104 protein-coding genes, 7 tRNA genes and 1 pseudogene (1 of these 112 running past the window's edge) are annotated in these 115,343 nt (G+C 60.2%); 90 read left to right on the top strand and 22 right to left on the bottom strand.

Annotated elements, in window-relative coordinates; all coding sequences use genetic code 11:
* The 9 genes from DW123_RS00550 to DW123_RS00510 all read left to right on the top strand — a co-directional run.
* Positions 1–368 carry the 3' portion of an ECF transporter S component gene (locus tag DW123_RS00550; protein WP_118291468.1) on the top strand. The gene continues 223 nt to the left of window position 1, outside the view, so only the last 368 of its 591 coding nucleotides appear in the window; its start codon lies off the left edge, out of view; its stop codon occupies positions 366–368.
* On the top strand, positions 365–2,269 hold the full coding sequence (locus DW123_RS00545; protein ID WP_118272933.1) for an energy-coupling factor transporter ATPase: 1,905 nt from the start codon (positions 365–367) through the stop codon (positions 2,267–2,269). The genes DW123_RS00550 and DW123_RS00545 overlap by 4 nt, the downstream gene beginning before the upstream one ends.
* A complete protein-coding gene (locus DW123_RS00540; protein ID WP_118272932.1) occupies positions 2,269–3,069 on the top strand; it encodes an energy-coupling factor transporter transmembrane protein EcfT in 801 nt (266 codons plus the stop codon). The genes DW123_RS00545 and DW123_RS00540 overlap by 1 nt, the downstream gene beginning before the upstream one ends.
* Positions 3,070–3,099: 30 nt before the next feature.
* Positions 3,100–3,546 carry a pyridoxamine 5'-phosphate oxidase family protein gene (locus DW123_RS00535; protein ID WP_118272931.1) on the top strand — a complete coding sequence of 149 codons (447 nt, stop codon included), beginning with the start codon at positions 3,100–3,102 and terminating at the stop codon, positions 3,544–3,546.
* A gap of 44 nt (positions 3,547–3,590) precedes the next feature.
* A complete protein-coding gene (locus DW123_RS00530) occupies positions 3,591–4,001 on the top strand; it encodes a pyridoxamine 5'-phosphate oxidase family protein (RefSeq protein ID WP_118272930.1) in 411 nt (136 codons plus the stop codon).
* Positions 4,002–4,258: 257 nt separating this feature from the next.
* On the top strand, positions 4,259–5,329 hold the full coding sequence (gene argC, locus DW123_RS00525; RefSeq protein ID WP_118272929.1) for an N-acetyl-gamma-glutamyl-phosphate reductase: 1,071 nt from the start codon (positions 4,259–4,261) through the stop codon (positions 5,327–5,329).
* Between the two features lie 134 nt (positions 5,330–5,463).
* Entirely contained in the window at positions 5,464–6,729 is a 1,266-nt protein-coding gene (argJ, locus tag DW123_RS00520) for a bifunctional glutamate N-acetyltransferase/amino-acid acetyltransferase ArgJ (RefSeq protein WP_199570164.1), read from the top strand.
* A gap of 81 nt (positions 6,730–6,810) precedes the next feature.
* Positions 6,811–7,791 carry an acetylglutamate kinase gene (gene argB, locus DW123_RS00515; protein WP_118272927.1) on the top strand — a complete coding sequence of 327 codons (981 nt, stop codon included), beginning with the start codon at positions 6,811–6,813 and terminating at the stop codon, positions 7,789–7,791.
* Between the two features lie 69 nt (positions 7,792–7,860).
* The gene (locus DW123_RS00510) at positions 7,861–9,144 is read left to right on the top strand and encodes an aspartate aminotransferase family protein (protein ID WP_118272926.1); all 1,284 of its coding nucleotides are present in this window, start codon (positions 7,861–7,863) and stop codon (positions 9,142–9,144) included.
* A gap of 797 nt (positions 9,145–9,941) precedes the next feature.
* On the opposite strand, the gene DW123_RS00505 is transcribed toward DW123_RS00510, so the two are convergent.
* Positions 9,942–10,017 (bottom strand) — tRNA-Val (locus DW123_RS00505).
* Between the two features lie 187 nt (positions 10,018–10,204).
* Here DW123_RS00505 and asnB point away from each other — a divergent pair.
* The 16 genes from asnB (at position 10,205) to DW123_RS00425 (ending at position 28,017) form a co-directional block, all read left to right on the top strand.
* A complete protein-coding gene (asnB, locus tag DW123_RS00500; protein ID WP_118272925.1) occupies positions 10,205–12,085 on the top strand; it encodes an asparagine synthase (glutamine-hydrolyzing) in 1,881 nt (626 codons plus the stop codon).
* A 112-nt stretch (positions 12,086–12,197) separates the two neighbouring features.
* A complete protein-coding gene (locus tag DW123_RS00495; protein ID WP_118272924.1) occupies positions 12,198–13,760 on the top strand; it encodes a Mur ligase family protein in 1,563 nt (520 codons plus the stop codon).
* 107 nt (positions 13,761–13,867) lie between these two features.
* Positions 13,868–14,779, top strand: coding sequence for an HAD family hydrolase (locus tag DW123_RS00490; protein ID WP_118272923.1), 912 nt, complete (start codon positions 13,868–13,870; stop codon positions 14,777–14,779).
* A gap of 51 nt (positions 14,780–14,830) precedes the next feature.
* Positions 14,831–15,715: a glutamate racemase gene (murI, locus tag DW123_RS00485; RefSeq protein WP_117743105.1), complete on the top strand. Its 885-nt coding sequence runs from the start codon at positions 14,831–14,833 to the stop codon at positions 15,713–15,715.
* A 55-nt stretch (positions 15,716–15,770) separates the two neighbouring features.
* Positions 15,771–16,496 (top strand): ribonuclease PH, encoded by a 726-nt coding sequence (gene rph / locus DW123_RS00480; protein ID WP_118272922.1) that lies wholly within the window; start codon positions 15,771–15,773, stop codon positions 16,494–16,496.
* Positions 16,497–16,639: 143 nt separating this feature from the next.
* On the top strand, positions 16,640–17,281 hold the full coding sequence (gene rdgB / locus DW123_RS00475; protein ID WP_022094898.1) for an RdgB/HAM1 family non-canonical purine NTP pyrophosphatase: 642 nt from the start codon (positions 16,640–16,642) through the stop codon (positions 17,279–17,281).
* A gap of 3 nt (positions 17,282–17,284) precedes the next feature.
* Positions 17,285–17,731 (top strand): D-aminoacyl-tRNA deacylase, encoded by a 447-nt coding sequence (gene dtd / locus DW123_RS00470; RefSeq protein ID WP_118098979.1) that lies wholly within the window; start codon positions 17,285–17,287, stop codon positions 17,729–17,731.
* A 183-nt stretch (positions 17,732–17,914) separates the two neighbouring features.
* Positions 17,915–18,211 carry a Veg family protein gene (locus tag DW123_RS00465; protein WP_006234957.1) on the top strand — a complete coding sequence of 99 codons (297 nt, stop codon included), beginning with the start codon at positions 17,915–17,917 and terminating at the stop codon, positions 18,209–18,211.
* 2 nt (positions 18,212–18,213) lie between these two features.
* A complete protein-coding gene (ispE, locus tag DW123_RS00460; RefSeq protein ID WP_233539367.1) occupies positions 18,214–19,110 on the top strand; it encodes a 4-(cytidine 5'-diphospho)-2-C-methyl-D-erythritol kinase in 897 nt (298 codons plus the stop codon).
* 49 nt (positions 19,111–19,159) lie between these two features.
* A tRNA-Pro gene (locus DW123_RS00455) sits at positions 19,160–19,236 on the top strand.
* 112 nt (positions 19,237–19,348) lie between these two features.
* A complete protein-coding gene (tatA, locus tag DW123_RS00450; RefSeq protein ID WP_022094895.1) occupies positions 19,349–19,624 on the top strand; it encodes a twin-arginine translocase TatA/TatE family subunit in 276 nt (91 codons plus the stop codon).
* 106 nt (positions 19,625–19,730) lie between these two features.
* The gene (gene greA, locus DW123_RS00445; RefSeq protein ID WP_006234960.1) at positions 19,731–20,201 is read left to right on the top strand and encodes a transcription elongation factor GreA; all 471 of its coding nucleotides are present in this window, start codon (positions 19,731–19,733) and stop codon (positions 20,199–20,201) included.
* Positions 20,202–20,280: 79 nt separating this feature from the next.
* Positions 20,281–22,245, top strand: coding sequence for a lysine--tRNA ligase (lysS, locus tag DW123_RS00440; RefSeq protein ID WP_118272921.1), 1,965 nt, complete (start codon positions 20,281–20,283; stop codon positions 22,243–22,245).
* A gap of 566 nt (positions 22,246–22,811) precedes the next feature.
* Entirely contained in the window at positions 22,812–23,405 is a 594-nt protein-coding gene (locus DW123_RS00435) for a DUF2798 domain-containing protein (protein ID WP_118272920.1), read from the top strand.
* A 185-nt stretch (positions 23,406–23,590) separates the two neighbouring features.
* Positions 23,591–26,233 (top strand): ATP-dependent Clp protease ATP-binding subunit, encoded by a 2,643-nt coding sequence (locus DW123_RS00430; RefSeq protein WP_118272919.1) that lies wholly within the window; start codon positions 23,591–23,593, stop codon positions 26,231–26,233.
* Positions 26,234–26,559: 326 nt separating this feature from the next.
* Positions 26,560–28,017, top strand: a complete 1,458-nt coding sequence (locus DW123_RS00425) for an aminoacyl-histidine dipeptidase (protein WP_118272918.1) — start codon at positions 26,560–26,562, stop codon at positions 28,015–28,017.
* A 126-nt stretch (positions 28,018–28,143) separates the two neighbouring features.
* Here the strand turns inward: DW123_RS00425 and DW123_RS09690 are convergent.
* The 4 genes and pseudogenes from DW123_RS09690 to DW123_RS00410 all read right to left on the bottom strand — a co-directional run.
* A pseudogene (locus DW123_RS09690) lies at positions 28,144–28,929 on the bottom strand (HipA domain-containing protein); the annotation flags it as partial.
* A gap of 39 nt (positions 28,930–28,968) precedes the next feature.
* Positions 28,969–29,448 (bottom strand): HipA N-terminal domain-containing protein, encoded by a 480-nt coding sequence (locus tag DW123_RS09685; RefSeq protein ID WP_233540094.1) that lies wholly within the window; start codon positions 29,446–29,448, stop codon positions 28,969–28,971.
* Entirely contained in the window at positions 29,449–29,880 is a 432-nt protein-coding gene (locus DW123_RS00415; RefSeq protein WP_117794198.1) for a helix-turn-helix domain-containing protein, read from the bottom strand.
* A 124-nt stretch (positions 29,881–30,004) separates the two neighbouring features.
* Entirely contained in the window at positions 30,005–30,583 is a 579-nt protein-coding gene (locus tag DW123_RS00410; RefSeq protein WP_117763507.1) for a manganese efflux pump MntP family protein, read from the bottom strand.
* A 248-nt stretch (positions 30,584–30,831) separates the two neighbouring features.
* Here DW123_RS00410 and disA point away from each other — a divergent pair, with 248 nt between their 5' ends.
* The 6 genes from disA to DW123_RS00380 all read left to right on the top strand — a co-directional run bounded on the left by disA (position 30,832) and on the right by DW123_RS00380 (position 36,299).
* A complete protein-coding gene (gene disA / locus DW123_RS00405) occupies positions 30,832–31,872 on the top strand; it encodes a DNA integrity scanning diadenylate cyclase DisA (RefSeq protein WP_369796797.1) in 1,041 nt (346 codons plus the stop codon).
* Positions 31,872–32,600, top strand: coding sequence for a 2-C-methyl-D-erythritol 4-phosphate cytidylyltransferase (gene ispD, locus DW123_RS00400; RefSeq protein WP_117629251.1), 729 nt, complete (start codon positions 31,872–31,874; stop codon positions 32,598–32,600). The genes disA and ispD overlap by 1 nt, the downstream gene beginning before the upstream one ends.
* Positions 32,590–33,084, top strand: a complete 495-nt coding sequence (gene ispF, locus DW123_RS00395; RefSeq protein ID WP_006234975.1) for a 2-C-methyl-D-erythritol 2,4-cyclodiphosphate synthase — start codon at positions 32,590–32,592, stop codon at positions 33,082–33,084. Before ispD ends, ispF begins: the two co-directional genes overlap by 11 nt.
* Positions 33,085–33,087: 3 nt before the next feature.
* On the top strand, positions 33,088–34,554 hold the full coding sequence (cysS, locus tag DW123_RS00390) for a cysteine--tRNA ligase (RefSeq protein ID WP_118272917.1): 1,467 nt from the start codon (positions 33,088–33,090) through the stop codon (positions 34,552–34,554).
* 143 nt (positions 34,555–34,697) lie between these two features.
* Positions 34,698–35,618 carry a 23S rRNA (guanosine(2251)-2'-O)-methyltransferase RlmB gene (gene rlmB, locus DW123_RS00385; RefSeq protein ID WP_118272916.1) on the top strand — a complete coding sequence of 307 codons (921 nt, stop codon included), beginning with the start codon at positions 34,698–34,700 and terminating at the stop codon, positions 35,616–35,618.
* A 3-nt stretch (positions 35,619–35,621) separates the two neighbouring features.
* Entirely contained in the window at positions 35,622–36,299 is a 678-nt protein-coding gene (locus DW123_RS00380) for an NYN domain-containing protein (RefSeq protein WP_118272915.1), read from the top strand.
* Between the two features lie 27 nt (positions 36,300–36,326).
* Here DW123_RS00380 and DW123_RS00375 read toward each other — a convergent pair whose 3' ends face one another.
* Positions 36,327–37,667 carry a DNA-binding protein gene (locus DW123_RS00375; RefSeq protein ID WP_117763511.1) on the bottom strand — a complete coding sequence of 447 codons (1,341 nt, stop codon included), beginning with the start codon at positions 37,665–37,667 and terminating at the stop codon, positions 36,327–36,329.
* A gap of 223 nt (positions 37,668–37,890) precedes the next feature.
* On the opposite strand from DW123_RS00375, the gene DW123_RS00370 reads away from it, so the two are divergent.
* From DW123_RS00370 to DW123_RS00310, 13 genes are all read left to right on the top strand, one after another.
* Positions 37,891–37,965: transfer RNA gene (locus DW123_RS00370), tRNA-Thr, on the top strand.
* Positions 37,966–38,533: 568 nt separating this feature from the next.
* Positions 38,534–38,615, top strand: a tRNA-Tyr gene (locus DW123_RS00365).
* 10 nt (positions 38,616–38,625) lie between these two features.
* Positions 38,626–38,701 (top strand) — tRNA-Thr (locus tag DW123_RS00360).
* Positions 38,702–38,704: 3 nt separating this feature from the next.
* Positions 38,705–38,781: transfer RNA gene (locus DW123_RS00355), tRNA-Met, on the top strand.
* 96 nt (positions 38,782–38,877) lie between these two features.
* Positions 38,878–40,068, top strand: coding sequence for an elongation factor Tu (tuf, locus tag DW123_RS00350; RefSeq protein ID WP_117563790.1), 1,191 nt, complete (start codon positions 38,878–38,880; stop codon positions 40,066–40,068).
* Between the two features lie 279 nt (positions 40,069–40,347).
* Positions 40,348–40,497, top strand: coding sequence for a 50S ribosomal protein L33 (gene rpmG, locus DW123_RS00345; protein ID WP_102372646.1), 150 nt, complete (start codon positions 40,348–40,350; stop codon positions 40,495–40,497).
* A gap of 13 nt (positions 40,498–40,510) precedes the next feature.
* Positions 40,511–40,586, top strand: a tRNA-Trp gene (locus DW123_RS00340).
* A 75-nt stretch (positions 40,587–40,661) separates the two neighbouring features.
* The gene (gene secE, locus DW123_RS00335; protein WP_118272914.1) at positions 40,662–41,000 is read left to right on the top strand and encodes a preprotein translocase subunit SecE; all 339 of its coding nucleotides are present in this window, start codon (positions 40,662–40,664) and stop codon (positions 40,998–41,000) included.
* Positions 41,001–41,003: 3 nt separating this feature from the next.
* Positions 41,004–41,540: a transcription termination/antitermination protein NusG gene (gene nusG, locus DW123_RS00330; RefSeq protein ID WP_099432095.1), complete on the top strand. Its 537-nt coding sequence runs from the start codon at positions 41,004–41,006 to the stop codon at positions 41,538–41,540.
* A gap of 120 nt (positions 41,541–41,660) precedes the next feature.
* Positions 41,661–42,089 (top strand): 50S ribosomal protein L11, encoded by a 429-nt coding sequence (gene rplK, locus DW123_RS00325; protein WP_022093893.1) that lies wholly within the window; start codon positions 41,661–41,663, stop codon positions 42,087–42,089.
* A gap of 117 nt (positions 42,090–42,206) precedes the next feature.
* On the top strand, positions 42,207–42,914 hold the full coding sequence (rplA, locus tag DW123_RS00320; RefSeq protein ID WP_117763512.1) for a 50S ribosomal protein L1: 708 nt from the start codon (positions 42,207–42,209) through the stop codon (positions 42,912–42,914).
* Between the two features lie 435 nt (positions 42,915–43,349).
* Positions 43,350–43,589 (top strand): hypothetical protein, encoded by a 240-nt coding sequence (locus DW123_RS00315; RefSeq protein ID WP_233540093.1) that lies wholly within the window; start codon positions 43,350–43,352, stop codon positions 43,587–43,589.
* A gap of 108 nt (positions 43,590–43,697) precedes the next feature.
* Positions 43,698–44,459, top strand: a complete 762-nt coding sequence (locus DW123_RS00310) for an isocitrate/isopropylmalate family dehydrogenase (RefSeq protein WP_118272913.1) — start codon at positions 43,698–43,700, stop codon at positions 44,457–44,459.
* A 49-nt stretch (positions 44,460–44,508) separates the two neighbouring features.
* Here DW123_RS00310 and DW123_RS00305 read toward each other — a convergent pair whose 3' ends face one another.
* From DW123_RS00305 to DW123_RS00260, 10 genes are all read right to left on the bottom strand, one after another.
* Complete coding sequence (locus DW123_RS00305) at positions 44,509–45,219, bottom strand: metallophosphoesterase (RefSeq protein ID WP_118272912.1); 711 nt, start codon at positions 45,217–45,219, stop codon at positions 44,509–44,511.
* Positions 45,216–47,132, bottom strand: coding sequence for a BMP family ABC transporter substrate-binding protein (locus DW123_RS00300; RefSeq protein ID WP_118272911.1), 1,917 nt, complete (start codon positions 47,130–47,132; stop codon positions 45,216–45,218). Before DW123_RS00300 ends, DW123_RS00305 begins: the two co-directional genes overlap by 4 nt.
* A gap of 93 nt (positions 47,133–47,225) precedes the next feature.
* The gene (locus DW123_RS00295; protein ID WP_118272910.1) at positions 47,226–47,993 is read right to left on the bottom strand and encodes a mechanosensitive ion channel family protein; all 768 of its coding nucleotides are present in this window, start codon (positions 47,991–47,993) and stop codon (positions 47,226–47,228) included.
* 128 nt (positions 47,994–48,121) lie between these two features.
* The gene (locus tag DW123_RS00290; protein ID WP_118272909.1) at positions 48,122–50,152 is read right to left on the bottom strand and encodes a bifunctional UDP-sugar hydrolase/5'-nucleotidase; all 2,031 of its coding nucleotides are present in this window, start codon (positions 50,150–50,152) and stop codon (positions 48,122–48,124) included.
* Positions 50,153–50,224: 72 nt separating this feature from the next.
* On the bottom strand, positions 50,225–51,019 hold the full coding sequence (locus DW123_RS00285; RefSeq protein ID WP_118272908.1) for an ABC transporter ATP-binding protein: 795 nt from the start codon (positions 51,017–51,019) through the stop codon (positions 50,225–50,227).
* Positions 51,012–51,935 (bottom strand): ABC transporter permease, encoded by a 924-nt coding sequence (locus DW123_RS00280; RefSeq protein ID WP_117743087.1) that lies wholly within the window; start codon positions 51,933–51,935, stop codon positions 51,012–51,014. Before DW123_RS00280 ends, DW123_RS00285 begins: the two co-directional genes overlap by 8 nt.
* A gap of 204 nt (positions 51,936–52,139) precedes the next feature.
* A complete protein-coding gene (locus tag DW123_RS00275; protein WP_117734309.1) occupies positions 52,140–53,120 on the bottom strand; it encodes an ABC transporter substrate-binding protein in 981 nt (326 codons plus the stop codon).
* A 160-nt stretch (positions 53,121–53,280) separates the two neighbouring features.
* Positions 53,281–54,069: a hypothetical protein gene (locus tag DW123_RS00270; RefSeq protein ID WP_117734310.1), complete on the bottom strand. Its 789-nt coding sequence runs from the start codon at positions 54,067–54,069 to the stop codon at positions 53,281–53,283.
* Between the two features lie 249 nt (positions 54,070–54,318).
* Positions 54,319–55,722: an asparagine--tRNA ligase gene (gene asnS / locus DW123_RS00265; protein WP_117798553.1), complete on the bottom strand. Its 1,404-nt coding sequence runs from the start codon at positions 55,720–55,722 to the stop codon at positions 54,319–54,321.
* 181 nt (positions 55,723–55,903) lie between these two features.
* On the bottom strand, positions 55,904–56,467 hold the full coding sequence (locus DW123_RS00260) for a PTS glucose transporter subunit IIA (protein WP_117743083.1): 564 nt from the start codon (positions 56,465–56,467) through the stop codon (positions 55,904–55,906).
* 248 nt (positions 56,468–56,715) lie between these two features.
* On the opposite strand from DW123_RS00260, the gene DW123_RS00255 reads away from it, so the two are divergent.
* Positions 56,716–57,618, top strand: a complete 903-nt coding sequence (locus tag DW123_RS00255; RefSeq protein WP_118272907.1) for an alpha/beta hydrolase — start codon at positions 56,716–56,718, stop codon at positions 57,616–57,618.
* Between the two features lie 273 nt (positions 57,619–57,891).
* Here DW123_RS00255 and DW123_RS00250 read toward each other — a convergent pair whose 3' ends face one another.
* Positions 57,892–58,542 carry a GntR family transcriptional regulator gene (locus tag DW123_RS00250; protein WP_117756911.1) on the bottom strand — a complete coding sequence of 217 codons (651 nt, stop codon included), beginning with the start codon at positions 58,540–58,542 and terminating at the stop codon, positions 57,892–57,894.
* A 255-nt stretch (positions 58,543–58,797) separates the two neighbouring features.
* Here DW123_RS00250 and DW123_RS00245 point away from each other — a divergent pair, with 255 nt between their 5' ends.
* The 6 genes from DW123_RS00245 to DW123_RS00220 all read left to right on the top strand — a co-directional run bounded on the left by DW123_RS00245 (position 58,798) and on the right by DW123_RS00220 (position 67,217).
* Positions 58,798–59,574 (top strand): dimethylarginine dimethylaminohydrolase family protein, encoded by a 777-nt coding sequence (locus DW123_RS00245; RefSeq protein WP_117583089.1) that lies wholly within the window; start codon positions 58,798–58,800, stop codon positions 59,572–59,574.
* 108 nt (positions 59,575–59,682) lie between these two features.
* Entirely contained in the window at positions 59,683–61,146 is a 1,464-nt protein-coding gene (locus DW123_RS00240; RefSeq protein WP_118272906.1) for a basic amino acid/polyamine antiporter, read from the top strand.
* Positions 61,147–61,463: 317 nt separating this feature from the next.
* Complete coding sequence (feoB, locus tag DW123_RS00235; protein WP_118272905.1) at positions 61,464–63,824, top strand: ferrous iron transport protein B; 2,361 nt, start codon at positions 61,464–61,466, stop codon at positions 63,822–63,824.
* A 124-nt stretch (positions 63,825–63,948) separates the two neighbouring features.
* Entirely contained in the window at positions 63,949–65,145 is a 1,197-nt protein-coding gene (locus tag DW123_RS00230; RefSeq protein ID WP_118272904.1) for an MFS transporter, read from the top strand.
* A 128-nt stretch (positions 65,146–65,273) separates the two neighbouring features.
* Positions 65,274–66,650, top strand: coding sequence for an alpha-amylase family glycosyl hydrolase (locus DW123_RS00225; protein WP_118272903.1), 1,377 nt, complete (start codon positions 65,274–65,276; stop codon positions 66,648–66,650).
* Between the two features lie 3 nt (positions 66,651–66,653).
* Entirely contained in the window at positions 66,654–67,217 is a 564-nt protein-coding gene (locus DW123_RS00220) for a uracil-DNA glycosylase family protein (protein WP_118272902.1), read from the top strand.
* Position 67,218: 1 nt separating this feature from the next.
* Here DW123_RS00220 and DW123_RS00215 read toward each other — a convergent pair whose 3' ends face one another.
* Entirely contained in the window at positions 67,219–67,881 is a 663-nt protein-coding gene (locus tag DW123_RS00215; protein ID WP_117743076.1) for a hypothetical protein, read from the bottom strand.
* 93 nt (positions 67,882–67,974) lie between these two features.
* Here DW123_RS00215 and DW123_RS00210 point away from each other — a divergent pair, with 93 nt between their 5' ends.
* The 29 genes from DW123_RS00210 to DW123_RS00070 all read left to right on the top strand — a co-directional run bounded on the left by DW123_RS00210 (position 67,975) and on the right by DW123_RS00070 (position 97,802).
* Entirely contained in the window at positions 67,975–69,111 is a 1,137-nt protein-coding gene (locus DW123_RS00210) for a pyridoxal phosphate-dependent aminotransferase (RefSeq protein WP_118272901.1), read from the top strand.
* A gap of 504 nt (positions 69,112–69,615) precedes the next feature.
* Positions 69,616–70,137, top strand: coding sequence for a 50S ribosomal protein L10 (rplJ, locus tag DW123_RS00205; protein ID WP_089572500.1), 522 nt, complete (start codon positions 69,616–69,618; stop codon positions 70,135–70,137).
* A 102-nt stretch (positions 70,138–70,239) separates the two neighbouring features.
* Positions 70,240–70,617: a 50S ribosomal protein L7/L12 gene (rplL, locus tag DW123_RS00200; protein ID WP_006235005.1), complete on the top strand. Its 378-nt coding sequence runs from the start codon at positions 70,240–70,242 to the stop codon at positions 70,615–70,617.
* A 314-nt stretch (positions 70,618–70,931) separates the two neighbouring features.
* Complete coding sequence (locus tag DW123_RS00195; protein ID WP_117734321.1) at positions 70,932–71,840, top strand: UTP--glucose-1-phosphate uridylyltransferase; 909 nt, start codon at positions 70,932–70,934, stop codon at positions 71,838–71,840.
* A 370-nt stretch (positions 71,841–72,210) separates the two neighbouring features.
* Positions 72,211–75,639 (top strand): DNA-directed RNA polymerase subunit beta, encoded by a 3,429-nt coding sequence (locus DW123_RS00190; RefSeq protein WP_233540105.1) that lies wholly within the window; start codon positions 72,211–72,213, stop codon positions 75,637–75,639.
* Positions 75,640–75,645: 6 nt separating this feature from the next.
* Positions 75,646–80,121, top strand: coding sequence for a DNA-directed RNA polymerase subunit beta' (locus DW123_RS00185; RefSeq protein ID WP_199570161.1), 4,476 nt, complete (start codon positions 75,646–75,648; stop codon positions 80,119–80,121).
* Between the two features lie 386 nt (positions 80,122–80,507).
* On the top strand, positions 80,508–81,026 hold the full coding sequence (locus tag DW123_RS00180; protein ID WP_233540092.1) for an RNA polymerase sigma factor: 519 nt from the start codon (positions 80,508–80,510) through the stop codon (positions 81,024–81,026).
* Entirely contained in the window at positions 80,977–82,053 is a 1,077-nt protein-coding gene (locus DW123_RS00175; RefSeq protein ID WP_118272898.1) for a DUF4179 domain-containing protein, read from the top strand. The genes DW123_RS00180 and DW123_RS00175 overlap by 50 nt, the downstream gene beginning before the upstream one ends.
* 269 nt (positions 82,054–82,322) lie before the next feature.
* The gene (rpsL, locus tag DW123_RS00170) at positions 82,323–82,700 is read left to right on the top strand and encodes a 30S ribosomal protein S12 (protein ID WP_006235012.1); all 378 of its coding nucleotides are present in this window, start codon (positions 82,323–82,325) and stop codon (positions 82,698–82,700) included.
* 73 nt (positions 82,701–82,773) lie between these two features.
* Positions 82,774–83,247, top strand: coding sequence for a 30S ribosomal protein S7 (gene rpsG, locus DW123_RS00165; protein ID WP_006235013.1), 474 nt, complete (start codon positions 82,774–82,776; stop codon positions 83,245–83,247).
* Positions 83,248–83,266: 19 nt separating this feature from the next.
* Complete coding sequence (gene fusA, locus DW123_RS00160) at positions 83,267–85,366, top strand: elongation factor G (protein WP_022094183.1); 2,100 nt, start codon at positions 83,267–83,269, stop codon at positions 85,364–85,366.
* A 60-nt stretch (positions 85,367–85,426) separates the two neighbouring features.
* Positions 85,427–85,735 carry a 30S ribosomal protein S10 gene (rpsJ, locus tag DW123_RS00155; RefSeq protein ID WP_022094184.1) on the top strand — a complete coding sequence of 103 codons (309 nt, stop codon included), beginning with the start codon at positions 85,427–85,429 and terminating at the stop codon, positions 85,733–85,735.
* Between the two features lie 139 nt (positions 85,736–85,874).
* Positions 85,875–87,029: a cation diffusion facilitator family transporter gene (locus tag DW123_RS00150; protein ID WP_118272897.1), complete on the top strand. Its 1,155-nt coding sequence runs from the start codon at positions 85,875–85,877 to the stop codon at positions 87,027–87,029.
* A gap of 39 nt (positions 87,030–87,068) precedes the next feature.
* Entirely contained in the window at positions 87,069–87,695 is a 627-nt protein-coding gene (locus DW123_RS00145; RefSeq protein ID WP_158570696.1) for a histidine phosphatase family protein, read from the top strand.
* Between the two features lie 456 nt (positions 87,696–88,151).
* Positions 88,152–88,772, top strand: coding sequence for a 50S ribosomal protein L3 (gene rplC / locus DW123_RS00140; RefSeq protein ID WP_089572481.1), 621 nt, complete (start codon positions 88,152–88,154; stop codon positions 88,770–88,772).
* 46 nt (positions 88,773–88,818) lie between these two features.
* Positions 88,819–89,445 carry a 50S ribosomal protein L4 gene (gene rplD, locus DW123_RS00135; RefSeq protein ID WP_006235032.1) on the top strand — a complete coding sequence of 209 codons (627 nt, stop codon included), beginning with the start codon at positions 88,819–88,821 and terminating at the stop codon, positions 89,443–89,445.
* Complete coding sequence (gene rplW, locus DW123_RS00130; RefSeq protein WP_006235033.1) at positions 89,446–89,733, top strand: 50S ribosomal protein L23; 288 nt, start codon at positions 89,446–89,448, stop codon at positions 89,731–89,733.
* A gap of 179 nt (positions 89,734–89,912) precedes the next feature.
* Positions 89,913–90,743, top strand: a complete 831-nt coding sequence (gene rplB, locus DW123_RS00125) for a 50S ribosomal protein L2 (protein WP_055250219.1) — start codon at positions 89,913–89,915, stop codon at positions 90,741–90,743.
* A 32-nt stretch (positions 90,744–90,775) separates the two neighbouring features.
* Positions 90,776–91,036 (top strand): 30S ribosomal protein S19, encoded by a 261-nt coding sequence (gene rpsS / locus DW123_RS00120; RefSeq protein ID WP_006235035.1) that lies wholly within the window; start codon positions 90,776–90,778, stop codon positions 91,034–91,036.
* A 14-nt stretch (positions 91,037–91,050) separates the two neighbouring features.
* Positions 91,051–91,422: a 50S ribosomal protein L22 gene (rplV, locus tag DW123_RS00115; RefSeq protein WP_006235036.1), complete on the top strand. Its 372-nt coding sequence runs from the start codon at positions 91,051–91,053 to the stop codon at positions 91,420–91,422.
* A 6-nt stretch (positions 91,423–91,428) separates the two neighbouring features.
* Positions 91,429–92,139 (top strand): 30S ribosomal protein S3, encoded by a 711-nt coding sequence (rpsC, locus tag DW123_RS00110; protein WP_006235037.1) that lies wholly within the window; start codon positions 91,429–91,431, stop codon positions 92,137–92,139.
* On the top strand, positions 92,139–92,576 hold the full coding sequence (gene rplP, locus DW123_RS00105; protein WP_117734329.1) for a 50S ribosomal protein L16: 438 nt from the start codon (positions 92,139–92,141) through the stop codon (positions 92,574–92,576). The genes rpsC and rplP overlap by 1 nt, the downstream gene beginning before the upstream one ends.
* Positions 92,576–92,791, top strand: a complete 216-nt coding sequence (gene rpmC / locus DW123_RS00100; protein WP_006235039.1) for a 50S ribosomal protein L29 — start codon at positions 92,576–92,578, stop codon at positions 92,789–92,791. Before rplP ends, rpmC begins: the two co-directional genes overlap by 1 nt.
* A gap of 16 nt (positions 92,792–92,807) precedes the next feature.
* Positions 92,808–93,068: a 30S ribosomal protein S17 gene (gene rpsQ / locus DW123_RS00095; protein WP_117734330.1), complete on the top strand. Its 261-nt coding sequence runs from the start codon at positions 92,808–92,810 to the stop codon at positions 93,066–93,068.
* Positions 93,069–93,186: 118 nt separating this feature from the next.
* On the top strand, positions 93,187–93,555 hold the full coding sequence (rplN, locus tag DW123_RS00090; protein WP_117734331.1) for a 50S ribosomal protein L14: 369 nt from the start codon (positions 93,187–93,189) through the stop codon (positions 93,553–93,555).
* A gap of 13 nt (positions 93,556–93,568) precedes the next feature.
* Positions 93,569–93,874 (top strand): 50S ribosomal protein L24, encoded by a 306-nt coding sequence (gene rplX, locus DW123_RS00085; protein WP_099432059.1) that lies wholly within the window; start codon positions 93,569–93,571, stop codon positions 93,872–93,874.
* 358 nt (positions 93,875–94,232) lie between these two features.
* Positions 94,233–95,312 (top strand): Gfo/Idh/MocA family protein, encoded by a 1,080-nt coding sequence (locus DW123_RS00080; RefSeq protein ID WP_118098950.1) that lies wholly within the window; start codon positions 94,233–94,235, stop codon positions 95,310–95,312.
* 3 nt (positions 95,313–95,315) lie between these two features.
* Positions 95,316–96,062, top strand: coding sequence for a DeoR/GlpR family DNA-binding transcription regulator (locus DW123_RS00075; RefSeq protein ID WP_118272895.1), 747 nt, complete (start codon positions 95,316–95,318; stop codon positions 96,060–96,062).
* Between the two features lie 255 nt (positions 96,063–96,317).
* The gene (locus DW123_RS00070) at positions 96,318–97,802 is read left to right on the top strand and encodes a PTS fructose transporter subunit IIC (protein WP_118272894.1); all 1,485 of its coding nucleotides are present in this window, start codon (positions 96,318–96,320) and stop codon (positions 97,800–97,802) included.
* Positions 97,803–98,246: 444 nt separating this feature from the next.
* Here DW123_RS00070 and DW123_RS00065 read toward each other — a convergent pair whose 3' ends face one another.
* Together DW123_RS00065 and DW123_RS00060 are read right to left on the bottom strand one after the other, a co-directional pair.
* Entirely contained in the window at positions 98,247–98,906 is a 660-nt protein-coding gene (locus tag DW123_RS00065; protein WP_233540091.1) for an RluA family pseudouridine synthase, read from the bottom strand.
* Positions 98,907–98,921: 15 nt separating this feature from the next.
* Entirely contained in the window at positions 98,922–101,414 is a 2,493-nt protein-coding gene (locus tag DW123_RS00060) for a U32 family peptidase (RefSeq protein ID WP_117794177.1), read from the bottom strand.
* Between the two features lie 298 nt (positions 101,415–101,712).
* On the opposite strand from DW123_RS00060, the gene DW123_RS00055 reads away from it, so the two are divergent.
* Positions 101,713–102,090: a RidA family protein gene (locus DW123_RS00055; protein WP_035137477.1), complete on the top strand. Its 378-nt coding sequence runs from the start codon at positions 101,713–101,715 to the stop codon at positions 102,088–102,090.
* Between the two features lie 220 nt (positions 102,091–102,310).
* On the opposite strand, the gene DW123_RS00050 is transcribed toward DW123_RS00055, so the two are convergent.
* Positions 102,311–102,967, bottom strand: a complete 657-nt coding sequence (locus DW123_RS00050; protein WP_233540090.1) for a transcriptional regulator — start codon at positions 102,965–102,967, stop codon at positions 102,311–102,313.
* Positions 102,968–103,560: 593 nt separating this feature from the next.
* On the opposite strand from DW123_RS00050, the gene DW123_RS00045 reads away from it, so the two are divergent.
* The 7 genes from DW123_RS00045 (at position 103,561) to DW123_RS00025 (ending at position 110,914) form a co-directional block, all read left to right on the top strand.
* The gene (locus DW123_RS00045; protein WP_233540089.1) at positions 103,561–104,454 is read left to right on the top strand and encodes a uracil-xanthine permease family protein; all 894 of its coding nucleotides are present in this window, start codon (positions 103,561–103,563) and stop codon (positions 104,452–104,454) included.
* A gap of 195 nt (positions 104,455–104,649) precedes the next feature.
* Positions 104,650–105,090, top strand: a complete 441-nt coding sequence (locus DW123_RS09680; RefSeq protein WP_233540088.1) for an amidohydrolase family protein — start codon at positions 104,650–104,652, stop codon at positions 105,088–105,090.
* Positions 105,091–105,099: 9 nt separating this feature from the next.
* Entirely contained in the window at positions 105,100–105,579 is a 480-nt protein-coding gene (locus DW123_RS09675; protein ID WP_233540087.1) for a hypothetical protein, read from the top strand.
* A 149-nt stretch (positions 105,580–105,728) separates the two neighbouring features.
* Positions 105,729–107,231, top strand: coding sequence for a hypothetical protein (locus tag DW123_RS09670; RefSeq protein WP_233540086.1), 1,503 nt, complete (start codon positions 105,729–105,731; stop codon positions 107,229–107,231).
* A 69-nt stretch (positions 107,232–107,300) separates the two neighbouring features.
* On the top strand, positions 107,301–108,728 hold the full coding sequence (locus tag DW123_RS09665) for an FAD-dependent oxidoreductase (RefSeq protein WP_233540085.1): 1,428 nt from the start codon (positions 107,301–107,303) through the stop codon (positions 108,726–108,728).
* Between the two features lie 11 nt (positions 108,729–108,739).
* Positions 108,740–109,219, top strand: coding sequence for a 4Fe-4S binding protein (locus DW123_RS00030; protein WP_118272893.1), 480 nt, complete (start codon positions 108,740–108,742; stop codon positions 109,217–109,219).
* Positions 109,220–109,231: 12 nt separating this feature from the next.
* The gene (locus DW123_RS00025) at positions 109,232–110,914 is read left to right on the top strand and encodes a molybdopterin cofactor-binding domain-containing protein (protein WP_233540084.1); all 1,683 of its coding nucleotides are present in this window, start codon (positions 109,232–109,234) and stop codon (positions 110,912–110,914) included.
* A 208-nt stretch (positions 110,915–111,122) separates the two neighbouring features.
* On the opposite strand, the gene DW123_RS00020 is transcribed toward DW123_RS00025, so the two are convergent.
* Complete coding sequence (locus DW123_RS00020; protein ID WP_117734339.1) at positions 111,123–111,860, bottom strand: SDR family NAD(P)-dependent oxidoreductase; 738 nt, start codon at positions 111,858–111,860, stop codon at positions 111,123–111,125.
* Positions 111,861–112,016: 156 nt separating this feature from the next.
* Here DW123_RS00020 and DW123_RS00015 point away from each other — a divergent pair, with 156 nt between their 5' ends.
* Together DW123_RS00015 and DW123_RS00010 are read left to right on the top strand one after the other, a co-directional pair.
* Entirely contained in the window at positions 112,017–112,637 is a 621-nt protein-coding gene (locus DW123_RS00015) for a TetR/AcrR family transcriptional regulator (RefSeq protein WP_118098943.1), read from the top strand.
* Between the two features lie 314 nt (positions 112,638–112,951).
* On the top strand, positions 112,952–114,343 hold the full coding sequence (locus tag DW123_RS00010) for an ATP-binding protein (protein WP_118272892.1): 1,392 nt from the start codon (positions 112,952–112,954) through the stop codon (positions 114,341–114,343).
* Positions 114,344–115,343: the final 1,000 nt, after the last annotated feature.

The following is a 115,343-nucleotide window of genomic DNA, read 5'->3' as shown; positions in this document are numbered from 1 at the left end:
TGGCGATCGTTATCCATGCGCTTACCACGGGCGATTGGGTCGGTGCGCTTATGAACTTGGTTGCTACGCTGGGCTATATTCTCCCCGCGGCTATCGTCTACCAGAAGATGCATACCTATAAGGGTGCCGTGATTGGCCTGGTGCTTGGCGTCATTGCCGCTACGGCGCTGTCTATGGCTGCAAACCTTACCATTGGCGTATGGTTCTGGTATGGTTCGGTCGATGTGATCGCCCCGCTCATGATTCCCGCCGTGCTACCGTTCAACCTCATCAAGACCGTGCTTAACTCGGTGCTCACGCTTGCAGTGTACAAGGCGGTCTCCAATCTCATCACGCCTAAAAAGGACCAGGTCAAAGGCCGCGCATGATTGAGTGTCGGGGCGTTTCCTTTAGCTATGACGGTGCCGTGCCGGCGCTTGACGGCGTCGATCTGAACATAGAGGACGGCGAGTTTTTCTGCATCCTCGGCGGAAACGGATCGGGCAAGTCGACGTTTGCCAAGCATTTGAACGCGCTACTGCAGCCCGATGCGGGAACGGTGTGCGTCAACGGCATGGACGCGTCCGATCCCGAGCTGGTCTACGACATTCGCTCGACCGCGGGCATGGTGTTTCAGAATCCCGACGACCAGCTCGTGGCGACGCTTGTCGAGGACGATGTTGCCTTTGGTCCCGAGAACTTAGGGGTGGAATCCGCCCAGATCGCACAGCGCGTGCGCGAGGCGCTGAAGGCCGTGGGCCTGGTGGGCTTTGAGCGCCACGAGACCCATGCACTTTCGGGTGGCCAAAAGCAGCGCGTGGCGCTTGACGGCGTGCTCGCCATGGAACCGCGCGTGCTCATATTGGACGAGGCTTCTTCGATGCTCGATCCGCGTGGACACAAGGGCCTCATGAAGGCTTGCCACGCGTTGCACGATCGCGGCATGACCATCGTGATGATTACGCACTTTATGGAAGAGGCCTCCGAGGCCGATCGTGTCGCGGTATTTCGGGCGGGGCGCGTTGCCATGCTCGGTACGCCCGAGGAAATCTTGATGCGGGCGGACGAACTTGCGCAGCTCAATCTGGATATGCCAGCGTCGTGCTGCTTGGGCATGGAGCTTCGTGCGAAGGGCGTGCCCGTTCATGCGCAGGTGCGCGAGGTGGATATGGTCGCCGAGATTGCGCAGACTTATGCCGAGCGAAGTGGGGCAGGCACCGTGGGACAGTCTTCCGCACCCCAATCGGAAATCGTTGGCGGTACGGTTTCGGCAAGCAACGAAGATGACGTACCAGAGCCCGTCATCGAACTATCCCATGTTTCGTATAGCTATTCGCTGAGCGCCCGCGAGCGTCGTCGCTGGCGCAAGCGTTCGGCTGTCGCGGACAAATCGAACAAACAAGCCCTTTGGGGAAACGACCCCAGCAGCCCGTGGGCGCTGCGCGATGTATCGCTGACGGTGCGCCGCGGCGAGTTCCTGGGCCTTGCGGGTCATACCGGTTCGGGTAAGTCGACGCTGGTCCAGCATCTCAACGGTTTGATTCGCCCCCAGGAGGGATCCGTTCGCGCGCTGGGGCTCGATCTGTCAAACAAGAAAGACGCCGCCGCGGTTAAGGCAAAGGTCGGCGTGGTGTTTCAATATCCCGAGCGTCAGCTGTTTGCCGAAACCGTGGCGCAGGACGTGGCGTTTGGTCCGCACAACCTTGGCTTGCCGCAAGATGAAGTCGACCGTCGTGTCGAGTCATCGCTCTCGCGCGTGGGCCTCGACCTTTCCACGGTCGGCGACAAGAGCCCCTTTGAGCTTTCGGGCGGCCAGCAGCGCCGCGTGGCGTTTGCCGGCGTGCTTGCCATGGAACCCGAGGTTCTGGTGCTCGATGAACCCATGGCGGGGCTCGATCCGGCTGCGCGCAGGGATTTCCTTGAGCTTATCGATCGACTTCACCGTAATGGCCTGACCGTTGTCATGGTTTCGCACAGCATGGATGACCTGGCCAATTGCTGCGACCGTATCGTCGTAATGAACGAAGGCGCGGTGTTTGCCGAGGGAACTCCCGAGCAGGTGTTTGCGCATGCCGATGAGCTCAAGTCGATCGGCTTGGGCGTACCTGCTGCTCAGCGCATGGCGTTGGCGCTCGCGGAAGCGGGCGTGCCGCTGCGTCGCGGCGGGCTCTATACGGTTGAGTCGTTGGCCGACGAGTTGGCAGATTTGCTGATCGGTCGCTCGGACGGTTCTTCTAACGTCTCGGACAAGGCCAAATCCGAAACGGTCACGCGAGAGGAGGGTTGCTGATGGAGGCGTTTTCGTTTGGCAGCTACTATCCCGGCGATAGTGCAATCCACCGCCTGGACCCGCGAACCAAGTTGCTCTTGGGCTTTGTGTTTCTGATCACGACGCTCACGGTCAGTGGCTTCCGCGGACTGGCTCCGGTCGCATTCTTTGTCGTGCTGGTCTATGTTGTGGCTCGGGTGCCGCTGCGTCGCGTTCTATCGTCGATGGCACCGCTGCTGGCGATTGTCGTGATGGTTGCGGTGCTCAACCTGTTTTCCGACCAGAGCGGCCGCGTCCTGTGGCAGCTTGGCTTTTTGCAAGTGAGCGAGGGCTCGCTGCGTTCTGCGACGTTTATGGCGTGCCGCCTGACCCTGATGATGGCCGGTATGAGCGCTATTACGCTCACCACGCCGACGCTCGACCTCACCGCGGGCTTCGAGCGCCTGCTCGCGCCGTTTGCGCGTGTGGGACTTCCTGCGCACGAGCTCGGCATGATTATGGGCATCGCGCTGCGGTTTATGCCGCAATTTGCCACCGAAATAAAACAGACGGTCGATGCGCAGGCCAGCCGCGGCGCGCGCGTGACGGGCGGTCCGCTCGGCGGTGTGCGCATGCTCGGCAGTGTGGCGATTCCGCTGTTCACGGGCGTGTTCCGTCATGCCGAGACGTTGTCTGCCGCCATGGATGCCCGTTGCTATCATGGCGAGCAGGGCCGCACACGTCTGCATGCGCTTGCATTTGGCCGCGGCGATGCGTTGGCGGCGGTGGTGACGGCGTTGCTGCTCATCTGCGTCATCGTCATCAATCTTCAACTTGTTTAGGCGCGATTTGAGCGCAAGAAAGGGGTCCCTATGACCGACAACGACCGCACGGCTCAGCTTGAGCGCGCCTGTTCGTATCTCAGGCGCATTCCGGCGTGGTATCTTGCCACGACCGATGCGAGCGACGGGCACCAGCCCCGCGTGAGGCCGTTTTCGTTTGCCATGGTCGATGACGGCAAACTGTGGTTTTGCACGTCGCGCGACAAAGACGTGTGGGCGGAGTTGAGTGCGAATCCCAAGTTTGAGCTCTCGGGCTGGAAGCCGGGGGAATGTTGGATCGTGTTGACCGGCGAGGCCGCACTTGAGGACGACGCAGTTGCGAGCGACAAGGTGCGTCAAGCGGGTTTTAAGCACATGGTGGGCATCGGCGAGGAACACGAGAGTGCCAACGACGGCCGCCTTGCTTTCTTTTCGGTCCGCAACATTGCCGCGCGCTTCTGCGATATCGACGGCAGCGAAGAGCGTCTGGAGCTCTAGCTCACACAAACCAGGCTCCCAAACTAGCTAGTACAGGAGGAAACGTGGACGGATTGAATACGGTTTTGGAGTATCTGACGTCGGTACCGGCATGGTATTTGGCGACGAGCGTTGACGGACAGCCTCATGTGCGTCCGTTTTCGTTTGCGCAGATTCAGGATGGCAAGCTGTGGTTTGTAACAGCGCGCACCAAAGATGTGTGGCAAGAGCTGCTGCAAAACCAGCGCTTTGAGGCCACGAGTTGGTGGCCGGGCCATGGCTGGCTCATCTTGCGCGGGCGTGCCGGCTTGGATGACCGGGCTTTAGACGAAATGCGCGAAGCCGGGTGGAAGCATCTAGAGCACCTGGGCGAGCACTATGAGGGGCCTAACGACCCCGCGCTTGTCTTCTTTAGCGTCGAGGATTCCGAGGCATTTATCTGCAATCACGACGAATGGGTGCCGGTCGAGCTCTAGCCAGCTGGCTCATCCTAACAACTTGGTTTTCGCATGGGCGGGCCCCGTATTGCCCGGCGCCGTTAGGAGCGCCGGTCAATACGGGGCCCGCTCCATTTGTCAATTCCTTCAAGCGAATGTGTCGGGAATGTTTCAATGCATGAATATGCAAGCCATTTATGTGTTCATGCATCTTTTGGTGCTAAAGTTTCAACCCACCTCATAACGACTGCTGAGAAATGCGCATCGGTGCATAAATCGCAGACAAGGAGTCTGATATGTCTTTGAAGGTTGGAATCGTCGGCGCGGCGGGATACGCCGGAGCCGAGCTTATTCGCCTCATTCTCGGCCATCCCGAGTTTGAGCTTGTTGCCATTACGTCCAACGCCGATGCTGGCCAGCCGCTGTCCGCGGTGTACCCGAGCTTTGCTGGCATAAGCGATCTGGTTTTTACCACGCATGACGCCCCCGAGCTCAAGAGCTGCGATGCGGTCTTTCTTGCCGTGCCGCACACTGCCGCCATGGCACAGGTGCCTGCGCTGCTCGCCGCGGGTGTCTCCTGCTTTGACCTTTCGGCCGATTATCGCCTGAGCGACCCGGTCACCTTTGAGGCCTGGTATGCCGCCGAGCACACGAGCCCCGAGCTGCTCAAGACCCGTGCCTTTGGTCTGCCCGAGCTGTTCTGCCAGGACCTGGAGGCCGCCGCATCCGACCATGCCGATGGCAAACCCGTGCTGGTCGCCTGCGCCGGTTGCTATCCCACCGCAACGAGCCTTGCCGCCGCGCCCGCCGTGCGCGCCGGCTGGGTTGCCCAGAGTGGCCCCGTGATCGTTGACGCTATCAGCGGTGTGACGGGTGCCGGTAAGTCCTGTAACGCCCGTACGCATTTTTGCAGCGCGGACGAAAACCTGGAGGCCTATGGCGTGGGCAAGCACCGTCACACGCCCGAAATTGAGCAGATCTTGGGCCTAACCGATCGCGTCGTCTTTACCCCGCACCTGGCACCGCTCAAGCGCGGTCTACTCTCTACGGTAACGATGCCGCTTACGCCACAGGCTATCGATACCTTGACCCTTGAGGACGTTGTCGACCATTACAAGCAGTTCTACGCCGGTCGCACCTTCGTGCGTGTACTCGATGCCGGTCAGCAGCCCAAGACGGCTTCGGTCGTCGGCACCAACGCCGCCCAGATCGGCCTCGCGCTCAACAAGCGCGCCGGCGTGCTGGTGGCGACGGGCGCCATCGACAATCTGTGTAAGGGTGCAGCAGGCCAGGCGGTCCAGTGCGCCAATATCGTCTTTGGTTTTGACGAGCGACGAGGCTTGCCCACAGTGGCGTGCCCGGTGTAGCACATTCGATTGTTAACGATTTGGTAGTCGGGCATCGAGTGGGGCGCCACTCTTAAGCTGGTTTCATGATCACGACTGGCATGGCGCACCAACCGATGTCCGTTTTTTGTTTGACATAAGGAGTCATAAAGACGATGAATACCGAGCTGTTTGATATCAAGATTCGCGCTGTCGAGGGTGGCGTTACGGCTGCGGCTGGTTTTAAAGCCGCAGGCATCCACGCTGGGTTCCGCAAGAATCCCGAGCGCCTGGATTACGCCCTCGTCGTGCCCGATAAACCCTGTCCCGGTGCCGGCGTGTTTACCACCAATCGCTTTTGCGCGGCGCCCGTGCAGGTGAGCCGCGCCAACCTGGGCGGTGCCGACAAGGGCTACGGCATCATCGCCGGCGTTTCGGTCAACTCTGGCAATGCCAACGCCGCCACGGGTGAGACCGGCCTTGCATGCGCGCGCGAGACGTGCAGCATCGCATCGCAGGTCATCGGCTGCGAGCCCCAGCAGATTCTGGTTGCCTCCACGGGTGTGATTGGCCAGATTCTGCCGATCGACACGTTTGAGACCGCCATTCCTGCTGCCTACGAGGCGCTCTCCGCTCACGGTGGCGCCGATGCCGCTCGCGCGATCATGACGACCGATACGCATTCCAAGGAATACGCCGTTCGCTACCGCAGCGAGGCCGCGGGCCATGCGGGCAGCGTTTATACGGTGGGCGGCATGTGCAAGGGCTCGGGCATGATCATGCCCAACATGGCCACCATGATCGCGGTCATCACTACCGATGCCCCCGTCGAGCCGGCGGCACTTCATGCCCTGCTGCTCTCGACCGTCAAGCAGACCTTTAACAAGGTAACGGTCGATTCCGACACCTCGACCAACGACACCTGCATCATGCTTGCCTCCGGCGCCGCCGCAGATGCCGAGTCTATCGTCGAGGGCTCCGATGCCTTTGACGAGTTGGCATTTGCCGTGCACGAGGTGTGTGAGAGCCTGGCGCGCAACATCGCCGCTGACGGCGAGGGCGCATCCAAGCTTGTTACGGTCAACGTTACCGGCGCCGTGAACGACGAGGAGGCCGATATCGCCGCCCGTGCCGTTGCCAACTCGCCGCTCGTTAAGACCTGCATCGCCGGCCACGACTGCAACTGGGGCCGCGTTGCCATGGCGCTCGGCAAGTGCGGCGTGCGGTTTGACCAGGAAGACGTTTCAATCGACATGATGGGTATGCCCGTTTGCCGCGATGGCCTGACTGTTCCCTTTGACGAGGACGAGGCCTTGCGACGTTTCGAGGCGCCCGAGATCGTAATCTCGGCCGACCTGGGCGCAGGCGACGCGGCAACGACCGTGTGGACCTGCGACCTCACGCATGAGTACATCTCCATCAACGGCGACTACCGTTCCTAGACTCCCGATGTGCCGCGCGTCCCGCTGCAATCGCGGGCAACGAGGTGCGGCGCGATTGCTACACGAAAGACGAGGCAGACTATGAAGTTCGCACGCGATTGTCGCTCGAGCGAATCCAATGAAGTTACCGCGCAGCTGCTGTTCGAGGCGCTGCCGTGGATTAAGAATCTGACCGGTAAGACGGTCGTTATCAAGTACGGCGGCGCCGCCATGGTCGACGAGCAGCTGCGTCGTGACGTGATGAGCGACATCGTCCTGCTCAAGATCATCGGCATGCGCCCTGTTATCGTGCACGGTGGCGGCAAGGCCATCAACGAGGCGCTCAGCCACTATGACATCCCCGTCGAGTTTAAGAACGGCCAGCGTGTGACCACGCCTGCCACCATGGATATCGTGCGCGAGGTGCTGGGCGGTAAGGTCAACCAGGAGCTGGTCGCGGCGCTCAACCACCATGGTAACCTGGCCGTGGGCGTGTCGGGCAGCGACGCCGGTACCCTTATCGCCGAGCCACTCGACCCAGAGCTCGGCCGCGTAGGCAAGGTCACGCACGTCAACACCGACTATATCGAGCGTTTGCTCGACAGCGAGTACATTCCCGTTATCGCCACGGTCGCGGCGGGGGAGGACGGTGGCTTCTTCAACATCAACGCCGATACCGCCGCCGGTGCCGTTGCGGCAGCGCTCCACGCGCACAAGGCGATTTTCTTGACCGACGTCGACGGCCTGTACAAGGACTTTAGTGACAAGGATTCACTTATCTCCAACCTGACGCTCGACGAGGTCAATGAGATGCTCTGCGGCGGCGAGGTCGATAAGGGCATGATCCCCAAGCTTCGTGCGGCTGTCGACGCGCTTACCGCTGGCGTGTTCCGAGCCCACATCATCAACGGCACGACGCCGCATTCGCTGCTCTTGGAGTTGCTGACCGATGCCGGCGTCGGCACCGTGATTCATTCCACCGAGACGGCTTACGAGTTCGATACGCATCCGCATCCGCTTTCGACGTTTGCTGCGCGTCTGACCGAGAACCTCGACGAGGTCGAGAAGCTTCAGATGGTCTAGCTGACCCGCAGTTGTCGCGTCCCTGCATCCATAGCCCTGCGCCGTACGGCGCCCAACGAAAGGCATCCCATGTCACTTGCAACTCAACAATCGCTCGAATCCCATTACGTTATGCATACCTTTGGTCGCTCGCCGGTCGAGTTTGTCGAAGGTCACGGTATGAAGCTCACCGGTGACGATGGTCGTGAGTATCTTGACTTTCTCGCTGGCATCGGCGTGTGCAGCCTAGGTCATGGCAACCCGGCTGTGCTCTCGGCGCTCGAGGCTCAGACCAAAAAGCTTCTGCATGTCTCCAATTACTTCTACATCGAGCAGCGTGGACAGGTCGCGGCGCTGCTGTCTAAGCTTGCTAACGACGACGTAGATGGTGCGCGCGTGCTTGCCGATGCCATTGCCGCCGGCGATGAGACCACGGCAGCTGCTCTTGGTGCCCCGGCTGCGGACGAGCAGGTGTGGAAGACCTTCTTTGCCAACTCCGGCGCCGAGGCCAACGAGGGCTCAATGAAGCTTGCGCGCCTGTACGCCAAGCGTGCCGGTAACGGCGGCAACACTATCGTGTGCATGCGCGGCGGCTTCCACGGCCGTACGCTCGAGACCATTGCCGCCACCATGCAGGATTGGCTGCAGGATAGTTTCCGCCCGCTGCCGGGTGGCTTTGTGGCCTGCACGCCCAACGATGTCGATGAACTGCGTGCAATCTTTGAGCAGCTGGGAAGCGAAATTTGTGCCGTGATGCTCGAGCCGATCCAGGGTGAGAGTGGCGTGCACCCCATGACCGAGGAGTTTATGGCGGCGGCGCGCGACCTAGCACACGAAGTGGGCGCCGTGCTTATCGCCGACGAGGTCCAGTGCGGTCTGTTCCGCTCCGGCAAACCGTTCGCTTACCAGACCTATGGCGTGGAGCCCGACATCATGAGTCTTGCCAAGGGCATCGCCGACGGCGTTCCTATGGGCGCCGTGGTGGCAAAGAAAGAGATCGCCGACGTGTTTAAGCCCGGCGATCACGGTTCGACCTTTGGCGGTAGCTGCTTGGCCATCGCGGCGTGCGCCGCGACGCTCTCCGCGCTCGTGCGCGGCGATTATGCCGACCATGCTGCCAAGGTAGGCGCCTATATGGAGGCAAAGCTCGCCAAGTTACCGCACGTTACCGAGGTGCGCGGTCGCGGCTTGATGCTCGGCTGCGACTTGGATGACGCAGCAGGCGATGCGCATGATATTGTTGCCCGCGCGTTGGCCGCCGGTGCCGTGATTAACGCTACGGGTGCCCATACGCTGCGTTTCCTGCCGCCGCTCGTCTGCGAGGAAGCCGACGTGGACAGTCTGATCGAGATCCTGTCGGGTGTCGTGGGCTAACGCGGCGCAATAACTCAATTTGGACCGGGTTCCGGACTGCGGGTGTGCCATATGCGGCACGATTCAACGGTCTGGAGCCCGTTTTGCCTTAGATTTGCTAAGGCAGGGAGACCTGCTGGCCAAAAACATCAAATATGAGTAATGTTACCGATTTGGTAGCAGCAATTTTGGACTAATAAGGCCATATAGCAAGTCGAAATGGCGATGAATGCACGATTTTGATCCAATTGTTAGTCCCTATAATGGACATATGTTGCGTAACTTAAGCAAATACTATCTTTTTATATGTTGCAAACAAAGTAGCAGTACTCATATTTGCCGTTTTTTGGCCACAGCCTTTGTGACAGACGTGCTGGCGGGTTCGAATCCCATGCGCTGGGCCCAAAAAAGAAAGGCTCCCATTGCTGGGAGCCTATCAAATCAGTGGTGGGCGATGAGGGATGTCCGCGTCCCGCTTCGCCGCCCGCGTCCCGCTTCGTCGCTCCGCTCCTCGCGTGCTGCGCTGGAAAACGCTTCGCGTTTCCTCAGCTCCGCACCCTGTCGGGTTCGAATCCCTCTGCGATGGGCCTGAAAAAGGAAAGGCCCCCATAGCTGGGAGCCTATCAAATCGGTGGTGGGCGATGAGGGATGTCGCGTGCGGCTTCGCCGCCCGCTTCCGCTTCGGGCCTGCGGCCCTCGCGTGCTGCGCTGGAAAACGCTTACGCGTTTCCTCAGCTCCGCACCCTTGCGGGTTCGAATCCCTCTGCGATGGGCCTGAAAAAGGAAAGGCCCCCATAGCTGGGAGCCTATCAAATCGGTGGTGGGCGATGAGGGATTCGAACCCCCAGCCTTGTGCGTGTAAAGCACCTGCGCTAACCGTTGCGCCAATCGCCCGTGCGGAGAGAGTATAGCAAAACAATCGCCTCATTCACCTCATATCCATTAAAGGTAACTCGCGCGTGTCACAGCGGAGCTGATTCAGTTGAGATTGCCTGAACATTCCGCCCCTCTTTACGCCCTCGGGTATACTCAAAAGCTACTGATTCGATTTGATGCCCAGCAACAGCAGAGGGGATAGTATATGTGCGGTTTTGTCGGTTTTGTCGGTGGGACGGATAACCAATCCGAGGTGCTCACCAAGATGATGGACCGCATCGTCCATCGCGGTCCCGACATGGGCGGTCAGTTTATCGACGGCCGCGTTGCCCTCGGCTTCCGCCGCCTGTCGATCCTCGACCTGACCGAGGCTGGCGCCCAACCTATGGCCAACGAGGACGGTAGCGTCGTCATTGTCTTCAACGGTGAGATCTACAACTTCCAAGAACTCCGTTCCGAGCTCGAAGCCAAGGGCTACAAGTTCCATTGCGGCGCCGACACCGAGAGCCTCCTGCACGGCTACGAGGAGTGGGGCGAGGCCGTCCTCGATCGCCTGCGCGGTATGTACGCCTTCGTCATCTGGGACAAAAAGAAGAACAAGCTTTTTGGCGCCCGTGACATCTTTGGCATCAAGCCACTTTACTACTATCCCATGGCCGATGCGGGCGACGGCGCTCCGGGCGTGCTCTTTGGCTCCGAGATCAAGAGCTTCCTGGAATACCCGCACTTCCACAAGGCGGTCAACAAAAAGGCCCTGCGTCCGTACATGACGCTGCAGTATTCGGCAACCGAGGAGACCTTCTTCGAGGGTGTCTACAAGCTGCCGCCGGCGCACTACTTTACCGTCGATATCCCGACCGGCAAGATGAACATCGAGCGCTACTGGGATTGCGATTACTCTGCCGTCGAGAAGCCGTTCGAAGAGTATGTCGACGAGCTGGACGAGGTCGTGCACGAGAGCGTCGAGGCCCATCGCATCGCCGACGTCAAGGTCGCGTCGTTCCTCTCCGGTGGCGTCGACTCCAGCTACATCGCCGCTTGCCTTATGCCCGACAAGACCTTCTCGGTGGGCTTTGACTACAAGAACTTCAACGAGACCAACTACGCCAAGGAGCTTTCCGATAAGCTCGGCGTCGAGAACGTTCGCAAGATGATTACCGCCGACGAGTTCTTCGGTGCGCTTGAGGATATCCAGTATCACATGGACGAGCCGCAGTCCAACCTGTCTTCCGTGCCGCTGTGGTTCTTGGCCGAGATGGCCCGCAAGGACGTCACCGTCGTGCTTTCGGGCGAAGGTGCCGACGAGCTCTTTGGCGGCTACGCCTACTACGAGGACACGGTTCCGGTTCGCAAGTACAAAAAGATGGTGCCGCTGCCCATCCGTCGCGCGCTCGGAAACCTGGCGTTGCACATGCCGTACTTCAAGGGCCACAACTTCCTGGTCAAGGGTGCCGAGATCCCCGAGAAGTCGTTCCTGGGACAGGCTTTGGTATGGCCGGAGCGCGAGGTCGACGGCGTGCTCAAGCCCGAGTACAACACCGGCGACGGCGCCTTCGAGCTCGCTGCACCCATCTACGCACGCGTGAAGGGTCAGCCCGAACTGGTCAAGAAGCAGTACCTGGACATGAACATGTGGCTCCCGGGCGACATTCTGCTCAAGGCCGACAAGATGTGCATGGCGCACTCGCTGGAGCTGCGCGTGCCCTTCCTGGACCGCAAAGTCATGGAGTTCGCCGAGCACATTCCCGACCGCTACCGCATCAACGAGAACGGCAACAAACAGGTACTCCGCCACGCTGCCAACAAGTCGCTGCCCGATGAGTGGGCCACCCGTCCCAAGGTGGGCTTCCCGGTGCCGATTGTCTACTGGCTGCGCGAGCAAAAGTGGTACGACTATGTCAAGGAGTACTTCACCGCGCCGTGGGCAAGTGAGTTCTTCAATACCGACGAGCTCATGCACCTGCTCGATCTGCACTTTGCGGGCAAGGGCGATTTCCAGCGCAAGATCTATACGCCGCTCGTGTTCCTAGTGTGGTACAAGCGCTTCTTTATCGACGAGGGCCAGCCTTCTGTTCAGGCTGCCTAGTCTCGGCCTACGAATGCCTGCGCGTAACGGCTCCTCCGGGAGCCGTTTTTGCGTGGGCGCGTTTCAGTTACTATGAAAACCGTCCCTGCCAAATGGCTGAGAAAGGTGAAAGATGCACCATTCGGATTCCGCGACCGTGACCACGGTCGATACGCTTGCCAAGCTTCTCGATGTGTGCGGCGAGCTGCGCGCATCAGAGCAGGTTGACGAGCGTGCCGTGACCGGCTGCTCGTTTGATTCGCGCGCGGTCTCGGCAGGTGACGTATTCTTTTGCAAAGGTGCTGCCTTTAAGCCCGCGTTTTTGAGCATGGCGCTCGATGCGGGCGCCGTCGCATTTGTGTGCGAGGAGTCGCTGGTCGAGTCTCTGGAGCCGCTGGCGAAGGAGAGCGGTGCTGCGATGCTTGTTGTTGATAGTGTTCGCACGGCCATGGCCCTGTTGCCGCCGGAGGTCTACGACCGTCCCGACCACGACGTCAAGATCGTGGGCATCACCGGCACCAAGGGAAAGACCACGGCCGCTTTTATGCTCCAGTCCATCATCAAAGCGGCGGGCGAGTCCTGCGGCATGATCGGCTCGGTGAGTACCGACGATGGTATCGAGTGCTACGAGAGCACCAATACTACGCCCGAGGCCCCCGAGGTCTGGCGCCATATCGCCAACTGCCGCATGTCCGGTCGCCAGTCCATGGTCATGGAGGTCTCGAGCCAGGCGCTCAAGTACCAGCGCGTCGAGAACCTGCCGTTTGACGTGGCGTGCTTCCTCAACATCGGCCGCGACCACATCTCGCCGATCGAGCACCCGACCTTCGAGGATTATTTTGAGAGCAAACTCAGGATCTTTGACCAGGCAAAGACCGCCGTGGTGAATCTGGGCACCGAAGAGGTCGACCGTGTGCTGGAGGCAGCGTCGACGGCCGAGCGCTTGGTGACCGTTGGCGTCGAGCATCCCGAGGCAAGCCTGTGGGCGAGCGACGTACGCATGGTCGGCTTTAGCATCGAGTTCAACTTGCATGGCCTGTGTGCCGACGAGTCCGAGGCGGGGGAGAAGGTCCTGCTGGGTATCGCGGGAGACTTTAACGTGGAGAACGCGCTGGTCGCTATCGCCGCTGCGCGCGAGATCGGCATCGGTATCGATGCCATCAAGAAGGGCCTCTCCAAACTGCGTGTGCCGGGCCGTATGGAGGTCGTGGAGTCGAAGGACGGCCGCGTGATCTGCGTCGTTGACTATGCGCACAACCAGCTTTCGTTCCGTTCGCTTTTCTCGTCGGTCAAGCGTGCGTTTCCCGCCAGCCCCGTCATTGCGCTGTTTGGCGCCGCCGGCGGCAAGGCTCAGGAGCGCCGCGAGCAATTGCCACGCGAGGCCGCACCATATTCCGACCTGATGATCTTTACGAACGAGGATCCAGCTCACGAGGACCCGATGAAGGTCTGTCGCGAGCTTGCCGAACATGTTCCCGACGATACGCCGAACAAGATCATCCTCGATCGCGAAGCCGCTGTGCATGCGGCGTTCAAGGCGGCGCGCGAGGAGTACGTCAACCCCGATGCTCCCACCATTGTCTTGCTGCTGGCAAAGGGTGACGAGGAGCTCATGCACGTGGGCGACGAATTCGTGCCCATCGAGAGCGACCTTTCGCTGGCCAATCGCCTGATCGATGTTACCCAGTTTGACTAATGAACCATGATGGCGGCGGCGCCCTGAGTACGCTGTCGCCATAAGCGTGTTCCCTCAATCAAAACATGCCGTCCAAGTCCAAACCCTTCTACGTAAACGGAGTAACCATGTCCCACAACACCCTGCCGACCGTTGCCGAGCTTTCGGGCGAGATGCGCGAGCGCTTGGCCAAGGTCAAGTACGTCTTTACCGACCTGGACGCCACCATGCTCGCGCCCGGCTCGTGCGTGCTGCGCGACAACGACGGCAACCCCTCGACCAAACTCGTCGAGGCCGTCGTGGCGCTCGCTCGCGCTGGTATTCAGGTGGTTCCCACCTCGGGCCGCAACCGTACCATGATCCACGAGGACGCGCGCGTGCTCGGCCTCAACTCCTACATTGGTGAGATGGGCGGCCTGGTCATGTACGACCTCAAAGCCAACGATTGGGAGTATCTGACCGGCGACATGCCTTACGACCCCGCCTGCGGCCTTACTCCGCACCAGGTGATCGAGCAGACCGGCGTGTGCGAGAAGATCCTTGCTCGCTGGCCGCACAAGATCGAGTACCACAACGACATGTCGACCGGCTACAAATACCGTGAGGTCACCGTCGGCATGCGTGGCGACATTCCCGATGATGAGGCCCAGGCCATTCTCGACGAGGCCGGCTGCGGTCTGGTCTGGGCCTGCAATGGCTACCTGACGCATCTGTCCAAGCCGACGACGCTCGAGCTCGATCGCGTCGAGGACGGTCGCGCCTTTAACATCAACCCGGCGGGTCTCGACAAGGGCGTGGCGGTCGCGCGCTTCTGCGAGCACCTAGGGATCGAGCGCGAGGAGACGCTCGCGCTCGGCGATTCCGAGTCCGATTTCTACATGGCCGACCACGTGGGCACGTTCTGCCTGGTCGAGAACGGTCTGACCAGCGCCGGCGCGCCCGAGTTCCTGGACGCCTGCGACAACGCCTTTGTCACCCGCGGCAAGATTGTCGACGGCTGGGTGGCAACGGCTGAGCTGCTTGTTGCGGCCCGTTCATAGCGCGACGCATCACGCGTGGCCGCATTTTTCGAGAGAGAATCTGGTGAGGTAATGTCCGATATCGAGAATCTGGCCGGGGACACGCGCCCCATCGGCGTGTTCGACTCGGGCCTGGGCGGCCTGACGGTCGCACGGGCAATTGCCACGGCGCTTCCGCACGAGTCTGTTTACTACTTTGGCGATACTAAGCGCTGCCCTTACGGCACTCGCACCGAGGATGAGGTGCGCTCGTTTGCGCTGCAGGCGGGGCGCTGGCTTTCGAGGCACGACGTCAAGATTATGGTCATCGCCTGCAACACGGCAACGGCCGCGGCGTTGCGTCTGGCCCAGCAGGTGCTCGACGTTCCTGTGATCGGCGTGATCGCGCCGGGCGCGCGTGCGGCCATCAACAGCACCCGCACGCGCCGCGTGGGCGTGCTCGCCACTAACCTCACCATCCGTTCGGGTGCCTACACGCGCGCCATCCAAGACCTGGATGCCGGCGTGGACGTGTACGGCTGCCCTGCCTCGAGTTTTGTCGAGGTCGTCGAGCACGAGCTCGCGTCGGGTGCGCACCTGCAGGAGCAGTGGCTCGAGAACGAGGATATCTTTGATACGCCTGCCGTGCGCGCGCTGGTCGGCGCCACGGTTGAGCCGCTGCACGATCGCGGCATCGATACCGTGGTGCTTGGATGCACGCATTTTCCGCTGCTGGTGGGGCCCATTCGCCATGCACTGGGGTCCGGGGTGCGCGTGGTGAGTTCTGCCGAGGAAACCACCCGCGAGCTGACCGATATCCTCACGCGCCGCGAGCAGCTGGCGGGCGACGCCGCCGAGCCGCAGCATCGTTTTGCCACGACGGCCGATAACATTGCTGAGTTTGCGGTGGCGGGCAGCTTTATCTTTGGACAGCCGCTCAAGAGCATAGAACATATCGATATCGATGAGCTGAAATAGATGTAAGGCCACCGACCAAAGGCTCACTTTCACCTTTTGCCGAAAGGATATTTCTATGGAGTACATGCAGGTCAACCGCGCCAACGGCCGCGCCGCCGATGAGCTGCGCCCCGTTAAGCTCACCCGTGGCGTCATGAAGCACGCCCACGGCTCGTGTTTGGCCGAGTTCGGCGACACGCGCGTGCTGTGCGCCGCTACTATCGAGGAGGGCGTGCCGGGCTGGCGCAAGGGCGCCAAGGCCGGCTGGGTAACGGCGGAGTACGCCATGCTACCGGCATCGACCGGCAAGCGCTGCAAGCGCGAGCACGCCAACCGCAAAGGCCGCTCCATGGAGATCGAGCGCCTCATTGGCCGTAGCCTGCGTACCGTCGTCAACATGAAGGCGCTCGGCGAGTACACCGTCACCGTCGACTGCGACGTGATCCAGGCCGATGGTGGTACACGTACGGCAAGCATTACCGGCGCCTGGGTGGCGCTGCACGACGCCCTCGCCATGTGGGTCGAGGCAGGCAAGATCGAGCGCATCCCGCTTACCGGCCAGGTGGCTGCCATCTCCATGGGCGTTGTCGACGGCAATACACTGCTTGACCTCGATTATTCCGAGGACAGCCATGCCGAGGTCGACATGAACCTCGTCGCCACCGACACCGGTGAGATGATCGAGCTCCAGGGCACCGGCGAGCAGGCGCCCTTCGACCGCAAACGCCTCAACGCCCTGCTCGACCTGGGCGACAAGGGTATCGCCGAGCTCATCGAGCTCCAGCGCCAAGTCCTCGCCTAACCAGCCAAAAAGGGACAGATTTATTTTGGTAGGTTTTATCTGCGGAGACGTCTAGACACAAGACTGCCGTTGATTGAGAGGGGAGAGGCAGAGGCCCTCGCCGCCCTCGGCGCGGCATTGCTATAGAGACAAGGAGACCACTCATGGCACTTGAGAAGATCGACATCGACACCCTCGACCCGGCGGCGACCATCGTCGTGGCAACAGGAAACGCTCATAAGCTCACCGAGATCGAGGCCATTTTGGGCAAGGTCATGCCCGAGGTGCGCTTTGTGGCGCTCGGCCAGCTGGGCGATTTTGAGGACCCTGAGGAAAACGGCACGACGTTTTTGGAGAACGCCATCATCAAGGCGCAGGCTGCCGTCGAAGAGACGGGGCTCATGGCCATTGCCGACGATTCGGGCCTGGTCGTTGACGCGCTGGACGGTGAGCCCGGTGTGTATAGCGCGCGCTACGCGGGCGTTCACGGCGACGATGCCGCCAACAATGCCAAGCTGCTCGTTAACCTGGAAGGCGTGGCGGACGAGGACCGCACCGCGCGCTTTATGAGCGTCGTCGCGCTCATCGACACGGATGGTCTGGTCACCTATGGCGAGGGCGCCTGCGAGGGCGTTATCGCACACGAGGGCCGCGGCGATCACGGCTTTGGCTACGACCCGCTGTTCCTGCCGGTCGACACGCCGGGCAAGACCATGGCTGAGCTGACGGCGGACGAGAAGAACGCCATCAGTCATCGTTTCCACGCGCTTGAGCATCTGTCCGCCAAACTGACGGGCGAGGAGTAGGCTGTGCGTGCGGTGGTGCAGCGCGTGCTCAACGCCGGCGTGACGGTCGACGGCAAGTGCGTGGGCAAAATTGGGAGCGGCTATCTGGTGCTGCTGGGCGTGGGCCACGGCGACACGCGCGCCGAGGCCGATAAGCTGTGGGGCAAGCTCCGCGGCTTGCGCATCAACGAGGACGAGAACGGCAAGACTAACTTGGCACTTGCCGATGTCGACGGCGAGGTGCTCGTGGTGTCGCAGTTCACGCTGTTCGCCGATTGCCGTCACGGCCGCCGCCCATCGTTTACGGATGCCGGCGCGCCCGATGTCGCCAACGAGCTTTACGAGTACTTTTTGACGCTCGTTGCCCAAGATGTCGAGCACGTGGCACATGGCATCTTTGGCGCCGACATGAAGGTCGACCTGGTCAACGATGGCCCGTTCACCATCGTCCTGGACACGGACAACCTTTAGGTTACTCGGTTTTACCAAACCGCGTAACAACTGGTCATGCGAGGTTGTCGTCTGGTACGTATTTGGGACGGGGCTTATTTAGCTACTTGCGTATGGTGGCAGCAGGGTGCTATAGTATTAGAGTTTTGTCTATCTTAGGGGTATTATCCCCTTTTTGAATTGCACCTTCTGGAGGCCCTGTTCATGGAAGAGATGGAAGTCAATCACGTCGACGACATCCACGAGAAGCTGACCGATATGGTGGGCGATCGCGTCAAGGTTAAGGCCAACATGGGCCGCACCCGCGTCGTCGAGCGCATGGGCACCATCAAGAGCGTCCACCCCGCCGTCTTTATCGTCGAGGTTGACGAGCGTCGCGGCCGCAAGTCGCGTCAGTCTTATCAGTATATCGATGTCCTCACCGGTCAGGTTGAGCTGTTCGACCCCGAGAGCGGCGAGCATATCTTTACCCCGCTCGGCAATCAGCTCGAGGAGCATTAACGGTGACCGATCGGTCCCTGACTCTTTCCGCGCCGGCAAAGATTAACCTCTACCTAGGGGTTCATACCGAGCGCGATGACCGCGGCTACCACAGGGTTGATTCCCTGATGGCAGCCATCGGTCTTTCCGATACCGTGACGGTCACGCCGGCACAGGCGCTGACCGTCCAGACGGTTCCGGCATCAGATTTTCCCATGCAAAAGAATACGGCGTATCGGGCTGCGGTTGCTATGGCCGAGCATTATGGTCGCGAGGCAAACATCTACGTGACGATTGAGAAGCACATTCCATTGTGCGCCGGCTTGGGCGGCCCCTCGACGGATGCGGCCGCGGTCATTGTCGCCTTGGCGGAGCTCTGGGGAATTGACCGCACCGATTCCGCGCTCGACGATATTGCGCGGGGCATTGGTGCTGACGTCCCGTTCTTTTTGCACGCGAGCCCTGCGTTCTACGTGGGTGGGGGAGACGTGCTGGCAACCGAGTACCCCGTGCTGCCCGCGACACCCGTCGTGCTGGTCAAGCCGCGGGAGGCGAGCGTTTCGACAATTGAAGCCTATCGACGTTTTGACGAGGCCCCGGTGCCTGCGGACAAGCCCGGCGCGATGGCTTCTGCCTTGCGTGCTGGTGATGCCGAGACGGCATATGCGCTCATCCATAACAACCTGGGTGTCATTTCCGCACAGATGGAGCCGCAGATTCAAACGGTTCTCGATTGGCTGCATAAACAGGACGGCGCCGTTGCTGTAGATGTGTGCGGATCGGGCGCCTGCTCGTTTGCCATGTGCGACACCGCCGCCACGGCCGAAAGGCTTGCCGGCGCTGCCCAGCAAAATGGCTGGTGGGCCTGCGCAACGGAGCTCATTTCCAACACGGTTCAGATCGACGCGCCAAAGAAATAAAAAATTATCTAGCACGTGGCGGAAATCTTTGTTACTATAGTCGAGCTAACGGGTTGTGGCTCAGTTTGGTAGAGCACTGCGTTCGGGACGCAGGGGTCGCTGGTTCAAATCCAGTCAACCCGACCAGAGCATGAGGAGGGACCGCTTCTTGCGGTCCCTTTTTTTAGCTATTGTTGTGATACCGCGATACCCGCGGTATACTCATTCGAGCTTGTCTCGCTGTATTGTGGAGGTCTACATGTTTGGACTGAGGGCTCCTGAGCTCATCATTATTCTCGTCGTTGTCCTGATCATCTTCGGGCCTAAGAACCTGCCGAAGCTCGGCAAGTCCCTCGGCTCTACCGTCAAGAATATCCGCGAGGGTATGGAGGGCGACGATAAGGCCGAGACCAAGCAGGCCGAGGAGGTCGTGGTCGAGCAGTCCGAGGAGGACAAGGAGATCGCTGAGCTCGAGGCCAAGCTCGCTGCTGCCAAGAAGAAGCAGGCAGAGGACAGCGACGCGGACGCAGAGTAGTCCCATCCCTTTGGGGTGAGCACCTGACCGGCTTGCCCGCAGGCTAGCCGGTCTTTTTCGTTTTGTTGACAGTTGATTGTTTGATCAGAGTTGGGGAGATATCCGTATGGACGCAAGCCAGATCGTACTGACCGCTGAGGGTCGCCAGAAGCTCGTCGAGGAGCTCGCTTGGCGTGAGGGCGATTACGCCAAGGAGATCGTCGAGGACATCAAAGAAGCCCGCGCGTTCGGCGACCTTTCGGAGAACTCCGAGTACGATGCCGCCAAGGACAAGCAGGCCCAGAACGCCGCTCGTATTGCCGAGATCCAGGCCATCCTCGCCAACGCTCAGGTTGCTGCCACCACGGGCGATCTGACCGTCTCCATCGGTTCCACCGTTTCTCTGATTGATCCCAACGGTGAGGTCATGGAAGTCACGCTCGTCGGTACCACCGAGACCAACTCGCTCGAGCACAAGATTTCCAACGAGTCTCCGGTTGGCCATGCCATCATCGGTCACGGCGAGGGCGACTCCGTCGAGGTCGTTACGCCTTCCGGCAAGACTCGCGTCTACACCATCGCCAAGATCGCACGCTAGACCACGGTCCCGCGTAAAGGTATGTTTTCGCTCCCTGGGACCGAATCCTGGGGAGCGTTTTAATTTGAGGAGCTAACTTATGGCAGAGAACCAGAACGCCGCCGATCAGGCATCGACGCTCAACGACGAGCGCGCCACCCGCCTGGCCAAGCGCGCCGCCCTGTTCGAGGTGGGCCAGAACCCTTATCCCGAGCACTCTGAGCTTGAGGACTACGTCGCCGATATCGAGGCTAAGTACGCCGGGCTTGCCGATGGCGAGGACACCGAGGACGTCGTGAAGATCGCCGGCCGCGTGGTCGCCAAGCGCGGTCAGGGCAAGATCATGTTCATCGTCGTGCGCGATGCGACTGCCGAGATTCAGCTGTTCTGTCGCATCAACGACATGGACGAGGCCGCCTGGAATACGCTCAAGGCCCTCGACCTGGGCGACATCCTGGGCGTGACCGGCGTGGTCGTGCGCACCCAGCGCGGCCAGCTTTCCGTTGCCCCAAAGAGTGCGACCCTGCTTTCCAAGGCCGTTCGTCCGCTGCCCGAGAAGTTCCACGGTCTTTCCGACAAGGAGACCCGCTATCGCCAGCGCTATGTCGACCTGATCGCCAACGACGACGTTCGCGAGACCTTCCGCAAGCGCTCGCAGATTCTCTCCACCTTCCGCCGCTTTATGGAGTCCGACGGCTACATGGAGGTCGAGACGCCCATCCTGCAGACCATCCAGGGTGGTGCCACGGCCAAGCCGTTCATTACCCACTTTAACGCGCTCGACCAGGAGTGCTACCTGCGTATCGCTACCGAGTTGCACCTCAAGCGCTGCATCGTCGGCGGTTTTGAGCGCGTCTTTGAGATCGGCCGCATTTTCCGCAACGAGGGCATGGACCTCACCCACAACCCCGAGTTCACCACCATGGAGGCCTACCGCGCCTTCTCCGACCTCGAGGGCATGAAGGCGCTTGCCCAGGGCGTCATCAAGGCGGCCAACAAAGCCATCGGCAACCCCGAGGTCATCGAGTACCAGGGCCAGACCATCGACCTTTCTGGTGAGTGGGTCAGCCGTCCCATGACCGACATCGTCTCCGACGTGCTCGGCAAGCAGGTCACCATCGATACGCCGGTCGAGGAGCTTGCTGCCGCCGCGCGCGAGAAGGGCCTGGAGATTAAGCCCGAGTGGACCGCCGGTAAGATTATCGCCGAGATCTACGATGAGCTGGGCGAGGACACCATCGTCAACCCCACATTCGTGTGCGATTACCCCATCGAGGTCAGCCCGCTTGCCAAGCGCTTTGAGGACGACCCGCGCCTGACGCACCGCTTTGAGCTGGTTATTGCCGGTCACGAGTACGCCAACGCATTCTCCGAGCTCAACGACCCGGTCGACCAGGCTGAGCGCTTTGCCGCCCAGATGGCCGAGAAGGCCGGCGGCGACGATGAGGCCATGGAGTATGACGAAGACTACGTGCGCGCCCTCGAGTACGGTATGCCTCCCGCGGGCGGCATCGGCATCGGTATCGACCGCGTGGTTATGCTGCTTACCAACCAGGCTTCCATCCGCGACGTGCTGCTGTTCCCGCACATGAAGCCCGAGAAGGGTTTCCAGTCCGGTGCCGCTGCCGCCAAGGCTGCCGAGGCCGGCAACGCCGCGAGCCCGTTCGTCAAGCCGCTCAAGCCCACGGTTGATTATTCCAAGATTGCCGTTGAGCCGCTGTTTGAGGAGTTCGTCGACTTCGATACCTTCTCCAAGAGCGACTTCCGCGCCGTGAAGGTCAAGGCATGCGAGGCCGTCAAGAAGTCCAAGAAGCTGCTGAACTTTACGCTCGACGACGGCACCGGCACCGACCGCACCATCCTCTCCGGCATTCATGGCTACTATGAGCCCGAGGACCTGGTCGGTAAGACGTTGCTCGCCATCACCAATCTGCCTCCGCGCAAGATGATGGGCATCCCCAGCTGCGGCATGCTCATCAGTGCCATCCACGAGGAGGAGGGCGAGGAGCGCCTCAACCTGATCCAGCTCGACGCCTCCATCCCCGCCGGCGCAAAGATGTATTAAGAGTTACGCGGTTCTACGAACCGCGTAACCAGTTGACGCTGCGCGCCGCCCAGGGCGACAATTTGTCATTCAAAAGGCAAGGCATGACCAGAAGGTCTACGCCTTGCCTTTTTCATGCCAACTTGTTCGCCCTGGACGTCGCTCGCTGTTGGTCCCATTACATCGGCGTTGCCATTGTTGTTGAGTAGTCGTTGGGGACGTTCTTAAACGACTGGTTATTTAAGAACGTCCAACGACTACAACGCACGAGAGTGGATAGTCTCCCACTTTTGGCGCGTATGCGGACTTAAAACGGGAGATTATCCACTCTCGTGGAATGGGTGTCCGATAATCCACGCTCGTTGGGCCGATGCGGGCGCATCTGCTGCCCTGCGCGAATGACTCGGCATCTTCATAAACCCAACGCTTACGAAGCGCATGCGTTTCGTGCTAGGCTGGTTCCACCACATAAGTAGTCGCAGACGCACGTAACACGGGCGGGCGAGATGAAGTCCCAACAGCTCCATCTCGCCCGCCCGTTTTTGTTGGCGGCGCCGCGACGCAACACAGAGAGGAATCTGCCCTTCATGCCTATTAACAAACGAGAGAGCTTGCTGTTCACCTTTATCATGTGCTTTTGCATGGTGCTCTGGATGAGCATCTACAACGTTGCCCTGCAGCATGGGGCCATCAACGGCGAGGTTGTTGCCGCCGCGTGGCTCGGCTTCCCCGTTGCCTACATTTTTGCCATGTGCTGCGACTGGTTTGTTGCCAGCCCCCTTGCCAAGGGTTTCGCCTTTAAGTATTTGGTCACGCCAGGCAAGAGCTCGCCGCTTGCCATGACGCTCGCCGTTAGCTCCTGCATGGTCGTTCCTATGGTCATCATCATGTTGCTCTACGGTGCGTGTGAGGGCCTGTTCCACATGCCCGGCGGCCCGCTCGCCAACCTGCAGATGCTGCCGATGATGTGGCTCATCAACATCCCGCGCAACTTTGTCATGGCCCTGCCTTGGAATCTGCTGGTGGCCGGCCCGGTTGCTCGCTATGTCTTCCGTCGAGCCTTCCCCATGGGCACGGTTTTTGAGGAGCAGCATATGGAGCTCGTGCGTATGCCGGGCGCTCCCGCTGCCGATGCAGTCAATGACGTTGCCGAGAGCATGGACGTTGAGCCCGTCTGCTAGACAGCAGCGCAAAACCAAACCGCCAAGCGGACCAGAGCGATTCCTTTTTTGTAGACGTTGTCGCGCGGCTACGGGTGGGAAAGGTCCCAACGGTTAACATATACTCCATATGGGTAAAGAGACCAAAGCGCCGCCACGAGTGGCGCTTTGCGTTTGAAAAACTAGCTCGTCTAAGAGGAACTAGCATGTTAGACCGTTTTACCGATCGCGCGCGCAAGGTCATGTCCATGGCCAAGCAAGAGGCGCTCGATCTTCATTCAAATAAGGTGGGTACCGAGCATCTGCTGCTCGCGCTCGCCAAGGAGGACGAGGGCATTGCCGCCGAGGCGCTGCGTTCGCTCGATATCTCCTACGACGACATCATGGACACCCTCAAGGAGGTCCAGACTACCGTTCCCGAGTCCAGCGAGGAAACCGAGGCCGCCAAGCTCGCCTTTACGCCGCTCGTCATTAGTGTGATGGAGCGCTCCTTCCGTGTGGCACGCGAGAACAACCAGACCTATGTGTCGACCGAGCACTTGCTCATCGGCATTGTCGAAGAGGGTAACGGCATGGCCATGGACATCCTCATGCGCCTGGGTGTGTCGTCTGCTTCCATCAAGAAGGCCATCGAGAAGCTTACCGCCAAGGACCAGGACAAGAAGCGCCCGCTCGCTGGCGCCGGTGCCGGGCGTCCCGGTGCGGGTCTGCCGTTCTTTAGCGGCTCGGACGCCTCACAGCAAAAGGGGAGCGGCACCGACACGCTCAAGCAGTTCGCCACCAACCTCACGCAGAAGGCGCGCGACGGCAAGCTCGATCCGGTGATTGGTCGCGAAAAAGAAGTCCAGCGCATGATGGAGATCCTTTCGCGCCGCACCAAGAACAACCCGCTTATCCTGGGCGACCCCGGCGTGGGCAAGACGGCCATCGTCGAGGGCCTGGCACAGCAGATCGCCGCCGGTAACGTGCCCGAGAACCTTATGAACCAGAACATCTGGACGCTCGACCTGCCGGGCCTTGTTGCGGGTGCTAAATATCGCGGTGAGTTTGAGGAGCGCCTCAAGAACGTGATCCAGGAGGCAACCGAAGCCGACGACGTCATCCTGTTTATCGACGAGATGCATACCATCATCGGTGCTGGTTCCGCCGAGGGCTCCATCGATGCAAGCTCCATGCTCAAGCCCGTGCTTGCGCGCGGTGCCTTCCAGATTATCGGCGCCACCACGGCCGAGGAATTCCGCAAGTACCTCACCAAGGACCCGGCCTTCGAGCGTCGCTTCCAGACCATCGATGTCGAGGAGCCGAGCGTCGAGGACACGGTCAAGATCCTGACCGCGCTCAAGCCACGCTACGAGGAGCACCACCACGTTCGTTACACGCAGGGTGCCATCGAGGCCGCCGCGAACCTTTCCAACCGCTACATCCAGGATCGCTTCCTGCCCGATAAGGCCATCGACCTCATCGACGAGGCCGGTGCCCGCGCTCGCATCGCCGCGAATCGCGCGCCCGAGCCGGTGCGCGAGGCCGAGCATCGCATCGAGGAGCTCAAGGCTGCCGCGCAGGAGGCCACCGAGAGCGACGACATGAACAAGGCCGCCGAGATCACCGAGCAGCAGAAGGCTGCCGAGATTGAACTCGCCGAGGCCAAGGCCGCCTGGGCCGCCGAGCTCGACGCCAGCCCGCTCACCATCGACGTGAGTCAGATTGCCGACATTGTGTCCGTGACTTCGGGCGTACCGGTTTCCTCGCTCACCGAGAGCGAGAGCCGTCGCCTGCTGCAGACCGAAAGCGTGCTCAAGACCCGCATCATCGGCCAGGATGAGGCAGTCGAGGCCGTCGCCAAGGCAGTGCGCCGCAGCCGTTCGCCGCTCAAGGACCCGCGTCGCCCCGGCGGCAGCTTTATCTTCCTGGGTCCCACCGGCACGGGCAAGACCGAGCTCGCCAAGACGCTCGCCGAGTACCTCTTTGGCAGCAAGGACGCGCTCATCAGCTTTGACATGTCGGAGTTCGGCAGCGAGTTCGAGGTCTCCAAGCTCATCGGTAGCCCTCCGGGTTACGTGGGCCATGACGAGGGCGGCCAGCTCACCAAGGCCGTGCGCCGTCACCCGTACTCGGTTGTGCTGTTCGACGAGATCGAGAAGGCGCACCCCGACATCTTCAACATTCTGTTGCAGGTGCTGGAGGAGGGTCGTCTGACCGATAGCCAGGGCAAGACGGTCGACTTCCGCAACACGGTGATCATCATGACGTCCAACGTGGGCGCCCGCGAGATCGCACAGGATGCGAGCGTTGGCTTTGGCACCACCGGCGAGCAGGGTCTCACGTCGAGTGAGATCAAGGGCCGCGCGATGGGCGAGCTCAAGCGCCTGTTCCGCCCCGAGCTGCTCAACCGTATCGACGACATTGTGGTGTTCCAGAAGCTCTCGGGCGAGAATCTCACCAAGATCGCGCACCTGTTGGTGGACGATCTGCGCCAGCGTCTGATCGCAAACGGCATGAACATCAAGCTCACCGATGCGGCCTACGACAAGATCGTGGCCGAGGGCACTGATCTCACCAACGGCGCACGTCCGCTGCGCCGTGCTATTCAAAAGCTCATCGAGGACCCGCTATCCGAGGAGCTTCTGGCCGGCGAGTGGGGCGAGGGCGATACCGTCCTGTGCGACGTGGCCGATGGCAAGTTTGTCTTTAGCCACGGCAGGGGCGAGATCCCGGCACCGCGTCCGGCGGGCACGCTCGGTGGCGATTCCGCCCCGGCGGCACCGCACATCGGGAACGCCGCGCCTGTGAGCAGTGGCGTGAGCTCGGGCCCCGGCGGCATGATGCAAGCCGGTTCCGGCGCGCTGTAGGGCGTAACAAAAACCTTGTGTCCACGAGGGCGTTCCAAAGGAGCGCCCTTTTTCTGTTGGAAAGGCCCCTTCGTTCAAGGTAAATCTCATTAAACATACCAACGGCGTATGCATAAACGCTGATCAAGTGTTGAGGTTGATTGAAGGGTCCAACGTCCCTTCGGCACTGCCCGTCTAAGATGCTTTATCTTGATAAAGTGGCGTTTCCTCACCGTTAGCCGATGATGCAAGGGCGCTCGGCGTTTTCGACTGGTTTATGCACGCAAAGTCTGGGAATATACAAGTCGCATATCTTACTGTCTAACCAGTTGCGCCAAGGAGGCACCATGGACTACAAGATCACCGGCTATGAGCCCGCCCAGCTGTTCCATTTCTTTGAGGAGGTCAGCGCGATCCCCCGTGGGTCTGGCAATGAGAAGGGCATCAGCGATTTCCTGGTCGCGTTTGCCAAGGAGCGCGGCCTCGATGTGTATCAGGACGAGGTCTACAACGTCATCATTCGCAAGCCCGCATCTGCCGGTGCCGAGAATGCCCCGACCGTGATGCTGCAGGGCCACATCGATATGGTGTGCGACAAGTTGGGCTCCGTTGAGCACGACTTTATGACCGATGGTATCGACCTGGTCGTCAAGGACGGCGTCCTCACCGCCAACGGTACCACCCTGGGTGCCGACAACGGTATCGCCGTCGCTCTGATGCTCACTGTTCTCGATGACGATTCGATCGTTCACCCCGCCCTCGAGTGCGTATTCACCACCGACGAGGAGACTGGCCTGGTCGGCGCCGAGACGCTCGACAAGTCCCAGATTAGCGCCCGCACCATGATTAACCTTGACTCCGAGGAAGAGGGCGTTGCCACCGTCAGCTGCGCCGGCGGCGTCGTCGTTACCTACGCCTGCCCGATCGTGCGCGAGCACAAGACCGGTAGCACCCTCACGCTCGACATCTCCGGCCTGCTGGGCGGTCACTCCGGCAGCGATATCCACCTGGAGCGCGGCAACGGCAACCTCATCATGGCCCGTATCATCGACCGCCTGATGGTCGCCGGCGAGCCCGCCATCGTTAGCTTTAACGGCGGCACCAAGGACAACGCCATCAACCGTGAGTGCAAGGCTGTTCTGGTCTACGCCGACCACGCCGCCGCCGAGGCCGCGGCCCAGATCGCAAAGGGTATCATCGCCGACGTCACCGCCGAGCTCGAGGTCTTCGACCCCGGCTTTACCTGCGCCGTCGAGATTGCCGACGATGCCGAGGTCGAGGCCATGGACCAGAAGTCCGCGCTTGCCCTTATCCGCGCTCTGCGTCTTGCCCCTAACGGCGTGATTCGCCGCAACGTCGCTACCGACGGCTCCGTCGAGGTCTCCTCCAACATCGGTGTGGTTGCCACTTCTGACGACGAGGTCAAGATCATGCTGTCCCCGCGCTCCTCGATCACCTCGCTGCAGAACGAGTTTAAGGATCGTCTGCAGACGCTGGCCGATGTCCTGGGCTTCGACGCCAAGTTTGAGTTCGAGTATCCCGGCTGGAGCTATGCCGAACATTCGCCGGTCCGCGACGTCTTTGTCGAGAGCTATCGCGAGCTCTTTGGCTCCGAGCTGCGCATCGAGTCCATTCATGCCGGCCTTGAGTGCGGCCTGTTTGCCGAGGCCCTGCGCGGCCTGGACGCCATCGCCGTGGGCCCGACGCTCTCCGATGTCCACACCCCGGACGAGAGCATGGAGCTCGCTTCTGCCGAGCGCTTCTACGAGCTGCTCATCGACGTCCTCAAGCGCCTTGCCGCGTAAGGGTTGCGCTAGCAGCAGCCCGAGCCACGTGCTAGCGGATTGCAAATGACATTACGAGAGGGGGCACCCGAGCTTTTGCGACGGGTGCCCCCTCTCTTCTTTTGGGAAATGGGAAATTGCGGGCGTCTAGCCAATATCCGCCTTGATGAGGTCGAGGGTGCGCTGGCAGTTTTCGCGGACGGGGCCGAGCATATGCTCGCGCAGGTCCGCCATGCCGGGCAGGTCGGCGTATTCGTCCATGACCTCTTCCATGCAAATGGGTACCTCGTAGGCGAGGTCCATCATGGTCGCAAAGCAAAACTTCTCGGATAGCCCGGCATCGGAGAGCGCCACCTCCAGCGCGGGGTCGCCCATACCGTGGTATCGGCGGATAGCGCCTGGACCGATGCGTCCCACACGATTTTCGCCGCCAACGCTCATAGCAAGGCGTGCCCGACGTCGCATGCTCTCATACGCCAAGCCCGATGCGACATCGTACATGGGTGCGAGCGCCGCGTTTGTGCCTTTGCCAAGGACGAGCGAGTAGTTTTTAGCGTGTGCGTCAGGCGCTCCGATAATGGCGTTATAGAACAACATATAGGTAAAAAGCACAAGATTCATGTGGTGGGGGACTGTTTTAATCAGTCGTTCTTGGATGTCTCGTGTGGTTGGTCCTCCGTCGGCGGTGTATTTCTGGCTTGGCAATACACTGAGCGCCTGGCAAAAGTCCTCCTGATGCAGCCTTTCGATATTTCCGCTGCTATTGACCATTCTGTCGTACCGTTCAACGACGAGCGCGGCTTCGTCTTCAAATGTGCAATAGGAGACGTCGGCAGTTGGAATGCCAACACGCCGAGCCGTTTTCATGCAGACGAATTCGTTTAAGGCCTGATGTTTGAACCCAACGACACCATTTTTGAAGATATGGGTAGTGGGGGATGACCCTAGACATTCGCACCATTGGCCATCATGTCAAGCTAGTGCAAATTTGCCTTGATTGCCGCCCAGGGACCAGCTTTCGTTGGAGCCCATCCATGTCTCTCTTTCGTCATCGCGAATTGCTTTGAGCTTATGAGCGATTTGAGAATTGGTAAGCGGGCGGTATGCGGAGACCCTGCCACGGACGGCGTCTAATTGATCGGTTCGACAAAACTGAACGGCCCCCGCGCAGTCAAGACCGATATGGCACAAGAGGGCGACGGGGTTGTTGGATGCAACGTCATGCTCGGCGGCAATAGCGCGACGCTGCTCTTGACTGTCGGGCAAAAGGCCAAATAGGAACGGGCGGACGATGTTATGGCCATACGTGCGATTGGAAAGCGGCATTGTTAGCGATAGCGGTGCTCCGCGATAGGTTGGGGCGTATACAAAGCTGCAGAGTCCATGCTCGTCTTGCCGGAGAGTGCCTGCGATTTCGCCACAAATGAGGGTCGCAAGCTCCATCTCTGCCATTTATTTCACAACCTTACAGCCAAAGGAGAGGTCTGAAGTGTCGGTAAGGCCTTGCTCGGCTGCGATTTGGGCCAGCAAGGCACCATAGGAAGATGGCGTTCCTTGTCGGGCGGGTCGTCTGCCTACACTTGGCTTGGGCAGGGCATTCGAGTTCGCGATAGGGAGGTCCGCTATCGTCGTCGGATGTTTAAAGGGTGATGCGATTGGGTCGTTATCGCTTTGCACAAAGAGACTTATGCCGAGTGCGTTAAAGACGGTCAGCAGCTTGTCGAGTCGAATGCCAGTGGCGTCTCCTAGCTCGAGCGATGCGAGCAGGCGCTCCGAAACACCGGCCATTTTAGCGAGGGCGGCACGGGTGAGACCCTGAGCCTCGCGTGCCTGACGCACATAGATGCCAGCTTGCCGCGGTGTGGTGATGGGAAGGGTATCCATGGCGATCTCCTAACGTGCAGACTTTTGCATATCAGTATGACATGCAAAAGTCTGCACGAAAAGGCATTATGTAAAACTCTGCATGAGACCTCTACATTGACGTTGAGCTTATGAGAGGCGTTTTTTATATCGCGAGAATCCCCAGATGCTCAAGCAAGATCTTAAGCCCGATGAGGATGAGCACGACGCCACCCACGATGGTGGCAGGCTTTTCGTAACGCGCGCCAAAGGTGTGGCCGATCGCCACGCCGGCGATGGAGAAGATAAAGGTTGTGATGCCGATGAGCGACACGGCGGGCACGATGTCGACCGAGAGCGCGGCAAATGAGATGCCCACGGCTAGGGCGTCGATTGAGGTAGCGATGGCGAGGATCAGGTACTCGACCAGGTCAATCTTTTCGGCATCCTTGCCGTCGCCTTCATCCTCGTCCTCGGTAAATGCCTCCCACAGCATTTTGCCGCCAATGAAGGCGAGCAGGATAAAGGCGATCCAGTGGTCGATGGGGCCGATGATGCCCATGAATTGACTGCCAAGCGCCCATCCGATTACGGGCATGCCGGCCTGAAAACCGCCAAAGAACAGGCCGAGCACCACGGCGACCTTAAGGTTGATCTTTTTCATGCCGAGACCCTTGCAGATGGATACGGCAAAGGCGTCCATCGAAAGGCCAACGGCGAGCAACACGAGCTCTGCGAGTCCCATAGTCTGGCTCCATCTCTGCGGGCGAGCCCGATTACGCGACTACTCCCTCATTTATATGAGACCCAATGCTATCACATGAGCAGTCAAAGGAGCCCCGTCCCAAATGAGCTACCTAAGCTGTGTTCGCTCATTCTGTAAGCATCGGATTTCGCAAGCGCCGCAGGGACAAACCGTGAGAAACTATTTAGCGTTTATGGAGCGTACACGATGGGAGCGATGCCTTGGATAAGAACGAGCTGCAAAAGCGTATGGAACAGGCTATTCGCCTGACGGCACCTGGCCAGCCGATCCGCACCGCCCTCGATATGATCATCGCCGGTCACCTTGGTGCCCTCATTTGCGTCGGTGACACCGAAAACGTGCTCGCTGCTGGTAACGACGGCTTCCCGCTCAACATTTCGTTCACCTCGAACCGTCTGTTCGAACTCTCCAAGATGGACGGCGCCATCGTTATCGACGGCGACCTCACCCAGATTCTGCGCGCCAACTTCCATCTCAATCCCGATCCCTCGCTCGCCACGAGTGAGACGGGCATGCGTCACCGTACTGCCGCTCGCATGTCGGTGCTCACCGATGCCATCGTGATCTCGGTCTCGGCCCGTCGTGCCGTCGTCAACGTGTACGTCCACGGCAAGAGTTACGAGATCCAGCCCGTCACCACCATCATGAGCTCGGTCAACCAGCTCGTCGCCACGCTTCAGACCACCCGTCAGTCGCTCGACCGCTCCTTGCTGCGCCTGACGGCCCTTGAGCTCGACGACTACGTCACGCTCGCCGACATCACCGGCATCTTCTCGAGCTTCGAGATCATGCAGCAGGCAAAGACCGAGCTTAAGGATTGCATCGTCAAGCTGGGTAATCAGGGCAAGCTCGTGCAGATGCAGCTCGAGCAGCTCGCGGGCTCCAGCATGGATACCGAATACGACTTGATGATCCGCGACTACGCAAGCGATTCCTCTGAGGCCAACGCCGAGAAGATCCGCGCCGAGCTGAGCCGCATGACGCCTAAGGACCTGTCCGACCCGCAGCACGTGGCGGCAGTTCTGGGCTATGACGACCTGGACGAGGATTCCGTCATGACGCCGCTGGGCCTGCGCACGCTTTCGCGCGTGTCCGTCGTGCGCGACGGCGTGGCAGAGAAGATCGTCGACGAGTATGGCTCGCTGCAGGAGCTCATGGACGACATCAGCGAGGACCCGGAGCGCCTGGGCGACTTTGGCGTCAACAACCCTGCCATTCTTGCGGACTCGCTGTACCGCATGAAGGGCACCAAACAGGGGAACGCATAATGGCGCCCGTATGCGCCGTGGTCGTTGCCGGCGGCAGCGGCCAGCGCTTTGGAAATCCAGGCGGCAAGCAGCTCGTTAACGTGGCGGGCCGTCCGCTCATGAGCTGGTCCATCCGCGCGTTCGATCGTAGCGACAAGGTCGGCCACATCGTGGTGGTGTGCCCTGCCGAGCGCCGCGCCGAGATGCGCCGCCTGGCCATCGATCCGTTTGACTATGACACGCCCATCAGCTTCGCCGATGCCGGCGATACCCGTCAGGATTCCACCCGTGCCGGCGTGCATGCGGTTCCGGCGGGTTTCGAATATGTCGCCATCCACGACGGCGCCCGTCCGCTCATCACGACCGAGGCCATCGATCATGCGATCGACGTGCTTGTGGGCGACCGCTCGCTCGACGGTGTCGTATGCGGTCAGCCCGCGATCGACACGCTCAAGATCGTCGACGGCGACAATATCGTCGAGACGCCGCCGCGTGAGCTCTACTGGGCCGCGCAGACACCGCAGATCTTTAGCGTCGACGCCATGAAGCGCGCCCACACCGCAGCTATCGCCGAGGGCTTTATCGGGACCGACGATTCTTCGCTGGTCGAGCGCATGGGCGGGCGCGTCCGCTGTGTCCAGAGCCCGCGCGATAACCTTAAGGTGACGGTGCCCGAGGACCTGCGTCCCGTAACCGCGATTCTGCTTGGCCGCATGGCCGAGGGAGAGGACCTTCCCCATGTTCAGTAACCTGCGCATTGGCCACGGCTACGACGTCCACCGTTTGGTGGAGGGGCGTCGATGTATCATCGGCGGGGTCGACATCCCCTACGAGCGCGGCCTGCTGGGCCACTCGGATGCCGATGTGCTTGCACACGCGCTGGCAGACGCCATTCTGGGAGCCTGCCGCGGGGGAGACATCGGCAAGCTATTCCCCGACACCGATCCCGCCTACGAGGGTGCCGATTCGATGGTGCTGCTCGCTCGCGTGATGGACTATGCGCGCGAGCTGGGCTTTGAGTTTGTCGATGCCGATTGCACCATTGCCTGTCAACAACCTAAGATCACCCCGCACCGCGATGCCATGCGCGCCAACCTTGCCCATGCCCTGGGCGTTGACGTCGAAAACGTGGGCGTCGCCGCCACTACGACCGAAAAGCTCGGTTGGGAAGGCCAGGGCGAGGGAATCGGCGCCTGGGCCGTCTGCCTGCTACAGAAAACCGTTAAGGAGTAACGAATGCGTATCTACAACAGCGCTACCCATAAAAAGGAAGAGTTCCAGCCCATCGAGTCCGGCAGGGTCCGCATGTATGTGTGCGGCCCCACGGTCTACGACAACATCCACATCGGCAATGCCCGCACGTTCATCAGCTTTGACGTGATTCGTCGCTGGCTCATCGCGAGCGGCTACGAGGTCACGTTCGCCCAGAACCTCACCGATGTCGACGACAAAATCATCAAGCGCGCCAACGAGCAGGGCCGTACGGCTGCCGAGGTCGCGACGGAGTTCTCCGACAAGTTCATCGGCGTCATGCGTGCCGCCAACGTGCTCGATCCCGATGTGCGCCCCCGCGCCACCAAGGAGATCGGCCCCATGATCGCCATGATCAAGACGCTCATCGAGCAGGGCCATGCCTACGCAGCCGATAACGGCGATGTGTACTTTGCCGTGCGCAGCGATCCCAGCTACGGTCAGGTCTCGGGCCGCAACATCGATGACCTTATGGTTGGCGCGCGCATCGAGGAGAACGAGGACAAGAACGACCCGCTCGACTTTGCCCTGTGGAAGGCCGCCAAGCCCGGCGAGCCCAGCTGGCCGAGCCCTTGGGGCGAGGGCCGTCCTGGTTGGCACACCGAGTGCGCCGCCATGGTGCATCGCTACCTGGGCACTCCGATCGACATCCACGGCGGCGGCTCCGACCTTGCCTTCCCGCATCACGAGAACGAGTGCGCCCAGGCCACCTGCGCCTGGCACCAGGGCTTCTCCAACACCTGGATGCACACAGGCATGCTGCTGGTAGACGGCGAGAAGATGTCCAAGTCGCTCGGCAACTTCTTTACGCTGGCCGAGGTCCTCGAGCAGCACTCCGCTGCCGCTCTGCGCCTGCTGATGTTGCAGACGAGCTATCGCTCGCCGCTCGACTTTTCTTGGGAGCGCCTGGAGGGTGCCGAAAACTCGCTCACGCGTATCGCCGGTACGGTCGAGAACCTGCGCTGGGCCGCGAACCATGCGACGGCCGATGCCGATGAGGCAGCATCCGAGGCGTTTGCCGCCAAGGCCGCCGAGACCCGCGCCACCTTTAAGGAGTGCATGGACGACGACTTTAACACCGCCGGCGCCATGGGTGCCGTCTTTGGCTTTGTGACCGAGTGCAACCAGTACCTGGAGCAAGCGGGCGACGCTGCCGACAAGACCGCTGCCCTGGCCGCCGCCGATACGCTGGTCGAGCTGCTCGATACGTTTGGCGTTGAGCTCCCCGAGCCCAAGGTCGAGCTGCCGCTGGGTCTGCTAGGCGTTGCCGCCGGCTTGGTCGCCTACACGGGCGACGACGTGGACGAGGCCGCTGCCAAGATTCTCGAGGCCCGCGCCGAGGCCCGCGCCGCCAAGAACTGGGATCTGGCCGACGCCATCCGCGACCAGCTCAAGGACCTCGGGCTGACGATCGAGGATACTGCCGCCGGCACCCGTATTAAGAGTCTCTAGTATTTGTCGACCGTTCGAGGTGCGGCAGATTGCCTTGAAAGAGGAGGGCATAGACCTGGTGGTCATGCCCGACGATTGAAAGGCAAGGTGCCGTGGCTCGGACGGTCGATTCTTGTTCGTTATCTATTTAAGGAGGCCGTTTTATGGCCGACAATCGCAAGCGTGCGTCTCGTGGCGGCAAGCAGGCTGCTTCTGGCTCGCGTCCGATTCGCCGCAATGACCGCACTGCCGCGTCCAAGGGTCAGCGCGAGCGCTCCCAAGCCCAGACTGCGCGTCCGCAGCGCGAGCGTGGCCGCGATGCTGTCCAGGCTCCCAAGGGTGAGTTCATCGAGGGCCGCCGTGCTGCCGCCGAGGCTCTGCGCACCGGTTTTCCCGTCAAGTGTGCGCTGATTGCCGAGGGTGGGGAGCGCGATGCCGCCCTATCGCATCTGGTCGATGACCTCAACGCCGCGGGCGTCCGCATTAAGTACGTGTCGCGCGCACAGCTCGATGCGCTGTCGAGCCACGGCGCTCACCAGGGCATTGCGCTCGAGGTGGGCAACTTTCCCTACGCCGACGTTGCCGACATTCTCGACCGCGCGGGCGAGGGTCCTGCGCTCGTTGTCGTGCTCGACCATGTGACCGATGACGGCAACTTTGGTGCCATCGTGCGCTCCGCCGAGGTTGTGGGAGCGGCCGGTGTCATCATCGCCAACAAACGAGCAGCAGGCGTAACGGTGGGCAGCTACAAGACTTCAGCCGGCGCCGTCATGCATCTGCCCATTGCGCAGGTTCCCAATATCGCTCGCGCACTCGACGACCTCAAGGCCGCCGGCTTTTGGGTGGGCGGTGCCTCCGAGCACGCCGAGGGCAGCTGCTGGGACGCTCCCTTCGAGGGCCGCGTGGCACTTGTCATGGGTTCGGAGGGTGACGGCATCTCGCGCCTGGTGCTCGAGAAGTGCGACTTTTTGACCAAGCTCCCCCAGCGCGGTATGACCGAGAGCCTCAATGTGGCCCAGGCGACCACGGCGCTGTGCTTTGAGTGGTTGCGCCGCAACGCCGGCGAGCTCATGGGGAAGGAGTAGCGCATGTCCAAGAAGAACCGCGCCAAGTCCAAGGCCAAGCGCTTTGGCGAGGGCTCGGCCAAGCCGATTGTTTCGGCCGCGACCTATGGCGTGGGCGGCAATGCGTTTGCGCAGGCCATCGCCGATCCGGTCTCGACGGTGCACTCCAATAAGCCCGAGCTGCTGGTGGTCGACGGCTACAACGTGATTCACTGCACGCCGCGCTACGAAAAGCTCGTCTACGACCATTCCGATGGTCCGTATTCCAGCGACGTCCACGATATGGCGCGCACGGCGCTCATCAACGACGTTGCCGCGTTTGCCCAGGGCCGCTACGAGGCCGTGATCGTGTTCGACGGTGCGGGCAATATCTCCAGCGAGCGCCCCAACCTGCCGGCCCGCGGCGTGCGTATCGAGTTCTCGCCGACGGGCGTCTCTGCCGATACCGTGGTGCAGAAGCTCTGCATCGAGGCGCGCGAGGAAGGCCGCGCGTGCTCCGTGGTGTCGAGCGACGGCACGATCCAGGCCGTCGTCATGGGCAAGGGCGTCACGCGCATCTCGAGCCGCATGCTGGTGGACGAGATCAAACAGATCGATAACGATGTTCACGAGGCAGAGGAAGCTCCGCAAATCAAGATGACCCTGGGCAGCCGCCTGAGCCCCGAGGCCCTGGCCAAGCTCAAGGCGTTGCGCGGACGGTAGGGGAGCTGGCGGGGCAATGCTGCCTTGCTAACTCCATTCAGCGATGTCGATCATTCTTTCGAGGCGCCACGTTAGCGCCTCTTTTAGATAAGGCAGTCTCGCTGCTAGGGCATCGTTTTTAGACAGAATCTCGATTGCCTCGTCGACAAAGCCTTTGAGTTTGTCTCCATCGAACCAGCCCATGTCCTCGACGAGCAGCATTTGTTTGGCGGGGCTTGAATGAAACTGCGCGCTGGTAAAACTGTGCTCTCCCGCCCTAAGCTCCTCAAGAGAAATGTTGCACCAGAGCGATGAGCCCGAATCGAAGATGGGGGCTGGCCTGCAGACTAGTGAGTTGACGTTTCGCACGAGGCCGAAGTTGCGCCAATGACGATCGTAGTTGGCGATGATGTCGTCGCACACGATCATGCGGTCAAGGGCATCCTTAACGCCTGTCACCCCGAGCTCCTCGCAGTTTGCTACATATCGCTCGTAGTCGGTTAGCCGTTCATCTGCGTTTGCGTGCTGGTTTACATAGAACGCAGGGACATACTCTTCTTCATCAGTTAAGAAGACATCGCATATGCTCATGGCGGAAGTGCCCGTGCCCTCGAGCGAGTAAGGCACATAATCGCAGGCGTTTAGGATGCGCCGGTGGAGCGCGGTCGCCACCAGCTCGTTATAAGGTTCTTGGTTCAGGTGCGCTCCTGCCTTATGCAGAATTCGACGCCCGCCCTCGCACGTCCAGTACTTTTGAAGATTGCCGTCCGAGGTGTTATCGGGCTTTGCGGCAGCCGCTTTTCCCTCTGGGGCAAAGGGCGCAATGGACAGCGAGACGTCATCAAAGGCGTTATTGAAGAAGTTGATATCCTCCCAGGCGAGACCGGAATCTTGGGGTCTAATCCAATACTGGTCGGATAGGGAGAGGCCGAGATTTCGCTGTACGAGTTCATCGGGAACATCGACTGCGGCTTCTGCAAGCAGGGAGGTTAGCCCAATGCGTGCGAGTGGGATACCGCGGCCGCGCCACCAGATGCGGAAGGAGTCGAGCGATACGGGTTTGCTGGGAGCAAAAACTCCAATAGGGGCGTGGGCACGATCGACGTCGGCGCCGATGTGGGTGAAGTCTTTCCGTGATCTGCTGTAGACCAGCTGGGCTACTTCGTGCGTGCGGTTCATGAGGGTAAATGCGATTTCGCTTTTCCCATGCCCGCGACGAGGCCGTCCCCCTCTTTTGGTTGCGGAGCGGAGTCGCGTGTCTACGCTGTCTTTGTCGATAAGCCACACGCCAGAAGCCTTGCGGGCGGTCAGCGCGCCGTTCTTAATGAGCTCCTGCACCCTGCGCGGGGTGATGCCGAGCAGCTCGGCTGCTTCCTTTGTAGTCAACATCGCGAAACCCTTCGCCAAAACGAATAGTTTTATATAGCCAATTGTAATTAAAACTATTCGTTCTGGCGAATGGTTTTAAGATTGAGGGCATACTGACAGAAATGAACGGGCCTGGTATGCGCTGTTGCTGGATTTTGCATATTTGTATATCGCCGTGCGGCCTGTTGCGCCCCGTCCGCAATTCCATTATTCTTAACAGGCTTCGCGCGAAAGCGCCAAGTGTGCCAGTGTGGCGCAACGGTAGCGCAACTGATTTGTAATCAGTGGGTTGCAGGTTCGATTCCTGTCACTGGCTCCATGAGAGTTTCGGGCTCTGTTCCTTGTGGGACAGGGCCCGTTTCTTTTTTGTTGATAAGTATCGGGCAAAGCGTCCGTCTCGTCCCCCAATTAGTCTCAAACTGTAACACCAAGACGGTTTAATCGTTTCTAACTGTTACAGAATGAGACGTGAGCTGGGGTCTCTGCGTAATATCTCAATCTGTAACAGATAGGGGAGAAAATGTTCTCTAGATGTTACAGATCGAGACAAAGGCCGGACCGGCTCCAGTCATCCACGCTCGGTCAAGCCAGAGAAGCGCGATCACGACCTATATATAGGTGTAAATAAGCCGGTATCGAAGTTCGATCCTGAAGGTGTACTCCACTACACCAAAGTGTTGCCTCGGGAAATGTCACCAGCGTAGCGAAATTCACCGTCCTTCATATCTAAACCCAACAAAACCGCAGGTCACAGGTATATAGATACGCCCGGCACCGTGTATCTAGAGGTTTTCGTTGACAGCCCCCAAGGTGGCATCGTATTATCTTCTTCGTTCGCGGGGGCGGCGGTCCAAAAGACCAAAGAACCTGCGGATACTTGAACGATTGGGAGTTTGCCCGAGTGGTTAATGGGGACGGGCTGTAAACCCGTTGGCTCTGCCTACATAGGTTCGAATCCTATAGCTCCCACCCGTCAAGTGCCTGTATAGCTCAGTCGGTAGAGCACTTCGTTGGTAACGAAGAGGTCACCAGTTCAAGTCTGGTTGCAGGCTCCATCCGGCGGTGTAGCTCAGTTGGTTAGAGCACACGGTTCATACCCGTGGCGTCACTGGTTCGAATCCAGTCACCGCTACCATAGGTAACACGGTGGCTTCTCAATAGTATGTTGAGAGGCCACTATGGTATAAAGGCAAAGTCCCGTCCGGGGACGACCTGTTAAGAGGAGGGCTTTATGGCCAAAGAGAAGTTTGAGCGCACTAAGCCGCATGTTAACATCGGCACCATTGGTCACGTCGACCACGGCAAGACCACGCTGACCGCTGCCATCACCAAGGTTCTCTCCGAGACCGAGGGCTGCAAGGCTGACTTCACTGCGTTCGAGAACATCGACAAGGCTCCCGAGGAGCGCGAGCGCGGCATTACGATCTCCGTCTCCCACGTCGAGTACGAGACTGCTGCCCGTCACTACGCTCACGTTGACTGCCCGGGCCACGCTGACTACGTCAAGAACATGATCTCCGGTGCTGCTCAGATGGACGGCGCTATCCTGGTCATCGCCGCTACCGACGGCCCCATGGCTCAGACCCGCGAGCACATCCTGCTCGCCCGTCAGGTCGGCGTTCCCTACATCGTCGTCTTCCTGAACAAGTGCGACATGGTTGACGATGACGAGCTCATCGACCTCGTCGAGATGGAGACCCGTGAACTCCTCTCCGAGTACGATTTCCCCGGCGACGACATCCCCGTCATCCGTGGTTCCGCTCTGGGCGCTCTCGAGGGCGACGCCAAGTGGATGGACGCTATCCGCGAGCTCATGAACGCCGTCGACGAGTACATCCCGACGCCTGCTCGTAACAACGACCTCCCCTTCCTGATGGCCGTTGAGGACGTTATGACCATCTCCGGCCGTGGTACCGTTGCTACCGGCCGTGTCGAGCGCGGTGAGCTCAAGCTCAACGAGCCCGTCGAGATCGTCGGCATCAAGGACACCCAGAACACCGTCGTTACCGGTATCGAGATGTTCCGTAAGTCCATGGACTTCTGCGAGGCTGGCGACAACGTCGGTCTGCTGCTCCGCGGCATCAAGCGCGAGGACATCGAGCGCGGCCAGGTTCTCTGCAAGCCCGGTTCGGTTACCCCGCACACCAAGTTCACCGGCGAGATCTACGTTCTGACCAAGGAGGAGGGCGGCCGTCACACCCCGTTCTTCGATGGTTATCGTCCTCAGTTCTACTTCCGTACCACCGACGTTACCGGTACGGTCAAGCTTCCCGAGGGCACCGAGATGGCTATGCCTGGTGACCACATCACCATCGAGGGCGACCTCATCCACCCGATCGCCATGGAGGAGGGCCTGCGCTTCGCTATCCGCGAGGGTGGCCACACCGTCGGTTCGGGCATCGTCTCCACGATCATTGAGTAAATTAGCTCTCTGATATAGCTGACTTAGAGAACCCGGCACTTATATGGGTGCCGGGTTCTTTTCTGCAATGGACATTGAGCCGTTGCTGGTGTCGAGAGGATCGATAATGATCCTGGGTGCACCGTCGATTAGCTCTCGCTGGCTTCATTGATGTGTTCCAAATATGAATGGATCCACCGAGAACCAATTGACTCGAGGTTTTCGTTGACAGCACTTACGTAGAGCTGATAAAGTACCAACTCGTGCCCGTACGGGGCGGAAATGAAAGGTTCAGGATACATGCGTACTCTAGTTACTCTTGCGTGCACTGAGTGCAAGCGCCGCAACTATACGACCACCAAGAACAAGGCGAACATGCCTGATCGTATGGAGATCAAGAAGTATTGCCCCTGGTGCCGTCACCACACGCTGCACAAAGAGACTCGCTAGTCTTTAGTCACATACGCCAGTAGTTCAATTGGTAGAGCATCGGTCTCCAAAACCGAGTGTTGAGGGTTCGAGTCCTTCCTGGCGTGCCAGTCATCATTCCGTAAGCTCCCATTGGGGGCTTACGGTTTACTCATGTATAAGCGCATTGCGCGGAGGTAACCCAAATGGCCAACAAGAAGAACAAGAAGAAGGCTCAGCAGCCGGCATCCGCCAACAACGCTGCCGCCAACTCCAAGGTTGAGGCCAAGAAGGCCGTTGCCAAGAAGAACGAGAAGGCTGCAAAGTCCAAGAAGAACGAGAAGCCTGGTTTCTTCGCCCGCACCAAGAAGTATTTCGCTTCGGTCAAGTCCGAGATGAAGCGTGTCACGTGGCCCGATAAGAAGGAGCTCGTGAACTACTCGGTCGTCGTTTGCGCGTCTCTGATCGTCGTCGGCGTCGTCATCGCTCTGCTCGATGCTGGCTTTGGCGAGGCTCTTGCTCTGTTCTCTGGATTGAGGGGCTAAACCATGTCTAAGCGTTGGTACGTCGTTCACACTTACTCTGGATACGAGAACCGCGTTAAGTCTGATCTCGAGCATCGTATCGAGACTATGGGCATGCAGGACCGTATCTTTGATATCGAGATTCCTATGGAGCGCGTCACTGAGATTAAAGAGGGTGGCAAGCGCGAGACCAAGGATTCCAAGATTTTCCCGGGTTATGTTCTGGTCCGCATGGAGATGGATGACGATGCATGGACGTGCGTTCGCAACACGCCCGGCGTCACCGGTTTCCTGGGCGGCAACGGCAAGCCCGCTCCGCTTTCCCGCGACGAGTACAATAAGATGACTCGTCGTCCCGGTAAGGGTGATTCGCCCAAGCGTACCTCGGTTGATATTGAGGTCGGCACGTCCGTCCGCGTCACCGATGGCCCGCTTACCGACTTTGATGGAAAAGTCTCCGAGGTTAACACCGAGGCTGGCAAGCTCAAGGTCACGCTGATGATCTTTGGCCGCGAGACGCCGGTCGAGCTCGACTTTAACCAGGTCGCTGTCATCGCTTAAGTTTTCGTCCGTTCGCGCGAGCGTGCTTCTTCTGTGACTGCTCATCTCAGGAGTGCTTCTAACACGTGCGTGCTTACGATATAGCAAGTACTTCACACTCGTGATTCGAAAGGAATGACCATGGCTGAGAAGAAGGTTGCCAACGTCATTAAGCTCCAGATTCCTGCTGGTGCCGCTAACCCCGCTCCTCCCGTCGGTCCTGCCCTGGGCGCTGCTGGCGTGAACATCATGCAGTTCTGCCAGGCCTTTAACGCCGAGACGCAGGACAAGAAGGGCGACATCATCCCCGTTGAGATCTCTGTCTACGAGGATAAGTCCTTCTCCTTCATCACCAAGACCCCGCCGGCGGCTCACCTCATCAAGAAGGAGCTGAACCTCAAGTCTGGTTCCGCTAAGCCCCAGGCCGACAAGGTTGGTCAGCTCTCCCAAGAGCAGCTCACCAAGATCGCCGAGATCAAGATGCCGGACCTCAATGCCAACGACATTGACGCCGCCAAGAAGATCATCGCCGGTACCGCCCGCTCCATGGGCGTCACCATCGCTGAGTAGCGATTTCTTTAGGTAATGACGGGTGTTCCGACCGGGGCGCCCGTTATATGTGTGCAATAGGGCACACGATACGATGTGGGAGGGCTCACGCCCGTTTAACCACAGGAGGTAATGCACATGGCTAAGCATGGTAAGAGCTATAACGCCGCTGCCGAGAAGATCGACCGCGCCGCGCTCTACACCCCCCTTCAGGCTGCCAAGCTCATCAAGGAGCTCGACACCGCCAAGTTCGACGAGACCATCGAGGCCCACTTCCGTCTGGGCATCGATACTCGTAAGGCTGACCAGAACATCCGTGGTTCCATCTCCCTGCCCCACGGCACCGGCAAGACCGTTCGTGTTGCCGTCTTCGCCGAGGGCGAGAAGGCCCGCGAGGCCGAGGCTGCCGGCGCCGACATCATCGGTTCCGACGAGCTCGTCGCCCAGATCCAGAAGGGCGAGATCAACTTCGACGCCGCTATTGCTACGCCGAACATGATGGCCAAGGTTGGCCGCATCGGTAAGATCCTTGGTCCCCGTGGCCTCATGCCGAACCCCAAACTCGGCACCGTGACCATGGACGTCGCCAAGATGGTCTCCGAGCTCAAGGCTGGCCGCGTTGAGTACCGCGCCGACCGCTACGGCATCTGCCACGTGCCCCTGGGCAAGAAGTCCTTCTCTGAGCAGCAGCTCGTCGAGAACTACGCTGCCCTGTACACCGAGATCCTGCGCGTCAAGCCCTCTTCTGCTAAGGGCAAGTACGTCAAGTCCATCTCCGTGTCTTCCACCATGGGCCCTGGCGTCAAGGTCGATCCCGCTGTTCAGCGTGACTTCCTGGCTGAGTAACTGCTAGTTACTGCCTCAGCAAAGCAAGCATTGCTAAAGGAACCCAGTTCTGCCTCGTGCAGGACCGGGTTCTTTGCTATCTCGGGGCAAAACCACCACAAAGGGGACAGGCACCTTCGTGGTGGTTTTGCCTCGGTTGCTCCAAAATCCCCATTGCGCGTCGTTTCGACTGAGTTGCACTTTAGCGCGATGTAGTGAATACCCGAGGCTGAAAGGAGCCAGACATGTTCTATAACACGCAGCAGCTCCTAGGCCTAGCGCTACTAGATGGGATAGCGCGCTAGGGTTGCAATCTCGCTATAACGATGAGTTGTACCCGGGTGCGCTATCGTCCGCTGCTTTTGGGCGTGATGAGCGACACGGGTATTTTTCTATCTTGGGGCACTCCATCTCTCCTGAAAGCCATCTGTATCTCAGGCCTATCAGGTGGAAATCATGAGTCGCAAAATCGCAATCTTTGACACTACGCTGCGCGACGGGGAGCAGCCTCCCGGCGTCAGCATGAATACTGAGGGAAATATCGTCATCGCACGTCAGCTGGTGCGCATGAACGGGGATGTGATCGAGGCGGGCTTTCCCATCTCGAGCCCCGGCGATTTTCGCTCGGTGCAGGAGATTGGCAAGATCGCGGGCGGCCGGTGCACGGTATGGAGTCTCACCCGTGCGGTCGACTAGGATATCGAAGTGGCCGCAGAAGCCCTCAAGACGGCTCAGAGGCCCCGTATCCATACCGGCCTGGGGTAAGCCCCAGCCATCTGCGCGACAAGCTCCATATGACCGAGGATGAGGCTAGCATCAGTCGGTGGCCCTAAGTGGGATTCGACCGATCCGGCTGCCCCACGCCGCGAGCTTACCGGCGGCATTTACTTTGGCAAGCACGATCGTTTCTACGACGAGGACGGCGCGGGCGCTAATGGCGCTGCGGGCCAGCGTGCGGTCGATGTGATGGAGTACCGCGAGTTCGAGGTGGAGCGCATTGCCCGTCAAGCGTTCGAAGCGGCCCGCAAGCGTCGCGGTGACGTGACGAGTGTGGATAAGCGCAACGTGCTGGAGACGAGCCGCATGTGGCGCGAGGTCGTGCATCGCGTGCATGATGAAGAGTGCCCCGATGTGCAGCTCGAAGACCTGATCGTCGATAACGCCGCTATGCAGCTCATCAACCGACCGGGCGACTTTGACGTCGTAGTTACGGAGAACATGTTCGGCGACATTCTCTCCGACGATGCTGCACAGATTACGGGCTCGCTCGGCATGCTCGCCTCTGCTTCGCTGGGCGACGGCGTTTCGCTGTTCGAGCCGAGCGCTGGCAGCGCGCCCGATATCGCAGGGTTCGGTATTGCCAATACGCTCGCACAGATCCTGTCGGCGGCAATGCTGCTCACGTACGCGCTCGACATGGGCGAGCAGGCCGTCTTAGTCGAAAATGCTGTGGCCCATGTGCTCGACGAAGGTTGGCGTACCCGCGACATCGCCGACGCCAACACCCCTGCTGATAAGATCCTCGGCACCGCTCAGATGGGCGATAAGGTCATCGCTGCCCTGTAGCGTCGAGAGTCCGGAACCACCACAAAGGTGCCTGTCCCCTTTGTGGTGGTTACCAGGGGGTTCTGGCGGTCGAGGACTCGATGGCCTCATGGCGCTTGAGCTCGCGGCGCATGGTTTGCGAATTGAGCCAGGCTGCTTGCCAGCCACGGATGGGGTAGCGCGTCTCGTCGAGTTCAAACTGCGTATAGCCGCAGGCGTTGATGATCGTTGTCCCGCATGCGTGCTGACGCTCGCGCTGAAAATCGCAACCGTAGCTTTGGTGCACATGCCCGTGCACCATGTAGTCGGGATTCCAGGATTCGAGTGCCGTGTTAAAGCATTCGAATCCTCGATGCGGTAGATCATCCAGATCGCCCACGCCGGCGGCGGGCGCATGGGTGAGCAAGATGTCGCAGCCGCCGACCATCCTCACTTTGTGGGACAGCTTGCGCACGCGCTTGGCCATCTCGCGCTCGGTGTACATGTTGGCGCCATCTCGGTAGCGCATGGAGCCGCCAAGCCCCGCAATGCGAACGCCGCGATACACGTACACGGTGTCTTCGACACAGATGCAGCCGCCCGGTGCATGACGTGCGTAGCGGTCATCGTGGTTGCCGCGGACGTAGATGAGCGGTTTGTTGATGACCGTGACCAAAAACTCAAGATAGTCCGGGTCCAGGTCGCCGGCAGACAGAATCAGGTCGACACCCTCAAAGCGCTCCTTGCGAAAGCACTCCCAAAGGCATCGTTCTTCGGTATCTGCTATGGCAAGGATCTTCATAGGGCGGTAACCCCCGGCTCATCGTCGAGCTGCGGAATGGTGCCCACCACGTTGTCCGCCAGCCAATTCATCTCGACAATCTGCGTGCTCGGCAGTGGGGGAAAGCCCTCAATCTGTACCACGCCGTCTTGGCTATGGAGCTCGCCGCCAAATGGATTGATGGAGCCCTCGACGATGCCATTGCGGAGTAGCTGAACAAGCTTGCGCGTCTGGTAGGGTAGGCCAGGAGCATAACGGATGTCGATAACACCTGAGCTCATGCCGTACCAGTAGTTGACGGCGCGAACCTGGCTGTCGTCACTGGTCTCATCCCAGGTGCCATGCAGCAGGCTTCGCACGATAAGATCGTAGTATCGGCCCCAGTTCCATACTGGCATGGCAATGCCGACAGCCTTGCCATCGACCAGACGGTGGAGTCCGTATGCCGTGGGGTCTTCGAGTGACTTTGACATGTCGGCGCCGGTCATGACGCTCACACCTTCGCGGCGCATGGCCTCGGCAAGGCTTCCGGCGGGCACATCGCCCCAGGTCAGGATAATTTGCGCACGGGGGTCGAGCAGCGAAGCGCCAATCGCAAAGGCGTTGATCTCGCTGAGCGCGCCCGAGGCGAAGACCGACGCGTGGTAACCGATGCGGTGGTTGTCCGCCATGCTGGCGGCAAGGGCGCCCAAGAGAAATTTGGCCTCATACATCTTGCCAAAGTACGAACGGACGCTTTGGTGGGGAAGGCCGATAGAGCAGTTGAGGAATCGCACCTGAGGATACTCGACGGCAGCCCTGAGCGTGTATTCCATCAGGCGGTGCGAGGTCGAGAAGATGACGTTGGCTCCATGTTTGACAGCCGTTTCCACGGCGGCGTAGAACACGTCCGGATCGTGGCAGTTCTCGAACGCCTCGGTGCGCACGATGCCGCCAAAGTGCTCGTCAAGATATTGGCGCCCTTGATCGTGCAGGCTGTCCCAGCTCGATGTCGCACAGGGGAATTCGTGGATAAAGGCGATGCGCAGGGGATTGGTCGCCGAGTAGACGGTCTTGCCCATAAAGAAGTTGAGCACGCCGGAGGTGGACTTGGCGGGCGACTCTTCCTCGTTGGGTTGAGGGGCTTCGACAAGATCGACCTTGTCCTCGTCACTTTTGCCGGCAATGACCAGCTCGCGCCAAATCTTGCACAGGCGGTTAACGACGATATCCGTCGGCGTATCCAGCAGGCGGTCCTGGTTGTACACATTGAGGTAGACGAGCATGGCGTCGGCGGGCGCAATGTCCAGATGGTCGCCACCTGCGCGAAGGTAGGCGCGCTTAAAGAGCAGGAAGGTGTGGCGCAGGTAGTCGATCTTTTTCTGCGGCCATTTTTCGATGAGGTTCTGACCGAGCATCTTGGCGAGCGTCTCATAGCTTCCCTCGCGCGAGAACTCGATCTCGTATAGGGGACAGACGTGCCAAAACGCACAGAACTCACCGTACAGGCGGCTTTCGACGGAATCCCATTTGCCGGGGTAGAGACGGGTGACCTTGGCGGAAACCGTTGGGGCGTCCAGGAATTTGAGGACACTGACGCGCTTGTTGCCCTCTTGGACGTAAAACCGATGCATGAACTCGGTTACGATGACGGGATCGCGATAGCCCTCGGTCACCTGGATGTCGTAGAGGTTGGACCACTTGCGGGCGAACTCGGTGCTAAACGGCAGCAGGGGCATAAAGTTGCACGAAAAGGCGGACTGGCGGCCCTTGGTAACCGTACCGACGACCATTTCGAGCGGAATATCCCGCAGGCCGACGTTCTCTCGCTGACCTAAGGGGAGCTGAGCAACCAGGCTATCGAGGTCCGTAAGGTACGGGTGCTCGCTTTGGCTGATGGCGCGACGGCGTCCCTGCTCGCCGCGCTTGCGTGCCTGACGATAGGCCTCTTCCATGGTGTCTACTCCCTTAGTCGTTTAAACAACGATATGAACCATGGTACCACGAATGAAAACCACCACAAAGGTGCCTGTCCCCTTTGTGGTGGTTTAGGCAATGATGGGGGCGATGGCGCGGATGCAGGCGTCGGCAGCGGTGAAAGTGGTGCTGTCGTCGCTGACGATAAAGATGATCTTTCCTTTGATGCCAAAGTCGCCGATCTCGCTAAAGAGTACGTAGGGCTCCTTGTCAAAGCCCGAGATGGGCGAGACGGCCGCTTTGGTTGCGCTCGTGAGCTCGTCTGCCAGCGCGTCAAGGGAAGCCCATTTAGACGTGTCCTTTACGGCGACGGGCACGGTCACGCGCCCAAAGGGCATCAGATGCACGAGTGTGTTCTTGGAGATGTTGGAGTTGGGCACAATGATGGTCTGTCCACAGGCATCTTCGATGGTCGTGTGGCGCCAGGTGATGTCTTGGACCACGCCGGATACGCCGCCGACCTCGATATTGTCGCCGGGTTTGATGATGCCCATAAACGTCACTTGCATGCCGCCGATAAGGTTTGAGAGAGTGTCCTGAAAGCCGAGCGAGATGGCGATGCCGCCGACGCCAAGAGCGGCGACGAGTGCGTTTGCGTTGATGCCAAAACAGTTGTCGAGGATAAAGCTGCCGCCGATCATCCAGATGACGGCGCGCGCGATGTTGATGAAGATGCTCGATGAAGGGAGTGGGTTATCGTCGCGGTTAAGCAGGTGGTGCAGGGTCTTGGACGCGACTTTGGCGGCAACGGCGGTGCCGATGGCCAAGATGCCGGCCCAGATGATGTTGCGGACCCATCGTTGTGCAAAGAAATGAAGAATTGGCTCAAACAATTCCATGTAGGGAAACCTCCTCATGATCGTCCAACCATGATACCCACCAAGAAGCCCGTCCGATCAAATTCTGACGGGCTTCTGTGCTCGATATAAGGTTTGCACGGCGGGCCTGCAAGGCCCGGCGGTGTAGCTTAGCGTCGACGCTTCCAGATAATGCCGAGAATGATGATGACGATGCCGCCGATGAGGCATGCGCCGACCATAGCCAGCGTGCGGTCTCCCGTTGCGGCGAGCTTACCGGTCGTCTTCTTGGTGATGACCTTCGTGGTCGTCGTATCCGTCTGAGGCGAGGGCTCAGGCGCCGGGGCCGGTGTGGGCGTGGGGCCCACGGCGGCGGAGCCAAAGCTGATGGTGCCCGCGAGCGAGGCCATCTTGCTCTCCCAGCTGTTCTGCCCGATCAGCGCCCTTAGTGCTGACTCGCAGGTACCCCACTCGGTGTGCTTGGTGGCGTTTGCGAAGGTGGGGAAGTCGGTCGTGTTGGTGATGATGTAGTTGTTGGTGGCGACGGTATAGGTCTTGGCGGGGTCGAGCGTGCTGCCATCCTTGGTGAGTGTGGCGCTCACGATGCGCTTGCCTTCGGACTGCGTCCAATCGATTGTCACGTTGATGCCGCCGAAGGAAAGGACACTGCCGGAGTCGTCGCGCCACTTGTACATGTCTTGCGCCTCCTGCTCGGTGTGGCCGGCCGCCACGTAGGCTTGCTGAAGCTCGTAGCTGTGATTGCACTCGTCACTGATCTGCAGCGAGTGCTCGAGCGCTGCCAGGAAGTCCGCACCGGTCATGGTCCAGGTCTCCACGGTGTTGCCGTAGGGCGAGATAGCGATGACGTTGCCGGCGGTCACATCGCCCGCCGCGATGCCGCCGCGGATGCCGCCCGCGTTCTCGATGGCAAGGTCTGCGCCCGTCAGGTCAAGATAGGAGCCGCAGATCACATGTCCGATGGTCTGGGTCTTGGTGGTGTCGCCCTTCTTGCTGGGACGGAAATCGGTGGTGCGCACCATTTCCCAACCATGCGTGCCTGCGGCGTCCTCGCCGTAGAAATAATTGGTAGAGCTCGTGCCGAGCACCTCGCTCGATGCGGCGCTAAAGGCATCGTCGAGCGGCTTGATCTTGTTGTTGCTGACCTCATCAAGGATGCTCTGATAGGTGGAGCCCTTGTTGGGGTCGGTCAAAAGAACGTTTACGTCCTTGGCGGTATAGAGCTTCTCGTCGCTTTTGCCTGCGTATACCGCCACCGTGTCATCGTCGGTGCTTTCGGTGCCCTTGGTGTCGTGCTCGTAGGGGACGGAAAGCAGTCCCACCTCGGCAAAGGCACTGCCCGCCTCGACAACGTGGATTGTCTTGCCGTCGGCTCCCGTCACCTTCTCGTTAAGGTTGATGTGCTCGTGGCCTGCGATAAGGGCATCGACGCCACGAAGCCGCGTGGCAAAGGTCTTGGCGTCGAGCGTGTGCGCGATACACACAACAACATCGCAGCCCTCCTTGCGCAGCTGCTCCGCCTCGGCATTGATGGCGTTCGCGGCACTCGAGAAGCTGGTGCCCGCGACCAGGTCCGCGCGCAGCGAGGAACCTAGCGACTCATCCATGGCTCCGACGACGCCGACCTTAATCTTGTAGTTAAACGTGGAACTGTCCTCGCCGTCCTTCCAAGTGCGGTTGAGCGTCTTGGTGATGCTCGAGCTCCATATGCCGTTCGAGGACGTTGCATTCGCGCAAAGCATGGCGAAGGGCGTGCCGGTGGTGCTGTGGCCGGTCATGGTGCGGAGCTTGTCCGCGCCGTAGCTCCAGTCGTGGTTGCCCGGCGTGGTCGCGTCGTAGCCGTCGGCATAGAAGGTGTCCATGAGCTCGGCGATGCTTTTGCCCTCGCTCATGGTGGCGAAGGACTGTCCATGGAAGGTGTCACCCGCATCGAGCAGAAGATCGGGGGCGTTGCCCTGGGCGCTATAGAGGACTGCCAGTCCGTCAAAGCCCACAGTGCCGGTGCCCTTGCTTGCGTTGTAGCTGTACTTGTAGCTGCCGTGGATATCGTTGGTGTGTATGACGGTCACGGAGTCGTTGATCGCCTGGGGCAGATCGCTCGCAAGGGCGAGGCTGGGTGCGCCAGTGAACACGCCGGCAAGCAGCGCGGCGGTTAACGCAAGGCGGGGGACGAATCTTTTCATGGCAGTCTCCTTAGTCCTTAACAAAAACCACCACAAAGGTGCCTGTCCCCTTTGTGGTGGTTTTCTAAGTCGTTAGCTTAGCAGCATGCGGTCGTTGGCGAGCTCGCCGCCCGAGACCTCCTCGAACTTCTGCAGCAGGTCGGCGACGGTGAGCGACTTTTTCTCGTTGCCTGCCACATCGTAGATCACGTGGCCCTCGTGCATCATGATCAGACGGTTGCCCAGACGGATGGCGTCGTTCATGTTGTGTGTGACCATGAGTGTGGTCAGGTGGTTCTCGTCGACGATTTCCTCGGTCAGGTTGAGCACCTTCGATGCCGTCTTGGGGTCGAGGGCCGCCGTGTGCTCGTCGAGCAGCAGCAGGCGCGGCTTGGTGAGCGTGGCCATCAGCAGGGTGAGTGCCTGGCGCTGGCCACCCGAGAGCAGGCCGACCTTAGCGTTGAGGCGCGTATCCAGACCAAGGTCCAGACGCTTGAGCAGCTCAACGTACTCGTCCTTCTCGGCCTTGGTGACGCCCCACGAAAGACCGCGATGCTGGCCGCGGCGCTTGGCGAGGGCCAGGTTCTCGGCGATCTGCATGTCGGCTGCGGTGCCGCGCATGGGGTCCTGGAACACACGGCCCAGGTACTTGGCGCGCTGCGACTCGCCCAGGCGCGAGATATCGGTGCCGTCGAGCTCGATAACGCCCGAATCGAGCGGATACACGCCGGCGATCATGTTGAGCAGCGTGGACTTGCCGGCGCCGTTGCCGCCAATCACGGTTACAAAGTCGCCGTCGTTAAGGGTGAGGTCGACGCCGGTGAGCGCGCGCTTCTCGGTGACGGTGCCCTTGTTAAAGGTCTTCTTGACGTGTGAGAGCTTAAGCATCTGCCTCATCTCCCTTCGTGTAGGAGCTGCGGAGCTTATAGCGCTCCCAAACCACGGGCACGCACAGGGCCACGGCCACGATCACGGCGGAGAGCAGCTTCATGTCGTTGGCGTCCATGCCCAGCTGCAGCACGATGGCGCGGATAAGGAAGTACACCACGGAGCCAAAGACGGCGGAGGCAAGACGGACGCTAAACTGCGTGAGTCCGCCGGGTAGCAGGCGACCGAGCACCTCGCCGATGACGATGGCGGCAAGGCCGATAACGATGGCGCCTGTGCCCATGCCAATGTCGGCATACTTTTGGCTCTGGCAGATAAGCGCACCCGAAAGGCCGATGAGGGCGTTGGAGAGCACGAGAGCGATCATCTTGGTGGAGTTGGTGTTAACGCCCAAGGCGCGGATCATGTACTCGTTGTTGCCGGTGGCGCGAAGCGCCGAGCCGATCTCGGTACCAAAGAACCAGTACAGGATGGCGACGATAGCCACAGCGAGCAAGATGCCCAAGATGATGGCAACGGTGGACTGCGGCAGACCGGTCATATTGCTGACGGCCGAGAACACGGTGCCCTTGGCAAGGATGGGCGTGTTGGATTTGCCCATGATGCGCAGGTTGACGGACCACAGGCTGATTTGGGTGAGGATTCCGGCGAGGATCGCGGGAATCTCGAAGACGGTGGTCAGAATGCCCGTGACCGCGCCCGCGATGGCGCCGGCGCACATGCCGGCCAGCACGGCGAGCAGCGGGTCGACGTTATTGTTGACGATGAGTACGGCGCAGACACAGCCGCCGAGGGCAAAGCTGCCGTCGCAGGTCATATCGGGGATGTCGAGCAGGCGGAACGTGATAAACACGCCAAGCACCATAATGCCCCAGAGGACGCCCTGCGAAACGGCGCCCTGCAATGCAATGAGCATGCTTCATACCTCCTAGGATAGGGTGGACACGTGATGTTCCATAATAGCGGTAACAATGAATATAAGAGCGGCAGACAAACGTTTTGTTTTATCTGAAACAAGCAGGGCGAACGTCGGTCTATGACGTTCGCCCCAATGACTCAGATATTGAATAACGCAGCTATAGTGCGAGAACGAACCCTAGATGCGTTATGGCGCATGGTGCTACTCGTCCAGGGCGGAAAGGTCGATGCCCAGCACCTCGGCCATCTCGTCGTTCTTGACGACGACCAAGTCCTTGCTCGAGAGGTGCTCGATAGCCATATCCTCGGGCTTGGCCTCGCCCTTCAGGATCTTAACGGCCATCTCGCCCGCGGCATAGCCCAGGTCCTCATAGTTGATGGAGAGGGTGAACAGACCGCCGGCCTTGCACATGCCCTCCTCGCCGGTAACGAAGGGGAGCTTGTTCTCCTTGCAGATCTGACCGACCTGCGAAGCGCCCGCGGCGATGGTGTTGTCGGTGGGGGAGTAGAGCGCGTCGACCTTGCCCACGGCGGACTCGACGACGGACTGGATCTCGTTGGAGCTCGAGACGGTGAAGTCGGTGTACTCCAGGCCAAGCTTGTCGAGTTCCTTCTTGGCGGCCTTGATTTGGACGTCGGAGTTGGACTCGGCGGTGCAGTAGAGCAGGCCGACCTTCTTTACGTCGGGCAGGACCTTCTGCATCATCTCGAGTTGCTCGGCGACCGGGGTAAGGTCGGAGGCGCCGGTGACGTTGGTGCCGGGCCTGTCGTTGTCCTGGACCAGGCCGGAGGCGGCGTAGTCGGTGATGGCGCAGCCCACGATGGGGATATCCGCCGTGGCACCGGCAGCAGCCTGTGCGGCGGGCGTGGCGATGGCGTAGATCAGGTCGACGCCATCGCCCACGAACTTGTCGGCGATGGACTTACACGTGGACTGGTCGTTCTGGGCGTTCTTCTGGTCGATCTTGACCTTAAGGCCGCTTTTCTTGATGGCCTTGACAAAGCCGTTGTTGGCGGCATCGAGTGCGGAGTGCTCGGTGAGCTGCAGAACGCCGATGGTGTAGTCGGAACCGGCGGCAGCAGAGCCGGAACCAGAGTTGCCGCCGCATCCGGCGAGCGGGGCGAGCGCGAGCAGGCCGGCGGAGACCAGAAGGCTCCTGCGGCTGATGGTGATGTCCTTCATATCATTACCCCCAGTATAAAAATGGCTGGAAACACTGCACTGGGACAAAGTGCAAGTGGAACTATAGTAACGCCGATGTCCATTTTTACAACAGCCTGGCGGGTTTTTTAATACAGAACCGGATAGGCGGTACGGGTAGTCGAATGGGTGACAGAGATGCTTATGCGGCGGAGACGGCGTCATCATCCTCGTCCAGGGCGGCAAAGAGTTTCTTGCCGTCAAGGAGGCGCGTGCTGACGTTTCTCATACGGGTGATCTCGACGGTGCGCAGCGTATCGTCGGTGCCTCGGGCGTCGTAGACCGTTCCCAGCAGATACGAGATGCCATCGCGCTGCCTGATGGCAAAGGGTCGGAGCGTCATCCGCACCGCTTCGGTTGCGCCACGGGCGAGGGTACTCGAGATATCAAAGCTGACGGTCGTTCCGTGGTCGATGGCCTGCTCGATGAGCTCGCACGTGTCGATGCGCTTGATGGGCGTGCGTGTTGCCTTGGTAGCCTTGCTGCTTGCGCTTGGAGCGGGTTCGGGTGTATCGAGGTAGTCGCGAACGTCGGCACTCGCCATGGCAACTAAATGCTGCGCCATGCTCTTGCGGATAGCGATGGGCGTGGAGCGGTTGCGCATGACCATGCCGTGGAGTCGGATGATCTCTTCATCGGTGAGCGGGCGGGTAAGAAGTTTGTAGCCCACGCCGCGTTTGTAGTCGATTTCGTATCCGGCGTGACGAAGCGCGGATATCGAGGTGTAGATGCTGCGCCGCGCCGCCGAGATGGGCATGCGGGTGGGGTCATCGGGATGGGCGAGGTGCTCGATTAACTCATCGGAAAGCAATGCCTTGTCTTCGCCGGTGTTTTCGCTCAAGAGCTGCAGGATGCGCACGGCGCGATAGGCCGCCATCGAGGCGGCGCCTCTGGTCGTGGTCTCATAGTTTTCAACAACGGCTTCGGTCATAACGCCCACGTCCTTTCCATTTTGGGTGGCGACGGTACGGAGCCTAGGACGCGGGGCTTGCCTAGGGGCGCAAGGCGCTCTGGGCGGTCGGTAGTTGTCGGCAAGCGGCGGGTCGAGTTTTCAACAGCCCTGCTCAACTAACCAAAACCTTGCCAAAAGCTTGACGGGTGCTGTTGAAAAAAGCGCCCCTCGGCTTGCCGAGAGGCGCTGGCGCGATGCGCTGTAACGCGCTGGGTGGCGCTGTGGCGATTAGAAGTCGGCGTTGCCCACGGTGCGCGGGTGCGGCAGGACGTCGCGGATGTTGCCCACGCCGGTGAGGTACATCACCAAGCGCTCGAAGCCCAGACCGTAGCCGGCGTGCTTGCAGGAACCGTAGCGGCGCAGGTCAAGGTAGTACTTGTACTGCTCGGGATTCATACCCAGGTCCTTGATGCGGGCCTCGAGCAGATCCAGGCGCTCCTCGCGCTGGGAGCCGCCGATAATCTCGCCGATACCGGGAACCAGGCAGTCGGCGGCGGCGACGGTCTTGCCGTCCTCGTTCATGCGCATGTAGAACGCCTTGATCTCGGCCGGGTAGTCGGTTACGAAGGTCGGGCGCTTAAAGTGCTCTTCGGTCAGGAAACGCTCGTGCTCGGTCTGCAGGTCGATGCCCCAGCTGACGGGGTAGTCGAACTGGTGACCCGCGGCGACTGCCTGCTCCAGGATCTCGACGGCCTCGGTGTAGGTAACGCGGGCAAAGTCGGAGTTTGCCACGTGGTTCAGGCGCTCGACCAGGCCCTTGTCCACAAACTTGTTGAGCATGTTGAGCTCGTCGGGGCAGGTGGCCATAACGTCCTTAAGGACGTACTTGAGCATGGCCTCGGCGTTATCCATGTAGTCGTTAAGGTCGGCAAAGGCCATCTCGGGCTCGATCATCCAAAACTCGGCGGCGTGACGCGTGGTGTTGGAGTTTTCGGCGCGGAAGGTGGGGCCAAAGGTGTACACGTCGCCAAAGGCCATGGCAAAGTTCTCGGCATTGAGCTGACCGGACACGGTGAGGCTCGCATGCTTACCAAAGAAGTCCTGGCTCCAGTCGACCTCGCCGGACTCGGTGAGGGGCGGATTTTTGGGGTCGAGCGTGGTCACGCGGAACATCTCGCCGGCACCCTCGCAGTCACTCGTGGTGATGATGGGGGTGTTGACGTAGACAAAGCCCTGCTCCTGGAAGAACCGGTGGATGGCGGCAGCCGCGACAGAGCGGATGCGGAACACGGCGCGGAACAGGTTAGTGCGCGGGCGCAGGTGCTGCTGGGTGCGCAGGAACTCGACGGTTGCGCGCTTCTTCTGCAGCGGGTAATCCGGGGCGCTCGTGCCCTCGACCTCGATGGAGGTGGCAGAAAGCTCGAAGGGCTGGGGCGCATCGGGGGTCAGTTTGACGGTGCCAGTGCAAATGAGTGCGGCCGAGACGTTTTGGTGGGCGATTTCGTCGTAGTTGTCGAGCGCCTCGCGGTTCATGACGACCTGCAGGTCGCGGAAGCAGCTGCCGTCGTTGAGCGTAACAAAGCCAAAGTTCTTCATGTCGCGGACGGACTTGACCCAGCCGGCGACAGTGACGGTCTGGCCGCCGAGCGACTCGGCATCGGCATAGAGCTGCGCGATTTTGGTGCGGTTCACGTATCCTCCCATAGCGGTTGAATGATAGTTATCCATACAGTTCGATATTCTAGCAGCTCGGCTCATTTGGGCTATACAGACAAGGCATTGGCGGGATGGTTTTTCAAACGAAAAGCGCCCGCGGCCAAATGGTCGCGGGCGCTTGACGAGGTGCCTTTTGGCTGTGTGGCACGGGGCCTGGCTACTTGGTCTTGGCTACCAGCAGCGGGTCGCCAAGCTTGACGAGTGGGTTGCCGCCGATAAGCGTTCCAGACTCGCCGACATGGTCGATGCTCTTAAGACGATCGAGCTCGGAGACGATGACGGTCACGATGTCCTCGTGACCGGCGGCCTTAATAGCCTCGCGGTCGAAGCTGATGAGCGGCTGGCCTGCCTTGACCACATCGCCCATCTCGACAAAGCGGGCAAAACCCTTGCCGTTCATTTCCACGGTGCCCAGGCCAACATGGATGAACACGCGAAGACCGTCCTCGGTGATCATGCCGATGGAGTGGTTGGTGACGGTGGTGGCGCCGATGCGGCCGTTGGCGGGCGCATAGATGGTGCCGGTGATGGGCTCGATGCCATAGCCCTGACCGAGCATGCCCGCGGCGATGGTCTCGTCGGGAACCTCGTCCAGATTGACGAGTACGCCGTTGACAGGGGCATAGATGACGCCTTCGCGGGTAGCGAAGCTTGCTGAGGGCGGAACGGACGCCTCGCCCGACGAAGTGAACGTGGACTTGAGCGAATCGAGCAGACCCATAGTTGCCTCCAACGTATCAAGCGCGCCTGTTGCACGCGTGTAATGTAGCCGGAAACGTTACGTATGTGTTTCCCGGCACGGTCAGCGTCCCTATTTTACGCTGTGAAACGATAGTGCTGAGCTGGGATTATGTGATATATCAGTTGAAAGTGAACTTATTGCGGGAGTGTTTCTGCGCCGTGGGTCCAACTGGGGTACGCTTGAGGACGAAAAAATAGTGCGCACGAATTGCGCGAAGGGAGCACCAATTGATTATCGAGAGTCATGCGCTGTGGGGCGAGGAGCCGACTGAGGAGTATCCGGCGACGTTTACCTATTTGGGCGCCGAGCCGCTGCCCGATAAGCCTAATGGTCGTCGCCCGGCAGCGATCATCTGCGGCGGAGGCGCGTTTACGCACATCGCTCCGCATGAGCAAGATCCGGTGGCGTTTGCGTTTTTGGATCACGGGTACCAGGCTTTTGTGCTCAACTATGTGACAAGCGGCACGGGCGACGTGAGTTTTCCGCACCCGCAGGCCGATCTTGCCAAGATGGTCGCCACGGTGCGCGCTAATGCCGACGAATGGCATGTCGACCCCAAGCGCGTGTGCGTCGTGGGCTTTTCGGCGGGCGGCATGATTTGTGCCTCGTTAGCAACGCAGTGGAAGACCGGTCCCTTTGCGGCGCTTGCCGGGGTGCGTCCGGATGATATTCGCCCCGATGCCGTGGTGCTGGGCTATCCATTGCTCGACCTTGCCTATGTGCGCGACATGCAGACGCGCGATCCGCGCATTGACCTGCGCGTGCCCAAGACGGGCGGCAAGACGGGACGTGATTTGCTTAACGACTACCTGTCGATGGTGACGGGCGGTGAGGCAACCGACGAACACTTGGCCGACATCTGCCCCACCACGCATGTTTCGCGCCAGATGCCGCCGACCTTTGTGTGGGGCGTGTCCGACGACAAGACGGCGCCGATCGCGCAGGTCTACCCGTTTGCGCAGCGCATGGCCGAGGAGGGCGTCGCATGCGAGATGCACGTCTTTGACCAGGGCGGCCACGGCCTTTCGCTCGGCAACGCCAACACCGCAGTCGACAACGAGGACAAGCAGGTGGCGGTCCGTCCTTGGATTCGTCTAGCCTTCCGCTTCCTCGAGCGCCACGGGTTTTAGTTGCGGCGTTTTACCAAACGCCGCAACTGCTCGACGCTGCAAGCCCGCCAGGGCGGCAATCTGCCTTTCAACTTCGGCGGCATGACCAGAAGGTCAATGCCGCCTCGCTTCAAGGCACCTTGCTCGCTCTGGCGGGTTTTCGCTGTCGGCGTCAAAATATCGGCGTTGTCTTGGCTGCCAAAAGAATGACCCCGTCGGTGACGGAGGAAAACGGATCAGTTTGGGCGGTGCTGGCGCCAAGGTTTAAGACCGACGTCGTCCCTTGTTGCTTTCCTACCAGACGGTGAACTGGGCGTTTTCTGTGTTCCAATGGACATCGCGAACGTAGTCGCGCACGCCCGTCGCATCTCGTGCTTCGAACAACTCAAGAATATGAGCGTGTTCGCTGTTGGCTTTATTGAGCAGTTTGCACGCCGTCTCCTGGTCGACAGTCTCGTAATCGCGCTTGATAAAGCAGCGCTCGAGCTGCGAGATCATATCGCGCAGACGGTCGTTACCGCAGCGGTTGAAGTACGTTAGATGAAAGTCTCGCTGAATGTCGTCGTACTTTCGGATGAGGCCGCCTTGGATCGCGAGGTCCATGGAGCCGACGAGAAATTTAAGCTGCGTAATGTCATCGTCGGTTAGGTTCGGACAGGCGAGATATGCGGCCTGCCCGTCGAGCGGCCCCATAATCTCAAAGACTTCAACGGCGTTTTGCTGATCGAACCCACGGACGCGGAATCCGCGGCGGGGGAGATTGTCCAGATAGCCGTCGCTTGCGAGCTGGATGAGCGCTTCGCGGACCGGCGTGCGCGACACGCCCATGGCGTCGCAGATCGCTTGCTCGCTCAGCCGGTCGCCGGCCGAAAGCTCGCCGGCGTCAATACGGCTCGAAATGTAGTCGTATACGTGGTCTTTCAGGGGCCTTCTGAGCGTTTCCATGAGCCTATGTTCCTTAACGGTATATTTCTAAAAGCAAATACGTTTCACTTGAATAGCTCAGTTGAATTATAGAACGACCAGCTAAATCATGCTACTTTGCGCCGATACGTAAGAATACGCTTACCGAAGAATACCTACCGTTCAGGATTGTATACAATATACAAAACAGGAAAACCGCCCTAAGATAAAGACATCGAAAGGAAGGCGGGCACGAAGAAGTCCCGCTTTCTGCTAAGAGATCCAAGGAGGATCATCATGACCAAGTTCAGCCACGTCATCATCCGCCGCCCCGGCAAGTCTCTGAGCAATGGCATCACGAGTGCCCCCGAGCTTGGCCAGCCCATCTACGAGCGCGCCATCGAGGAGCACTACGATTACGAGCATGCGCTCGAGCAGTGCGGCGTTGACGTGTCGGTGCTGCCGGCACTCGAGCAGTATCCCGACAGCTGCTTCGTCGAAGACCCGGCCGTTATCACTCGCTGCGGCGCCATCATTACCAACCCCGGCGCCGATAGCCGCAACGGCGAGAAGGACGAGATCGAGCCGGCCGTCCGTCGCTTCTTTGACGACGAGCATGTGAAGCACATCGTTTCCCCCGGCACGCTCGACGGCGGCGACGTCATGATGGTCGGCGACCACTTCTACGTCGGTCGCTCCGCTCGCACCAACGAAGAGGGTATCCGCCAGTTCTGCGAGATTCTCGAGGGCTGGGGCCTCGAGGGCTCCGAGGTGCCGCTGGAGGAGGTCCTGCACCTCAAGACGGGCGTCAACTACATCGAGGACAACAACATGCTCGTCTCCGGTGAGTTTATCGATAAGCCCGACTTTGCCCAGTACAACAAGATCGTCGTGCCCGAGGACGAGGCTTACGGCGCCAACTGCATCTGGGTCAACGGTACGGTCATCGTTGCCGAGGGCTATCCGACCGTGCTCAAGGCCGTGCAGGATCTGGGCTACAAGACGCTTGTTGTCGATACCTCCGAGTACCGCAAGGTCGACGGCGGCCTCTCCTGCCTGTCCCTGCGCTTCTAATGCGGTCGCTGTACTAGCTTAATGATCGCTTGACCGATGGCCCGGCACCCGATTCGGGACGTCCGGGCCATCTTTATGCGGTCGTCTGATGGAGGGGGTGCACATATAATGGCCTCTAAAACTCGTAACGACGAGATGATCGACCCCAATGGTCTTGATCTTTTCCGTCTGACCATGATGGTTATCACCGCGAGCATTTGCGGCGGTATCTTTTCTCTTGCCGGCGATATGGCGGCAGGCGGAGCCAATACCGGCGCGGTCATTATCTCGTGGGGAATTTGCTTTATTGGCGTCTTTGCGCTGATGATGGTTTTCAACGGTCTGTCTCAGGCTCGTCCTGACCTGACCGGCGGCATCTATGCATATGCTGCGGCCGGCTTTGGCGATTACATTGGATTCAACTCCGCTTGGGGCTACTGGATCAGCGCGTGCCTTTCCAACGTGAGCTTTGCGCTCTTGCTGTTTAGCGCGCTGGGCTATTTCTTCCCCGCATTTGGCGCGGGCAACAATCTGCTTTCCATCGTCTGCGCCAGCGTGTTTCTGTGGTTCCTTACCGCCCTTGTGCTTCGTGGCGTTAAGGAGGCTGCGGGCATCAACACGATCGTCACGTTAGCGAAGTTGGTACCGTTGGGGCTCTTTGTGCTGAGCATCGTGCTCCTGGGTAAGTTCGATGTCGATATCTTTATGGATAACTTTTGGGGCGAGCCGGCTGGTCCTGGGTTTGGCGAGCAGGTTGTCTCGACCATGATTGCCCTTGTCTGGGTCTTCACGGGCATCGAGGGCGCCGTCGTCATCTCGGGCCGCGCAAAGTATGTGCGCGACGTCGGTCGCTCGACGGCGCTTGGATTTGCGGCCGTGTTCACGCTGTATCTGATTATCTCGATGCTGTCGCTCGGCATTATGCCGCGCGCGGAGATGGCGCAGCTCGCAACGCCCTCCATGGCGGGAATTCTCGAGCGCGCAATCGGTCCGGTTGGCGCTGCCATCGTAAGCCTTGGCGTTATCCTCTCGCTGGTCGGCGCAATGCTGGGTTACGTCATCATTGCATCCGAGACGCCGTTCGAGGCGGCGCGCCAGGGTTCCTTCCCGTTGGCGTTTGCTAAGACGAACAAGCATGATGCCCCGGTGGTGACGATTCTCGTGAGCTCCGGAATCACGCAGCTCTTCTTGATCGTGTCCTATGTGGCGGCGAGCACCTACCAGTTCTTCTATAGCTGCGCGGTTAACACGATTCTGGTTCCGTATGTCTGCTCGGCTGCCTATTACATGGTGATCGGCTGGAAGAGGGAGCATCTGGACGGACCGCATGCGCCAAGTGTCGGCAAGGCGCGCTTCTTCGGTACGCTCGGCTTTATCTACACGTTGTTCCTTGTGTGGTCGACGGGTCTCCAGGGCGTCATGATCACGACGATCCTATTTGCCCCGGCCATTCCCGTCTACATTGTGGGCGAGCGCGGGCGCGGCAAGCAGGTGCTTCCGCATATGCACGACAAGCTGATCGCAGCAGTGGTCATTGTCGTGGCGATCATCTCGCTGTATCTGCACTTTGCCGGCATTGCGCCGATTGTCTAAGACTATGGCGAACTGTATTGCTTGGTAAGCCGACGGAGACATCGCGTGTCGGTGTTGCTCGGTATTCCATAACTGACGTGGGCCTCTGTAACGTGCTTCTGTGAGTGCCCACCAGGCCCGCGCGGGTGACATTAGTTGCTTGCGCGGGCTTTTGCTGCTTGGGTGCAATGGGGGCAGCTTAGCTTGCACCGATCTGTCGATTGAACGTCGTTGTGTGTTCGCGCTATGATGCATGATTAAATGGTTAGCCGTGGCAAACGGTTAGCCAAGATGAACAAAATGCAACGCCCTGTGGGCGCCGGGGGAGGAACACGGACGTGAGACTCGATACACTCGAGATTGGAAAGGACGCCGTTGTCGCATCGGTGGCATCGGACGATCAGGCACTCCGACAGCATATTTTGGACATGGGTCTAACGCCGGGCACCGAAGTCACCATGATGAAGTACGCCCCTATGGGCGATCCGCTCGAGATCCGTCTGCGTGGCTACGAGCTGACGCTGCGCAAGGACGATGCCGCTCGCATTGAGCTCGTGGGCATCCACGACACCGATACGGGTCCGCGCGTGAACGCCGCTATTGGCACAACGGAGCACCCGGCCCTCGGCGAGGGGACGTATTCGCCCCGCGCGGCAAAGACGGCCGTGCCTGAGGGCGCGCCGCTGCACTTTGCCCTCGCCGGCAACCAAAACTGCGGCAAGACCACGCTGTTCAACCAACTGACGGGCTCCAACCAGCACGTCGGTAACTTTCCCGGCGTGACGGTCGACCGCAAAGACGGCACCATCCGCAACCATCCCGAGGCGAGCGTTACCGACCTGCCCGGCATTTACTCCCTGTCGCCGTACACGGGCGAAGAGATTGTGAGCCGCCAGTTTATCCTGGACGAGCATCCCGACGCCATTATCGACATCATCGACGCTACTAATATTGAACGCAACCTGTACCTGACGCTGCAGCTTATGGAACTCGACCGCCCCATGGTCATCGCGCTCAACATGATGGACGAGGTGACGGCCAACGGCGGCGCCGTGGACGTCAACTTGCTCGAGAGCCTGTTGGGCGTGCCTGTTGTCCCCATTAGCGCTGCCCGCAACGAGGGCATCGGCGAGTTGGTGGATCATGCCTTGCACGTGGCGCGGTTCCGTGAGCGCCCCGGTCGCCTGGACTTCTGTGCGCCCGATGGCTCGGACGGCGGTGCGCTGCATCGCTGCATCCACGGCATTGCCAACCTTATCGAGGACCATGCCGCGACGGCGCATATCCCTGTGCGTTTCGCAGCGACCAAGCTGGTTGAGGGCGACGAGCTGGTAACCGAGGCGCTTCACCTGGACCGTAACGAGCTTGACGCCATCGAGCACATCATTACCCAGATGGAGGGCGAGGCCGGCACCGACCGCCTGTCCGCGCTGGCAGACATGCGCTTTAGCTTTATCGGCGACGTGTGCGGGCGCTGCGTCGTCAAGCCGCATGAGAGCCGCGAACACGTGCGCTCCGTCAAGATCGATCGTATCCTGACGGGCCGTTATACGGCCATTCCGGCGTTCCTGGTGATCATGGGCCTCGTCTTTTGGCTGACGTTTGGCGTGATCGGCGCAGCGCTGCAGGGACTCTTGGAGGACGGCATCGCTGCCATCATCGCTTCGGCCGATGCGGGCCTCAAAGCGTTCGGCACCAACGACGTGGTGCGCTCGCTGGCTGTCGACGGCGTGCTCACAGGCGTGGGCAGCGTGCTCACCTTCCTGCCGATTATCGTCGTGCTCTTCTTGTTCCTCTCCATTTTGGAGGACTCGGGCTACATGGCGCGCGTGGCCTTTGTCATGGATAAGGTGCTGCGCCGCTTTGGCCTGTCGGGTCGCAGCTTCGTGCCCATGCTCGTCGGTTTTGGCTGCACCGTGCCGGCTATCATGTCGACCCGCACGTTGCCGTCCGAGCACGACCGCAAGATGACCGTCATGCTCACGCCGTTCATGAGCTGCTCGGCCAAGTTGCCGGTCTACGGCCTGCTGTGCGGGGCGTTTTTCCCGCAGGCGACGGTTCCCGCTATGGTCTCGCTCTATCTGATCGGCATTGTGGTCGGCTGCGTCGCGGCTTTGGTGCTTAACCGCACGGCATTTAAGGGCGACCCGGTGCCGTTTATCATGGAGCTTCCCAATTACCGTCTGCCGAGCGTCAAGACGACGGTGATGCTGGCATGGGATAAGGCCAAGGACTTTATTACCAAGGCCTTTACCATTATCTTTGCCGCTACCGTGGTCATCTGGTTCCTTCAGACGTTCGACATTCGCTTTAATGTGGTCGCCGATCAGTCGCAGAGCCTACTTGCCGGTCTGGGTAGCATTATCGCACCGACGCTGACGCCGCTTGGGTTTGGCGACTGGCGTGCATCCACGGCGCTCGTTACTGGACTTATCGCCAAGGAGAGCGTTATCTCGACCCTCACGGTGCTTTTGGGTACAACCTCGCCCGCGGCACTGTCGACCATGTTCTCGCCGTTTACCGCCTACGTGTTCCTGGTCTTTACACTGCTGTACCCGCCTTGTGTGGCGGCAATCGGCGCCGTCAAGAGCGAGTTGGGCGCGCGCTATGCCGTGGCCGTGTTCGCGTTTCAAGTGATAGTCGCCTGGATCGTGGCATTTGTCGTGCATTCGGCGGGCATATTGCTGGGGTTGGCTTAGTTATGTATTGACGGCGCAACCTCTGTGTATCGAATTGTTTTCGGCCCTGCATCTGTACTGACGGATGCGGGGCCGTTGCTATATAATCGCCCACCGCTCAAGATAATCGGAGAGGTTTTCCTATATGGCTCAAACAAAGCAAGATGGCATCTCGCTCAAGCAGTGGCTCCCGCTTATCGGGCTCGCCTGTTGCGCGTTCGTGTTCAACACGTCGGAGTTTATGCCCATCGGCCTTCTGACTGATATCGCCGCGTCGTTCTCGCTCACCGAGGCCCAAGCCGGCATCATGATTTCGGTCTATGCCTGGGGCGTCATGCTGCTGTCGCTGCCACTCATGGTGTTTGCCTCGCGCTTTGAGTTCAAGTGGATGCTGCTCGGCGTGCTCGCCGTGTTTTCTCTGGGTCAGTTCCTGTCTGCTGTGGCACCGACATATCCCATCCTGGTCTGTGCGCGCCTGGTGGTCGCTTGCGCACATGCCGTGTTCTGGTCGGTCGCCTCGATTATGGCCTCGCGCCTGGTTGACGCCCGCCACGGGGCGCTCGCCATCAGCATGATCGCCACGGGCTCGTCTATCGCGCAGATCTTTGGCCTGCCGATCGGCCGTGCCATCGGCCTGGCCGTGGGCTGGCGCATGACGTTCGCCGCGGTCGGGGCCTTCTCTGCCGCCGCGGTGGTGTACCAGGCCGCGGTGTTTCCGGCCATGCCGGCGGGTGAGCGCTTTACCGTTAAGCAGCTGCCCGAGCTGCTCAAGAACCCGTTCCTGATCGCGCTCTACGCGGTCACGGTCTTTATGGCGACCGGCTATTACGCAAGCTACAGCTATATCGAGCCCTTCCTGGCGCAGGTCGCACACGTCGATGCGGGTGCCATCACCATGACGCTGACGGCGTTTGGCTGTTCTGGTCTGCTCGGAAGCTGGCTGTTTGGCCGCCTGTTCGATGGGCATCGCTTCCCGTTCTTGGCTATCACGCTCTCCGGCGTGCCGGTGGCTCTGCTGCTTATGGCCCCCGCAGCCTCGGCACTCGTGTTGGTGCTTGCCGTCTGCGCACTATGGGGCTGCTGCGCCACGGCCTTTAACGTGGCGTTTCAGGCCGAGCTCATCAAGTACACGCCGGCGGACTCGTCGGCCGTCGCCATGTCGATCTTCTCGGGCCTGTTTAACCTTGGTATCGGCACGGGCACCGCGATCGGCGGAGCCGTAGCGTCGGGCCCCGGTATCGCCTGGATCGGCTACGCGGGCGGCACGATTGCCGTCGTGGGCGTCATCCTCGCCATCACCGTGCTGTTCCCGGCCATACGCCGCGCAAAGCCTGTCGCCTAACCACGCCCCCTCATCAGTTGCGGCGGAATGCGGACTGGATTGGGTAGCTAAAAAAGCCCCGTCCCAAATTAGCTACCCTGCTGGGCATACAATGGATGTCGTTGTGTTGAGCTTACCGGGAGGCTGTTATGTGGGCATACGAGACGACGTTCTATCAGATCTATCCGCTGGGCTTTTGCGGGGCTCCGCGCGAAAACGCCGCGCCTGTTGCCGAGGATGAGCTCTTCCAAGCTGCCGGTACCGCGCCCAATCCCGATGCCCCCATCATGAAAATCGCCCAATGGGCCGATTACCTGCAGGAGTTCGGTATCGGTGCCGTGTTGATCAACCCTCCGCTTGAGTCCGATAGCCATGGCTACGATACGCGCAGCCTGCGCCATATCGACCGCCGCCTGGGTGGAGATGCCGATTTTGCCGCCGTATGCGAGACACTGCACGCCCATGGCATCCGCGTGGTGCTCGATGCGGTCTTCAACCATGTGGGCCGTGGCTTTTGGGCCTTCCGCGATGTGCAGGAGCGCAAGTGGGACTCGCCCTACAAGGACTGGTTCCACATTAGCTTTGACGGCGAATCCTGCTATGGCGACGGCTTTTGGTACGAGGGCTGGGAGGGCCATTTTGAGCTCGTGAAGCTCAACCTGCAAAATCCTGCCGTAGTCGATTACCTGCTCGAGTCTGTGCGCCGTTGGGCCGATGACTTTGGCATCGACGGCCTGCGCCTGGACGTCGCCTACATGCTCGACCGCGACTTTATGCGCCGCCTGCACTCCTTTACCCGCGAGCTCAAGCCCGACTTTGTACTGATCGGCGAGACGCTCCACGGCGACTACAACCAGATCGTCAACGACGAGATGCTCGACTCCTGCACCAACTACGAGTGCTACAAGGGCCTGTATTCCAGCTTTAACTCAGTCAATATGTTCGAGATCGCCCATTCGCTGCATCGCCAGTTTGGCGGCGACCCGTGGTGCATCTACCGCGGTAAACACCTGCTGAGCTTTGTCGACAACCACGACGTACCGCGCCTGGCGAGCATTCTCACCGACAAGCGCTGTCTGCGTCCCGCCTATGCCATGCTGCTTGGTATGCCGGGCATTCCGTGCGTCTACTATGGCAGCGAGTGGGGGATTGCCGGCGAAAAGGGCGGACCCGATGGCGACTGGGCGCTGCGACCCGCACTCGACGAGCCCGCGCCTAACGAGCTGACAGGCTTTATTGCGCAGCTTGCACACCTGCGCTCGACAAACGATGCGGCGGCACGCGCTCTCAACTACGGCGCGTACCGTAACGTGGTGATTCAAAACAAGCAGCTGCTGTTCGAGCGTGCCTGCGACGACGCCACGGTGCTCGTGGCGGTGAATGCCGTGGACGAGACCTATTTCTTTACAGCCGGCGAGCTCAACGGGTCCTTTGTCGACCTGCTTGTCGACGACGCGCCCACGGTCGAGCTGGCGGGCACGCTTGAGCTTGCGCCCTATGAGGTGCGTTATCTGCTGAGGGTCTAGCCCATGCCTGCGTCTGACGAGGGCTATCAACATATTGAGCATGGGTTTGAGCCCGTGTTCGACCGGCACTCGCGCGTTTTGGTGCTCGGGTCGTTCCCCTCGGTGCTTTCGCGCGCCAATGCCTTTTACTATGGCAACCCTCAGAACCGCTTTTGGCGCGTGATAGCGGCATGCCTCGGTGCGCCTGTGCCACCCAATGAGGGCGATCCTTTGGCGGACGGTACGCCGGCGACACTCGACGCCTCGATTGCCGCCAAGCGATTCATGCTCCTCGACGGCGGCGTAGCCCTGTGGGATGTGATCGAGAGCTGCGATATCAAGGGCTCGAGTGACGCTAGTATTCGTAACGTCGTGCCGGCACACATCGAGCTCATCACCAGCAACGTGCCCATTGAGCAGGTAATATGCAACGGTGGCACGGCGGGGCGCCTCTACAAGCGCTATCTACAGGAGCGGACGGGCCTGCCCGCTGTCATATTGCCGTCAACGAGTCCCGCTAACGCGGCCTGGCGCCTGGAGCGCCTCGTTGAGTGCTGGCGCGAGGCCGTTGACTGGGGTGCTCGATAATTTAGATAGTTGATTGAGCACGGGTGCCGAGACGTTTGATGATGGCGTGCCAGATTGGCGTGGGCACGGCGGGCTTGGCGAAAACCACGCCATCTGCTGTGACATCCCCGGTGTCGCCGCCGCCGAGTCGTTGGGCGTGCTCAACCGAGCAGCCCATGCGCACGGCGCCTACCAGCTTATCCATCGCTTCGGAAAACGGCCGTCGCAGAAGTCCCATGCGTGGGGAATGGTGAAGCGCCGCGATGCCGCTGCCGGCACAGATGACAACGCCGCCGCACCACGTTAGCCTACGGAGTTCGCAAGCTTGGCGCAGGCACTCGATATACCGGTGCGCCTCCTCGGTGCGCCCACAGGTGGCTTGAACGACGACATAGACGCGCGTTCCCGTATTGCCAAAGCGATCGAGTGCTTGTTGAGCGGCGGATGCCGCCTCATCGTTGGGCTTATCCGTAATCGCGAGCACAATGCCATCGACGGCGGCATCGGCGTCATTCGCCTTCAAGTCGACCGGGCGGGGGAGCGCGGTGCCGGAAAGCCGGGCATAGGCCGCGATGGCATCCTGCAGGTCCCAGAGCAAAAACTCAAGATCGGCGCTATTGGGAATACTGACGTATGCAATCTTCTGCAGTGTTTTGGGCTTATTGCCCTGCGGATCTGTCTCCATGCCGCCTCCTTTCCGGTTCGTTTCCGTTTAGGTTACACCGTCTGGCGGCGCCTCGCCGCGCTATCCTAGTGCAACCCTTACGAAAGGAACGCCATGCGCCTGCCCATGAATACCTCGCTTGCCACGCTCAAGCCTTCCGGCATCCGCCGGATCAACGCGCTCGCCGCTCAGCACCCGGGGTGCATCGCGCTCGCGCTTGGCGAGCCCGATTTTCCCACGCCCGATGTGATCAGCGCCGAGGTGGCCGCCTCGCTGGACCGCGGTGACACACACTATCCGCCCAACAACGGTCGCCCCGCCCTGCGCGAGGCGCTGTCTGCCTACATGGACGACGCGGGTCTTACGTTTTCTGCCGACGAGGTCATCCTGACCGACGGCGCGACCGAGGCCCTGTCGGCAACATTCATGGCTATGCTCAATCCCGGCGACGAGGTCATTATCCCCACGCCGGCCTTTGGCCTGTACGAGAGCATCGTCGTGGCCAACCACGCTAAGGCGATCTTTTTGGATACGGAGCCCGCGCAATTTCAAATTGACGAGGACGCCCTTCGCGCCTGCGTGACACCGGCGACTAAGGCCATCGTCATTTGCTCGCCCAACAATCCCACGGGCTGTATCCTCAACGCGGCTTCGCTCGACGCCGTGGCGCGCGCGGCGGAGCAGACGGGCATCTACGTGGTCTGCGACGACGTATACAACCGCCTGGTCTATGTGGATGGCTACGAGCGGTTTGCCCAGCGACACCCGGAGCTGCGTGATCAGACGGTGGTCATCGAGAGCTTTTCCAAACCCTGGGCCATGACCGGCTGGCGCTTGGGCTGGCTCGCAGCCGCAGCCCCCGTCATCGCCGAGATCGCAAAAGCTCACCAATACTTAGTATCGAGTGCCGTCTCCTTCGAAATGGACGCCGCAGCCAGAGCCCTCACCGTCGACCCAACCCCCATGCTCGAAGTCTACCGAGCCCGCCGCGAGCGCGTACTCGCAGCCTTAGACGCCATGGGCCTCGACGCAGTAGAACCAGCAGGAGCCTTCTACGCCTTCCCCAGCATCAAACAGTACGGCCTAACAAGCGAAGATTTCTGCATCAAAGCCATCAAAGAAGCAAACGTAGCCCTAGTCCCAGGCGACTGTTTCGGCTGCGAAGGCCACATCCGCCTAAGCTACTGCGTCTCCGACAAAGACCTAGACGAAGGTCTAAATCGCCTGTCCACCTTCATTTCGACTTTGTAGCCCTCAGGGATGCAACACATCAGCCCACCGACATAAGGGTTATGCGTGGGGCGCGTCGCTCAACGGACACGAGGATTCGCAGCAAAGGCAACGTAGCTCCGGCCGGGAGGGGCAGGGCGAGTTTTCCGTAGATTCCGCACGAGCCGAAGGCCACTTAATGTGGCCTTCGTGCGAGCCCAGGACTTGACCGAGCGGAAAACTCGCCCTGCCCCTCCCGGTCGGAGCGTATGCAGGGTTTGTGTACGAATCCTCGCGCCCGTTGACCGACGCCGGGGTCCCCGCCATAATACTTTCGGTTAACGCACGAATCCGCTGCCAGAGACAGCCGGTGCAAACGGGCTTCGCCCGCAAGCTTAATGGGACATCCCGCCAGCCGAGGTGGTCGAGTAGATATGTCTTCTCGCCCCCGTCGCTCATGCAGCGCGGGGGCTTTCTTTTTGGACATGCCCCCGTCACGTCCTTGTGGCGGACCGTGCCCGGAAAGAATTCGAGGAGGTGTAATTCATGCCCCAGCAGTACAAAATCGACAAGGTTGCAGAGATCGAGTCCCGTATCGCCGAGAACGCCGGTCTGTTCGTCGTCAACTACAACGGTCTGACGGTTAAGCAGGCTCAGGAGCTGCGTCATCAGCTTCGCGAGTGCGGCGCCGAGATGAAGGTCTACAAGAACAACCTGGTCAAGATCGCTCTCAAGAACCAGGAGCAGCCCGAGCTCGACGAGATCCTCGCCGGCCCCGTCGCTTATGTGTTCTACGAGACCGAGCCGGTCGAGGCCGCTAAGGCCCTCAAGGACTTCTCTGCTAAGTCCAAGGGCGTCCTTGAGATCAAGGGCGGTATCTCCGACGGCAAGGCCGTTTCCGCTGATGATGTTAAGGCTATCGCCGAGCTGCCCACCAAGGATCAGCTTCTCGGCCAGATCGCCGGTCTCATCTCCGGTTTCGCTCGCGACATCGCTGTCTGCGTCAACGGCGTTTCCTCTGGTCTCGCTCGTTCGATCCAGCAGGTTTCCGAGCAGAAGGCAGCCTAGTCGCTGTTTTCACCCGCGGCGGCAACGCCGCACCCCTGGCGCATTCGCGCTGTGTTTTAACTGATCTCCGTGCACAGACACGGAAACCGAAAGGACTTAGAAATGGCTAAGCTTACCACCGATGAGATCATCGATGCTCTTAAGGAAATGACCCTTCTCGAGGCTTCCGAGCTCGTCAAGGCTATCGAGGACACCTTCGGCGTTTCCGCCGCTGCTCCTGCTGCCGTTGTCGCCGCTCCCGCTGCTGGCGCTGCTGAGGCCGAGGAGAAGACCGAGTTTGACGTCGTGCTCGAGGGCTTCGGCGACAACAAGATCCAGGTCATCAAGGCCGTCCGTGAGCTCACCAACCTTGGCCTGAAGGAGGCCAAGGAGGTCGTCGAGGGCGCTCCCAAGGCTGTTCTCGAGGGTGCCAAGAAGGAGGACGCTGAGGCTGCCAAGGAGAAGCTCGAGGCTGCTGGCGCTGCTGTCACCCTCAAGTAATCAGGCTTTCTCGCCAGATTTCTTTGCAGACGGGGTTCGCATTGCGAACCCCGTCTTTTTTGTTTTTCGGTCCCTCGGCATCGGTTGCTCAAACTGTCATGTTCTGTGATTTGCGTCGTAGCGGGTGCCCTGCCGTTGGACAATAAAATTGCACCATTCGAGCAATAATTTGCGTTGACCTGCTGAAGAATTGTCTCTGCCTTGTAGCGACATATAGTTCCAGCGGTAAGATGCTTGGGTATCGCAATTTGGTCTGCGGCTGTGTGCCGCACGCATGGGGCGCTTTTGCGCCTGCGAAAGGATCTTTGAATAACATGAAGGCAATCATCCCCGCCGCCGGTCTTGGCACGCGTTTTCTGCCTGGCACTAAGTGCACGCCCAAAGAGATGCTGCCGGTGCTCGACAAGCCCGTCATTCAGTACGTCGTCGAGGAGGCGCTCGAGCCCGAGGAGGTCGACGATGCCATCATCGTTACCTCTCCCGGTAAGCCCGAGCTGCTGAGCTACTTCCAGCCCGATCGCTCGCTCGAGAACCTGCTGCGCGAGCGCGGCAAGAACGCCTATGCCGATGCCGTAGCCCACGCTGGCGGTATGCCGGTCGATTTCCGTTATCAGTACGAGCCCAAGGGCCTCGGCCATGCTATCCGCTCTGCTGCCGACGCCGTGGCAGGGGAGAACTTCCTTGTTCTTCTGGGCGACTACGTTGTGCCCAACCGCGACATCTGCGACAAGATGCTCGCCGTCTCCAAGGAGCACGGTGGCGCTTCGGTTATCGCCGTCGCTGCTTGCTCGCCCGAGGAGGTCAGCCGCTACGGCGTGATCGCCGGTGAGCGCGTCGGTTCGCTCGAGGGTGCCGAGGACGTTGCCGATGCTGAGCCGGGCGCTGTCTGGCGTATCGGCGGTCTGGTCGAGAAGCCCGCCCCCGAGGCGGCTCCGTCCAACCTGTACATCGTCGGCCGCTACCTGCTGAGCCCGCTGGTCATGGACCTGCTTGCCGACCAGCAGGCCGGTAAGGGTGGCGAGATCCAGCTGACCGACGCCATGGCCCGTTCGCTCGACCGCGAGGCAATGTATGCCGTCGTCATCGACCCGCTGTCGGGCTACGACACCGGTACTCCCTCTGGCTGGATGGCAACCAACGCCCTCATGGCAGCAAGCGACCCCCGCTTTGCCGATGCCTTCTGGGACGCCATCGACGAGCGCGGCGGTCTTAAGCGCAACTAGCACGTGCCACGGGTGCGGACTTCGGTTCGCACCCGTTTTTTGTTCGCGGGCCATGTAAGCCGTTGCGGGAGGCCGTCGTTGTCCTGCAGGGGAGTGTGTGTTCACAGAAAATATATGAACGCATGTTCGATAAAACACCATCTACCTGCTCGTTTTCTGTTGAAAAACTTTGCTACTCCAAAAACTCAATCGCGTCAAGGCTTTTCTTGCCCAACGGTCGGTACCTGATAAACTATTAGGTTGCGATAACTGGCGAAGCTATGCCTCGCCAACCCACCGAGCATTTCCGTGAAGGAGGAAAAACCTGGTGACCTACGCATACACTGCCACTGAGCGCAAGCGCGTCAGCTTCGGGAAAATCCCGGAGGCCATGGAGCTCCCCAACCTTATCTCTGTTCAAAGGGAATCCTTTGAGCGTTTTAAGGACGAGGGCCTTCGTGAGGCGTTCAAGGAATCCAGCCCCATCCAGAGCCAGAACCATGTTCTCGAGGTTACCTTCGGCGAGCATCAGTTCGGCGACCCCGCGCACACCGTCGAGGAGTGCCGCGAGAAGGATATGACCTATCAGGCTCCGCTTCTGACCGACGTCCGTCTCACCAACAAGGAGACCGGCGAGATCAAGGAGCAGCTCGTCTTCATGGGCGACTTCCCCATGATGACCGATCAGGGCACCTTCATCATCAACGGTACCGAGCGAATCGTTGTCTCCCAGCTCGTTCGTTCCCCGGGCGTGTACTACAGCTCCGAGATGGATTCGGGCAAGCAGATCTACAAGGCTCAGATCATCCCGTCCCGCGGTGCCTGGCTCGAGTTTGAGGTCGACAAGCGCGACCAGCTCATGGTCTCCATCGACCGTAAGCGCAAGCAGAGCGCAACGATGTTCCTGCGCGCCCTTGGCATCGCCGTCACCAACGACGACATCATCGAGCTGCTCGGCAACTCCGATGTGATCAAGCGCACCCTCGAGCGCGATACCGCCCTCACTCGCGAGGACGCCCTCATCGAGATCTACCGTCGCCTGCGCCCGGGCGAGCCTCCCACCGTGGACGCTTCCCGCAGCCTGCTCGAGGGCCTGCTCTTCAACCCGCAGCGCTACGATCTGGCCCGCGTCGGTCGTTACAAGGTCAACAAGAAGCTCAACCTCACCACCGAGGAAGAGGTCACGGTGCTCACCGACGAGGATATCGTCGCGACGCTGCGCTACCTGCTGTCCCTCGCTGCCGGCGAGCAGGGTTTCAAGGTCGACGACATCGACCACTTTGGCAACCGCCGCATCCGCACCGTCGGCGAGCTTGTCGCCAACCAGTTCCGTATCGGCATGAGCCGTATGGAGCGCGTCGTCCGTGAGCGCATGAGCTCCCAGGACATCGACGAGATCACCCCGCAGTCGCTCATCAACATCCGCCCGATCGTGGCCTCCATCAAGGAGTTCTTCGGTTCCTCGCAGCTCTCGCAGTTCATGGACCAGGCGAACCCCCTGACCGGTCTGACCCACAAGCGCCGTCTGTTCGCGCTCGGCCCTGGTGGTCTTGCCGGCCACAAGTCGGGCTCCAGCCGCCGCACCAACGTGCCGACGGCCGTCCGCGACGTTCACAACTCGCACTACAGCCGCATGTGCCCGATCGAGACCCCCGAAGGCCCCAACATCGGCCTGATCGGCTCGCTTGCCCTCTACGCGCGCGTCAACGAGTACGGCTTCATCGAGGCTCCGTTCCGTCGCGTCGAGAACGGCGTTGCCACCGACCAGATCGACTGGATGACCGCTGACGAGGAAGAGAAGCACGTCATCGCGCCGGCCAACACGCCGCTCGATCCCAAGACCAATGAGTTCATCACGACCGATGCCGAGGGCAAGATCGTCCGCCCGCATAGCGTGATCGCCCGTACCCGCGACTTCGACGGCTCCTTCGGCGCTCCCGCCGACGTGCCTGTCGAGGACGTCGACTACATGGACGTCTCGCCGCGTCAGATGCTCTCCGTCGCAGCCACGCTGATTCCGTTCCTGGAGCACGACGACGCCAAGCGTACGCTGATGGGCGCTAACATGCAGCGTCAGGCCGTGCCGCTGGTTCACCCTGCCGCTCCCTATGTCGGTACCGGCATGGAGCGTCGCGCCGCCCTGGACTCCGGCGAGGTCACCCTGGCCAAGAACGCCGGCGAGGTCATCTTTGCCGACGCCGCCAAGATCATCGTCAAGCATGCCGGCGGCATGGACGAGTATCACCTGGCCAAGTACCAGCGCTCCAACCAGTCCACCTGCATCAACCACCGTCCGCTCGTGCGTGTCGGTGACACCGTTGAGCAGGGCGAGCCCCTGGCCGACGGTCCTTCGACCGATCATGGCGAGCTCGCACTGGGTCAGAACCTCACTGTGGCCTACATGCCGTGGGAAGGCTTCAACTACGAGGACGGTATCGTCGTGTCCGAGCGCCTGGTGGCCGAGGACCTGCTGACGACCATCAACATCACCCGTCACGAGATCGACGCCCGCGACACCAAGCTCGGCCCCGAGGAGATTACCCGCGAGATCCCGAACCTCTCCGAGGACATGCTTGCCAACCTCGACGAGGACGGCATCATCCGCATCGGCGCCGAGGTCGGCCCTGGCGACATCCTGGTCGGCAAGGTCACGCCTAAGGGCGAGAGCGCTCTGACCGCCGAGGAGCGCCTGCTGCGCGCCATCTTCGGTGCCAAGGCCCACGACGTCCGCGACACCTCCCTCAAGATGCCTCACGGCGCTTACGGCCGCGTCATCGACGTCGTCCGCTTTAGCCGCGAGAACGGCGACGACCTGGCTCCCGGCGTCAACGAGCAGGTGCGCGTCTACGTCGCCCAGCGTCGTAAGATCCAGCAGGGCGATAAGATCGCCGGCCGCCACGGCAACAAGGGTGTTATCTGTAACGTTTTGCCGGTCGAGGACATGCCCTACATGGCTGACGGTACCCCGATCGACGTTATCCTCAACCCGCTGGGCGTTCCTTCGCGTATGAACGTCGGCCAGCTGCTCGAGTGCCACCTTGGCTGGGCTGCTGCCTGCGGTTGGGATACCGAGCAGGCCGACTCCGACAAGTATGTCCCCGGCCCGTTCTTCACCGCGACGCCCGTCTTCGACGGCGCCAAGGAGGACGAGATCGCCGAGGTCATCCGTCGTGCCAACAAGAACATGCTCAACAAGGCCACCGCTGCCTTTGGCGATCACATGCGCCCCGAGTTCGTCACCCAGCTTGACGAGCGCGGCAAGACCCGCCTGTTCGACGGCCGCACCGGCGAGGAGTTCCGCGAGCCCATTACCGTTGGTACGTCCTACATCCTCAAGCTCGGCCACATGGTCGACGACAAGATCCACGCTCGTTCGACAGGCCCTTACAGCCTGGTTACCCAGCAGCCTCTGGGCGGCAAGGCTCAGTTCGGCGGCCAGCGCTTCGGCGAGATGGAAGTTTGGGCACTGTACGCTTACGGTGCTTCCAACGTCCTGCAGGAGATCCTGACCGTCAAATCCGACGATACCGTGGGCCGCGTCAAGACCTACGAGTCCATCGTCAAGGGCGAGAACGTTCCTGTCCCGGGTATCCCCGAGTCCTTCAAGGTTCTCGTTAAGGAGATTCGCTCCCTCGCGCTGGACATCGAGCCCATGCACGATGCCGACGAGGACGCCTCCGCCCCTGTGACCGCCGAGGAGACCTCTGCTCTCGACGACCTGGCTGCGCTCGCCGGCATTGACGCCGACGTCGAGGCCCAGGATGCCGAGACCGCCGAGGCACCCGAGGCCGTCGCCGCCACGACCACTGATAAGGAGTAGTTGACTGTGGCAGATTTCGAAGCTACTGATTTTGACTCGGTAAAGATCTCCCTTGCCTCCGCCGACCAGATCCGTTCCTGGTCGCACGGTGAGGTCAAGAAGCCGGAGACCATCAATTACCGTACCCTCAAGCCCGAGAAGGACGGCCTGTTCTGCGAGAAGATCTTCGGTCCTGCCAAGGACTGGGAGTGCTCCTGCGGCAAGTACAAGGGCATCCGCTTTAAGGGCATCGTCTGCGAGCGCTGCGGCGTCGAGGTCACCTCGGCCAAGGTGCGTCGCGACCGCATGGGCCACATCGAGCTCGCCGCTCCGGTGTCCCACATCTGGTACTTCAAGAGCCCCACGAGCTTCCCGATGAGCCGTATGCTCGACATCAAGTCCAAGGACCTCGAGAAGGTTCTGTACTTTGCCAGCTACATCATCACCGAGGTTGACTACGAGGCTCGCGAGGCCGACGCCGGCGACCTGCGCGAGGAGCTCGCTGCCGATCTGGAAGAGATCGATGCCGAGTGCGCCCGCCAGATTGAGTCCCTCAAGGAGCAGGGCGACCCCGAGAACTTTGACGAGTTCTCCGACGAGGAACCGCTGACCCCCGAGGAGATCGCCTCTGGCATCGTCGACATCGAGGAAGAGTGCAAGGACGAGAAGCAGCTCCGCACAGACGCCTTCAACGCCTTCATGAAGCTCACCGAGCGCGACCTCATCTCCGATGAGCCGCTGTTCCGCGAGATGACCCGCTACTACTCCATGTACTTCAAGGGTGGCATGGGTGCCGAGGCTGTCCGCGACCTGCTCGCTGCCATCGACCTTCCTTCCGAGGCCGAGAAGCTCAAGGCCATCATCGCCGACGAGGATTCCCAGAAGCAGAAGCGCGAGAAGGCCGTTAAGCGCCTCGAGGTCGTTGACGCCTTCCTGAAGGGTGGCAACAGCCCCGCGAACATGATCCTGGACGTCATCCCGGTCATTCCGCCCGATCTGCGCCCGATGGTCCAGCTCGACGGCGGCCGCTTCGCTGCGTCCGACCTCAACGACCTGTATCGTCGCGTGATCAACCGTAACAACCGACTCAAGCGCCTGCTCGACCTGGACGCCCCCGCGATCATCGTGAACAACGAGAAGCGCATGCTCCAGGAGTCCGTGGACGCCCTGTTCGACAACGGCCGTCGTGGTCGCCCGGTCTCTGGCCGTGGCGGTCGCCCGCTCAAGTCGCTCGCCGAGGCCCTCAAGGGCAAGCAGGGTCGTTTCCGTCAGAACCTGCTGGGTAAGCGTGTCGACTACTCCGGCCGTTCGGTTATCGTTACCGACCCCAAGCTGCTGCTGCACCAGTGCGGTCTGCCTAAGACCATGGCGCTGGAGCTCTTCAAGCCCTTCGTCATGAAGCGCCTGGTCGAGCTCGGCAAGGTCGAGAACATCAAGGGCGCCAAGCGCGCTATCGACCGCGGTGCCACCTTTGTGTGGGACATCCTCGAAGAGGTCATCGACGGCCGCGTCGTGCTGCTCAACCGTGCACCGACCCTGCACCGTCTGTCCATCCAGGCCTTTGAGCCGGTGCTGGTCGAGGGCAAGGCTATCCACCTGCATCCGCTGGTCTGCTCGCCCTTCAACGCCGACTTCGACGGCGACCAGATGTCTGTCCACGTGCCGCTGTCCAGCCAGGCTCAGGCCGAGGCCCGCGTGCTCATGCTCTCTGCGAACAACCTGCGCTCGCCGGCATCCGGCAAGCCGGTCAACATCCCTTCGCAGGACATGATCATCGGTGTGTACTACCTCACCCAGGTTCGCGAGGGTCTGCCGGGCGAGAACCACGTGTTCTCGAGCTTCGATGACGCGCTGCACGCCTATGACTGCCGCTCCGAGGTCGACATGCAGGCCAAGATTCAGGTCCGCGTGTCCGCCGAGAACGCCAACGTCATCAACGAGGGCGGCACCCGTATCTTCCGCGTCAAGAACGGCAAGAACGAGTTTGTCGACTACGACGTCACCGGCAACAAGACCGCGCGCTTCGAGACCTCTATCGGCCGCATCATCTTCAACCGCCAGTGCCTGCCCGAAGACTACGAGTTCATGAACTACAAGATGGTCAAGGGCGACGTGGCCAAGCTGGTTGCAGACTGCTGCGATCGCTACCCCGAGGCCAAGGTCGGTCCGATCCTCGACGCCATCAAGTACTCCGGCTTCCACTACGCTACCCGCGCCGGCCTCACCATCTCGGTGTGGGACGCTCTCATCCCTGCCGAGAAGCAGGAGCTGCTCGACCGCGCCCAGGCCAACGTCGACCAGATCAACGAGTACTTCGAGGAGGGCTTCATCAACGAGACGGAGCGCCACATCGAAGTCGTTAACGAGTGGACCGCTTGTACCGATAAGGTTGCAGCGCTCATGCTCGACATGTTCGACGAGGAGAACCCACTGTACATGATGGCCGACTCCGGCGCCCGTGGTTCTAAGACCCAGCTGCGTCAGCTCGGCGGCATGCGTGGCCTGATGGCAGACATGTCCGGCGAGACGATCGACCTTCCCATTAAGGCGAACTTCCGCGAGGGCCTGCTGCCACTCGAGTACTTCATTTCGACCTACGGCGCCCGTAAGGGCCTGGTCGATACCGCATCCCACACCTCGGACTCTGGTTACCTGACCCGTCGTCTGGTCGACGTGGCCCAGGACGTCATCGTCCGCGAGGAGGACTGCGGTACGCACGAGGGTGTCACCTACAACCTCATCATCCCCGGCACCACCGACCTCAACACCGACCTCGTCGGCCGTTGCTTCATCGAGGACGTCGTGGCCCCCGATGGCACCGTGCTCTTTGAGCAGGACGGCTACATCGAGAAGGTCGCCGACATCCAGAAGATGGTCGATGCCGGCCTTAAGAAGGTCAAGCTTCGCGCGCTGCTCACCTGCCGCTCCAAGTACGGCGTGTGCCAGAAGTGCTACGGCTGGGATCTTTCCACCCGTCGTCCGGTCGCCATCGGTACCGCGGTCGGCATTATTGCCGCCCAGTCCATCGGCGAGCCCGGTACGCAGCTTACGATGCGTACCATTCACTCCGGCGGCGTCGCTGGCGTCGACGATATTACGCAGGGTCTGCCTACGGTCAGCCGTATGTTCGATATCGTCGGCAACGTCAACGAGAAGATCCTGGGTCGCGAGGCCGAGCTGGCTCCGTACTCTGGTCACCTCTCGATTAAGCCCGAGAAGTCCGAGTACGTGCTGACGCTCACCGACTCCGAGGATCACACCCGTGTCCTCGACGAGCGTCGCGTCCCCGCTTCGGTGCGCTTCATGCCCGAGATCGAGGACGGCTGCGAGGTTCGCGCTGGCGACCAGATCACCAAGGGCTTCGTCAACTTCCGCAACCTGCGCAAGCTGACCGACATCGAGTCGACGATGCACACCTTCGTCGAGAGCGTCAAGGACGTCTACACCAGCCAGGGCGTTGACCTGAACGACAAGCACATCGAGGTGCTCGCACGTCAGATGCTGCGTCGCGTTCAGATCACCAACCCCGGCGACTCCAAGTACCTGCTTGGTCAGTACGTCGACCGCTACGAGTTCGCCGACGAGGTTGAGCGCGTTGCCCGTCTGGGCGGTCAGGCTCCCGTGGCCGAGCCCGTCATCCTGGGTACGCTCAAGGTCGCGTCCAACATCGACTCCTGGCTGTCGAGCGCTTCGTTCATCCGTACCGCCGGCGTCCTTACCGAGGCTGCCATCGAGGGCAAGGTCGACCACCTGCTCGACCTTAAGTCCAACGTCATCGTCGGTAAGAAGATCCCGGCTGGTACCGGCCTCAAGCCGTACGCCAACGCCAAGCTGACGTATCGCACGGCCGACGGCTACGTGGACATCGACGGCCCGGCTTCGCCCAACGCCAAGTCGCTGCCCGAGTGGGCTCCTGTGGAGCTCAAGGACCTGGACGAGCAGCTCCCGCAGCAGCTCGACTGGGCCGGCTACGACGAGTTCGGTGGTGCTGACGGTTCGTTCACCCGCAACGGCCACACCATCTCCGCCGAGAAGGCTCGTCTGTACCTGTTCGACGACCTGGGCGTGTCGCAGCGCTGGACCAACAAGTTCAGCGAGGTCGGCATCGAGACGGTCGGCGACCTGGTCGGCAAGTCCGAGGAGGATCTGCTGCGCATCGACGGCATCGGTGCCAAGGCGATCGAGGAGCTCCGTGACGGCCTCGAGGCCCACGATTTGCTCTACATCCTCGAGAACAACGACGACGTTGCCGACGAGGAAGACCTCTCGCAGCTGCTGCAGATGGTCTTTAGCCCCGACGGTCCGGACGATATCCTGCTGGGTACCTCCGCTCCGACGCATCACGCCGACGCCGACGAGGAGCTCCTGGGCGCCCCGATCGACGACAAGAAGGCTCCCGCCAACGGCGCGATCAACGAGGACATGGCTTCCCTCGACGAGCTGCTCAATCAGCTCGTGGACACCGACGACGCCGAAGAGGCCAAGGACAACGACGAGGAGTAACTTCCTAGTACGTTAACTGCCCTTCCAAAGACCCGTTTCCCAAACAGGGGAGCGGGTCTTTTTTGGTGGGGAACGTTGCCCCGACGAGCACGTTGGATTCCCGGAACGGGCCGCCCGCTGTTTAAGTTTGTCGCGAGTTCCGCACGCAAAGGAAAGCACTTAATGTGCTTTCCGTCTTGCGCAGGACTGTAGAGCAGCAAACTTAAACAGCGGGCGGCCCGTTCCGGGAATCTGCCCCCGCGCACAGAAGGGGATTCCTTTTGCCAAAAAGGGACAGGTTTATTTTGGTAGGTTTTTCCTGCTTGGATTTGAAACATTTCGTTCGGCCAAAGCGTATCTATGGTGAGGACCTCATCAAGAACCATCAGCGTCACCGGGAGGTGATTATGGAAGAACAAGCATTTAGACAGGCGGTCGAAGATCACCGGGATGTCGTGTTTCGAATCGCCTTGACGTACCTGCGCGATCGCGCCGATGCCGACGATATTGCCCAAGATGTCTTTCTTAAGTTGCTTAAAAGCGATGGACACTTTGAAAGTTGGGAACATCTTCGCCGCTGGCTTATCCGGGTCACGATCAATGAATGTAAATCGCTCTTTCGAAAGCCATGGAGGCGTGTAGAGGATATTGAGAACCTGGCCGATTCGCTTTCGGCGGCGCAGGAGGAGACCAAGGCGGTCCTGTCAGACGTTATGCGACTTCCGGAGCGATTCCGTATCCCCATCGTGCTCTATTACTATCTGGGCTTCTCGACTTCAGAGATTGCCGAGTTGCTGCACGTACCAGCCGCGACAGTTCGAACGCGTTTAGCTCGCGGCAGATCGAAACTCAAGTTCATCCTAGAGGAGGGCGACCGTGAAATCCAATCAAATCAAGCAGGCCTTCGAGTCCATCCAAGCCGATAGCGATCTTGCCGACCGTGTTATTGATGCTGCTGCGGGTGAGCCGCTTCATCGAAAGGGCCACGCGAAGCCTCTCTATGTTGCCGTAATCGGATGCCTTGCCGGAGTGCTGGCGACCGGAGGGGTCGCCTACGCCGTCGTCAATTCCAGCTATTTTGCCTCTGCCTGGGGAAACCATGGCAACGGAGAGTCCATTACCTGGACTCAAGGTGGCTCGTCGGGGACTAAATATACCTACACCAGAGAGTTTGGTGACGGCATTGCGCCCCAAAGCTTGGAGGGTTCAGTACAGAAGGTCAATCTGTCCGTCGAGGGCAACGGCTATACACTCGACATTCATGATATGGCTATCGATAAAAACGGTTGCGGTGCCGTGACGTTTACGTTGTCCAATCCAAATGGTGTTAACTACTACAAGCCGGCAGCAGAGACTGGCGAACTTGTTCTCTATGGTGAAGAAGAAGGGGGCGTCAGTACACCCAGCATGAACTTCGGCGAGGAATGGGCTGATACACGCTGCACCATTGATAAAGACACATCAAGCGACACGGTCATTAACGGCACGATGTACTTTGCATCTTGGAATCGCGATCGAGATTTACGACATGCGGTCACCTGGAATATCAGTTGGACGGAGGGCAAAGGTGAGGATGCGAAGGTGATCGAGGTATCGACGACAGAGTTTAACGTCGGAGCGCACGTCGATACAAAGGAGCTCCGCTCCGACGACTCGCCTCTCGAGATCAGCCCGTTTTCCATCCAGACGCACATCGATGATCTGGGCTATGAAGCAGTTGATCATAAACTGACCGTCAGCTACAAGGATGGATCGGAGCAGATTATCGAAGATGACGACGCAGGGGCGTACAATTTCTATGTTTCGATGGCGCGCAATAGCGGAGAGAACATTTGGGTGCCAACGAAGTTGATTGATGTCGATCAAGTGGTCTCGGTAACCCTCGAGGGCGCGAGGTACACATCAACGGGGGAGACCGAAACGAAAGTACCCTTTACCATCGTCTATTCGTAAGGTCTAGGCCGCTTCCCAAGAGGGGAAGCGGCCTTTTTTGCGTTAAATGGACGGCTGGAATGGGCACTTGCGCACAGGCGGGGATTCCTTTTATGGAGGCTTTGCGGAAATGTGCTCATTTTGGGATACGCCCGGCGGCGTGGTCTGTTGACGGCACAGCTAATGCCACGTATCCTATCGAACTGCGTGTTTCGTAGGGGGATGCTGACCCCTCGATTCAAGCCGTTGCACTTTACAGAAAGCTGGAATCATTCGAGAAGGAGTACGCTTTGCCTACTATTAACCAGCTGGTTCGCCAGGGCCGTCGTTCCGTGCCCAAGAAGTCCAAGAACGCTGCTCTGCAGCACAACTCCCAGAAGCGCGGCGTGTGCACCCGCGTCTTCACCACGAGCCCCAAGAAGCCGAACTCGGCTCTTCGTAAGGTTGCCCGTGTTCGCCTTGTCAACGGCATCGAAGTTACTGCTTACATCCCGGGTGAGGGCCACAACCTGCAGGAGCACTCCATCGTGCTCGTCCGCGGCGGTCGTGTCCGTGACCTCCCTGGTGTCCGTTATCACGTCATCCGTGGCGCCTACGACGCTGCTCCGGTCCAGAACCGTATGCAGGCCCGTTCCAAGTACGGTGCTAAGCGCCCCAAGGCCAAATAAGCCAGATAACGTTTTGATACTTTCGCCGTGTGCCGCTTAAGCGCCGCACGGTAGACACTTAAGGAGATTTCACATGCCGCGTCGTGCAGCAGCTAATCGTCGTGAGGTTCAGCCTGACGCCGTTTACAACAACCGCCTGGTGACTCAGCTCATCAACAAGGTCCTTCTTGACGGCAAGAAGGCCACCGCTGAGCGCATCGTTTACACCGCTTTCGAGATCGTTGCCGAGAAGTCCGAGGGTGGCGACGCTCTCGCTACCTTCAAGAAGGCTATGGACAACGTCAAGCCCACGCTCGAGGTTAAGCCCAAGCGTGTCGGTGGCGCTACCTATCAGGTCCCGATGGAGGTCAACTCCCGTCGTTCCACCGCTCTGGGCATCCGCTGGATCGTCAACTTCTCCCGCGCTCGCAAGGAGAAGACCATGGCCGAGCGTCTCGCCAACGAGATCCTCGACGCCTCCAACGGCCTGGGCGCTTCCGTCAAGAAGCGTGAGGACGTCTTCAAGATGGCCGAGGCCAACCGCGCGTTCTCTCACTATCGTTGGTAAGTTAAGGTAAGGAACTAACATGGCTAAGCCTAAGTACAAGCTTTCCGATACCCGTAACATCGGCATCATGGCCCACATCGATGCTGGTAAGACCACCACGACCGAGCGTATTCTTTACTACACCGGTAAGACCCACAAGATCGGTGAGGTCCATGAGGGCGCTGCCACCATGGACTGGATGGTTCAGGAGCAGGAGCGCGGCGTAACCATTACCTCCGCTGCTACCACGTGCTTCTGGAACAAGGACGGTAAGGACTACCGCATCCAGATCATCGACACCCCGGGCCACGTTGACTTCACCGCCGAGGTCGAGCGCTGCCTGCGCGTCCTCGATGGTGCTGTCGCCGTCTTCGACGCCGTTGCTGGCGTTCAGCCCCAGTCTGAGACCGTTTGGCGTCAGGCTTCTACCTTCAACGTCCCCCGCATCGCCTTCATCAACAAGTATGACCGCGTGGGCGCTGACTTCTTCAACGCTATCGAGACCATGAAGGATCGTCTCGACGCTAACGCCGTGGCCGCTCAGGTCCCGATGGGCGCCGAGGACAACTTCTGGGGCGTCATCGACCTGGTCACCATGACTGCATGGGACTTCAAGGCCGACGAGAAGGGCATGACCTACCCTGAGCCGATGGACGAGATCCCGGCTGAGTTCGCTGACATCGCTGCCACCAAGCGCGAGGAGCTCCTCGACGCTGCTGCCAGCTTTGACGACGAGCTCATGGAGAAGATCCTCATGGAGGAGGACTTCACCGTCGAGGAGCTCAAGGCTGCTCTGCGCAAGGGTGTTCTGGCCAACGAGCTCAACCTCGTCTTCGTGGGCTCCGCCTACAAGAACAAGGGCGTCCAGGAGCTGCTCGACGCTGTCGTCGACTACCTGCCCAGCCCGCTCGACGTTGAGGCCGTCACCGGTACCGATCCGGACACCGGCGAGGAGATTCAGCGTCATCCTTCCTTCGACGAGCCCTTCTCCGGCCTGGTCTTCAAGATCATGACCGACCCGTTCGTCGGTAAGCTCACCTACGTCCGCGTTTACTCCGGCCGCGCCGAGTCCGGCTCCTACGTTGTCAACGCTTCCAACGGTCAGCGCGAGCGCCTCGGCCGCATCCTCGAGATGAACGCCGCCGAGCGTATCGACCGTGACGACGCTGCCGCCGGCGACATCGTCGCTTGCGTCGGCTTCAAGAACTCCACCACCGGTGACACCCTGTGCGCCGAGGGCAAGGAGATCGTCCTCGAGAAGATTGAGTTCGCTAAGCCCGTTATTGACGTTGCCATCGAGCCCAAGACCAAGGCCGAGCAGGACAAGATGTCCCTGGCTCTGACCAAGCTCGCCGAGGAGGACCCGACCTTCCAGGTGTCCACCAACCACGAGACCGGCCAGACCATCATCGCCGGCATGGGCGAGCTGCACCTCGAGATCATCGTCGACCGTCTGCTCCGCGAGTTCAAGGTTGACGCTAACGTCGGTAAGCCCCAGGTTGCCTACCGCGAGACCGCTGGTCACGACGTCGAGAAGGCTGAGGGCAAGTTCGTCCGTCAGTCCGGCGGTCGCGGTCAGTATGGCCACGCCGTCATCAAGCTCGAGAAGATGGAGGAGGGCTTCGGCTACGAGTTCGTCAACGCTATCGTCGGCGGCGTCGTGCCTAAGGAGTACATCCCGTCCATCGACAAGGGCATCCAGGAGGCCCTGAACACCGGTGTTATCGCCGGCTTCCCGGTCCTCGACGTTAAGGTCACCCTGTTCGACGGTTCTTACCACGAGGTCGACTCCTCCGAGGCCGCCTTCAAGATCGCCGGTTCCATGGCTATCAAGGACGCCCTCAAGAAGTCCGACCCGCAGCTGCTCGAGCCGATCATGGCTGTCGAGGTCGAGACCCCCGAGCAGTACATGGGCGACGTTATGGGCAACCTCTCCGGTCGCCGCGGCAAGATCGAGGGCATGGAGGATCGCAAGAACAGCAAGCTCATCCGTGCCAAGGTGCCGCTGGGCGAGATGTTCGGTTACGCTACCGACCTTCGCTCCCAGACCCAGGGCCGTGCATCCTACACGATGCAGTTCGACTCTTATGAGCCCGCGCCCAAGTCCATCGTGGACGAGGTCATGAGCAAGAACGCCTAAGTTCGAGCTCCCTGTTACGTAATCCGCGAGAACATCTCTCGCACTCTTTGGAGGTTTAAGTTGGCTACCCAGAAGATCCGCATTCGCCTCAAGGGCTATGATCACGAGGTCGTCGATCAGTCCGCGAAGCTCATCGTCGAGACCGCTCAGAAGACCGGCGCTCGCGTTTCCGGTCCTGTCCCCCTGCCCACCGAGCGCAACCTGTACACGGTTATCCGCTCGCCGCACGTGAACAAGGACTCCCGTGAGCAGTTCGAGATGCGCACCCACAAGCGCCTCATCGACATCCTTGACCCCACCTCGGGCACCGTTGATTCGCTCATGCGTCTCGACCTCCCCGCTGGCGTCGACATCGACATTAAGCTCTAAGCTTTTTGCTCGATCGCACGATTGATAAGGCCGCAGCCCTTTGGGTTGCGGCCTTTTTGTATCGATGCTGTAAAGGGTCTACACTACTGAGCTATTCGACAAACGGGTGTATGAGTAACGCTGTTGGGGGCAGGTAAAGATGGTCGAGTGGATTGTTAAACGAGCACAAGGTGACCGTGCGCGCGTGGGCACGTTGACGGGCGTGGTGTGCATTATCGCCAATGTGGCACTTTGCGCTGCAAAGGGCGTAATTGGCGTGCTGTCGGGGTCGGTTTCAATCGTGGCGGACGCCATGAACAACCTGTCCGACGCCAGCTCAAACATCGTGAGCGTGCTTGGCTTTAAGCTGGCGAGTAAGCCGGCGGACCCTGAGCATCCTTATGGACATGGACGCTACGAGTATCTCTCGGGCCTGGTCGTGGCGGCGCTCGTGCTGCTCATCGGCCTTGAGCTAATCAAATCCTCGGTTGAACGCATCATCCATCCCGAGCCAGTTGAGTTCTCGCTTGCCCTGGTTGCGGTCCTGCTGCTTTCGATGGTCATTAAGCTGTGGATGGCGGCCCTCAACCAAAAGCTCGGCGACCGTATTGAGTCCGAGACGCTGCATGCGACGGCTCAGGATTCCAAGAACGATGTTCTTGCCACGGGTGCTGTGCTGGCATGTGCGATTGTTTCTCAGGTGACGCATGTCAATCTTGATGCCTGGGTCGGCCTTGCCGTTGGCGCCTATATTGGCTGGAGCGGCTTTGAGCTTATCCAAGATACGGTGAGCCCGCTTTTGGGCCAGGCACCCGACCCCAAACTGGTCAAGCATATCCGTGGCAAGATCATGAGTTATCCCGGTGTTTTGGGCGTGCATGACCTGATGGTTCACGATTACGGTCCGGGCAGGAAGTTTGCGAGCGCCCACGCCGAGATGGCAGCTGAGGTCAGTCCACTAGAGAGCCATGACACGCTCGATAACATCGAACAGTCGTTTAAGGACGAAGACGGCATGATCGTCACGCTCCATTACGACCCCATCGTGACCGACGACCCCAAGGTGGCGAGCATGCGTTTGTGCATTAACGCTATGGCTCAACAGATCGATAGCCGCCTTTCGATTCACGACTTGCGCTGCGTGCCGGGCCCTACGCACACCAACGTGATCTTTGACTGCGTGCGTCCCTCGGATCTGCAGATGAGTGCCGAAGACGTAAAGCACACGCTGGCCCAGAGGGTCGAATCCGAATATCCTAAGTCGATTGCCAAGATTACGATTGACGAAGACTACGTAGGCCATGCCCACGAGTAGGGCTGTGTCGGCAAAGTAATGTATGCAGAAGGGGAGAACATGAAGAGGCTGTATCTGCTCCGCCATGGCCAGACGGAATTCAACGTCAAAAAGCTGGTCCAGGGCCGCTGCGATTCACCGTTGACCGACCTAGGCCGCAAACAAGCGGGAATGGCGGCCGCATGGCTCAAGGGCCACGACGTCGTCCCCAACAAAGTGGTCTCATCGCCCTTAGGCCGAGCTATGGACACGGCAAGTCTCGTCGCAACCGAGCTCCTCGGCCCGGACGCAGCCGTCGAACCCTGCGAAGGCATCATCGAGCGCAGCTACGGTACCTTCGAAGAAGGCCCTCACGAAGCCCTGCCCACCGACGTCTGGGACCCCGGCGAGGATTTGGTCCCATTTGGCGGAGAAGGAAGCCATGCCCTGCAGGAGCGCATGGTAAGTACCCTCGCTTACCTCATGAGCGCCGAAGACGTTGAAACTCTCCTAGCAGTAAGTCACGGCAGCGCCAGCCGCCAATTCATCAAGGCTGCAGCCCCAGAGGGCTTCGAGCTCCCAACAAAACTCCCCAACTGTGCCATCATGATCTTCGATTTCGATGAGGCGAAGCCACAAGCAGAAGGCGAGCCAATGCAATGTAAGTTCACCCTCCAGCAAATAGTGGACCCCCAACAAAGTAATTAGCTGAGCGAGCAGGGTTAAGCAGACATCAACGTGTCGTCTCTCGAGCTTTGGCGGAGGGGCGGGCCCGAGACTAATTAAGGTTGTCGCGAGTTCCGCACGAACAGGAGAGCACTTAATGTGCTCTCCGTCGTGAACAGGACTGTAGAGCAGCAACCTTAATTAGTCTCGGGCCCGCCCCTCCGCCAAAGCCCAGGCGACTCCACGCACTTTACCTGCGTAAACAATGTGAGTGAAATATGAATCTCGATGGATACGCCCGCAGCCGTGTATACTAAACAGCTGTGTGAAACCAGGGGAGTATTCTGGCTGGACAAAATGCCTGCTTAATAGGGTTGTCAGGTAGTTCGGGCACAATACAAGGCTGGGGAGCACGTCGTGTAAGTAGTGGTCCTCTAGGGGCGTACGCTCGGTGGTGTACGCATTGTCCCAAGACCACGCGAGAGTTGGGATCATATCTTGATCAGCATGATTCTCGGCCGCAAGATTGGCATGACCCAGGTTTGGGACGAGAACGATAACGTCGTTCCCGTCACGGTCATCCAGGCTGGCCCCTGCGCTGTCTCGCAGGTTAAAACTCAGGCAACCGACGGCTATGACGCCGTCCAGATCGGTTTCGGCGACATCAAGGCCAAGAACGTGAACAAGCCCATGGCTGGTCACTTCGCCAAGGCTGGCGTCGAGCCTGTCCGCTTCCTTCGTGAGGTCCGCGTCGAGAACGGCGAGGAGCACAAGGTCGGCGAGGTCGTTACCGTCGCTGATTTCGCCGATGTCGAGAAGGTCGACGTCATCGGCACCTCCAAGGGTAAGGGCTTCCAGGGTCGCATCAAGCGCTGGGGTCAGCGCCGCGGTCCTATGACGCATGGTTCTCACTTCCAGCGTCACCCCGGTTCTATCGGTCAGTGCGCCTATCCTGCGCGCGTCCTCAAGGGCGTCAAGATGGCCGGTCACATGGGTAACGAGCGCGTTACCGTCAAGAACCTTTCCGTTGTCCGCATCGATGCCGAGCAGAACCTCATCTTGGTCAAGGGCGCTGTCCCGGGTGCCAAGAATGGTCTCGTCGCCATCCGTATGGCCTAAGGGCCCAGCCCATTTAGCCCAGCGTCATACCAAGGAGAACACTTAAATGGCAAAGTTTGAAGTAAAGAACAGCGAGGGCAAGAAGGTCGCCGAGGCCGAGCTCGCCGCTGAGGTGTACGGCATCGAGCCGAACATCCACGTTATGCACCACATCGTCAAGTGCCAGATGGCCTCTTGGCGTCAGGGCACCCAGTCTGCTAAGGGTCGCTCTGAGGTTTCCGGTGGCGGCAAGAAACCTTGGCGTCAGAAGGGTACTGGCCGTGCCCGCCAGGGTTCCATCCGTGCTGCCCAGTGGCGTCACGGTGGCGTCGTCTTCGCCCCCAAGCCCCGTTCCTACGCTAAGCGCATGAACAACAAGGAGGTCAAGCTGGCTATGCGCTCCGCGCTGTCCGCCAAGCTGGCCGATGGCGAGCTCGTGCTCGTCGACGACTACGGCTTCGAGAAGCCTTCCACCAAGGCTGCCGTCGCCATGCTCAAGGCTCTCGGCCTTGAGGGCAAGCGTCTGACCATCATCGTTCGCGATGAGGACGTCAACGCCTACCTGTCGTTCCGCAACATTCCCAAGACGTTCATCATCACCGCCGACGAGGCCAACACCTACGATCTCGTCAACAACAACGCTGTGCTGATGCCCGCCGACATCGCCGCTCACTTCGGGGAGGTGCTTGCATAAATGACCGCCCACGAGATCATCATCCGTCCGATCGTGTCCGAGCGTTCCTTCTCCGGCATGGAGCAGAACAAGTACACGTTCGAGGTCGCCAAGGATGCTAACAAGTATCAGATCAAGGACGCTGTCGAGGAGATCTTCGGCGTCAAGGTCGTTCGCGTGAACACCCTGACGGTCAAGCCCAAGACCAAGCGCGTGCGCTATGTCGCCGGCAAGACCCGTTCTTGGAAGAAGGCCATCGTCACGCTGGCCGAGGGCGACACCATCGAGGTCTTTGGCAACCAGGCCTAAGACTCGCTGCTGTTGAGTGAGCTCATGCCTCCCAAATAGGGGAGGCGAGAGCTCAAGGTTTTGGGCGTATAAAATGGACACGCCCGGAACCGTGTATACGTCCGGTGTCATCGCACCCGAGGCAGAACCTCGAATCCCTGTCTGCGATGGCTAACGGATTCCTATTGAAAGGGATTGTAATGGCTGTAAAGCACCTTAAGCCGACCTCCGCTGGTAGGCGTTGGCAGACGATCTCCGACTTCTCCGAGATCACCTGCACCAAGCCCGAGAAGTCTCTTCTCGAGCCCCTGCCCAAGAAGGCCGGTCGTAACAACAACGGCCGCATCACCACCCGCCACCAGGGCGGCGGCGTGAAGCGTCGTTACCGCGTGATCGACTTCAAGCGCAACAAGGACGGCGTGCCCGCCAAGGTTGCCACGATCGAGTACGATCCGAACCGTTCCGCTCGCATCGCTCTGCTGCACTACGCTGACGGTGAGAAGCGCTACATCCTGGCCCCCAAGGGCCTCGAGGTCGGTCAGACCATCATGTCCGGTTCTGACGCCGACATCAAGCCGGGCAACGCTCTGCCCCTCGCCGACATCCCCGTCGGTACGCTCATCCACGCCGTCGAGTTCCAGCCGGGCAAGGGCGCTGCTATTGCCCGTTCCGCCGGTAACTCCTGCCAGCTGATGGGTAAGGAGGGCAAGTACGCTATCGTCCGTATGCCTTCCTCCGAGATGCGCCGCATCCTCGTTACCTGCCGCGCCACCGTCGGTGAGGTCGGCAACGCCGATCACGCCAACATCGTCATCGGCAAGGCTGGCCGTAAGCGTCACATGAACGTGCGTCCGACCGTCCGCGGTACCGTCATGAACCCTGTCGACCACCCGCACGGCGGTGGCGAGGGCAAGAACCACACCTCTGGTCGTCCCTCTGTTACCCCCTGGGGTAAGCCGACGAAGGGCCTTCGTACGCGCAAGAAGAAGAAGGTCTCGAACCAGCACATCATTCGTCGCCGTAAGAAGTAATTTCGGATACCGAGTTTTAGGAGAAAGCACTTATGAGCAGAAGTCTCAAAAAGGGCCCGTTCGTGGAGACTCGCCTTCTCTCGCGTATCACCGCGATGAACGAGGCTGGCAAGAAGGACGTCGTGAAGACTTGGTCCCGCGCGTCCACCATCTTCCCCGAGATGGTTGGTCACACCATCGCCGTCCACGACGGCCGCAAGCATGTGCCCGTGTATGTTACCGAGTCCATGGTTGGTCACAAGCTCGGCGAGTTCGCGCCGACTCGTACGTTCCGTGGCCACAAGGCCAAATAGGGGGTTAACCGTAAATGGCAACTAAGTCTATTGAAACTGAGGCCACCGAGGTTCGCGCCGTCGCTAAGTACGTGCGTGTTTCCCCCAGCAAGGCCCGCCTGGTGGTCGATTTGATCCGCCGCAAGCCTGTCGCTCAGGCCTTCGACATCCTCCACTTCTGCGACCGCGCCGTCGCCGTGGATGTCGAGAAGGTTCTCCGTTCCGCCGTTGCGAACGCCGAGAACAACAACGGTCTGCGTGCCGACAACCTGGTTGTCGCCGCTGCCTATGTTGACGAGGGTCCGACGCTTAAGCGCATCCGTCCCCGCGCCAAGGGTTCCGCTTCTCGTATTCTGAAGCGTACTTCCCACATCACCGTCGTCGTTGCTCCTCGAAAGGAGGCGTAAAGCTGTATGGGTCAGAAAGTCTACCCCACCGGCTTCCGTCTTGGCATTACCGAGAACTGGCGCTCCCGCTGGTTTGCAGAGAAGGATTACGCTAAGACCCTCGGTAACGATCTCGAGATCCGCAAGTACCTCGAGAAGCGTCTTTCCCGCGCAGCTGTCTCCCGCGTCGAGATCGAGCGCGCTGGCGACAAGGTGAAGGTCATCATCCTCACCGCTCGCCCCGGCGTTGTCATCGGTAAGAAGGGTGCCGAGATCGATACCCTCCGCACCGAGCTCGAGAAGGTCGCTGGCGTCTCCAAGGGCCAGCTCTCCGTCGACGTTGTCGAGATCAAGCGCCCCGAGCTCGACGCCAACCTCGTTGCTCAGTCTATCGCCGAGCAGCTCGAGGGCCGCGTTGCCTTCCGTCGCGCTATGCGCAAGGCTGTCCAGTCCGCCCGCAAGGCCGGCGCCAAGGGCATCCGTATCCAGTGCTCCGGTCGTCTCGGCGGTGCCGAGATGGGTCGTCGTGAGTGGTACCGTGAGGGTCGCGTGCCTCTGCACACCCTCCGTGCCAAGATTGACTACGGCACGGCTGTCGCCAGCACCACCATGGGCGCTTGCGGCGTGAAGGTCTGGATCTACCTGGGCGAGAAGCTCCCGGGCCAGCCTGTTCCCAACCCTGCACTCGAGGGCTCTTCCCGTCCTCGTCGTCGTAACTCCGAGAGGAGGGGTCAGTAGTGCTTGCCCCTAAGCGTATTCTTCACCGCAAGGTGCAGCGTGGCTCCATGAAGGGCCAGGCCAAGGGTAATACCGAGCTGCATTTCGGCGAGTTCGGTATCCAGGCTCTCGAGGCCCATTGGATCACCAACCGTCAGATCGAGGCTGCTCGTATTGCCATGACCCGCTACATGAAGCGTGGCGGTCGTGTCTACATCACGATCTTCCCCGATAAGCCCATCACCAAGAAGCCTGCGGAGACCCGCATGGGCTCCGGTAAGGGTAACCCCGAGGAGTGGGTGGCCGTCGTCAAGCCCGGCCGCATTATGTTCGAGGTCAAGGGCGTGCCCGAGGAGGTCGCTCGCGAGGCTCTGCGTCTGGCGCAGCACAAGCTCCCCATCAAGACCAAGATCGTCGCTAAGCCTGCCGCTAAAGAGACGGCCGAGGAGGAGAACTAATGAAGCCCGCAGAGATTCGTGAGCTCTCGGACGCTCAGCTCGTTGAGAAGCTGAAGGAAATGCGCGCCGAGCTCTTTAACCTTCGTTTCCAGATGGCCACCAGCCAGCTGGACAACACCGCTCGCGTTAACACCGTGAAGAAGGACATTGCTCGTGTCCTCACGGAGCAGCGTGCCCGCGAGATCGCAGCGGAGAAGTCCGCTGTCGCCGAGTAGGACCTAAGGAGAGAACATGACTGATTCGCGTAACACGCGTAAGGTCCGTACGGGTGTCGTTACCTCTGTCTCCGGTGCCAAGACCATCGTCGTCACCATCACCGAGCGCAAGCGTCACCCCAAGTACGGCAAGATGATGACCACCTCCAAGAAGCTGCACGCTCATGACGAGGAGTGCACGGCTGGCGTGGGCGATACCGTCCGCGTTATGGAGACCCGTCCTATGTCCAAGATGAAGCGTTGGCGCCTCATCGAGGTCGTCGAGCGCGCTAAATAAGCAGTCGCTCTTACGACTTGTACGTTTCCGAAGATGTGCGTATGCCTGGCTTGCATACCACGGGCCGTATAAAGGCTGCGCACCTCTCTTCGGTTCTTAGTTCGGAGGAACATCTACCATGATTCAGATGCAAACCATGCTGAACGTCGCCGACAACTCCGGCGCTCGCAAGATTCGCTGCATCAAGGTGCTTGGCGGTTCCAAGCGTCGTTATGCAGGCATCGGCGATGTGTTCATCGGTGCTGTCCAGGAGGCTACCCCTGGCGCCAACGTCAAGAAGAAGGACGTTGTCCGTTGCGTCGTCGTTCGCACCGTTAAGGAGATCCGCCGCAAGGATGGCTCCTACATTCGCTTTGATGACAACGCCTGCGTCGTCATCAACAACGATGGTTCGCCCGTCGGCACCCGTATCTTCGGGCCCGTCGCTCGCGAGCTTCGTGACAAGAAGTACATGAAGATCGTCTCGCTCGCTCCCGAGACCCTGTAGTTAGGGGAGATATATGTATATCAAGAAGGGCGATAAGGTCCAGGTTCTCTCTGGTAAGGATCGCGGCAAGCAGGGCGTTATCCTGCGTGCTCTCCCCGCCGAGAACAAGGTCGTTGTCGAGGGCGTTTCGGTCGTCAAGAAGGCCGTCAAGCCCAACGCTGCCAACCAGCAGGGCGGCATCGTTTCGCAGGAGGCTCCCATCGACGCTTCCAACGTCAATCTCGTTTGCCCCGAGTGTGGTAAGGTTACCCGCGTCGGTCACGAGAAGGACGGCAAGAACAAGCTGCGCGTCTGCAAGAAGTGCGGCCACAAGTTCTAAGCTGCCCGCAACATCAAGTTGCTAGCAAAGGTCCGGATGCCCCACGGCACCCGGGCCTTTTTCTATCCCCACTCGATGGGGACATACTTAAATGAGTTACTCATTGGGGACAGACTTACATGAGTACCCTAACTGGGTAAGCATAAATGAGCGGGTCGTGCTGTATAAATTGCTTGTGTGCGCGTTTATGCGCGTTAGATTGCGTTTAATTACGCACCTATGCGTATATATGTGCCGTTTACGGGGCAATAATGACCGTTTAGCGGTGAGATACGCAAAAACGCGCACAGACGCGCGTGTTTGTGCGAATATAGAGCTGTCAGAAATGCAAGACGTTCTATGACACAGGAGACACATAATGGCAGATTCTAAGCAGGCTCCACTCGACGCCGCGGCAGCCGCCAAAGCAGCATTCGCTTCGGTCCAGGACAAGCCGTTCCCCGAGGACATCTTTACGGCTCCCGAGCTCCGTTGGGCTGTGATCGGTTGCGGCGTTATTGCCAACCAGATGGCCCAATCTCTCGCTCTTGCCGGCCGCAAGCTTGCGGGTGTCGCCAACCGCACGCTGTTCAAGGCTCAAGCTTTTGCTGAGCAGTATGGCATCGAGAAGGTCTATGAAACGGTCGAGGACCTCTACGCCGATCCGGACATCGACGCCGTCTATATCACCACGCCGCACAACACGCATATTACCTATCTGCGTGCCGCGTTGGCCGCCGGCAAGCACGTGCTCTGCGAGAAGGCCATTACCCTCAACTCCGCCGAGCTCGACGAGGCCCGCGCCATTGCCGCCGAACACAACGTGGTCCTTATGGATGCCACCACGGTGCTCCACATGCCGCTGTATCAGGAGCTGCGCCGTCGCATGGATGCAGGCGACTTTGGCCGTATGAACCTCGCCCAGCTCAACTTTGGTAGCTATAAGGAGTACGGTGATCTGACCAATCGCTTCTACAACCGCAACCTTGCTGGCGGTGCCATGCTCGACATTGGCGTGTATGCTCTTTCGGTCATGCGCCTGTTCATGGCCAGCCAGCCAACCGAAATTGTTTCGCTTGGCAACACCTGCGAGACCGGCGTTGACGTTGCAGGCGGCATCGTCTGCCGTAATGCCGAACAGCAGCTGGGTGTGGTGAGCCTCACGCTCCACTCCAAGCAGCCCAAGCGCTCGGTCATCAGCTTCGACAAGTGCTATATCGAGGTCAACGAATATCCGCGCGCCGATCACGCGACCATCGTGTGGACTGCAGACGGCCACCGCGAGGAGGTCACCGCGGGCACCGAGGCTTACGCCCTGTGCTACGAGATGGCTGACCTCGAGCAGGCCGTTGCCGGCGATGATTCCAAGCGCGAACTTCTGGATTATGCTTCTGATGTTATGGAGCTTATGACCAAGCTCCGCGCCGATTGGGGAGTCGTCTACCCCGAGGAGGAGTAAGCGATGCTTGCGGAAGATAGGCTCAATGCGATCGTGTTGATGGTTCAGCAGGCCGGCTCGGTAACGGTGCCAGAGCTTGCCGATGCCCTGGGCGTGACGGCTTCTACCATTCGTCGCGACCTTCAGACGCTCGACCGAGCACATCGCATCGCCAAGGTGCACGGTGGCGCGACGAGTCTTGAGCGTGCACACGTGACGCGCGACCTGACGATTAGCGAGCGCAGCGACCTCCATAACGACGACAAGGAGCGCATCTGCGCTCGCGCCGCGGCGCTCGTGGAGCCCGAGAGCTTTGTGTACATCGATTCGGGTTCGACGACGCTCAGGCTCATCGAACATCTTCCGCATCTCGAAGGGGTCACCTATGTGACCGATTCCGTGCTCCATGCCCAGCATCTCGCTGTACGCGGCATGAGAACCGTGGTGCTGGGCGGCGAGCTCAAGCCCGAGACCGAGGCGCTCGTTGGCCCCGATGCCCTGGCAGCCCTAGATCGCTACAACTTCAACTGCGGCTTTTGGGGTTCTAACGGTATCGCCGCCGAGCAGGGCTTCACGACGCCCGATATCGAGGAAGCGCAAGTCAAGCGTATCTCGATGCGCCATACGGCTAAACGCTTCGTAATCTCGGATGCCAGTAAATTTGGCATGGTGGCACCCGTCAAATTCGCAGACTTCCGCGACGCAGCGATTATCACCGCAGGCGAGGTGCCCGCCAAGTACCAGACGATGGAAAACGTCATCACGGTTTAGCAACGGGGCGAAGTAAGGCCAAAACCACCAAAAAGGTGCCTGTCCCCATTCTGGTGGTTCCGATGGCCCCGTCGGGCATGATTTCCCAGTACCCCTGTTTCCATACGACGTGATCATGCCCGCCGGGGCCATCGTATAGATATCGCTTAAAAGCGCCGTCACTTCGGTGCTATCAATCACTCAAACACAAGGTAATACGCAGGTTGTGACCCTCAGAAGGGGAGGGCTGGGCCTGCTTGTGCAAAAGGAGGAAACATGTCAGCTGCAAACGAGAAGGTGGGGGGCGGCACTTACGATGTCGTTGCCATCACGGCATGTCCAACGGGCATTGCTCACACATTTATGGCGGCCAAAGGGTTGGAAGACCAGGCAGCCAAGATGGGCGTGAGCATTAAGGTCGAGACTCAGGGTTCGGGCGGCGCTAAAAATGTACTGACCGCGGCAGACATCGCTGGTGCCAGGGGTGTCATCATTGCGGCGGATAAAAATGTCGAGCTCGATCGCTTCGATGGCAAACCGGTTTACTCCTGTGCGGTGACGCGTGGCATTAATGACGCCGAGGAGCTTATTAATATTGCGCTTGCGGGCAATGCTCCTATTCATCATGTGTCCGGCGGCGCCGCGGTACAGGCGGCTGCCGAGGGCGAATCCGAGGGGTTGGGTCGTAGGGTCTACAAGGACCTCATGAACGGCGTTTCGCACATGCTCCCCTTTGTCGTTGGCGGCGGCATCCTTATGGCGCTTTCGTTTCTGTTGGACCAGGCGGGTTTGGGCACGAGCGCATACGGCCATAGCACTCCGGTCGCGGCCTTCTTTAACCTTGCGGGCAACCAGGCGTTCAACTTTATGCTCCCCATCCTTGCGGGCTACATTGCCATGTCCATTGCCGATCGTCCGGGCCTGGCCGCGGGCTTTGTGGGCGGCTGGATTGCAAAGCAGGGCTTTACGCTGGGCTACCTCACGACAGCCATGGATGCGGACGCGCAGGCGCAGCTCGTCTCCGCGGGCTTCCTCGGTGCGCTGTTGGTCGGTTTTGCCGCCGGTATTATCGTCAATGCGCTCAAGAAGGCTGCAAGCGTGCTACCCGAGTCGCTCGATGGCATCAAGCCCATGCTCATCTACCCCGTCCTGGGCATTCTCTTTACGAGCCTCTTTATGATGGCCGTTAACCCGATCATGGGTGTTATCAACACCGCCATTAGCGGCGCGCTCAATGGCCTTTCGGGCACGAGCATCGTTCTTTTGGGCATTATCTGCGCCGGTATGCAGGCGACCGACATGGGTGGTCCCATCAACAAGGCCGCATATGTCTTTGGCACCGCGGCCCTTGCCGAGCAAACGCTGCAGGGCAACATGATCATGGCTGCCGTCATGGCGGGCGGTATGGTGCCGCCGCTGGTCATCGCGCTTTCCACCACGTTCTTTAAGAACCGTTGGACCGAGGCCGATCGTAAGGCGGGTCTGGTGAACTACATCATGGGTCTGTCGTTTATCACCGAGGGCGCCATTCCCTTTGCCGCGGCCGATCCGCTTCGCGTACTGCCCGCCTGCATCCTGGGTTCTGCGACCGCTGGCGGCCTGTCGATGCTCTTTGGTTGCGCGAGCCCCGCTCCGCACGGTGGCGCCTGGGTTATCGCGGTCATCACAAACCCGGTGCAGTATCTGCTGGCCCTTGCTATCGGTGCCGTGGTCGGCTGCTTGGTCCTGAGCTTCCTTAAGAAGCCTCTCGACAAGGCGTAGCGGGAGCGGAAGGGTCTTGCCAATGGAAAGGCGGCAACGTCCACCAGGGACGTTGCCGCCTTTTGCTGTTTGGGGATTTGTCTCGATCTGTAACAGAAAGAGAGGGATATGGGTTCCAGATGTTACAAGCTGAGATATTTTTCCTGGTGGTCCCATAACGTCTCAATCTGTAACAGGAAGGTCAAAATGCGGGCTCCAGATGTTACAGATCGAGATGATTTCTCCGGTGGGATCCGAATATCTCAATCTGTAACATCTGGGACCGATTTTGCCGAGTTACTGTTACAGATTGAGATTTTCCCTTGAGGGGGATTTGAGTGTCTCGATCTGTAATAGATAGACCGGAAAATGGGTTCTAACTGTTACAGATCGAGACGTTTTGGGACCGCGGCTGAGCCATTGCGGCAAAACCACCACAAAGGTGCCTGTCCCCATTGTGGTGGTTTAGGGCTCCCAGGGGCAGGGGGCCTCGATGTGGATGTACTCACCGGTTACGGGATGCGTGAAGGACACGCTGTGGGCGTGGAGCATCAGGCCGCAGGGACGCGGCGTTCCGTACAGGTCGTCGCCAACCAGGGGATGACGCTCGCTGGCCAGGTGCACGCGGATTTGGTGCTTGCGTCCGGTGAGCAACTCAACATCGATATACGAGCGCGTGGGCAGGCCACGGCGGCTCTTAAGGCGCTTGAGCACCTTCACGCGCGTCTGTGATGGCTTGCCGCTGGCGCCGACGCGCATCTTTCGGCTGTCGTGGCGGTCGCGGGCGATTGGCTTGTCGATGAGCTTTTCGTTCCAGTCGATTTTGCCCTCGGCGAGTGCCAGATAGTGCTTTTCGAACGCGTGGTCGATCACCATTTGGTCAAAGACGGGCTGCGTCTGCTTGTCGAGCGAGAACAGCACCACGCCGGTGGTGTTACGGTCCAGGCGGTTGAGCGGCTGCATGTCGGTCGCGGCAAAACCGTCGCCCATCGCCAGCAAAAGGTCGCTGGCGTAGTCGGTAAGTGTGCGCTCGCCGGTGCCATCGCCGTGGACGATCATGCCGGTGGGTTTGTCGATAGCCATGAGCCAGGCGTCGCAGTAGAGGACTTGAGGTTCTTCGTTCACGTGTAAGCCTTTCGGTTAGCTAATTCCCACAAACATACAGCCCGAGGTGGCACCGCGCAGGCGGGCGGCGGGCTTGCGGCCGGCTTTCGCGGCCTCGACGGCGCGGCGGGTTCGAGCGACGGCACGGCCAATCTCATCGGCCTCGAGCAGTGTGCCGTCCACCATGAGACGACGGACGCCGGCATCGAGCAGCTGCGGAACCTGCGGCGTGAGGTCGATGGGGTAGGCGTCGTACAGGCGCGAGCGGCCATGGATATCGGTGCGCACCGGCATGACCTTGCCATCGATATTCTTGAGCGAGAGCTTGCGGGCACGCAGGCGGCAGTTGGCACAATCGTGGATGCAGCCGTTGGCAACCTGCAGAATGCAATGCTCGCTTGTCATGACGCGCGGGCGGCCAAAGACGGTGATGCCCAGAGCCGCGGGCGCGGCGGCGCCGAGCGAGACAATCTCGTCGAGCGTGATCTCGGGCGAGAGCCAAAACGCATCGGCTCCGCGCTCGGCAAGCGCCTCCATGCAGGGCGTGTTGTGTACCGGCAGGCAAGAGCGGACCTCCGCCGTGGCGCCGGCCTGCGCGGCTACGGCGAGCTCGGAGATATTGCCGACGGCGACGGTGGCTCCGGCATTGATCCAGGGATCGACGCGCTCGTGGTCGATGGCGCGACAGACCTCGTCGAGTATGGGCACGATGCCCTGCTCAAATGCGCCGGCGGGGGAGAGCCCGGCGGCCTCGAGCGCATCGGTGGTCATGTAGATGCGCGTTGCACCCTCCGCGCGCGCTGCCTCGGCTGCTTCGAGCGAGGTGACGGCGGTGCAGATCTGCGGCTCATCGCGGTAATGCTCGGGCGCGGGGCGCGTGCATTTGTCGAGCACCGGCAACTCAAGCGTTCTCGCGCGCTCTTCGTACGGCGCCAGAATGGCCTCTTCCAGTGCCTTGCAGGCGGCGGCGCGCACCTTGTGCACGGCGGAGAAGCCCATGCCGCAACCGGCGTCGAGTGCCACATCAAAGCTCGCAGCCTCAAAGGGCGAGGACCCCATGCGCCCGACGTGCTCAACCAGATCGGATGCCTCGACGGCGCGGGTCTTGGCAGCCTCGACGGTAAAGCCCGTGGCCGTTGCCGTAAGCGAAGGGTCGTCGCAGCAGGTGAGCGTAACGGTAAACGGATCGCCCAGACGCGCCGCAACGGACACGTCTACGGCGCGGCGGCGCAGCACGTCGCGCTTGAGCGCAGCACCGGCGGCGTCGATAGCGCGCTGGCTGCGAATCACGCGGGCGCGGCAGCCTTCGGGCATGCTGCGGGGCACGCGGCACTCGATGATGTCGCCGGCAGCGGCATCATCGGCGGCGATGGTGGTCAGGAACTGGTCAAACTCGTTATCGTGGCGAAGCTCCAGCAGGTCGCCCTTGCCCACGGGTTCAAACAGCTCAATGCGGGCGATGGCGGCGCGGCGACGGCGGTCGTCGGGCTTGAGGCCGCGCACATCGCGGTTGGCTGGGCGGCTGCCCAGCACCGTGCCCACGATCTGGCCGCGGTTGTTGGAACGCTCATAGCTCATCATCTCGTCGCCCGAGGTACCGTCCTGATAGGCGTGCGTAAAGTCGCGGTTGAAGCAGCGCTTGAGCTGGCGCTGACGGGCGGCTTCCTTATCCTCGGCAACGGTGGCTCCGGATAGCATGTCGTCAATTTCGTGACGATACACATCAACGATGGAGTACACGTAATCGGGCGCCTTCATGCGGCCCTCGAGCTTGAGCGACGCGGCGCCGGCGTCATACAGACGGCGAACAAGCTGTGAGGTGTTGGTGTCACGCGGGCATAGCGCACGCTCGCGGCCGGCGGGGGAGAGCGTGCGACCGTTCTCGTCGATCAGCTCGTAGGGCAGGCGGCAGGGCTGGGCGCACATGCCACGGTTGGCCGATCGTCCCGCCATGGCAAAGCTTGAAAGCAGGCACAGGCCCGAGTAGCAAAAGCAGATGGCGCCATGGCTAAAGACCTCAAGGTCCACATCGGGCGCGGCATCGTGGATGGCGGCAATCTCGTCGATGGAAAGCTCGCGCGAGAGGGTTACGCGGTCGGCGCCCTGCTCGCGGCACCAAAGGGTTCCGCGGTCGTCGTGGATGTTCGCCTGGGTCGAGATATGCGTCTCGATGCCGGGCATCGTGCGCTTGACCTCAAAGAACAGGCCCCAGTCCTGGATGATGAAGGCGTCGGCGCCCAGCGTGGAGCAGCGATGGATGAGCTGCAGCGCATCGCTCATCTCGGACTGCTTGATGACGATGTTGACCGTGACGTAGACGCGCGAGCCGGCCAGGTGCGCGGCGCGGCAGGCCTGCTCAAAGGCTTCATCGGTAAAGTTGGTTGCCTTGCGGCGGGCGTTGAAGCTGCCCATGCCGCAGTAGATGGCGTCTGCCCCGGCGGCGAGCGCGGCGGCAAAGGGCTCGGGCCCTCCGGCGGGGGCCAAAAGCTCGGGCCTGCGGTTGGTGGTTCGACTGGCGGTTGCGGTCATATCCTGCCTTTCAAAATGCTCAGATACTCAAAAGTATAGTGGCGCCGTCGCGATGGACGATGCCCGTGCTCCAAGCGGGATAAAGTCTTCAGCAGCTTGGGCTGGCTGACCCCGTGGAGAGCCGTTCGGCGGTCCGGGGAAACCGTTGGGCGATAAAATATTCTTGCAACTTAATAATAATCTTGCATCGCGCGGAAACCTTGAGTACTATCCCAATCAAGCGCGGCATTCAGACCGAACTGTGCCTCCCGGTATGAATGCCGCGCTCCCGTTCCCTTTTACTTGTAAGGAGAAAAACATGAGCAAGACCGTCGTTTCTTCCGATAACGCACCCGCAGCCATCGGCCCGTATTCCCCCGGCATCCAGACCGGCAACATGGTGTTCCTGTCCGGCCAGCTGGGCATCGATCCCGCAACCGGCAAGATGCCTGAAGGCGTCGAGGCCCAGGCTAAGCAGTCCCTTGCTAACGTCGAGGCCCTGCTGACCGCTGCCGGCGCCACGTTTGCCGACGTTGTCAAGACGACGGTCTACCTGGCCGATATTGCCGACTTTGCCGCCGTGAACGAGATTTACGCCTCCAAGTTCGAGGCCCCGTTCCCAGCGCGCAGCGCCTTCCAGGTTGCCGCCCTTCCGGCCGGCGGTCTGGTCGAGATCGAAGTCGTCGCCGCTCTCTAAGACGTTGGCGAAAACAAGACATGACATGCAAAAGAACCCTGCAGCGCGTGCGAAGCTGCAAGGTTCTTTGTGTCAGGGGTAGTCTTTTTGGGACGGGGCTATTTTAGCTACCCCTACATGCAAGATTGATTTTACTTGCGGCTCATCGAGATCAAGGGCAGAGGGAGGGTAGCTAAAATAGCCCCGTCCCAAAAAGACTACCCGCGCTCCATTCTGCTCGTTAGCCCTCCTTGCGGACCTTTTGCAGGTAGCGGTATACGCTGGGCTCAGAGATGCCCAGCGCGGAGGCGGCGCAGGCCACGGCGCCCTTGAGCATAAACACGCCGTTGCCGTTGAGATGGCGGATAACATCGACGCGGTCGGCTTGGCCGAGCGAAGAAACTTCCATTCCGCGGCTTTCGAGCAACTCGGAAATACTGCGGTCGATGAGCTCCTGTGTGGACTCCGAAAGGCTTTCGACCTCGATAGGGGCGGGCTCCGTGCGCGTCGGCGCCGCGTCGAAGCACGCCACGAGCTGCTGCACCATGGCGTTGATGGAGCGCACGGTCGAGAGGTCGGTGTTGACGCAGAGCATACCGACGATCTCGTCATTCTCGCGGATAAAGTACGTCGCTGACTTCAACGTCTTGCCGCCGGCACCGCGTCCCTCGTAGCCCGTAATAAACGGCAGGTCGCGATACTTGGCGTCGTGCATGATCTTGAGTGCCAGATCGGTGGCGGGACCGCCGACCTTGCGGCCGCTCACGATGCCGTTGCGGATATCGACGATGGCGTGGTCGGGATCCGAGAAATCGTGCAGCACGATTTCGCTGTTCTTACCGAGTACCTGCTCCAAGAAATCGACCATCGGCAAAAAGCGACGTACGGTCTCGTTCACGGGCAACTCCTTTGGGTTCTATCGAAGTGTTCATAACAGTTTTTCTCATGGTAACACGCTGCCCATCATCTCGCATATCCGCAGGTACATTGCGTAATACAGACGAACGGTAGGATTTTAGCGGTAAGCAGTCGACCAAAAGAAAAGTTTGATTTTATTTTGACCAGACACTTTTCTGACCTGCGGAAATGCGTTTTCTCAGCTGAAGAATAGTCTGATAACAAAAAATTATTATTGAGAATGAGAATCATCTTTAATGCGATATGCAACGAAGGCACAACCTCAACCCCGCACTGCGTCACAATAGAGCGTGAGATGCGAAAACAACTACTTCGAGGATTGGTGGTCAAATGACCCAGGAGACGGTTACGAACGGCACTGAAGCCCTGTTCACTCGCGAAGGCATGCCTCCCGTTAAGGCTTTAGCTTTGGTGCGCTGCTGGGCGGCGAGATCGTCGGCGGCGCCGTTGCGGTCCTCTTTGGTCTGGCCTACAGCAAGATCAAGTAGCTGTTCCCGCCCGTCGTGACCGGTGCGGTCATCTTCTCCATTGGCGTCTCTCTATCCCACGGCCGTCAAGTATATGGCCGGCGGTATGGGTACGCCGTTGTGGGGCACCCCGCAGGCCTGGTACGTCGCTCTTATCACCTTTGTCGTGGTCTTTGCGCTCGCCAACTTTGGCAAGGGCACGCTCAAGTTGGGCTCCGTGTTCTTTGGCATGATCGTTGGCATGATCGTCTCCATCCCCTTTGGCATGATCGACTTCTCCAGCGTCGCCACCGCTCAGGTCTTCGCCCTTCCCAAGCTCATGCCCTATGCGCTCGAGTTTGATCCCGAGGTCTGCATCACCCTCGCCGCCGTGTTCCCCATGGTTGCCATCCAGGTTATCGGTGACGTCTCCGCCGCCTGCCTGGGCTCCATCGACCGTATGCCCACCGAGCGCGAACTCTCCGGCTCTATCGTGTCCCAGGGCCTCACTTCTATGGTCGGCGGTCTGCTGGGCGGTCTTCCCACCAGCGCCCTTGGCCAGAACGTGGGCATCATCTGCTCCAACAAGGTCGTCAACAAGTGGGTCTTTGTGATCATCGCAGCCGTCTTTGCCATCGCCGGCCTGTTCCCGCAGCTCTCTGCCGTCCTTTCCGCTATCCCGCAGCCCGTCATCGGCGGCGCGACCGTCGGCGTCTTTGGCACCATCACCATGAACGGCGTGCGCATGTTCACCCGCGAGGGCCTCACGCAGCGCACCACCACCATCGTCGGCACCTCCGTTGTCTTTGGCCTGGGTATCTGGATGGCCAGCGGTTGCCTTGCCGGCGAGGGCATGCCCACCTGGGTGTCCACCGTCATCGGCTCCAACGCCGTGACCCCCACTGTCATCATGGCCATCGTGCTCAACCTGATCCTTCCGCAGACGCCGGTCGTGGCTCAGCACATCGATGCTGCCAAGGACGCTGCCGTGGACCTGGTCCTGCCCGAGAGCAAGAAGTAACCAATTCGGTGCTATTCGTTGGCGGACGTATCGCCTCGTCCGCCGACGCCATGCGGCGATAGGCCGCACTTCAAAGGGTTTGTCCCTTTGGTGAAGCGTTGACGGGAGAGGGCCCGTTTCCGGTGTAGGCCGGCACTTCGCACTCCGCCATGTCAGAGGTGTCAAATCCCGCCCCTGATGCTGAAGGGAGCATCCATGCTTCTGGTCGCTAACGGTTCCGTCTTTACCCGCAACGCTCAGACCCCGTTCATTCCAAACGGTGCGGTCGCCATTGACGGAGATGCAATCGTCGAAGTGGGCCCCGAGTGCGAGCTCAAGGCCAAGTACCCGGATGCCGAGTACGTCGACGCCCAGGGCAACCTCATCATGCCCGGACTCGTCAACTGCCACACCCACATCTACTCGGGTCTGGCCCGCGGCCTTGCCATCAAGGGCTGCAACCCCACCAACTTCCTGGAGAATCTTGAGCAGCAGTGGTGGAAGATCGACGACAACCTGACGCTCGACGGCACCAAGGCCAGCGCCTATGCCACGATCCTGGATTCCATCCGCGATGGCGTCACCACGATTTTCGATCACCATGCGAGCTTCTGCGAGATCCCGGGAAGCCTCTTTACCATTAAGGATGCAGCTTAGGAGCTGGGCATGCGTTCGTGCCTGTGCTACGAGGTCTCCGATCGCCGCGGCCAGGAAAAATGCGACCAGGCCATTGCCGAGAACGCCGAATTTGCCCAGTGGGCCGCCAAGGAGCGTCGCGATAACGACAACCACATGATCGCCGCCATGCCCAACGTGGGCTGGTGCGAGGCTATGACCATGCTGTTCGAGAACAACGCCAAGATGGCCAGCAAGTACTTCGATCGTAAGCTCGGTGTGCTTGAGCCCGGCGCTGCCGCCGACGTCATCGTCATGGACTACAAGCCCTTTACGCCGCTGAGCGAGGAGAACATCGACGGCCACATGCTCTTTGGCATGATGGGCAAAAACTGCCGCACCACCATCATCAACGGCCGCGTCCTGTACAAGGATCGCGAGTTCGTTGGCATTGATGAGGACAAGATCAACGCGTGGACCATGGCTGAGTCCAAGAAGCTCTGGAGCACGCTCAACGATCGCGTCTACTAATTACAAGTAGATTCACGCGCGTCGGATGTTTCGCCGCATCCGACGCGCGTATAGGCGACCTCCGCGGGGTCGCCGGCGCTTGTGCTAGCGCTACACCGTATTTGCGCCCGCCGCGCGGTCTCGCCGGGCGTTACAGAGAGGAGCTCACTATGAGCGACATCATGAGGCCGATCCCGTTTTCGCAGCTGATGAACTGGATCATCGAGGAGCATAAGACCCAGGACGCCATCTTTGGCGTGCGCAAGATGGTCACGACCAACCAGGAGGGCGCGCTTCCCATTTTTGACGAGCGCATCGAGACTCCGTTTGGCCCGGCTGCCGGCCCCAACACGCAGCTGGCCCAGAACATCGTGGCATCCTACGTGGCCGGTTCCCGCTTCTTTGAGCTTAAGACCGTCCAGGTTATGGACGGCGAGGAGCTCTCCAAGTGTGTGAACAAGCCCTGCATTGTGGCGCAGGACGAGTGCTACAACTGCGAGTGGTCGACCGAGCTCGAGGTTCCGCAGGCCTTTGCCGAGTACGTGAAGGCATGGTTTGCCTGCCACCTGATTGCCCGCGAATACGGCCTGGGCAGCCCGGACGGCTTTGTCTTCAACATGTCCGTGGGTTATGACCTGGAGGGCATCAAGAGCCCCAAGGTCGACGCTTACATCGAGGGCATGAAGGACGCCAGCGGCTCCGACGTCTGGAACGAGTGTCGCACATGGGCGCTCGCCAACCTGGGCAAGTTTGAGCATGTCGACGCCGCGTTTGTCGAGTCCATCCCGGCGCGCGTCTCCAACTCCATCACCGAGTCCACGCTGCATGGCTGCCCGCCGGCGGAGATTGAGCGCATCGCGACCTATCTGATCACCGAGAAGGGCCTCAACACCTACATCAAGTGCAACCCCACGCTGCTGGGCTATGAGTTTGCCCGCCAGCGCCTCAATGAGCTGGGCTTTGACTACATCGTCTTCGACGATACACACTTCCGCGAGGACCTGCAGTGGGCCGACGCCGTGCCCATGTTCGAGCGCCTGATTGCCCTGTGCGCCGAGCGCGGCCTGGAGTTTGGCGTCAAGCTGACCAACACGTTCCCCGTCGACGTGACGAGGAACGAGCTGCCCTCCACCGAGATGTACATGTCGGGCCGTTCGCTGTTCTCGCTGACCATCGAGGCTGCCCGTCGCATTACCGAGCAGTTCGATGGCAAGCTGCGCATCAGCTACTCCGGCGGTGCCACGGTCTACAACATCCGCGCCCTGTATGACGCCGGCATTTGGCCCGTTACTCTGGCGACCGACGTTCTCAAGCCCGGTGGCTACGAGCGCTTTAGCCAGATGGCCGGCGAGTTTACCGATCTGGACGGCAAGCCGTTCGCGGGCGTCTCTCTCGACGCCGTGACCGCGATCCAGACCGACTCGCTCACTAACCCGCTCTATAAGAAGCCGCTGCGCCCGCTGCCCGACTGCAAGGTCGCCGGCAAGAGCCCGCTTTCCGACTGCTTTACCACGCCGTGCCGCACGAGCTGCCCCATCCAGCAGGATATTCCCGCCTACCTGGCGGCTGTTGACGAGGGCCGCTACGAGGACGCACTTAACATCATCATCGAGCGCAACGCCCTGCCGTTCATTACTGGCACCATCTGCCCGCATCCCTGCGGCCGTGCCTGAGAGCGTGCGTTCTACGAGCCCGAGGGCGCCCAGATCCGCGCCAGCAAGCTCAAGGCCGCCCGCGAGGCCATGACCGCCGTGCTGCCCAAGCTGCGCGCCCAGGCCATCGCCAACGACGGCGAGCGCAACGTTGCCGTTATCGGCGGCGGCCCTGCCGGTCTGGCTACGGCGTTCTTCCTGACGCGCGCCGGCGTGCCCGTTACCATCTTCGAGGCCCGCGACTCACTCGGCGGCGTGGTCCGTCACGTGATCCCCGAGTTCCGCATCGCGAGCGACGATATCTCCCACGATGCCGAGCTCTGCCTGTCCTTTGGCGCCAAGGTTCAGCTCAATGCCCGCGTGGAGTCCATTGACGAGCTCAAGGCCCAGGGCTTTACCGACGTGGTCGTGGCCACCGGTGCCTGGATGCCCGGCTCTGCGGGCCTGGGCGAGGGTGCCGAGCTCGATGTGCTGGAGTTCCTCGAGGCCGCCAAGAAGGGCGAGAAACTCGAGCTGGGCGAGGACGTCGTAGTCATCGGCGCCGGCAACACCGCCATGGACGCCGCCCGTGTGGCCAAGCGCCTGGCAGGCGTGAAGAACGTGCGCCTGGTGTATCGCCGCACCAAGAAGCAGATGCCTGCCGACGAGGAAGAGCTCGATTTTGCTCTTGCCGATGGCGTTGAGTTCTGCGAGCCGCTGGCGCCCAAGGCGCTCAACGGCGCCGTGCTGACCTGCGACGTTATGGAGCTTGGCGAGCCTGATGCAAGCGGTCGTCGCAGCCCCGTCGCCACGGGCGAGACCGTCGAGCTTTCCGCCACCACGGTGATCTGCGCCGTGGGCGAGGGCATCGATGCCAGCCTGTACGATGCCGCGGGCGTCGAGCACGACCGCCGGGGCCGCCTTGCCGCCGTCTCCACCGGCGTCGAGGGCGTCTGGGCTGCGGGCGACTGCCGCCGCGGCCCGGCCACCGTGGTCGAGGCTATCGCCGATGCCGCCGAGGTCGCCCGTGCCATCGCCGGTGTGGACTTTAACAAGTACGCCGACTGCAACGAGCAGGCCGGTCGCGAGGACACCTGCTACGAGCGCAAGGGGACGCTCTGCCGCGATAAGCGCAACTGCACCAAGACCCGCTGCCTGGGCTGCGGCTCGGTGTGCGAGGTCTGCTGCGACGTGTGCCCCAACCGTGCCAACGTGGCTATTAAGGTGCCGGGCCTGGACAAGCATCAGGTGGTACATGTCGACGGCATGTGCAACGAGTGCGGCAACTGCGCCGTGTTCTGCCCCTACCAGGAGGGTCGTCCCTATAAGGACAAACTCACCCTGTTCTGGAGCGAGGAGGACATGGAGAACTCCGAGAACGAGGGCTTCCTGGCCGTGGACGATGATCACTTTAAGGTCCGCGTCGCCGGCACGGTCCGCACCGTCTCGGTCGATGCCGTCAACACCGGCCTTCCCGAGGCCGTCCGCCTGACCATCAGGGCCGTGCGCGACAACTATTCGTACCTTCTTAAGAAATAGGCGAGTCTCTTATGGCCAAAACTATTCAACATAACGTGGCCTACGTTGCCTGCGGAAGCGGTTGCGCTTCCGCAGGCGGCGACGCCCGCTGCAGCGAAGGCTGCATTGGCTGTGACGCTTGCGTCACGGCCTGCCCCCACGGCGCCATTGCGCTGGTTGATGGTGTCGCCCGCGTAGATCGCTCCAAGTGCACGGGCTGCGGCCTGTGCGGCATGGCGTGTCCACAGCGCGTGATCGCCTTCGTTCCCGGTTACCAGAACATCTTGGTGCGCTGCAACAACACCGACAAGGGCGCCATCGCCCGCAAGATCTGCGACACGAGCTGCATCGGTTGCGGCATGTGCGCCAAAAAGTGCCCTGCCGGCGCAATCCGCATCGAGGACAACTGCGCCCATATCGACGGTGTGGACTGCCTGTCGTGCGGCATGTGCGCCGTCGTCTGCCCGCACGGCGCCATCCACGATCGCACCGGCATCGCCGCCGGCGTGTAGAAGGGAATCACCATGGCACAGGAATTCACTTTTACCGTTAACGGCGTCGAGCGCACGACAACCCAAAACAAACTGTTGCTGCGCTATCTGCGCGACGACCTGCATATCCATTCCGCCAAGGACGGCTGCTCCGAAAGCGCTTGCGGCACCGGCACCATCCATGTGGACGGTGCGGCCGTCAAGGCGTGCGTGCTGACCACCGCGCTTGCTGCCTATAAGCTCCAGCGTCCTGTGAAGTGCAAGCTCACGCGTGCCGAGTCGCTCGCTTTTCATCCCAAGCGTCACGCCATGGACGGCACCTTTACACTGGGCTGCGACGCCGAGGGCAACTTTACCGGCCTGGACTGCGAGATCAACTTTGACACCGGCGCCTACGCGTCGCTGTGCGGCCCGGTGCTCGAGCGCGCCTGCACGCATGCCGTCGGCCCCTACAAGTACCAGAACACCGACATTCGCGGCTTTGGCTACTACACCAACAACCCGCCCGCCGGCGCGTACCGCGGCTTTGGCGTTTGCCAGTCCGAGTTTGCGCTCGAGTGCCTGATCGACCTGCTGGCAGAGAAGGTCGGCCTGGATCCGTGGGAGATTCGTTACCGAAACGCTATCGAGCCGGGCGAGGTTTTGCCCAACGGCCAGATTGCCGACTGCTCCACGGCGCTTAAGGAGACGCTGCTCGAGGTCAAGGATGCCTACTATGCGCATCCCGGACACGCCGGTATCGCCTGCGCCATGAAGAACGCCGGCGTGGGCGTTGGCCTGCCCGATGCCGGCCGCTGCAAGATTCGCGTCGAGGATGGCCGCGCCGTGGTCTACGCCGCCACGTCCGACATCGGCCAGGGCTGCAACACCGTCTTTTTGCAGGACGTTGCCGAGGCATGCGGTCTGCCGCTTCGCTGCATCGCCAACGGCGAGTGCTCCACCGAGAACGCTCCCGACTCCGGCACCACGTCTGGCTCGCGACAGACGGTCGTGACTGGCGAGGCCGTGCGCGGTGCCGCCTTCCTGCTGCGCGATGCCATGCTTGGCATCGAGGCCGGCAAGCCTGCGCCCACCGCTCCCGTGAGTGCACATGGCGACGGTGTCAAGATCGAGTACGACGACGGCCGCGCCTATCAGCTGCGAAAGCAGGAGCTCGTCGTCGGCCAGGGTATGCATCCTCAGGATCCCGCGGCCGCCATCAAGGCGCTCGAGGGATGTGAGTTTGGCTACGTGTACCTGGAGCCGACCGACAAGCTGGGTGCGGATGTTCCCAACCCCAAGAGCCACATCTGCTACGGCTTTGCCACACTTGTGGTCATTTTGGACGATGACGGCCGCGTGAGCGAGGTCTATGCCGCGCACGCTTCCGGCAAGGTGGTCAACCCCATCTCCATCCAGGGTCAGATCGAAGGTGGCGTGCTCATGGGTATGGGCTATGCGCTTACCGAGGACTGGCCGCTCAAGGACTGCGTACCCCAGGCAAGATACGGTACGCTTGGACTGTTCCGTGCGCCCGAGATTCCGGATATCCACGCCATCTACGTGGAGAAGGACGAGCTGCTGCCCGTGGCATACGGCGGCAAGGGCATCGGCGAGATCGCAACGATCTCCACGGCGCCCGCCGTACAGAACGCCTACCGCGCGTTTGACGGCAAGCTGCGTCCAAATCTGCCCATGGTGGATACGCCCTACAGCCGCGTCCGCAACCGCGGGTAGGGTGGGGCGCGGACGGCCATTGCTGACAGATCGTCCGCGCTCAACATCAACTGTATATGCCGTGCCTTCCATCGCCCCTCGGTCACAACAAAAGCCCGACCCCTCTTTCGAAGGGCCGGGCAGGAGGCATTGGATTATATGAGGCAGAACCAAAAAACCGCCGCATCGCTCAATCGCCCAAGCGCCGCGGTGTGTGCGGCAACCATGTCTAGGCGGTCATGCCACCGTCGACGATGAGCTGCGTTCCCGTTACGTAGCTGGAATCATCGCTCGCAAAGAACACGGCGACCGTGCCAATCTCACGCGGCTCTCCGCCGCGACCCATGGGAATCTTTGCCAGCGTGTATTGGGTGAATTCGCCGTCGCGCGGCATCATCTCGGAGAAGATCGTTCCGGGACAGATGGCGTTGACGCGAATGCCCTTGGGAGCGAGCTCCGCGCCCATCGAGCGAGTGAACGAGAGCGTGGCAGCCTTGCTGGCGCCGTAGCTGCTCATACCGGGGCAACCGCCAAGGCCGCCGATGCTTGCGACGTTGACGATTGCGCCGCCGTCCGTCATGGCTTTGACGGCAAGCTGCGTGGCATAGACGTAGCTGTGAAGGTTGAGGGCCATCACGCGGTCGAAATCGTTGGCGATGTCCATGGTCTCGACCTGGAAGTTAGTCATCATGCCGGCGTTGTTGACCAAGATATCGAGTTTGCCATACGCCTCGATGGTCGCGGAAAAGAGCATATCGACATCCTGCTCGTTTGTCATATCCGCCTGCACAAAGGTCGCGTCATGCCCAGCATCGCGGAGCTCCTTTTCGAATGCCTCGCCCTTTTCGCGGCGTCGACCGCAGAAAACGACCTTGGCACCTTCCTCGCAATAGCACCAGACGACACCCTGGCCAATGCCCGACGTCGCGCCCGTGACGATTGCGACCTTTCCATCAAGTTTGCCCATCTGTTCCCTCCGTTATGTTGCGAATTACGGTATCAAAACCGCTGATAAACTAAGTTTGGTGTATTTCATTCGGCATTACTAGGGGTTAAAATATCCAAAAGTGTTCATAAGAGAACACATAATTAACCATCATTCATTTTGCGAAGCCGGTAATCCATGAATCGCTCGAGGAAAGCATACTTAGAGGCACTTGTCGAGTTACTGCGAACAAAGTCGTATTCCAAGATAACGGCGAGTGACATCATCGGTCGTAGCGGCTACGGACGCACGGGTTTCTACCGTCAGTTCTCGGACAAAAATGCGCTCGCCGCCGCGCTCGTCAAAGAGCATACCGCGATGTATGCTCGAATCCTCGCGAACGATCTGCGTGATTCGCAGTGCAACATGGAGGACATGGTGCGGCATATCCTCGAACACGTAATGCAGCATCGAGCGGAGTACCATGCCATTCTGTCGTCGCAGATTCCTGGGCACGGCTTCGATGAGTTCTGTGCGTGCGCGCTCGTCGATTTTCGCATTATGGCGAACGCTCGCCCCAACTGCTCCGATGCCGAGCTCGACTATGACCTGTTCTACTATGCGACCACGCGCCAGTTCGCGGATTATCTGCGCTACTGGGATGCTCACGGATATGAGCCAGCTGCACCACAAATGGCCAAGCGCATCGCAGGGGTGATTGACCACTTGTCGCCGGGGGACGCCTTGCGTTTTGAGAATTCGGATGGCGCGGAGAGTAGGGGAGACGTTGGGCTGATCTCGTTTGCCGAGCTGTCCTAAATTAGTGCCGCGGGTAAAATAAGGTCGACGGCAGCCCAAGTGGTGGAAAGCTGGGCGACGCCGTTACTTAGATCAAGGGGTCAATGCCTTAACGGCGTCGACCCCTCTTCTTTTTCTTCGAACGCTGCTTGAGTGCCTTGGAAAGTCCGACAAGCGCTCGTAGGGCGGATTTGCCCCGGTGCTTCCGGGACATTCCACGTGTGGCGGGGCGCCGCCTCTTTCGCATGCGTGCCGATTGCCATATTACGTTATAGCTAACTATATTATAGGAAGGTATAATATAGCTAACTATAACGTAAAGGAAGGGAGGCCCTATGTTTATCGGAAGAACAGCGGAAATGTCCGAGCTCAATCGACTGTATGGCACGGGCTCCTTTGAGATGCCTGTGATTTACGGCCGACGTCGTGTGGGTAAAACGCGTCTTATCACAGAGTTCATCCAAGGCAAGAAGGCTATTTACTTTCAAGCTCGTCGTACTAACGCAGAGGCAAACCTGCACGGCTTTAGCCAGGCGATACTTGCGGGCTCGGTTGGTGCTGCGGGTGTGTCGTTTCGTAGTTTTGACGAGGCATTCGATGCGTTAGCCACCATGGCCCGCGCGGAACGTTTGATTGTCGTGATTGACGAGTATCCCTATCTCGCTCAATCAAATCCCGAGATTAGCTCGTTGCTGCAAGACAAGATCGATCACTTGTACAAAGAGACCAAGCTCATGCTGATTCTATGCGGCTCGTCTCTTTCGTTTATGGAGGAACAGGTGTTGGGCTACGAGAGCCCACTATACGGTAGGCGTACGGCCCAGTTTAAGATCATGCCGCTCGATTTTACGACGACCCTCGGCCTGTGGCACGACATGGATCGCGAAGACGCTGCGGTTTGCTATGGCATGACGGGCGGCATTCCCGCGTATATCGAGAAAGTCGATTCCGCCGCATCGCTCAAGGACAACATCAGACGTCTATTCCTTACCCCTACGGGCTATCTCTTTGAGGAGCCGAGCAACTTGCTTTTGCAAGAGTGCCGTAATCCCGAGCAGTATGATGCGATCGTGCAAGCAATTGCTCAGGGGCGCTCGAGAATCTCGGAGGTTGCGAGCTCTACGGGAATCCCTGCAAGCAATGTAAAGAGCTATGTGGATAAGCTGGCGTCGCTTGGAATTGTCGAGCGCGAGCTGCCCCTAAACGAGACGAGCAATAAGCGAGCCGTGTATCTGCTGAGCGACCAGATGTTTAGGTTCTGGTACAAGTTTGTGCCGCAGAACATCGGGCTGATTCAAAACGATATGGCCGAGATGGCGTACAAGCGCATTGAGCCGTACTTATCGGATTACATGGGCACGGTCTTTGAGCTTATATGCAGGCAGTACGTGTACGAACTTGCGCGGGCGGGCCAGCTCGACGTGGTCCCTGCGACCGTTGGACGCTGGTGGGGGACGGATAATCGCACGCATACGCAGGAAGAAATCGACTTGATTGTTGATGATGGTGATGGCGCTGCGCTGTTTGCGGAATGCAAATGGCGCAATGAGCCGGTGGGCGAAGACGTGCTGCAAAAGCTCGTGCATCGAAGCGAGCTCTTTAGGCGGCAGCAAAAAAGCTACGTGATCTTCTCGAAGCGTGGCTTTACGCAAGGATGTCAGGAAGCTGCGAAGAGCAGGGGAGATACCAAGCTGATTTCGTTTGCCGAGATGTGCGAGCGGAGATAACCAAGCGCGTCCTGATTTGATGCTGGGAATGGGATGTGCTTTCCTTTTGCGACCTTTGGCGGAAAGTGCGTTCCAGATTTCGGCTTCAGAATGGGATGCCGTTTCCGGATCGGCCCTCAGGCGGAAACTACGACCCGGAATATGGCTCCAAAACGGGATACGCTTTCCCGGTGGCATCTCTAGCGGAAACTGCATCCCGGAATGAGCTCTCGGAACGGGGCACGCTTTCCCATCGGGGCTTCAAACGGAAACCGTGTCCCGGAATCGAGCCTCAGGGTGGGATGCGTTTTCCGGTAGAGGCCTGGGACGGAAGGCGTGTCCCAGAATCCGGCTAATCCGATGGCCAGGTGGTTGAGCGAGCGAGCCCCGAGGCTCCATTACTGAAAATTCATTTGTTAAACCTGGCAACCGTGGGTAGAATAAAGTCGACGGCAGCCCAAGGGTGATAGCTGGGCAGCGCCGTTACTTAGTTCAAGGGGTCAATGCCTTAACGGCGTCGACCCCTCTAATATGAGAAAGCCATTGTCAATAGGCGTGTTTGTTCGAGCCCGGTTTTAAACCGGGCTTTTTCGTTTCCCGTCGGGAGGGCCCGCGCACGCTGCACGTTTAGTCGACGCTTGCCTGGCAAGCTAATATCCGCGGGCTCTTGCGGGCGCGCTGCCGGCGGTCAGCCCGGTATGTCCGCGCACCCCACCGCATTTCGATTCTCCGTCCGGCGCGCTCGTCCGAAACCAGTCTTGTTCACGGGCGCGGCCCTTGGGCTGCCCAAAAAGGGCTCGTGAACGCGCGCCGGCGATGCGTCGAGGCGCGGGCCCTCCCGGCGGGAGGCTTGTTGTCCGACGGGGTCAGCCGAGGGTCCCCTCCGCCCGGCGCCCGATCTCCCAGACCCAGCAGGCGAGCTCGCGCGCGACGGCGGCGTTTGCCTTGCACGAGCTCTTGCCCGCCGCCGCCAGCGCCTCGCGGCGGCGGCAGAGCCTGGCGGTGCAGTCGTCGGCGCGCG

Source organism: Collinsella sp. AM10-26 (assembly GCF_003472525.1).
Classification (GTDB): domain Bacteria; phylum Actinomycetota; class Coriobacteriia; order Coriobacteriales; family Coriobacteriaceae; genus Collinsella.
This window is presented reverse-complemented; position numbering and strand designations above follow the sequence as displayed.

Coding starts and splice junctions, on each gene's coding strand:
- rph (WP_118272922.1), top strand. CDS start 15,771: ATGGAGTACATGCAGGTCAACCGCGCCAACGGCCGCGCCGCCGATGAG.
- DW123_RS09665 (WP_233540085.1), top strand. CDS start 107,301: ATGACCGCCGTGCTGCCCAAGCTGCGCGCCCAGGCCATCGCCAACGAC.
- DW123_RS09670 (WP_233540086.1), top strand. CDS start 105,729: ATGAGCGACATCATGAGGCCGATCCCGTTTTCGCAGCTGATGAACTGG.
- DW123_RS00145 (WP_158570696.1), top strand. CDS start 87,069: ATGAAGAGGCTGTATCTGCTCCGCCATGGCCAGACGGAATTCAACGTC.
- DW123_RS00310 (WP_118272913.1), top strand. CDS start 43,698: ATGAGGCTAGCATCAGTCGGTGGCCCTAAGTGGGATTCGACCGATCCG.
- rpsQ (WP_117734330.1), top strand. CDS start 92,808: ATGACTGATTCGCGTAACACGCGTAAGGTCCGTACGGGTGTCGTTACC.
- DW123_RS00225 (WP_118272903.1), top strand. CDS start 65,274: ATGTGGGCATACGAGACGACGTTCTATCAGATCTATCCGCTGGGCTTT.
- DW123_RS00430 (WP_118272919.1), top strand. CDS start 23,591: ATGTTAGACCGTTTTACCGATCGCGCGCGCAAGGTCATGTCCATGGCC.
- rplN (WP_117734331.1), top strand. CDS start 93,187: ATGATTCAGATGCAAACCATGCTGAACGTCGCCGACAACTCCGGCGCT.
- DW123_RS00535 (WP_118272931.1), top strand. CDS start 3,100: ATGACCGACAACGACCGCACGGCTCAGCTTGAGCGCGCCTGTTCGTAT.
- argJ (WP_199570164.1), top strand. CDS start 5,464: ATGAATACCGAGCTGTTTGATATCAAGATTCGCGCTGTCGAGGGTGGC.
- argB (WP_118272927.1), top strand. CDS start 6,811: ATGAAGTTCGCACGCGATTGTCGCTCGAGCGAATCCAATGAAGTTACC.
- rpsC (WP_006235037.1), top strand. CDS start 91,429: ATGGGTCAGAAAGTCTACCCCACCGGCTTCCGTCTTGGCATTACCGAG.
- rlmB (WP_118272916.1), top strand. CDS start 34,698: ATGGCCGACAATCGCAAGCGTGCGTCTCGTGGCGGCAAGCAGGCTGCT.
- asnB (WP_118272925.1), top strand. CDS start 10,205: ATGTGCGGTTTTGTCGGTTTTGTCGGTGGGACGGATAACCAATCCGAG.
- DW123_RS09685 (WP_233540094.1), bottom strand. CDS start 29,448: ATGGCAGAGATGGAGCTTGCGACCCTCATTTGTGGCGAAATCGCAGGC.
- DW123_RS00070 (WP_118272894.1), top strand. CDS start 96,318: ATGTCAGCTGCAAACGAGAAGGTGGGGGGCGGCACTTACGATGTCGTT.
- fusA (WP_022094183.1), top strand. CDS start 83,267: ATGGCTAAGCCTAAGTACAAGCTTTCCGATACCCGTAACATCGGCATC.
- DW123_RS00210 (WP_118272901.1), top strand. CDS start 67,975: ATGCGCCTGCCCATGAATACCTCGCTTGCCACGCTCAAGCCTTCCGGC.
- DW123_RS00380 (WP_118272915.1), top strand. CDS start 35,622: ATGTCCAAGAAGAACCGCGCCAAGTCCAAGGCCAAGCGCTTTGGCGAG.
- DW123_RS00080 (WP_118098950.1), top strand. CDS start 94,233: ATGGCAGATTCTAAGCAGGCTCCACTCGACGCCGCGGCAGCCGCCAAA.
- DW123_RS00230 (WP_118272904.1), top strand. CDS start 63,949: ATGGCTCAAACAAAGCAAGATGGCATCTCGCTCAAGCAGTGGCTCCCG.
- DW123_RS00435 (WP_118272920.1), top strand. CDS start 22,812: ATGCCTATTAACAAACGAGAGAGCTTGCTGTTCACCTTTATCATGTGC.
- rpsG (WP_006235013.1), top strand. CDS start 82,774: ATGCCGCGTCGTGCAGCAGCTAATCGTCGTGAGGTTCAGCCTGACGCC.
- DW123_RS00180 (WP_233540092.1), top strand. CDS start 80,508: ATGGAAGAACAAGCATTTAGACAGGCGGTCGAAGATCACCGGGATGTC.
- DW123_RS00490 (WP_118272923.1), top strand. CDS start 13,868: ATGTCCCACAACACCCTGCCGACCGTTGCCGAGCTTTCGGGCGAGATG.
- disA (WP_369796797.1), top strand. CDS start 30,832: ATGGAACAGGCTATTCGCCTGACGGCACCTGGCCAGCCGATCCGCACC.
- DW123_RS00410 (WP_117763507.1), bottom strand. CDS start 30,583: ATGGGACTCGCAGAGCTCGTGTTGCTCGCCGTTGGCCTTTCGATGGAC.
- lysS (WP_118272921.1), top strand. CDS start 20,281: ATGGCAGAGAACCAGAACGCCGCCGATCAGGCATCGACGCTCAACGAC.
- rplL (WP_006235005.1), top strand. CDS start 70,240: ATGGCTAAGCTTACCACCGATGAGATCATCGATGCTCTTAAGGAAATG.
- rplV (WP_006235036.1), top strand. CDS start 91,051: ATGGCAACTAAGTCTATTGAAACTGAGGCCACCGAGGTTCGCGCCGTC.
- DW123_RS00190 (WP_233540105.1), top strand. CDS start 72,211: ATGGAGCTCCCCAACCTTATCTCTGTTCAAAGGGAATCCTTTGAGCGT.
- rplW (WP_006235033.1), top strand. CDS start 89,446: ATGACCGCCCACGAGATCATCATCCGTCCGATCGTGTCCGAGCGTTCC.
- rplX (WP_099432059.1), top strand. CDS start 93,569: ATGTATATCAAGAAGGGCGATAAGGTCCAGGTTCTCTCTGGTAAGGAT.
- DW123_RS00240 (WP_118272906.1), top strand. CDS start 59,683: ATGGCCTCTAAAACTCGTAACGACGAGATGATCGACCCCAATGGTCTT.
- DW123_RS00010 (WP_118272892.1), top strand. CDS start 112,952: ATGTTTATCGGAAGAACAGCGGAAATGTCCGAGCTCAATCGACTGTAT.
- murI (WP_117743105.1), top strand. CDS start 14,831: ATGTCCGATATCGAGAATCTGGCCGGGGACACGCGCCCCATCGGCGTG.
- DW123_RS00540 (WP_118272932.1), top strand. CDS start 2,269: ATGGAGGCGTTTTCGTTTGGCAGCTACTATCCCGGCGATAGTGCAATC.
- rplJ (WP_089572500.1), top strand. CDS start 69,616: ATGCCCCAGCAGTACAAAATCGACAAGGTTGCAGAGATCGAGTCCCGT.
- DW123_RS00220 (WP_118272902.1), top strand. CDS start 66,654: ATGCCTGCGTCTGACGAGGGCTATCAACATATTGAGCATGGGTTTGAG.
- rpmG (WP_102372646.1), top strand. CDS start 40,348: ATGCGTACTCTAGTTACTCTTGCGTGCACTGAGTGCAAGCGCCGCAAC.
- rpsS (WP_006235035.1), top strand. CDS start 90,776: ATGAGCAGAAGTCTCAAAAAGGGCCCGTTCGTGGAGACTCGCCTTCTC.
- DW123_RS00290 (WP_118272909.1), bottom strand. CDS start 50,152: ATGAAAAGATTCGTCCCCCGCCTTGCGTTAACCGCCGCGCTGCTTGCC.
- DW123_RS00285 (WP_118272908.1), bottom strand. CDS start 51,019: ATGCTTAAGCTCTCACACGTCAAGAAGACCTTTAACAAGGGCACCGTC.
- DW123_RS00150 (WP_118272897.1), top strand. CDS start 85,875: ATGGTCGAGTGGATTGTTAAACGAGCACAAGGTGACCGTGCGCGCGTG.
- rplD (WP_006235032.1), top strand. CDS start 88,819: ATGGCAAAGTTTGAAGTAAAGAACAGCGAGGGCAAGAAGGTCGCCGAG.
- DW123_RS00250 (WP_117756911.1), bottom strand. CDS start 58,542: ATGGAAACGCTCAGAAGGCCCCTGAAAGACCACGTATACGACTACATT.
- greA (WP_006234960.1), top strand. CDS start 19,731: ATGGACGCAAGCCAGATCGTACTGACCGCTGAGGGTCGCCAGAAGCTC.
- DW123_RS00465 (WP_006234957.1), top strand. CDS start 17,915: ATGGAAGAGATGGAAGTCAATCACGTCGACGACATCCACGAGAAGCTG.
- DW123_RS00305 (WP_118272912.1), bottom strand. CDS start 45,219: ATGAAGATCCTTGCCATAGCAGATACCGAAGAACGATGCCTTTGGGAG.
- DW123_RS00215 (WP_117743076.1), bottom strand. CDS start 67,881: ATGGAGACAGATCCGCAGGGCAATAAGCCCAAAACACTGCAGAAGATT.
- DW123_RS09675 (WP_233540087.1), top strand. CDS start 105,100: ATGCGTTCGTGCCTGTGCTACGAGGTCTCCGATCGCCGCGGCCAGGAA.
- DW123_RS00280 (WP_117743087.1), bottom strand. CDS start 51,935: ATGCTCATTGCATTGCAGGGCGCCGTTTCGCAGGGCGTCCTCTGGGGC.
- ispF (WP_006234975.1), top strand. CDS start 32,590: ATGTTCAGTAACCTGCGCATTGGCCACGGCTACGACGTCCACCGTTTG.
- DW123_RS00315 (WP_233540093.1), top strand. CDS start 43,350: ATGAGTCGCAAAATCGCAATCTTTGACACTACGCTGCGCGACGGGGAG.
- DW123_RS00195 (WP_117734321.1), top strand. CDS start 70,932: ATGAAGGCAATCATCCCCGCCGCCGGTCTTGGCACGCGTTTTCTGCCT.
- DW123_RS00020 (WP_117734339.1), bottom strand. CDS start 111,860: ATGGGCAAACTTGATGGAAAGGTCGCAATCGTCACGGGCGCGACGTCG.
- rpmC (WP_006235039.1), top strand. CDS start 92,576: ATGAAGCCCGCAGAGATTCGTGAGCTCTCGGACGCTCAGCTCGTTGAG.
- DW123_RS00260 (WP_117743083.1), bottom strand. CDS start 56,467: ATGGGTCTGCTCGATTCGCTCAAGTCCACGTTCACTTCGTCGGGCGAG.
- rdgB (WP_022094898.1), top strand. CDS start 16,640: ATGGCACTTGAGAAGATCGACATCGACACCCTCGACCCGGCGGCGACC.
- DW123_RS00545 (WP_118272933.1), top strand. CDS start 365: ATGATTGAGTGTCGGGGCGTTTCCTTTAGCTATGACGGTGCCGTGCCG.
- tatA (WP_022094895.1), top strand. CDS start 19,349: ATGTTTGGACTGAGGGCTCCTGAGCTCATCATTATTCTCGTCGTTGTC.
- tuf (WP_117563790.1), top strand. CDS start 38,878: ATGGCCAAAGAGAAGTTTGAGCGCACTAAGCCGCATGTTAACATCGGC.
- DW123_RS00015 (WP_118098943.1), top strand. CDS start 112,017: ATGAATCGCTCGAGGAAAGCATACTTAGAGGCACTTGTCGAGTTACTG.
- secE (WP_118272914.1), top strand. CDS start 40,662: ATGGCCAACAAGAAGAACAAGAAGAAGGCTCAGCAGCCGGCATCCGCC.
- argC (WP_118272929.1), top strand. CDS start 4,259: ATGTCTTTGAAGGTTGGAATCGTCGGCGCGGCGGGATACGCCGGAGCC.
- DW123_RS00270 (WP_117734310.1), bottom strand. CDS start 54,069: ATGACCGAAGCCGTTGTTGAAAACTATGAGACCACGACCAGAGGCGCC.
- rplK (WP_022093893.1), top strand. CDS start 41,661: ATGGCTGAGAAGAAGGTTGCCAACGTCATTAAGCTCCAGATTCCTGCT.
- DW123_RS00075 (WP_118272895.1), top strand. CDS start 95,316: ATGCTTGCGGAAGATAGGCTCAATGCGATCGTGTTGATGGTTCAGCAG.
- DW123_RS00055 (WP_035137477.1), top strand. CDS start 101,713: ATGAGCAAGACCGTCGTTTCTTCCGATAACGCACCCGCAGCCATCGGC.
- DW123_RS00495 (WP_118272924.1), top strand. CDS start 12,198: ATGCACCATTCGGATTCCGCGACCGTGACCACGGTCGATACGCTTGCC.
- DW123_RS09680 (WP_233540088.1), top strand. CDS start 104,650: ATGCTTCTGGTCGCTAACGGTTCCGTCTTTACCCGCAACGCTCAGACC.
- rplB (WP_055250219.1), top strand. CDS start 89,913: ATGGCTGTAAAGCACCTTAAGCCGACCTCCGCTGGTAGGCGTTGGCAG.
- DW123_RS00510 (WP_118272926.1), top strand. CDS start 7,861: ATGTCACTTGCAACTCAACAATCGCTCGAATCCCATTACGTTATGCAT.
- DW123_RS00300 (WP_118272911.1), bottom strand. CDS start 47,132: ATGGAAGAGGCCTATCGTCAGGCACGCAAGCGCGGCGAGCAGGGACGC.
- nusG (WP_099432095.1), top strand. CDS start 41,004: ATGTCTAAGCGTTGGTACGTCGTTCACACTTACTCTGGATACGAGAAC.
- ispD (WP_117629251.1), top strand. CDS start 31,872: ATGGCGCCCGTATGCGCCGTGGTCGTTGCCGGCGGCAGCGGCCAGCGC.
- DW123_RS00275 (WP_117734309.1), bottom strand. CDS start 53,120: ATGAAGGACATCACCATCAGCCGCAGGAGCCTTCTGGTCTCCGCCGGC.
- rplA (WP_117763512.1), top strand. CDS start 42,207: ATGGCTAAGCATGGTAAGAGCTATAACGCCGCTGCCGAGAAGATCGAC.
- DW123_RS00045 (WP_233540089.1), top strand. CDS start 103,561: ATGGGTACGCCGTTGTGGGGCACCCCGCAGGCCTGGTACGTCGCTCTT.
- DW123_RS00030 (WP_118272893.1), top strand. CDS start 108,740: ATGGCCAAAACTATTCAACATAACGTGGCCTACGTTGCCTGCGGAAGC.
- DW123_RS00375 (WP_117763511.1), bottom strand. CDS start 37,667: ATGTTGACTACAAAGGAAGCAGCCGAGCTGCTCGGCATCACCCCGCGC.
- DW123_RS00415 (WP_117794198.1), bottom strand. CDS start 29,880: ATGGATACCCTTCCCATCACCACACCGCGGCAAGCTGGCATCTATGTG.
- DW123_RS00025 (WP_233540084.1), top strand. CDS start 109,232: ATGGCACAGGAATTCACTTTTACCGTTAACGGCGTCGAGCGCACGACA.
- DW123_RS00060 (WP_117794177.1), bottom strand. CDS start 101,414: ATGACCGCAACCGCCAGTCGAACCACCAACCGCAGGCCCGAGCTTTTG.
- DW123_RS00295 (WP_118272910.1), bottom strand. CDS start 47,993: ATGGAATTGTTTGAGCCAATTCTTCATTTCTTTGCACAACGATGGGTC.
- DW123_RS00425 (WP_118272918.1), top strand. CDS start 26,560: ATGGACTACAAGATCACCGGCTATGAGCCCGCCCAGCTGTTCCATTTC.
- cysS (WP_118272917.1), top strand. CDS start 33,088: ATGCGTATCTACAACAGCGCTACCCATAAAAAGGAAGAGTTCCAGCCC.
- DW123_RS00245 (WP_117583089.1), top strand. CDS start 58,798: ATGACCAAGTTCAGCCACGTCATCATCCGCCGCCCCGGCAAGTCTCTG.